Source organism: Sedimentibacter sp. MB35-C1, from assembly GCF_030913635.1.
Lineage (GTDB): Bacteria > Bacillota > Clostridia > Tissierellales > Sedimentibacteraceae > Sedimentibacter.
In genome coordinates this window covers 519042-634384 of the sequence record NZ_CP133188.1, presented here as the reverse complement: position 1 = coordinate 634384, position 115343 = coordinate 519042, and the positions used below count along the sequence as shown (strand labels likewise).

At 34.4% G+C, this 115343-nt stretch carries 111 protein-coding genes, 3 tRNA genes, 3 pseudogenes, 1 riboswitch and 2 other annotated features (2 of these 120 cut by a window edge); of the genes and pseudogenes, 88 read left to right on the top strand and 29 right to left on the bottom strand.

The window, feature by feature from the left end; all coding sequences use genetic code 11:
- Positions 1 to 1017 carry the 5' portion of a serine hydroxymethyltransferase gene (gene glyA / locus RBQ61_RS03020; protein WP_308139055.1) on the bottom strand. It extends 207 nt beyond the left edge of the window, so 1017 of the gene's 1224 nt are visible here — the first part of the coding sequence; the start codon lies at positions 1015 to 1017; its stop codon lies beyond the left edge, outside the window.
- 9 nt (positions 1018 to 1026) lie between these two features.
- Positions 1027 to 2154: an alanine racemase gene (gene alr / locus RBQ61_RS03015; RefSeq protein WP_308139054.1), complete on the bottom strand. Its 1128-nt coding sequence runs from the start codon at positions 2152 to 2154 to the stop codon at positions 1027 to 1029.
- A 260-nt stretch (positions 2155 to 2414) separates the two neighbouring features.
- On the opposite strand from alr, the gene RBQ61_RS03010 reads away from it, so the two are divergent.
- A complete protein-coding gene (locus tag RBQ61_RS03010; RefSeq protein WP_308139053.1) occupies positions 2415 to 3971 on the top strand; it encodes an ABC-F family ATP-binding cassette domain-containing protein in 1557 nt (518 codons plus the stop codon).
- A 64-nt stretch (positions 3972 to 4035) separates the two neighbouring features.
- Here the strand turns inward: RBQ61_RS03010 and RBQ61_RS03005 are convergent, their stop codons facing one another.
- The 3 genes from RBQ61_RS03005 to RBQ61_RS02995 all read right to left on the bottom strand — a co-directional run bounded on the left by RBQ61_RS03005 (position 4036) and on the right by RBQ61_RS02995 (position 8627).
- Positions 4036 to 6363, bottom strand: coding sequence for an S-layer homology domain-containing protein (locus RBQ61_RS03005; protein ID WP_308139052.1), 2328 nt, complete (start codon positions 6361 to 6363; stop codon positions 4036 to 4038).
- 100 nt (positions 6364 to 6463) lie between these two features.
- Positions 6464 to 7384, bottom strand: coding sequence for a TIGR01212 family radical SAM protein (locus tag RBQ61_RS03000; protein ID WP_308139051.1), 921 nt, complete (start codon positions 7382 to 7384; stop codon positions 6464 to 6466).
- A 175-nt stretch (positions 7385 to 7559) separates the two neighbouring features.
- Positions 7560 to 8627, bottom strand: a complete 1068-nt coding sequence (locus RBQ61_RS02995) for an AI-2E family transporter (protein ID WP_308139050.1) — start codon at positions 8625 to 8627, stop codon at positions 7560 to 7562.
- A gap of 247 nt (positions 8628 to 8874) precedes the next feature.
- On the opposite strand from RBQ61_RS02995, the gene RBQ61_RS02990 reads away from it, so the two are divergent.
- From RBQ61_RS02990 to RBQ61_RS02965, 6 genes are all read left to right on the top strand, one after another.
- Positions 8875 to 9891, top strand: coding sequence for an aldo/keto reductase (locus RBQ61_RS02990; RefSeq protein WP_308139049.1), 1017 nt, complete (start codon positions 8875 to 8877; stop codon positions 9889 to 9891).
- A gap of 244 nt (positions 9892 to 10135) precedes the next feature.
- A complete protein-coding gene (locus tag RBQ61_RS02985; RefSeq protein WP_308139048.1) occupies positions 10136 to 11296 on the top strand; it encodes a dicarboxylate/amino acid:cation symporter in 1161 nt (386 codons plus the stop codon).
- A 73-nt stretch (positions 11297 to 11369) separates the two neighbouring features.
- Positions 11370 to 12053 carry an L-serine ammonia-lyase, iron-sulfur-dependent subunit beta gene (sdaAB, locus tag RBQ61_RS02980; protein WP_308139047.1) on the top strand — a complete coding sequence of 228 codons (684 nt, stop codon included), beginning with the start codon at positions 11370 to 11372 and terminating at the stop codon, positions 12051 to 12053.
- Positions 12053 to 12952: an L-serine ammonia-lyase, iron-sulfur-dependent, subunit alpha gene (gene sdaAA, locus RBQ61_RS02975; RefSeq protein WP_308140088.1), complete on the top strand. Its 900-nt coding sequence runs from the start codon at positions 12053 to 12055 to the stop codon at positions 12950 to 12952. The genes sdaAB and sdaAA overlap by 1 nt, the downstream gene beginning before the upstream one ends.
- 68 nt (positions 12953 to 13020) lie before the next feature.
- Positions 13021 to 13219 (top strand) — a binding site (T-box leader).
- Positions 13220 to 13364: 145 nt separating this feature from the next.
- Positions 13365 to 14654: a serine--tRNA ligase gene (gene serS / locus RBQ61_RS02970; RefSeq protein WP_308139046.1), complete on the top strand. Its 1290-nt coding sequence runs from the start codon at positions 13365 to 13367 to the stop codon at positions 14652 to 14654.
- Between the two features lie 373 nt (positions 14655 to 15027).
- Positions 15028 to 15116: transfer RNA gene (locus RBQ61_RS02965), tRNA-Ser, on the top strand.
- On the opposite strand, the gene RBQ61_RS02960 is transcribed toward RBQ61_RS02965, so the two are convergent.
- From RBQ61_RS02960 to RBQ61_RS02945, 4 genes are all read right to left on the bottom strand, one after another.
- Complete coding sequence (locus RBQ61_RS02960; protein WP_308139045.1) at positions 15079 to 15282, bottom strand: hypothetical protein; 204 nt, start codon at positions 15280 to 15282, stop codon at positions 15079 to 15081. The two genes, RBQ61_RS02965 and RBQ61_RS02960, sit on opposite strands and share 38 nt — an antisense overlap.
- Positions 15279 to 16376 (bottom strand): tyrosine-type recombinase/integrase, encoded by a 1098-nt coding sequence (locus RBQ61_RS02955; protein WP_308139044.1) that lies wholly within the window; start codon positions 16374 to 16376, stop codon positions 15279 to 15281. The genes RBQ61_RS02960 and RBQ61_RS02955 overlap by 4 nt, the downstream gene beginning before the upstream one ends.
- A 798-nt stretch (positions 16377 to 17174) precedes the next feature.
- Positions 17175 to 18665, bottom strand: coding sequence for a M23/M56 family metallopeptidase (locus RBQ61_RS02950; protein ID WP_308139043.1), 1491 nt, complete (start codon positions 18663 to 18665; stop codon positions 17175 to 17177).
- Complete coding sequence (locus tag RBQ61_RS02945) at positions 18658 to 19053, bottom strand: BlaI/MecI/CopY family transcriptional regulator (RefSeq protein ID WP_308139042.1); 396 nt, start codon at positions 19051 to 19053, stop codon at positions 18658 to 18660. The genes RBQ61_RS02950 and RBQ61_RS02945 overlap by 8 nt, the downstream gene beginning before the upstream one ends.
- Before the next feature lie 203 nt (positions 19054 to 19256).
- On the opposite strand from RBQ61_RS02945, the gene RBQ61_RS02940 reads away from it, so the two are divergent.
- Both RBQ61_RS02940 and RBQ61_RS02935 read left to right on the top strand, forming a co-directional pair.
- Positions 19257 to 19610 (top strand): helix-turn-helix domain-containing protein, encoded by a 354-nt coding sequence (locus tag RBQ61_RS02940; RefSeq protein WP_308139041.1) that lies wholly within the window; start codon positions 19257 to 19259, stop codon positions 19608 to 19610.
- 459 nt (positions 19611 to 20069) lie between these two features.
- The gene (locus tag RBQ61_RS02935; protein ID WP_308139040.1) at positions 20070 to 21557 is read left to right on the top strand and encodes an LA2681 family HEPN domain-containing protein; all 1488 of its coding nucleotides are present in this window, start codon (positions 20070 to 20072) and stop codon (positions 21555 to 21557) included.
- 418 nt (positions 21558 to 21975) lie between these two features.
- Here RBQ61_RS02935 and RBQ61_RS02930 read toward each other — a convergent pair whose 3' ends face one another.
- The 8 genes from RBQ61_RS02930 to RBQ61_RS02895 all read right to left on the bottom strand — a co-directional run bounded on the left by RBQ61_RS02930 (position 21976) and on the right by RBQ61_RS02895 (position 30879).
- The gene (locus RBQ61_RS02930) at positions 21976 to 23769 is read right to left on the bottom strand and encodes a multicopper oxidase family protein (protein ID WP_308139039.1); all 1794 of its coding nucleotides are present in this window, start codon (positions 23767 to 23769) and stop codon (positions 21976 to 21978) included.
- Between the two features lie 383 nt (positions 23770 to 24152).
- Positions 24153 to 24620 (bottom strand): 6,7-dimethyl-8-ribityllumazine synthase, encoded by a 468-nt coding sequence (ribE, locus tag RBQ61_RS02925; protein WP_308139038.1) that lies wholly within the window; start codon positions 24618 to 24620, stop codon positions 24153 to 24155.
- Between the two features lie 18 nt (positions 24621 to 24638).
- Positions 24639 to 25838 carry a bifunctional 3,4-dihydroxy-2-butanone-4-phosphate synthase/GTP cyclohydrolase II gene (locus RBQ61_RS02920; protein WP_308139037.1) on the bottom strand — a complete coding sequence of 400 codons (1200 nt, stop codon included), beginning with the start codon at positions 25836 to 25838 and terminating at the stop codon, positions 24639 to 24641.
- Between the two features lie 14 nt (positions 25839 to 25852).
- Positions 25853 to 26491 (bottom strand): riboflavin synthase, encoded by a 639-nt coding sequence (locus tag RBQ61_RS02915; RefSeq protein ID WP_308139036.1) that lies wholly within the window; start codon positions 26489 to 26491, stop codon positions 25853 to 25855.
- On the bottom strand, positions 26473 to 27573 hold the full coding sequence (gene ribD / locus RBQ61_RS02910; protein WP_308139035.1) for a bifunctional diaminohydroxyphosphoribosylaminopyrimidine deaminase/5-amino-6-(5-phosphoribosylamino)uracil reductase RibD: 1101 nt from the start codon (positions 27571 to 27573) through the stop codon (positions 26473 to 26475). The genes RBQ61_RS02915 and ribD overlap by 19 nt, the downstream gene beginning before the upstream one ends.
- Positions 27574 to 27718: 145 nt before the next feature.
- Positions 27719 to 27833: riboswitch (FMN riboswitch) on the bottom strand.
- 102 nt (positions 27834 to 27935) lie between these two features.
- Positions 27936 to 28883: an alpha/beta hydrolase gene (locus tag RBQ61_RS02905; protein ID WP_308139034.1), complete on the bottom strand. Its 948-nt coding sequence runs from the start codon at positions 28881 to 28883 to the stop codon at positions 27936 to 27938.
- 148 nt (positions 28884 to 29031) lie between these two features.
- Positions 29032 to 29739: a DUF5131 family protein gene (locus RBQ61_RS02900; RefSeq protein ID WP_308139033.1), complete on the bottom strand. Its 708-nt coding sequence runs from the start codon at positions 29737 to 29739 to the stop codon at positions 29032 to 29034.
- A gap of 297 nt (positions 29740 to 30036) precedes the next feature.
- On the bottom strand, positions 30037 to 30879 hold the full coding sequence (locus RBQ61_RS02895; protein ID WP_308139032.1) for a GGDEF domain-containing protein: 843 nt from the start codon (positions 30877 to 30879) through the stop codon (positions 30037 to 30039).
- Positions 30880 to 31112: 233 nt separating this feature from the next.
- Between RBQ61_RS02895 and RBQ61_RS02890 the strand changes: the two genes are divergently transcribed.
- The 4 genes from RBQ61_RS02890 (at position 31113) to RBQ61_RS02875 (ending at position 34380) form a co-directional block, all read left to right on the top strand.
- The gene (locus RBQ61_RS02890) at positions 31113 to 31439 is read left to right on the top strand and encodes a helix-turn-helix domain-containing protein (RefSeq protein ID WP_308139031.1); all 327 of its coding nucleotides are present in this window, start codon (positions 31113 to 31115) and stop codon (positions 31437 to 31439) included.
- 247 nt (positions 31440 to 31686) lie between these two features.
- A complete protein-coding gene (asnB, locus tag RBQ61_RS02885; protein WP_308139030.1) occupies positions 31687 to 33231 on the top strand; it encodes an asparagine synthase B in 1545 nt (514 codons plus the stop codon).
- A gap of 188 nt (positions 33232 to 33419) precedes the next feature.
- Positions 33420 to 33857: a DUF1893 domain-containing protein gene (locus RBQ61_RS02880; RefSeq protein WP_308139029.1), complete on the top strand. Its 438-nt coding sequence runs from the start codon at positions 33420 to 33422 to the stop codon at positions 33855 to 33857.
- Position 33858: 1 nt separating this feature from the next.
- Positions 33859 to 34380, top strand: a complete 522-nt coding sequence (locus RBQ61_RS02875; RefSeq protein ID WP_308139028.1) for an ECF transporter S component — start codon at positions 33859 to 33861, stop codon at positions 34378 to 34380.
- 294 nt (positions 34381 to 34674) lie between these two features.
- On the opposite strand, the pseudogene RBQ61_RS02870 reads toward RBQ61_RS02875, so the two are convergent.
- A pseudogene (locus RBQ61_RS02870) lies at positions 34675 to 34854 on the bottom strand (manganese catalase family protein); the annotation flags it as partial.
- A gap of 109 nt (positions 34855 to 34963) precedes the next feature.
- Between RBQ61_RS02870 and RBQ61_RS02865 the strand changes: the two are divergent.
- The 49 genes and pseudogenes from RBQ61_RS02865 to RBQ61_RS02630 all read left to right on the top strand — a co-directional run bounded on the left by RBQ61_RS02865 (position 34964) and on the right by RBQ61_RS02630 (position 82376).
- The gene (locus RBQ61_RS02865) at positions 34964 to 35377 is read left to right on the top strand and encodes a hypothetical protein (protein ID WP_308139027.1); all 414 of its coding nucleotides are present in this window, start codon (positions 34964 to 34966) and stop codon (positions 35375 to 35377) included.
- Between the two features lie 2 nt (positions 35378 to 35379).
- Positions 35380 to 36162 carry a ParA family protein gene (locus tag RBQ61_RS02860; RefSeq protein ID WP_308139026.1) on the top strand — a complete coding sequence of 261 codons (783 nt, stop codon included), beginning with the start codon at positions 35380 to 35382 and terminating at the stop codon, positions 36160 to 36162.
- A complete protein-coding gene (locus tag RBQ61_RS02855; protein WP_308139025.1) occupies positions 36155 to 37081 on the top strand; it encodes a ParB/RepB/Spo0J family partition protein in 927 nt (308 codons plus the stop codon). Before RBQ61_RS02860 ends, RBQ61_RS02855 begins: the two co-directional genes overlap by 8 nt.
- Positions 37078 to 37314 carry a transposon-transfer assisting family protein gene (locus tag RBQ61_RS02850; RefSeq protein ID WP_308139024.1) on the top strand — a complete coding sequence of 79 codons (237 nt, stop codon included), beginning with the start codon at positions 37078 to 37080 and terminating at the stop codon, positions 37312 to 37314. Before RBQ61_RS02855 ends, RBQ61_RS02850 begins: the two co-directional genes overlap by 4 nt.
- Positions 37315 to 37345: 31 nt before the next feature.
- Positions 37346 to 38362, top strand: a complete 1017-nt coding sequence (locus RBQ61_RS02845) for an ArdC-like ssDNA-binding domain-containing protein (protein ID WP_308139023.1) — start codon at positions 37346 to 37348, stop codon at positions 38360 to 38362.
- A 69-nt stretch (positions 38363 to 38431) separates the two neighbouring features.
- Entirely contained in the window at positions 38432 to 38608 is a 177-nt protein-coding gene (locus RBQ61_RS02840) for an antitoxin VbhA family protein (RefSeq protein ID WP_308139022.1), read from the top strand.
- Positions 38609 to 38622: 14 nt separating this feature from the next.
- Positions 38623 to 39396, top strand: coding sequence for a Fic family protein (locus tag RBQ61_RS02835; RefSeq protein ID WP_308139021.1), 774 nt, complete (start codon positions 38623 to 38625; stop codon positions 39394 to 39396).
- 46 nt (positions 39397 to 39442) lie between these two features.
- Positions 39443 to 39625, top strand: a complete 183-nt coding sequence (locus tag RBQ61_RS02830) for a hypothetical protein (RefSeq protein WP_308139020.1) — start codon at positions 39443 to 39445, stop codon at positions 39623 to 39625.
- Positions 39622 to 40380, top strand: coding sequence for a Fic family protein (locus RBQ61_RS02825; RefSeq protein ID WP_308139019.1), 759 nt, complete (start codon positions 39622 to 39624; stop codon positions 40378 to 40380). The genes RBQ61_RS02830 and RBQ61_RS02825 overlap by 4 nt, the downstream gene beginning before the upstream one ends.
- Positions 40381 to 40462: 82 nt before the next feature.
- The gene (locus RBQ61_RS02820; protein WP_308139018.1) at positions 40463 to 41479 is read left to right on the top strand and encodes a DUF3991 and TOPRIM domain-containing protein; all 1017 of its coding nucleotides are present in this window, start codon (positions 40463 to 40465) and stop codon (positions 41477 to 41479) included.
- A gap of 1 nt (position 41480) precedes the next feature.
- Positions 41481 to 43052, top strand: coding sequence for a hypothetical protein (locus tag RBQ61_RS02815; RefSeq protein ID WP_308139017.1), 1572 nt, complete (start codon positions 41481 to 41483; stop codon positions 43050 to 43052).
- Between the two features lie 2 nt (positions 43053 to 43054).
- Positions 43055 to 43780, top strand: coding sequence for an SAF domain-containing protein (locus RBQ61_RS02810; RefSeq protein ID WP_308139016.1), 726 nt, complete (start codon positions 43055 to 43057; stop codon positions 43778 to 43780).
- Between the two features lie 54 nt (positions 43781 to 43834).
- Positions 43835 to 44509 carry a DNA/RNA helicase domain-containing protein gene (locus RBQ61_RS02805; protein ID WP_308139015.1) on the top strand — a complete coding sequence of 225 codons (675 nt, stop codon included), beginning with the start codon at positions 43835 to 43837 and terminating at the stop codon, positions 44507 to 44509.
- A 4-nt stretch (positions 44510 to 44513) separates the two neighbouring features.
- Entirely contained in the window at positions 44514 to 45812 is a 1299-nt protein-coding gene (locus RBQ61_RS02800) for an ATPase, T2SS/T4P/T4SS family (protein ID WP_308139014.1), read from the top strand.
- Between the two features lies 1 nt (position 45813).
- Entirely contained in the window at positions 45814 to 46737 is a 924-nt protein-coding gene (locus tag RBQ61_RS02795) for a hypothetical protein (protein ID WP_308139013.1), read from the top strand.
- Positions 46738 to 46741: 4 nt separating this feature from the next.
- A complete protein-coding gene (locus tag RBQ61_RS02790) occupies positions 46742 to 47638 on the top strand; it encodes a hypothetical protein (protein ID WP_308139012.1) in 897 nt (298 codons plus the stop codon).
- 261 nt (positions 47639 to 47899) lie between these two features.
- Positions 47900 to 48097 carry a hypothetical protein gene (locus RBQ61_RS02785; RefSeq protein ID WP_308139011.1) on the top strand — a complete coding sequence of 66 codons (198 nt, stop codon included), beginning with the start codon at positions 47900 to 47902 and terminating at the stop codon, positions 48095 to 48097.
- A 49-nt stretch (positions 48098 to 48146) separates the two neighbouring features.
- Entirely contained in the window at positions 48147 to 48581 is a 435-nt protein-coding gene (locus RBQ61_RS02780) for a hypothetical protein (protein ID WP_308139010.1), read from the top strand.
- Between the two features lie 5 nt (positions 48582 to 48586).
- Positions 48587 to 49102: a TadE/TadG family type IV pilus assembly protein gene (locus RBQ61_RS02775; RefSeq protein ID WP_308139009.1), complete on the top strand. Its 516-nt coding sequence runs from the start codon at positions 48587 to 48589 to the stop codon at positions 49100 to 49102.
- A gap of 32 nt (positions 49103 to 49134) precedes the next feature.
- Entirely contained in the window at positions 49135 to 49356 is a 222-nt protein-coding gene (locus RBQ61_RS02770) for a hypothetical protein (RefSeq protein ID WP_308139008.1), read from the top strand.
- A gap of 24 nt (positions 49357 to 49380) precedes the next feature.
- Entirely contained in the window at positions 49381 to 50175 is a 795-nt protein-coding gene (locus RBQ61_RS02765) for a hypothetical protein (RefSeq protein ID WP_308139007.1), read from the top strand.
- An 82-nt stretch (positions 50176 to 50257) separates the two neighbouring features.
- Positions 50258 to 50728 (top strand): HD-GYP domain-containing protein, encoded by a 471-nt coding sequence (locus tag RBQ61_RS02760; protein WP_308139006.1) that lies wholly within the window; start codon positions 50258 to 50260, stop codon positions 50726 to 50728.
- Between the two features lie 171 nt (positions 50729 to 50899).
- Positions 50900 to 50980 (top strand): putative holin-like toxin, encoded by an 81-nt coding sequence (locus RBQ61_RS17625; protein WP_374049905.1) that lies wholly within the window; start codon positions 50900 to 50902, stop codon positions 50978 to 50980.
- 207 nt (positions 50981 to 51187) lie between these two features.
- Complete coding sequence (locus RBQ61_RS02755; protein ID WP_308139005.1) at positions 51188 to 52462, top strand: S-layer homology domain-containing protein; 1275 nt, start codon at positions 51188 to 51190, stop codon at positions 52460 to 52462.
- A gap of 66 nt (positions 52463 to 52528) precedes the next feature.
- Entirely contained in the window at positions 52529 to 58063 is a 5535-nt protein-coding gene (locus tag RBQ61_RS02750; protein WP_308139004.1) for a hypothetical protein, read from the top strand.
- Between the two features lie 47 nt (positions 58064 to 58110).
- On the top strand, positions 58111 to 58461 hold the full coding sequence (locus tag RBQ61_RS02745; RefSeq protein WP_308139003.1) for a hypothetical protein: 351 nt from the start codon (positions 58111 to 58113) through the stop codon (positions 58459 to 58461).
- 411 nt (positions 58462 to 58872) lie between these two features.
- A complete protein-coding gene (tcmP, locus tag RBQ61_RS02740) occupies positions 58873 to 59979 on the top strand; it encodes a three-Cys-motif partner protein TcmP (protein ID WP_308139002.1) in 1107 nt (368 codons plus the stop codon).
- Positions 59980 to 59985: 6 nt separating this feature from the next.
- Positions 59986 to 60744: a radical SAM protein gene (locus tag RBQ61_RS02735; protein ID WP_308139001.1), complete on the top strand. Its 759-nt coding sequence runs from the start codon at positions 59986 to 59988 to the stop codon at positions 60742 to 60744.
- 48 nt (positions 60745 to 60792) lie between these two features.
- Positions 60793 to 61218, top strand: coding sequence for a prepilin peptidase (locus RBQ61_RS02730; RefSeq protein WP_308139000.1), 426 nt, complete (start codon positions 60793 to 60795; stop codon positions 61216 to 61218).
- A gap of 12 nt (positions 61219 to 61230) precedes the next feature.
- The gene (locus RBQ61_RS02725; RefSeq protein ID WP_308138999.1) at positions 61231 to 61488 is read left to right on the top strand and encodes a hypothetical protein; all 258 of its coding nucleotides are present in this window, start codon (positions 61231 to 61233) and stop codon (positions 61486 to 61488) included.
- A 90-nt stretch (positions 61489 to 61578) separates the two neighbouring features.
- The gene (locus RBQ61_RS02720) at positions 61579 to 62106 is read left to right on the top strand and encodes a hypothetical protein (RefSeq protein WP_308138998.1); all 528 of its coding nucleotides are present in this window, start codon (positions 61579 to 61581) and stop codon (positions 62104 to 62106) included.
- A gap of 192 nt (positions 62107 to 62298) precedes the next feature.
- Positions 62299 to 62640, top strand: a complete 342-nt coding sequence (gene mobC / locus RBQ61_RS02715; protein ID WP_308138997.1) for a plasmid mobilization relaxosome protein MobC — start codon at positions 62299 to 62301, stop codon at positions 62638 to 62640.
- Positions 62641 to 62644: 4 nt separating this feature from the next.
- Positions 62645 to 64132: a relaxase/mobilization nuclease domain-containing protein gene (locus RBQ61_RS02710; RefSeq protein ID WP_308138996.1), complete on the top strand. Its 1488-nt coding sequence runs from the start codon at positions 62645 to 62647 to the stop codon at positions 64130 to 64132.
- Between the two features lie 4 nt (positions 64133 to 64136).
- Entirely contained in the window at positions 64137 to 65192 is a 1056-nt protein-coding gene (locus tag RBQ61_RS02705) for a hypothetical protein (protein ID WP_308138995.1), read from the top strand.
- Positions 65192 to 66013, top strand: coding sequence for a hypothetical protein (locus tag RBQ61_RS02700; protein WP_308138994.1), 822 nt, complete (start codon positions 65192 to 65194; stop codon positions 66011 to 66013). The genes RBQ61_RS02705 and RBQ61_RS02700 overlap by 1 nt, the downstream gene beginning before the upstream one ends.
- A 72-nt stretch (positions 66014 to 66085) precedes the next feature.
- Positions 66086 to 67951 (top strand): VirD4-like conjugal transfer protein, CD1115 family, encoded by a 1866-nt coding sequence (locus RBQ61_RS02695; RefSeq protein ID WP_308138993.1) that lies wholly within the window; start codon positions 66086 to 66088, stop codon positions 67949 to 67951.
- Positions 67948 to 68268: a hypothetical protein gene (locus RBQ61_RS02690; protein ID WP_308138992.1), complete on the top strand. Its 321-nt coding sequence runs from the start codon at positions 67948 to 67950 to the stop codon at positions 68266 to 68268. The genes RBQ61_RS02695 and RBQ61_RS02690 overlap by 4 nt, the downstream gene beginning before the upstream one ends.
- Positions 68269 to 68305: 37 nt before the next feature.
- Entirely contained in the window at positions 68306 to 69172 is an 867-nt protein-coding gene (locus RBQ61_RS02685) for a hypothetical protein (protein WP_308138991.1), read from the top strand.
- The gene (locus tag RBQ61_RS02680) at positions 69173 to 69577 is read left to right on the top strand and encodes a PrgI family protein (RefSeq protein ID WP_308138990.1); all 405 of its coding nucleotides are present in this window, start codon (positions 69173 to 69175) and stop codon (positions 69575 to 69577) included.
- On the top strand, positions 69558 to 71681 hold the full coding sequence (locus tag RBQ61_RS02675; RefSeq protein ID WP_308138989.1) for a VirB4-like conjugal transfer ATPase, CD1110 family: 2124 nt from the start codon (positions 69558 to 69560) through the stop codon (positions 71679 to 71681). The genes RBQ61_RS02680 and RBQ61_RS02675 overlap by 20 nt, the downstream gene beginning before the upstream one ends.
- A 494-nt stretch (positions 71682 to 72175) precedes the next feature.
- Positions 72176 to 73966 (top strand): reverse transcriptase domain-containing protein, encoded by a 1791-nt coding sequence (locus RBQ61_RS02670; RefSeq protein WP_308138988.1) that lies wholly within the window; start codon positions 72176 to 72178, stop codon positions 73964 to 73966.
- Positions 73967 to 74082: 116 nt separating this feature from the next.
- A pseudogene (locus RBQ61_RS02665) lies at positions 74083 to 74349 on the top strand (VirB4-like conjugal transfer ATPase); the annotation flags it as partial.
- Positions 74349 to 76358 carry a C40 family peptidase gene (locus RBQ61_RS02660; protein WP_308138987.1) on the top strand — a complete coding sequence of 670 codons (2010 nt, stop codon included), beginning with the start codon at positions 74349 to 74351 and terminating at the stop codon, positions 76356 to 76358. The pseudogene RBQ61_RS02665 and the gene RBQ61_RS02660, both read left to right, overlap by 1 nt.
- Before the next feature lie 4 nt (positions 76359 to 76362).
- A complete protein-coding gene (locus RBQ61_RS02655; protein ID WP_308138986.1) occupies positions 76363 to 76602 on the top strand; it encodes a hypothetical protein in 240 nt (79 codons plus the stop codon).
- 61 nt (positions 76603 to 76663) lie between these two features.
- Positions 76664 to 77110 carry a single-stranded DNA-binding protein gene (locus tag RBQ61_RS02650; RefSeq protein ID WP_308138985.1) on the top strand — a complete coding sequence of 149 codons (447 nt, stop codon included), beginning with the start codon at positions 76664 to 76666 and terminating at the stop codon, positions 77108 to 77110.
- A gap of 185 nt (positions 77111 to 77295) precedes the next feature.
- Positions 77296 to 78333: a helix-turn-helix domain-containing protein gene (locus RBQ61_RS02645; protein ID WP_308138984.1), complete on the top strand. Its 1038-nt coding sequence runs from the start codon at positions 77296 to 77298 to the stop codon at positions 78331 to 78333.
- Between the two features lie 284 nt (positions 78334 to 78617).
- A complete protein-coding gene (locus tag RBQ61_RS02640) occupies positions 78618 to 78977 on the top strand; it encodes a helix-turn-helix transcriptional regulator (protein ID WP_308138983.1) in 360 nt (119 codons plus the stop codon).
- Positions 78964 to 80946, top strand: coding sequence for an N-6 DNA methylase (locus RBQ61_RS02635; RefSeq protein WP_308138982.1), 1983 nt, complete (start codon positions 78964 to 78966; stop codon positions 80944 to 80946). The genes RBQ61_RS02640 and RBQ61_RS02635 overlap by 14 nt, the downstream gene beginning before the upstream one ends.
- A gap of 44 nt (positions 80947 to 80990) precedes the next feature.
- Complete coding sequence (locus tag RBQ61_RS02630; RefSeq protein WP_308138981.1) at positions 80991 to 82376, top strand: restriction endonuclease subunit S; 1386 nt, start codon at positions 80991 to 80993, stop codon at positions 82374 to 82376.
- A 386-nt stretch (positions 82377 to 82762) separates the two neighbouring features.
- On the opposite strand, the gene RBQ61_RS02625 is transcribed toward RBQ61_RS02630, so the two are convergent.
- Positions 82763 to 83284, bottom strand: a complete 522-nt coding sequence (locus RBQ61_RS02625; protein ID WP_308138980.1) for a type II toxin-antitoxin system PemK/MazF family toxin — start codon at positions 83282 to 83284, stop codon at positions 82763 to 82765.
- Positions 83285 to 83456: 172 nt separating this feature from the next.
- On the opposite strand from RBQ61_RS02625, the pseudogene RBQ61_RS02620 reads away from it, so the two are divergent.
- A pseudogene (locus RBQ61_RS02620) lies at positions 83457 to 84823 on the top strand (transposase).
- Between the two features lie 368 nt (positions 84824 to 85191).
- On the opposite strand, the gene RBQ61_RS02615 reads toward RBQ61_RS02620, so the two are convergent.
- Entirely contained in the window at positions 85192 to 85566 is a 375-nt protein-coding gene (locus tag RBQ61_RS02615) for a hypothetical protein (protein WP_308138979.1), read from the bottom strand.
- Positions 85567 to 85800: 234 nt separating this feature from the next.
- On the opposite strand from RBQ61_RS02615, the gene RBQ61_RS02610 reads away from it, so the two are divergent.
- Positions 85801 to 86933, top strand: a protein-coding gene (locus tag RBQ61_RS02610; protein WP_308138978.1) for an IS3 family transposase whose coding sequence is annotated in 2 segments (ribosomal slippage) — positions 85801 to 86047 and positions 86047 to 86933 — 1134 coding nt in all. Because the reading frame shifts where the segments join, the coding sequence is not laid out codon by codon here.
- Between the two features lie 362 nt (positions 86934 to 87295).
- Here RBQ61_RS02610 and RBQ61_RS02605 read toward each other — a convergent pair.
- The 3 genes from RBQ61_RS02605 to RBQ61_RS02595 all read right to left on the bottom strand — a co-directional run bounded on the left by RBQ61_RS02605 (position 87296) and on the right by RBQ61_RS02595 (position 89226).
- Positions 87296 to 87472: a hypothetical protein gene (locus tag RBQ61_RS02605; RefSeq protein ID WP_308138977.1), complete on the bottom strand. Its 177-nt coding sequence runs from the start codon at positions 87470 to 87472 to the stop codon at positions 87296 to 87298.
- Between the two features lie 117 nt (positions 87473 to 87589).
- Complete coding sequence (locus RBQ61_RS02600) at positions 87590 to 88699, bottom strand: hypothetical protein (RefSeq protein WP_308138976.1); 1110 nt, start codon at positions 88697 to 88699, stop codon at positions 87590 to 87592.
- Positions 88700 to 88803: 104 nt separating this feature from the next.
- Complete coding sequence (locus RBQ61_RS02595) at positions 88804 to 89226, bottom strand: helix-turn-helix domain-containing protein (RefSeq protein WP_308138975.1); 423 nt, start codon at positions 89224 to 89226, stop codon at positions 88804 to 88806.
- A 14-nt stretch (positions 89227 to 89240) separates the two neighbouring features.
- On the opposite strand from RBQ61_RS02595, the gene RBQ61_RS02590 reads away from it, so the two are divergent.
- From RBQ61_RS02590 to RBQ61_RS02575, 4 genes are all read left to right on the top strand, one after another.
- Positions 89241 to 89528 carry a helix-turn-helix domain-containing protein gene (locus RBQ61_RS02590; protein WP_308138974.1) on the top strand — a complete coding sequence of 96 codons (288 nt, stop codon included), beginning with the start codon at positions 89241 to 89243 and terminating at the stop codon, positions 89526 to 89528.
- Between the two features lie 741 nt (positions 89529 to 90269).
- On the top strand, positions 90270 to 90746 hold the full coding sequence (locus RBQ61_RS02585; RefSeq protein WP_308138973.1) for a hypothetical protein: 477 nt from the start codon (positions 90270 to 90272) through the stop codon (positions 90744 to 90746).
- Positions 90747 to 90901: 155 nt separating this feature from the next.
- The gene (locus RBQ61_RS02580) at positions 90902 to 91063 is read left to right on the top strand and encodes a hypothetical protein (RefSeq protein WP_308138972.1); all 162 of its coding nucleotides are present in this window, start codon (positions 90902 to 90904) and stop codon (positions 91061 to 91063) included.
- A gap of 73 nt (positions 91064 to 91136) precedes the next feature.
- The gene (locus RBQ61_RS02575) at positions 91137 to 92702 is read left to right on the top strand and encodes a recombinase family protein (RefSeq protein ID WP_374049904.1); all 1566 of its coding nucleotides are present in this window, start codon (positions 91137 to 91139) and stop codon (positions 92700 to 92702) included.
- A 59-nt stretch (positions 92703 to 92761) separates the two neighbouring features.
- Here RBQ61_RS02575 and RBQ61_RS02570 read toward each other — a convergent pair whose 3' ends face one another.
- The 3 genes from RBQ61_RS02570 to RBQ61_RS02560 are packed head-to-tail and all read right to left on the bottom strand — an operon-like array spanning position 92762 to position 93697.
- On the bottom strand, positions 92762 to 93184 hold the full coding sequence (locus tag RBQ61_RS02570; protein ID WP_308138971.1) for a manganese catalase family protein: 423 nt from the start codon (positions 93182 to 93184) through the stop codon (positions 92762 to 92764).
- Positions 93185 to 93215: 31 nt separating this feature from the next.
- Entirely contained in the window at positions 93216 to 93491 is a 276-nt protein-coding gene (locus tag RBQ61_RS02565) for a spore coat protein CotJB (RefSeq protein WP_308138970.1), read from the bottom strand.
- Complete coding sequence (locus tag RBQ61_RS02560) at positions 93488 to 93697, bottom strand: spore coat associated protein CotJA (RefSeq protein WP_308138969.1); 210 nt, start codon at positions 93695 to 93697, stop codon at positions 93488 to 93490. Before RBQ61_RS02560 ends, RBQ61_RS02565 begins: the two co-directional genes overlap by 4 nt.
- Positions 93698 to 94024: 327 nt before the next feature.
- Between RBQ61_RS02560 and RBQ61_RS02555 the strand changes: the two genes are divergently transcribed.
- The 8 genes from RBQ61_RS02555 to RBQ61_RS02520 all read left to right on the top strand — a co-directional run bounded on the left by RBQ61_RS02555 (position 94025) and on the right by RBQ61_RS02520 (position 101815).
- Positions 94025 to 94100: transfer RNA gene (locus tag RBQ61_RS02555), tRNA-Val, on the top strand.
- A gap of 177 nt (positions 94101 to 94277) precedes the next feature.
- Positions 94278 to 94487, top strand: a binding site (T-box leader).
- A 118-nt stretch (positions 94488 to 94605) separates the two neighbouring features.
- Complete coding sequence (locus RBQ61_RS02550; RefSeq protein WP_308138968.1) at positions 94606 to 95856, top strand: argininosuccinate synthase; 1251 nt, start codon at positions 94606 to 94608, stop codon at positions 95854 to 95856.
- 231 nt (positions 95857 to 96087) lie between these two features.
- Positions 96088 to 96711 (top strand): ABC transporter permease, encoded by a 624-nt coding sequence (locus tag RBQ61_RS02545; protein WP_308138967.1) that lies wholly within the window; start codon positions 96088 to 96090, stop codon positions 96709 to 96711.
- Between the two features lie 22 nt (positions 96712 to 96733).
- On the top strand, positions 96734 to 97834 hold the full coding sequence (locus RBQ61_RS02540) for an ABC transporter ATP-binding protein (protein WP_308138966.1): 1101 nt from the start codon (positions 96734 to 96736) through the stop codon (positions 97832 to 97834).
- Complete coding sequence (locus RBQ61_RS02535) at positions 97827 to 98561, top strand: ABC transporter permease (protein WP_308138965.1); 735 nt, start codon at positions 97827 to 97829, stop codon at positions 98559 to 98561. Before RBQ61_RS02540 ends, RBQ61_RS02535 begins: the two co-directional genes overlap by 8 nt.
- A gap of 19 nt (positions 98562 to 98580) precedes the next feature.
- On the top strand, positions 98581 to 99504 hold the full coding sequence (locus RBQ61_RS02530) for a glycine betaine ABC transporter substrate-binding protein (RefSeq protein ID WP_308138964.1): 924 nt from the start codon (positions 98581 to 98583) through the stop codon (positions 99502 to 99504).
- Positions 99505 to 99646: 142 nt separating this feature from the next.
- Positions 99647 to 100282: a TrkA C-terminal domain-containing protein gene (locus RBQ61_RS02525; protein ID WP_308140086.1), complete on the top strand. Its 636-nt coding sequence runs from the start codon at positions 99647 to 99649 to the stop codon at positions 100280 to 100282.
- A 144-nt stretch (positions 100283 to 100426) separates the two neighbouring features.
- Positions 100427 to 101815: an MATE family efflux transporter gene (locus tag RBQ61_RS02520; protein WP_308138963.1), complete on the top strand. Its 1389-nt coding sequence runs from the start codon at positions 100427 to 100429 to the stop codon at positions 101813 to 101815.
- Between the two features lie 107 nt (positions 101816 to 101922).
- Here the strand turns inward: RBQ61_RS02520 and RBQ61_RS02515 are convergent, their stop codons facing one another.
- Positions 101923 to 103161: a pyridoxal phosphate-dependent aminotransferase gene (locus RBQ61_RS02515; RefSeq protein ID WP_308138962.1), complete on the bottom strand. Its 1239-nt coding sequence runs from the start codon at positions 103159 to 103161 to the stop codon at positions 101923 to 101925.
- 179 nt (positions 103162 to 103340) lie between these two features.
- Here RBQ61_RS02515 and RBQ61_RS02510 point away from each other — a divergent pair.
- From RBQ61_RS02510 to RBQ61_RS02480, 7 genes are all read left to right on the top strand, one after another.
- Positions 103341 to 103416, top strand: a tRNA-Lys gene (locus RBQ61_RS02510).
- Between the two features lie 215 nt (positions 103417 to 103631).
- Positions 103632 to 104855, top strand: coding sequence for an ATP-binding protein (locus tag RBQ61_RS02505; protein ID WP_308138961.1), 1224 nt, complete (start codon positions 103632 to 103634; stop codon positions 104853 to 104855).
- A 163-nt stretch (positions 104856 to 105018) separates the two neighbouring features.
- Complete coding sequence (locus RBQ61_RS02500; protein ID WP_308138960.1) at positions 105019 to 106173, top strand: ribose-phosphate pyrophosphokinase; 1155 nt, start codon at positions 105019 to 105021, stop codon at positions 106171 to 106173.
- Between the two features lie 233 nt (positions 106174 to 106406).
- Positions 106407 to 107438, top strand: a complete 1032-nt coding sequence (locus RBQ61_RS02495; RefSeq protein ID WP_213925943.1) for a rod shape-determining protein — start codon at positions 106407 to 106409, stop codon at positions 107436 to 107438.
- A 97-nt stretch (positions 107439 to 107535) separates the two neighbouring features.
- Entirely contained in the window at positions 107536 to 108405 is an 870-nt protein-coding gene (galU, locus tag RBQ61_RS02490; protein ID WP_308138959.1) for a UTP--glucose-1-phosphate uridylyltransferase GalU, read from the top strand.
- Positions 108406 to 108407: 2 nt separating this feature from the next.
- Complete coding sequence (locus RBQ61_RS02485; RefSeq protein ID WP_308138958.1) at positions 108408 to 110120, top strand: phospho-sugar mutase; 1713 nt, start codon at positions 108408 to 108410, stop codon at positions 110118 to 110120.
- A 31-nt stretch (positions 110121 to 110151) separates the two neighbouring features.
- Positions 110152 to 111738 carry an S-layer homology domain-containing protein gene (locus RBQ61_RS02480; RefSeq protein WP_308138957.1) on the top strand — a complete coding sequence of 529 codons (1587 nt, stop codon included), beginning with the start codon at positions 110152 to 110154 and terminating at the stop codon, positions 111736 to 111738.
- 48 nt (positions 111739 to 111786) lie between these two features.
- On the opposite strand, the gene RBQ61_RS02475 is transcribed toward RBQ61_RS02480, so the two are convergent.
- A complete protein-coding gene (locus tag RBQ61_RS02475; RefSeq protein ID WP_308138956.1) occupies positions 111787 to 112854 on the bottom strand; it encodes a M23 family metallopeptidase in 1068 nt (355 codons plus the stop codon).
- A gap of 230 nt (positions 112855 to 113084) precedes the next feature.
- On the opposite strand from RBQ61_RS02475, the gene RBQ61_RS02470 reads away from it, so the two are divergent.
- From RBQ61_RS02470 to rpsR, 5 genes are all read left to right on the top strand, one after another.
- Positions 113085 to 113873 (top strand): MBL fold metallo-hydrolase, encoded by a 789-nt coding sequence (locus RBQ61_RS02470; protein ID WP_308138955.1) that lies wholly within the window; start codon positions 113085 to 113087, stop codon positions 113871 to 113873.
- Positions 113874 to 113881: 8 nt separating this feature from the next.
- The gene (locus RBQ61_RS02465) at positions 113882 to 114040 is read left to right on the top strand and encodes a CxxH/CxxC protein (RefSeq protein WP_308138954.1); all 159 of its coding nucleotides are present in this window, start codon (positions 113882 to 113884) and stop codon (positions 114038 to 114040) included.
- A 122-nt stretch (positions 114041 to 114162) separates the two neighbouring features.
- On the top strand, positions 114163 to 114447 hold the full coding sequence (gene rpsF / locus RBQ61_RS02460; RefSeq protein ID WP_308138953.1) for a 30S ribosomal protein S6: 285 nt from the start codon (positions 114163 to 114165) through the stop codon (positions 114445 to 114447).
- Positions 114448 to 114465: 18 nt separating this feature from the next.
- Positions 114466 to 114924, top strand: coding sequence for a single-stranded DNA-binding protein (locus tag RBQ61_RS02455; protein ID WP_308138952.1), 459 nt, complete (start codon positions 114466 to 114468; stop codon positions 114922 to 114924).
- 32 nt (positions 114925 to 114956) lie between these two features.
- The gene (rpsR, locus tag RBQ61_RS02450; RefSeq protein ID WP_213925934.1) at positions 114957 to 115217 is read left to right on the top strand and encodes a 30S ribosomal protein S18; all 261 of its coding nucleotides are present in this window, start codon (positions 114957 to 114959) and stop codon (positions 115215 to 115217) included.
- 38 nt (positions 115218 to 115255) lie between these two features.
- Here the strand turns inward: rpsR and RBQ61_RS02445 are convergent, their stop codons facing one another.
- Positions 115256 to 115343: the 3' end of a HesB-like protein gene (locus RBQ61_RS02445; protein WP_308138951.1), read on the bottom strand. The gene runs 239 nt beyond the window's last position; the window shows 88 of its 327 coding nt (coding positions 240-327); the start codon falls outside the window, past its right edge — the gene reads right to left on this strand; its stop codon occupies positions 115256 to 115258.

Here is a 115343-nt window from a genome sequence, read left to right as displayed (position 1 = left end):
TGTAATATGAATTTCGTCAAGCATTTTTTCTGCTTCCTTGCCTGTAAGATTTTTATTTCTTAAATCAACAAGCATTAAATGATTATCGGTACCGCCTGATACTATTCTGAATCCTCTGTTTGAAAGTTCTTGTGATAAAGTCTTTGCATTTGATAAAACCTGTTGCTGATAAGTTTTAAAGCTGTCCTCCATGGCTTCCTTAAAACATGTGGCTTTTGCAGCTATCACATGCATCAAAGGGCCTCCCTGTATTCCGGGGAATATTGCTTTGTCAATTTTTTGAGCAAATTCTTTTTTGCAAAGTATCATGCCGCCCCTTGGGCCTCTCAGAGTTTTATGAGTAGTTGTAGTTACAAAATCAGCATATTCAACCGGATTTGGATGAAGTTTTGCTGCTACAAGACCTGCTATATGAGCCATGTCAACCATAAAATATGCTCCGACTTCATCAGCAATTTCTCGGAATGCTTTAAAATCTATAAATCGTGAATATGCACTGGCTCCTGCAACGATTAATTTTGGCTTTTCACGTTTTGCAATTTCTCTTACTTCATCATAGTCAATAGTTTCGGTATCCTTTTTTACTCCGTAGAAAACAACATTAAAGTATGAGCCGGACATATTTACAGGGCTTCCGTGCGTTAAATGGCCGCCTTGCGAAAGATCCATTCCCAGTATTTTGTCTCCTGGTTTTAGGACTGAGAAGTAAACACCGAAGTTTGCATTTGAGCCTGAATGAGGCTGCACATTAGCATGGTCTGCTCCAAAAATTTCTTTGGCTCTTTCTCTGGCAAGATTTTCAACTTTATCAACAAATTCGCATCCACCGTAGTATCTTTTTGCGGGGTATCCTTCGGCATATTTATTTGTCAAGTGACTTCCCATTGCCTCAAGTACTGCTTCTGAAACAAAATTTTCAGAGGCGATAAGCTCGATGTTTATATTTTGTCTGTTTTTTTCCTCCATCATAGCTTCATAGAGTTCAATATCATTTTGTTTGACTAAATCAAAATTCATAATTATCTCCTAAACGTATTTTCTTGGAAGTCTTTTGCCTAGATTAGTGAGAACCTCATATGAGATAGTGCCTCTCATATTTGCTACGTCCTCTGCAGTCATTGCACCGTCGGTTCCGTCACCGTAAATGATAGCTTCATCTCCGATTTGAGGATTTTTAACCTCTGACAGATCAACCATAAACTGATCCATGCATACCTTCCCTAATATTGGGCATTTAACGCCTTTTATAACAATGTAGCCTTTATTTGATAACAATCTGGAATATCCGTCTGCATATCCTAAAGGAATAGTTCCAACAACAGTAGATTTTTCAGTATGGAACAGATGTCCATAGCCTACGCCTTCTCCTGCTTCTATTGTTTTTACATTTGCTACTTTTGCTTTTAAAGTTACACATATTTCGAATTTCAGTTTTTCCATATCTACTTCATCTGACGGATAGAATCCTGGAAGTATGATTCCGGGCCTTACCATGTCATAATAATACTCAGGCATATCTATTATTGTTGCACTGTTTGCAATATGTTTAATCGGAACAGAAACATTTCTTTTTTCCAACATCTTCATGAAAGAAACAAATCTTGCTGCTTGCTTGTGAGCTGTGGTTTTATCTTTTTCATCTGCCTTCGATTGGTGAGAGAACGCACCTTCGATGCTTATATTTTCCATTTTAAAAATGGCGGCTACTTTATCAGCGTTTTCTTCTGTAGGCAGGAATCCAAGCCTGTTCATTCCGGTTTCAACTTTTATATGTATTTTTGCTTTTTTATTTAATTTTTTGGCAACAGAGTTTAATTTTTCTGCAAGTTCAAAATTATATATTGCCAAAGTTATGTCATTATTTATTGCATCATCGTAAAATTCTTCAGGAGTATAGCCCAGAATCAAAATATCTTTGTTTTTTATTTCTTCTCTGAGTTCTAAAGCTTCGGAAATTACTGCAACGGCAAACATGTCGACACCGTTTTCTAAATACATCTTAGAAAGTTCAACTGCCCCCATGCCATAGCTGTCAGCTTTAACTACGGCACAGATTTTGACATCCGGACCAACAGCCTTTCTTACTTCTAAAAAGTTGTGAATTGCTTTATTTCTGTTGATTTCGACCCAGGCAGGTCTTAACTTTTCGTTCATTTTTTAATATTTCCTCCTAAAATTTACTTACAGTTCAATTATATCAAACCAATTTAATTAAATCAATTAAATGTAAAAAAAATTGAGCGTAAAATTTGTTGAAACTAAAAAATGTGTTTACAATCAATACAATATTTATTATTATTACATAAGGCTATAGATGAGGGATAATTATATGATGGTATTAGAGGATTGTATAGTTAATTTATATTTAGTTAAATTGAAATAAATTTTGTAATATTTATTTATGAGGAGAATATATGAGTGTTTTAGACGTAAAAAATGTAACTCACGGATTTGGAGCACGTGCAATATTGGATAATGTGTCGTTCAGACTTCTAAAAGGTGAGCATGTTGCTCTTATAGGAGCCAACGGAGAGGGAAAGTCAACATTTTTAAATATTATTACAGGTAAACTGATGCCTGACGAGGGAAGTGTCCAGTGGTCAAAAAGAGTGACGGTAGGCTATCTCGATCAGCACTCCGCTTTAAAGCCCGGAACAACAATAAGAGAAAATCTTCGCCTTGCTTTTGACGATTTATTTAAAATGGAGCAGGAAATGATGAAGCTTTATGAGGATATGGCATCCGCGGATGATGAGGAAGTCAGCAAGATGATGGAAGATGCTGCGGATATTCAGACAATACTTGACAGCAGCGGGTTTTATATTATTGATTCAAAAATAGAAGAAGTTGCAAACGGTTTGGGGCTTACGGATATCGGCCTTGACAAGGCTGTTGATGAACTGAGCGGAGGACAAAGGACAAAAGTGCTGATTACAAAACTTTTGCTCCAAAATCCTGTGATATTACTGCTGGATGAGCCTACAAACTACTTAGATGAAAATCATATAAAATGGCTTACAAACTATCTTCAAAATTATGAAAATGCATTTATACTTATTTCCCACGACATACCTTTTATCAACAACGTCTGCAATATCATCTACCATGTTGAAAATTGCAACCTAACAAGGTATGTTGGAAATTATGAGGAATTTAAGAGAATTTATGAGCTGAACAAGCAAAAAGAAGAACGAGAATATGAAAAGCAGCAGAAAGAAATAGAAAGATTAGAGGATTTTATAGCAAGAAATAAGGCCAGAGTTGCTACCAGAGGTATGGCAAACAGCCGTATGAAGCAGCTGGAGAAAATGGATGTGTTGGAAAGGCCCAGAGATAAACCTAAACCATCATTTAGATTTAAAGAAACAAAGGCGCCAAGCAGGTTTCTTATAGAAGCAAAGGAACTTGTTATTGGGTATGATCAACCTTTGACTAACCCCATGAGTTTTCAGGTAGAAAGAAATAAAAAAATTGCTCTTACAGGGGTAAATGGTCTTGGTAAATCAACTCTTTTAAAAACAATACTGGGAATAATTCCTCCTGTAAGCGGCAACGTATCTTTTGGTGAAAATGTGGCATACGGTTATTTCGAGCAGGAAGATTCTAAGAATAACACCAATACTGCACTGGATGAAGTGTGGAGCGAATATCCATCTCTTACAAACCATGAGGTTAGACTGGAACTGGCAAGATGCGGACTGACAACTGAAAATATAACAAGTATGATGAAGGTGCTTTCAGGCGGCGAAAATGCAAAAGTAAGATTGTGTAAAATACTATTGAAGGAATTGAACTTCCTTGTTTTAGACGAGCCAACAAATCATTTAGATACTGAAGCGAAGGATGAATTGGAAAAGGCATTGTCCGAATTCAGGGGAACGGTATTGCTTGTAAGCCATGAGCCGTACTTCTATGAGAGCTTTGTTACTGATGTATGGAATATAGAAGATTTTACGACTAAAATAATTTAGCAGTTATAGATAAACTTTAAGTATAATAAAGGTGCAGACTCAATTAAGAGCAGCACCTTTAGTTTTAGTTAAATATAAGTACCACATCGATTATCCCGTCAAAGCTGCCATATAAATCATACAGCTGTGCGGTTGAACCGGATTTTATGTTTTCTTTTAATCCTATCTTGACGTTCGTAATATTTCCTGATTTGTCTGTTGAGCATATATATACGGCCAAATTTGGAGAATATTCCATATACGTAATACCATCTATCAGGAATTGATTTGTATAAATTTGTGTGATTTTAACTCTGTCGGTTTCTGAAGCTACTTTCTCAATGCTTGTAATAGTTCCATTTGTTATTTCAGCTCTTACATATGCATTTAAAACCAGTGACGTTTTTTTGCCTGCTGTTGATGTGTTTGAGACTGAAAATACATTGCTGTTGTTAAAGAACTGTACATGGCTTGTAGCAGCATCAATTTTTGTGACGCCTTTAATAATGCCGTAAATGGTACCGTTAAATGTCTGAGGAACTTCCGGAGTCACGGTTATTTCACTTTCGGTTTTAATACCTTTGCTTAAATATAATACGTCAATATGTCCGTTATATCCAATAACTGCTTTTCCTACAAGATAAGTATCGAGTTGGTAGGGTTCAAGCAATTGATATTTGCCGTTCGCTTCGTATACTATAAATGAGTCAGATGTAATCCAATACCCGTTTGATAAAGTTTGTGTGCCGGATGTGTAATTGTTGGCAATATATGTCGGTGATGAAACATAATTTATAATTTTCAGAGTTTCGTTTGACACAGGATCAAATTTAACAATATCATTCTTTTTTAGATATGTTTTTTTGATTAAATTATTCTCATCTTCAACAATGGTGACTACGCTTGAATTATCAGCGAGAGAATATGTTTTTGAACTCCCGAATTCGTCTAGTATTTTCACCGCTGCATTTCCGTTTGTGCTGTCTGATGAGGACAGAACTATGCCAAAAGTTGTAGGATATTTTCCATAGCTAAGTATATTAATTTTAACAATATTATTGCTTTTATCCAAAAGTAATTCAACATTATCGTTAACGGAAACCTGTTCTGTGAGTATAAAGTTTTCTCCTGTTTTATAACTTATGTTGTTGACAGTGTAAAATGTGCTGTTGTCTACAGTTTGAATTCCTGTTACCACACCTTCTGTTTGTGTTCTCAAAACATTTATTGTAAGGGAATCTCCCCTGTAAGTATCTTTTGCTTCATAAAAGTATACTACATCATTAGCCTTAATTTCTTCTAAGGTTGATGCATCTCCTGAAATGTGCAGCTTGCTGTAATTGATTTCACCGTTGCTTTTCAGAGGAAGATTTTTACCTGCAAAAGACTTGCTGCCTTCCTTATAAAGACTGCTTCTATCAATTACTGCCACGTCTGTTTCCTTGTAGGCGATTATTCCGATAACATCACCATTAAAGGAGTCATCCTTATATATTACTTTTATTCGGCTGTCGCTTAAATTGCTGAAGCTACTTTTTGCGCCGTTTATTACTATAGGTATGTCCGGAAGCTGGAAAGCTCTGACATTTCCAAAGTCATCAGTAACAAATATAACTTTGTTTGTCAGCAAACTTGTTACGGAGCCGGAAAATTCATTATACCTAGGATTTGTTAAATGAATTGTATTACCGTCAATATCATAATATACATTCCACTTGTTGAAAAGGTAATCAGTATAATCAAAATTTTCTATCTTAAGATCATTTATAGATATTTCCTTTGTTTCTTCTTTCCCTATGTTAGAAATTAATTTTTTCCCCGTGGAAGATACAGTATTATTATCTTTAGTTTTAACCAAATCGCACTCCAGTGCGTTGTAAATCATAAGAGTAATGTCTCTTCTGGAGGCGTATACTTTATTGGTATCAATGTTTTGAAACAAGTTAAGTTCTACAGCCTTTTTATAATAATTAGAAGGCCAAAGCCCTTCTAAAGATTCGTCGCTGTATCCAAGGAGTCTTATTATCATAGTATAAGCTTCCGAAAATTTAATTTTATTATCCGGTCCGTATGTAGTGGGTGAAATTCCTTTTACTATGTTAAATACATTTGCAAGTTCTACATAACTTTCTGCCCAATGTCCGTGCATGTCCTCATAGACAGAGGTCATATTTTTCGAATATTCAGAGTACCCGGCTGCCACCATTACTATCTTAGCCATCTCTGCACGTGTAACATCCTTGTCAGGCTTAAATTCTCCGTCTGGATATCCATGAATTATGCCATAGCCTGACAGAAGGGATACTGCTTCCTGCAAATCGCTGCTTACATCAGGAAAATTTTGTCCATAGACAGTAGTCAGTGAGGAGAGAGCAATTATTAAAATTGTTGCTATCAATAAAAATTTTCTCATTTTTATACACCCTATTTAATCAAATAAAAAAATACTGTATTACAGTATTTTCTAATAATAATTATATAATATAATAAGCAGAGTTACTATTACATTAACATTACAATGGCAAATTTTTACCCTGAATGCTGTCCCTTGATTTTAGCTCTTTATCAATGTCTGAAAGCACTTTAAGTTTATGGAGAGTCCATCGGGGCTCTATTAAATCTGACTTTTTTCCGTCACCTGTTAATCTGTGAATGACAGTATCCGGATGCAAAAGTTCCAGTGCATCACATACAACATCAACATACTGTTCACAAGTTAGTATTTTAAAGTGTGTTTTTTGATAGTACTTTGCCAAGTCAGTGTTGTGTAAAATATGAAGCATGTGAAGTTTTACTCCCCACATATTTTTTTGTGAGATGTGCTTAACTGATTCAAGCATTTCTTTCTTTGTTTCCCCGGGAATTCCAAATATTAAGTGAACTACTGTTCGTATACCGGCAGCTTCCAGGTTGCGGCAGGTTATATCAAACTGTTCTGATTTGTATCCTCGTCTTAGAAATACTGCAGTATTATCATTAATAGTCTGAAGGCCCAGTTCTACCCACAAGAATGTTTTGGAGTTAAGCTCTGATAAAAGGCTCAGTATTTCCGGGCTGATGCAGTCAGGTCTAGTTGCTATGGCTAGTCCTTTGATATCTTCACAGTTAATTGCTTCATAAAATTTTTTCCTCAGGCTTTCAACAGTATCGTATGTGTTTGTGTAGTTTTGAAAATATGCAATATATGCATTGCTTTTCCATTTTTTTGACATAATTTGTTTTTGTTCTTCAATTTGCTCAGGAATAGACTTTTCTTTTTGGGAATTAAAATCTCCTGATCCTCTTTCACTGCAAAAAATACAGCCTTTGCGTCCTATTGTCCCATCTCTGTTTGGGCAGGTAAAGTTACCGTCTATAGACAGCTTGATTCCTTTTTCGCCAAATATTTTTTTCATTTCATAGTCTAATGAATGATATCTTTTATCGTTCCACATATTAAAAATTCACCTTTGTTAATTTGAGTTATGCACAGGCTTCCTAAAATGTTTAAGGAAGTTATACACAAATTTTATGCTTTTTTAGGCAGTTGTCAACAGTTTTATCCACAAATGTGCACAATTTTTATAAAAATCAAAAAAATACATATAAATAAGAAAATATTTGTATAGATTATTTAACGGAAAAATTATCTGAATTCCCATTAAGTTTATAATTCATAAAAGCATCAATTGAAGTTTTTGCAAGAGCAGCAACGGGGGTGGCTAAAAATAAGCCTACAGGTCCAAAAAAACCTCCACCTATTATAATTGCAATAATTATAATAATCGGTTTAATTGAAAGCTTGCTGCTTAAAATTTTAGGGTCAATAACAAGATTATCTATCTGTTGCAATATAAGTATATAAATAAACATTAGAAATCCTTTTTCGGAGTCGTAAAGAACATTTATCAACAGTATTGGAATGCCGCCAATAAAAGTACCGAAGTAAGGGATTATGTTTGTTGCTCCGATAATTATAGAATCAATTACGGGATAGGGCGATTTTATTATATACTTTGATCCGATAAACATTAATATTCCCGATATTATTGAGGAGATTATTTTTCCTGCCAGATAGTTTGATACATTATCATAAAGGCTGTGCATAACTCTGAACATTTCAACGGATGCTTTTTTCCCGAAAATAGTGCAACTTAAACGGAAGGTCCAATTTTCAATTTTTTCCTTATCGACTAAGATGTAAAAAGCAATAATTATAGAAAGAAGCATATTTGCTATAGCAGAAAATATATTTATGACCTTTTCAATTGCAAAATTAAGGAGCCATGACATTAAGTAAGAAAATTTGCTTGTTATTTCAGCAAGATAATTTTGCAGAATCTCATTTTCACTGCCAAAGTCAGATAAAAATTTGCTTGCTTTAAAAAACAATACAGGAATATCTTTCATCAACTGTCTTATGCTTAATATTATATTTGGTGTAATAATTGTAATTATAATTGAAATTATAAAAATAATAAATAAAAAGGTAAATGTAATTGCTGCATGTCTATTTTTTATTTTTAATCTTTTTTGAATAAAGACTAATATGGGATTAAAAATAGAAGCAATAATTATACCTGCAATAATTGGAAAACATACATTAATAATAATTGACAGGCCGTTTTCTAAATAAATGAATCTGAAAACGGAAATGCCTACAACAAAAATAGACAGAAAAATTAAATAATTTTTCAAACAATCACCCTCTTCTGTTAATTAGTATTAAGTATTATAAAAATATATGAATAAATAGAGAGAATTTGCAAATAACTATATTTAGATAATACTTTTTTTATCTTCTTCCAAATCATTAAGCTATCCCGCAATATATAAATTGCGGGATACTTGCTTTTTGGACTTGAAGAATGTTGACGGTATACTGGAGTAGCGGTATAATTATCTTAGTATGAAAGAAAACGATAACTAAGATAGGGAGAATGAGATGAAAAAAGTATTGCTGGGGAATACAGGAATGTATGTTTCTGTCATAGGTTTTGGAGGAATACCAATCCAAAGAGTTGATCAGGAATATGCAACAAAACTTATAATAGAAGCGAAAAACAGAGGAATTAACTTTATTGATACTGCTCAGGGATATACGGTAAGTGAAAAATACATTGGAAATGCACTAAAAGAAGCAGGAAGAGAAAATTTTTACATAGCAACAAAATCTATGAGCTATGACTACAATTCTATGAAAAAAGCTATAGAGAAAAGCTTAAGTGACATGCAGCTTGATTATATTGATTTGTTTCAAGTTCACAATGTGGGCAAGCAGGAGCAGCTTGACATGGTGCTTTCAGAAGATGGAGCACTTAAGGCATTGCTTGAAGCAAAAGAACAGGGACTAATAAAACACATAGGTATAACCGGACACCTTAAGGAACTTATGATGAAAGCAATAGAACATGATGAATTTGAAACAATACAATTTCCTTTTAATCCTGTAGAATCGCAGGGTGTAGAGTTATTTAAAAAAGCACTGAAAAAGAATATGGGCACTATAGCTATGAAACCAATGGCCGGAGGTGCATTTACCAAACAAAAATTATCTTTAAAATATATTATTAACAGTAATCTTATTAATGTTGCAATACCAGGTATGGATTCAATTGAGCAGGTTGTTGAAAATGCATCTGTAGGTGAATGTTCAGAGCCTCTCACAATTGAAGAGCAAGAAGAGTTGAACAAGGAAGTTGAAATTTTAGGAAATGATTTTTGCAGACGATGTGGTTATTGCAAACCATGTCCTGAAGGAATAGATATTCCCAGTGTTTTTCTTTTTGAAGGATATGTTACAAGGTATAATTTGCCAGAGTATGGCAGAAACAAGTATGAAGCTATGCCGATCAAGGCTACCGCATGTGTAAGGTGCAGAAAATGTGAAGGAAAATGCCCGTACAATCTTCCTATTGTGGATAAACTTAAGCATGCTGTAGAAACATTTAAAAATCTATAAGATTAATAAAATCAATTTGTAGGATTACTTAATTCTCAGATTGATTTTTTTATTGTAAGGTTTAATGTGAGTGACAGTACTAAAAGAATAAAAAGAAATTTTCAGGTTATATTAACATTGTTTAGCCAAAAACGAAGAATGTTTTTGGTCAATATGATATAATTTGGCATATTTAAAATCATACTATTTGAAAATTATATTTATGTTTAAGATAATAAAGGTAATTAATATTTAAGGAGAAATTATGACGGAAAAAAAATTCAAATTAGGGTTGATTCCCAGAATTATAATAGGTATTATAGCTGGATTGGTGTTTGGAAGTATTGCGCCACTTTGGTTCAGCAGAATTTTTATTACAATAAGCTCAATATTCGGAAACTTCCTGGGTTTCATCATACCGTTGCTTATACTAGGCTTTGTAACTGCCGGTATCGCTGAACTGGGAACAGGTGCAGGAAAACTTCTCGGCGTAACAGTTGTGATAGCATATGGTTTTACATTACTTTCAGGTATATTTGCATACTTTGTAGGCATTAATATGTTGCCTTCATTTATAGTAAAAGGCGCAGTAGCAGATATAACAGAAGGTACAGCTGCTTTAGAGCCGTATTTTACAGTTGAAATGCCTGCAATAATGCCTGTTGTTTCTGCATTGGTTCTAGCATTTATTCTGGGACTGGGAATTGCCGCTGTAAACAACGACCCTCTCAGAAAAGCTGCGGACGGATTTCAAAAGATTATAACAAAAGTAATTGAAAATATAATTATACCATTGCTTCCGCTCTATATTGTTGGTATATTTATAAATATGACATATACAGGTCAGGTTGCAACAGTATTTTCGGTATTTTGGAAAGTATTTTTAATAGTTATTGCAATGCATTTAATAATAATTATAGTTCAATTTGCTATAGGAACTGCAATTTCAAAGAAAAACTTATTTTCATGCTTGAAGATTCAGATAACAGGCTATTTGACAGCTTTGGGGACACAGTCGTCGGCTGCCACTATTCCGGTTAATATTAGGTGCTCTGAAAGAATGGGTATTTCAAAAGGAATAAGGGAATTTGTCATACCACTTTGCGCAACTACTCATATGTCAGGAAGTACAATTACACTTACTACATGTGCGATGTCTGTAATGCTGTTAAACGGAATGCCTGTGAGCTTTAACCTTTTCTTAGGATTTATAGCAATGCTGGGTATTACAATTGTTGCGGCTCCAGGAGTTCCCGGAGGTGCAGTTATGGCTTCACTAGGTGTTTTGGAAGTAGTTTTAGGATTTACGGAGCCAATGATTGCGTTAATGATTGCATTATACATTGCGCAGGACAGCTTCGGAACGGCGTGTAATGTATCAGGAGATCAGGCAGTTGCAATGATAGTTGACACAATATCTAAATAAAACTCAACCAGAAAATTAAGGTTGCAATGGCTTCCGCAGGGAAGCCATATTAATATATTGCAAGGAGAATAAAATGCGAGATTATGGTGTTTTTGATATTCTTGGACCAATAATGATTGGGCCATCAAGTTCACATACTGCCGGTGCAGCAAGGTTAGCTAAGGTAGCTAGTATTATAGCAGGCGGAGAAATAGTTAAGGCCGAATTTTTGCTTCATGGTTCATTTGCTCAAACGTATAAAGGGCACGGAACAGATAAAGCTCTTGTAGCCGGAATACTTAATATGGATCCATGGGATGAAGATTTAAAAAAGTCATTTGAAATTGCGGCTGAAAATGATATAGAGATAAAATTTACCGAAACAGATTTGGGAGATGTTCATCCAAACACAGTCAAATTTGTTTTGACAAAAAAAGATGGACAAATAACAGAAGTAACTGGAAGTTCTATAGGTGGGGGAAATATTCTAATATTTAATATAGATGGGCAGAATGTTGAATTTACCGGTGAACGCCCTACAATATTGACGCAGCACAGAGATTTGCCTGGAGTTATATCAAAAATATCATCTATTTTATACAACAATAATATAAATATTGCCAGCATGAGAGTTTATAGAAGTGCAAAGGGGAAAATGGCAACAATGGCTCTGGAGACAGATAGCTTAATTTCGGAAAATATAATTACTCAAATCAGAAAAATAGAAGAAATCGAGAATGTTAAAGTCATAAATCCGATTATTGAAGGAGGTAAATGATGTTTGTTTCAAGCGGCACAGAGTTAATAGATTTATGTAAAAAAGAAAATATTTCGATTTGTGAATATGCCATAAGGTCCGAAATCGAAAGATCTGATTTCACAAGAGAAGAAGTCATTGAAAAAATGAGAAAAAGTCTTCAGGTAATGATTGATTCCTCAACAACGGCACAAGAGACAGAAATTAAATCCGTGAGCGGTTTAATCGGCGGTGATGCTTTTAGACTAAAAAAATATGCCGACAGCGGTAAAACTTTGACAGGTGATTTTATGGTGCGAGCAATGGCCAGGGCTATTTCTTCATCTGAAGTCAACGCAGCAATGGGACGAATAGTGGCAAGCCCTACAGCCGGTTCATGCGGAATCCTTCCTGCTGTTATAATTTCTGCAGCAGAAAGGTTAAACAAGTCCGAGGACGACATGATCAATGCATTATTTACTGCATCCGGCGTAGGTATAATAATTGCAAAGAACGCTACATTGGCAGGAGCTGAAGGTGGTTGCCAAGCTGAATGCGGCTCGGCTGCGGCAATGGGATCAGCCGCAGTTGTAGAAATGATGGGAGGAACACCTGAGCAGGCTTTGGATGCTGCGGCAATTGTACTTAAAAATATCCTTGGGCTTGTTTGCGATCCAGTGGCAGGATTGGTTGAGGTTCCTTGTGCTAAGAGAAATATTGCTGGGGCGGTAAGTGCTCTTTCAACAGCGGATATGGCGATGGCAGGCGTAAAAAGCAAGATACCTTTTGACGAAGTTGTATGGGCTATGTACAAGGTAGGAAAGCAGATGCCTCCTGAGTTGAGAGAAACGGCTCAAGGCGGAGTTGCCATAACGCCAACAGGTGAAAAATTAAAAAAAGAAATATTTGGAGATAAGGCTACATATAATAGTAAAATTTAAATAAACTTTTGATGAATAGCCAAATCAAGCTTGACAAATTTGGTCCCTTAGGGTATATTACATTTAAATAAATGACTATGATGGAAAGCAGTAAATAATTTATTGTTTAAGAGAGTCGGTGGATGGTGTGAACCGATACAATTATTATTGAATCCGTTCCGGAGTTTTCAGGGAATTAACCTGGACGTATAAGGGCGATAACTTACTAAGTGATTATACATTTGTATAATAATTAGGGTGGCACCGCGAGTATCTCTCGTCTCTAAATCAGAGACGGGAGTTTTTTTAGTTCTAACTCTGTTTTTCAGATAAATGGAGTAAGTACTTACGCAGCAAAATCCCAATTTGAACGGCCGACAGGGAGTAAACAAATCGGTGATGGAGACTGCGAATTTTATATGGAGGATGTAGTATGTTAGATTTAAAATTTGTAAGAGAGAATCCTGATATAGTAAAACAAAACATAAAAAATAAATTTCAGGATAACAAACTGCCTTTGGTAGACGAAGTGATTGCTTTAGACGTTGAAAACAGGGAAGCAAAATTAAAAGCAGATACATTGAGAGCAGAAAGAAATAAGATTTCAAAAGAAATCGGCGGATTAATGGCAAAGGGAAAAAAGGAAGAGGCAGAAGAGCTGAAGAAAAGAGTTGTGGCAAATCAGGAAGAATTGGCTGCTCTTGAAAAAAAAGAAACAGAATTGGAAGCTAAAATACTCAAAATTATGATGACAATTCCCAACATCATAGATCCTAGCGTTCCATTAGGAAAAGATGACAGCGAGAATGTTGAAGTTGAAAAGTTTGGAGAGCCTTTAACTCCAGATTTTGAAGTTCCTTATCACACAGATATAATGGATAAATTCAACGGCATTGATCTGGAAAGCGCAAGAAAGGTTGCCGGTAACGGATTTTATTATTTAATGGGGGATATAGCAAGACTTCATTCGGCAGTTATCTCCTATGCCAGAGACTTCATGATTGATCGTGGATTTACCTACTGCGTTCCGCCATTTATGATACGCAGCGAGGTGGTTACAGGAGTTATGAGTTTTGCTGAAATGGATGCAATGATGTATAAAATTGAAGGTGAAGATTTATACTTAATAGGTACCAGCGAACACTCAATGATAGGAAAATTTATCGATACAATATTGCCAGAAGAATCACTTCCATACTCATTAACCAGCTATTCACCGTGCTTCAGAAAAGAAAAAGGAGCACACGGAATAGAGGAAAGAGGCGTTTACAGAATTCATCAATTTGAAAAACAGGAAATGATTGTTGTATGTAAACCTGAAGACAGCCCGATGTGGTACGATAAACTGTGGCAGAATACGGTTGATTTGTTCAGAACATTGGATATTCCGGTAAGAACACTGGAATGTTGCTCAGGAGATTTAGCAGATTTGAAAGTTAAATCAGTTGATGTTGAAGCATGGTCTCCAAGACAGCAGAAATATTTTGAAGTTGGAAGCTGTTCTAACCTTGGCGACGCTCAGGCAAGAAGACTGAAAATAAGAATTGCAGATGAAAATAAAAATAAATATTTTGCTCATACATTAAACAATACAGTGGTTGCGCCTCCGAGAATGCTGATAGCATTTTTAGAAAACAACTTGAATGCAGACGGCTCAGTAAATATTCCTGAAGCACTCAGACCGTATATGGGTGGTAAGACTGTTATTAAATGCACAGTTTAGAAAAATATATGAACTAGGCCGCTATACTATGAAAATAAGAGTATAGCGGCTGATTAGTTAAAATATATAAAGCATTATTGCAATTCTAATAATAAGCTAAGTATATAATTAAGCATATGATGAAAATATGACTATTGACAAAAAAGAGATGTTTAGTTAAACTTATATGGAATCTTATTTGGGAAGCGTATCGAAGTGGTCATAACGAGCCGCACTCGAAATCCACTCGGTCAGTTGCCTTGAAAATGCGGGAAACCCTTGAGTTTATGCGGGTTTGCGGGATTTTGAAAATTTAGCTTTTTACCGATTTCTACGGTTTTTCTACACTTTGCCTTGACTTCTACAAAAGACTTGGTGTATTAAAATAAAATATGGAGGCGTATCGAAGTGGTCATAACGAGCCTGACTCGAAATCAGGTTGTCCTCACGGGCACGTGAGTTCGAATCTCACCGCCTCCGCCATGAGCCTGTTTGCGGTCAATGTCCGCAGCAGGCTCTTCCTTTTTTGCTCTTTTCTACGCCCTCTTTTAAGGGCGTTTTTAATGGTTTTGTAGAAATCCTTCATATCATAACCCCTTGTCATATAAGGCTTTTTCGCACTTCGATGAAGAAGTTTGTAGAAATTCATTCATCTTCTTCAAGTCCAGTAGGCTCGTCCACTGGGGTTCTGTCAAACATTCCGTCCATTACAAGCCCCGATTCAATCTGTGCATGGAAGTCCAGATGTGAGTAAATATCCGCTGTGGTTGAGAAGGTACTGTGCCCAAGCCATATCTGGATTTGCTTCATCGCTATGCCGCTGGCCAGCAGTAGGCTGGCACAGGAATGTCTGAGATCATGAAACCTTATTTTCTTCAGACCGTTCTTTTCAAGCAACCAGCTAAAATGTTCCGTTACATAATTGGGACGCATAAGCTTTCCCGCCTGGTCGAGGCAAATGTAGTCCAGATAATCTCGGCAGTAGGAGCGCTTGAATAGCTTGCGGTACATTTCCTGCTTTTCTTTTTCTGCCAACAGTAGCTTTTCAACCGATGGTAATAATGGGAGTGTGCGAAAGCTGGATTTTGTTTTGAGGACATCTTCACCCACAGCAACTGATCTGCCATCTACCGTTTCCTCAATTACCTTATGCTTGATGGAGATGGTCTTTTGCTCAAGGTTTATCGCATCCCATTTTAATCCGAGGACTTCACTTCGGCGTAGTCCATAGTAGGCCGCCAACTTCACACATATCTCTAAAGGATCGCCCTCCACCGCATCAAAAAGTTCCATTATTTCTTCCGCTGAATAAAACTGTGCCTTATAAACATTCTTTTTGGAGCGGCAGCCAACGGATGCCAGGCTTTCTTTACCCACAAAAACGTACAACCGATTATGTTCCGGTTCTGCGATTTCCACGTCGCTCATGTCAAAGAAGTAATACAGCAGGACAGCTTTACGCTTTTCTTCCGGCAAGCTGTGCATAGCCTCAGCAAGCAGTTTTGCGGAGATTTCCTTTCCTGCCACGCAAAAGGCTTTTTCAGCTTCATCATCTGCAAAATAGAGGTCATGGGTGTAAAGCTGATTTTCCTCCTGCGGGGACAAGTCGGAAAACGTCACTTCGCGTAGTTGCTGACGCTTTGTGTCCCTGTGGGCATTGGCTGCTTCATTCTTCAACGCCCGTTTGCAATAGCCGTTAAATGCGCAACGGATTTGCCATTGGGTGCGAGCAGGTTCATTCATGGTATTCACCTCCTTTCGCAGCCGCGAAAGCGGGTGATGTCCCCTTTCATAAACCCTCAACACCGGGCGATTTGGAAATGCCGGAAACGTCGGGAGATTTTTTGAAAAACTTTTGAGAAAAGCGCAAAAAGGCCCGACTGAAAAAATCAGTCGGGCATAAGTGGAACTGTTACATTTTACATGATGATGCGTGTGTTCATGTTGATAGCCGGAATAGCCCGTTGGTAAATAAGGGCTTTTTTTGACAAATGGGTATTAGGTGGAGCATGATAATTAAAAATTGACATGGCGATACCTCCTTGATACCGCCATGTCCTTAAAAAAGGGCAACCTTAATACACCCCCCGAAAACCTATTTTTCAAAAAGGAAAACGGCGGCTTTGGTTTTTGATGTCACTCAACAGCGGATATTGCGCAATCAAGTGGTATATCCCGTCAAGCAGTTAACCAAACAAAACGTAGGGTTTTAGAAAAATTATGAAAAACCTTTGTTGTTTAGTATCTATTCGTATGGACTAAACCCACCGCCTTTAGGCGGTATACACTTTAAGCTTTGCCCTACAAATCACCTTCCTAACTGCAAGCAGTGAGATCCCTTTAGGAATAACTGTAAATAATCAAAACACAATGAAAACTCCCCTATCAAAAGATCAGAGCTGGGCAAATAAGTCGCCCAGCTCTGATCGGTTAGAGGCAAGTTGTCGGATGCGAAAACAAAAATTACTGCCAACCACCAGCTGCACCATTAAAATCATCTTTGTCGATGCTAAACACACCATCCGTGACACTGCGAAAAAATCAATCCTCCGATGAAAAAACGCTCATCGGATCAATGTACTCATCGTCAATAATCAAGCTAAAGTGTAGATGATTGCCTGTTGCTTCGCCAGTCGAGCCAACATAGCCGATAACGTCGCCTTGTTGCACGGTATCGCCCTCTGCAAGACCTTCTGCAAATCCAAACAATACCGAGTAAAAAGTCTGAATGCCGCCGCCGTGATTCAAAATGATATAATTACCATCTGTTTCATTATCTTCTATCTCGACGACTGTTCCCTTATTGGCGGCAAATACAGATGTGCCTTCGGGTGCCGAAACATCAATCCCGTTATGAAACATCACTTCCTTCTTTATGGGATGCATGCGTGAACCATATGCGGCGGTGATACGATCATACCCCGTTACAGGCCATAGATATTTCCCGTCCATATTGCTATCGTCCTGTTTATCAACGCTAACATTGCTAACATTATCAACACCAACATTGCTAACATTGCCAATGTCGTTCCCTGTAGAACTGGAAGCCAATGCCAATCCTGTAACGCCGATTACGAGGATTACTACAACAGCTAAAACCACAATATACTTCTTCGTTTTCTTAACGTTCAACAATCTTATCAATCTCCTTTCAATGTGCTTCTTGCTCTCGCATAAGGGAGAATAAAAAGCTGTGTTCATGCTGGAATGGTTATCCAGCGTGTTCAAGATGGCTTCGCCATAATGTTTTCTTTCCTCATTGGACATATCACATGCCAATGCCTCGTCGCAGGACAACTCGCCCCATGTGCTTATATCCTTGCGTAGAACATGGGCAAGGGGGTTAAACCAATGCACGGTTCCAGCAAGCAAAGCAAGCATTTTTACCCATATATCCTTGTGTTTCAAGTGCATTAACTCATGGGTCAAGACAAGTTTCAAGTCAAGTTCCCGCATGTTTGAGGTTGGCAGCAATATCATGGGGTTGCGTAACCCCACAAGCATAGGGCTTTTGATTTTCGGGTTCATCATAAGTTTTACTTCGCTGTGAATACCTAACGCTACTTTGCATGAAGAAAGCAGGACAGCGGTTGTGGTATCCTCAGATACGGGAAAGCTGTCAGTCCGAAGCTGTTTAGAAAACCTGCGGTAGCAATAGAAATGCCATCCGGCAAATACCATCGCACCCACAAACCAAATGAACAAAATAGCTTGTGTCAATTCAAACGTCAAATGCTTCTCCACCAGAGTATCCATTGTGTCCACAAAACCGTTTGATGGTAATGTTGGTGGTGCTTTCTGAATGATAGGCGGTTCGGCGGGATAGCTTTCTATGACAGGCTGAACAAAAGGGAACTTTCCGGCAAAGAGGAAAACGGGCAGGAGAAAAAAAGCAATTGCCATTTTCCCAATTCCGTATTGCCACTTTGCAGGGAAGATTTTCGCCGTTACAGGTCGAAGCAACAACATTAACACGACAACTACACTTCCCGCAATAGACATGGCAAGGAGATTTGAAAACAGATTATTCATTCTTTTCACCTGCCTTTTCTGCGAACCAGCGCCTTAATTCGGTCATTTCATCTTTCGTCAACTCCTTGCCGTCATAGAGCGTTGTCAGGAAGTTTTTAACCGAACCCTCATACAAAGTTTCCAATAGGCTCTTTGCTTCATGGCTCCGATATTCTTCCGGCGATATGCGAGGCTTATAAATATTCGCCCGACCTTGTTTTATGGAAGTCAGGACACCCTTTTCAACCAGCCTTGCAAGAAAGGTTGCAATTGTTTGCCCTTTCCACTCCTTGCCCTTTTGCTGTGCAAAAATGTCAAGCAGTTCGCCGGATGTAATGGGATGGTCGGAAGCCCAGATAATCTGCATCACTTCCATTTCCGTTTCTGATAGTTTTTGAAAATTAATCATGGTGTACACCCTCCATTCACTGCCGCACGTCTGCGACAATTCTACTACGCTTATGTAGTGGTTTTATTCTACTACATGTATGTAGTAGGGTCAAGAGAAATTTCAAAAATAATCTTTATGATTTATTATCATCAAGTAGATGATGTGTGTAATCATATCTAACGACGTGAGGTGAACAGTAAAATGTAGTAGGGTGAAATAATATGAAGCAAGAAAAAATCAAATACGACTTTAAGGCTTTTGGTCAAGCCATAAAAGAAGCGCGAAAAACAAAAGGAATATCGAGGAACGAGTTAGCAGACCAAATGCACATAGCCCCCCGATATATTGCGTCCATTGAAAATAGCGGACAGCACCCAAGCCTACAAATCTTCTATGAGCTTGTTACTCTTTTAGATGTATCGGTAGACCAATTCTTTTTTCCAAACAAGGAAACAGACAAATCCACGCAGCGCAGACAGCCTGACAGTCTGCTTGATGATATGAGAGATAAAGGATTGCGGATAGTCACTGTCACGGCAAAAGAGATTAAGGAAGTCGAAACAGAGAACGAATGAATGTCCAGTGGTCATAACGAGCCGCACTCGAAATGCGGTTGACTTTCGGGGCACGTGGGTTCGAATCCCACCGCTTCCGCCAAAGCAAAAAGTCTTAAAAGTCTTGAAACATAAAGGTTTTAAGGCTTTTTATTTTTTTATGTGATAAAATGCAATAGGAACTGTTGTTTGGCGGCTTGCGGTAGATGCATGGCACACAATATTGACAGTATTCAGGACAATTACATATAACAGCGAAATCAACCGCATTGCACGAGAAGTAGTGTATTAAGATATACCGAACATTACTGAATAGCAATAAAAAATAGGGACGCGACAGCCTTTATCGGATATTGCACCCTGGTTGCATTGTCACCCGTATAAAACATAATTACTCAATCGTTTTTCCTTCGACTTTATGTTAAAATGAAAATGGCAACTACATGCCTGTGTTATCCAAAAGATAGGCGGTGAACAACAATGAATTTACACAATGAGATTGTAAAATTAAAGACAGTATTTGATTTGCATACTGATAATGGAGATGTAGAAGGCTTAAAAAAATCTATTTTTTCGGCAATGGAATTGCTTGATAACCCCTTAATATCCAACATGGATATGTTGAGCCTAAACTATTCCATAGCAACTGCCTATGCTGATATTGAAAGTTTGGTTTTTGATAATCTTTCACACCCTGAATTAGAAGAACTACAAGAAAATTATATCTATTACTATCGTGCCGCACTCGATAATATTCAATCTGTCAGTGTAGATACCAACGGTCTTTTTCAACAGTTATATACTAATGCCGGTAATGCTTATAGTAGGGTAGGTCGCGTATTGGAAGCCATGCGTTTATATGATATAGCTTCGTCAAAATACGGAATGTTTCCTATGGCGCTCGGAAATAAAGGAATTGCTGCACATAAGCTATCACTTTTTACTTATGACCCAAATCATAGCCATATTTTTAACCATTTTGCCCATTTTTGCTTGACCGAAGCATTAAAACATAGGGAATATTTGGATTTGCATGGAAATGCGGCAAAATACTTTGAGAGTATTAAAATGACTATTGAGCAACGATACCCCCCTGATTTTATTGAGAATCCATTGAATTTAGGTGATTATACTTTTGGTAAAACAAAAAAAGAACAAAATTATAGGAAATGGGCTACGATGGAAACCTTATTTTTGAATGAGCTAAACGACATAATGACCGCTCCTATCGTGGCAACAGATTATCTTCATTTGCCTAGCATGATTTATACTTCCGAGACAGAACAATGGAAATTTCACTATGGATTATTTAATCAAATAAAACAAGAATATGTTTCTGCACGTTACTTGTTTTATGATGGTATGCAGGACAGAAAAAGTGCTCAACTGGCAGATAGAGAAGTTTTACAAATTGAAATTGATATGGACGTACATTCTCACAGTGACTATTCCATCAGAACAGCATTTCGTACTTTATATTCTATACTTGATAGAATAGCTTTCTTCATGAATGAGTATTTTTCTTTAGGAATACCTTTAGACAGGGTATCATTTAGGAGTATTTGGAATACCAAAGAGGGCACAACTAATCCACTATTAACACTTTGTGAAAACAATGATATGCTCAACGCTATTTACTGGCTCTCCAAAGACGTTTATGAAAAGAACTACCGTCGCACAACAAAGCCGGCAAGTAAGGAATTTGATACGATTAGAAATCGGATGGAACACAGATACGCAGTATCGACATTAGAAGAAATACCTACAAGCGACGATTACACCTATCGCATCAGCACCGTATCTCTATATGAAAAAACGCTTGAGCTAATGCAATTCATAAGAGAAACAATAATCTATCTTTCGTTTGCCATACACATCGAGGAAAGTAGGAAAAGAGAAAAGGCGAAAGAACAAGGGAAAGTTATCCCACAATTTCAAACTACTGTTATGCCGGATATATGCAAATAAGGCGCGACAACTGATACAGTCCGTCACGCCCTTTGCTTTTTCAGTAAGATATACGCACCGAAAACGCACAAAATACCCAGTTTACGCCGGTTAAAGGAATTACATTGCTGCCTATCGGAGAAGCCTCATCGTTAATATTTATATTGGAATAGTTATTTCATAAAACGTGGGACTTTGATTCACTCTAATAAGGTATGCATCTATTTTGTACTAATGACACAAAAAGACAAACCTATTTTATAACATTAGTTATAGATGGGTTTGTCTTTTTATAGTCTAAAGTGGTCTGTTTAGTGGCTTTTACAATAGCAGCGTTACTTGTTTATTTGTCGCTTTACCAACGAATGCTTTTGTGTGTAATAACCAGTGATTTTGCGGCGGGTGGTTATAAAGGATGATAGTTGTTTAAACGGTCTGGTTAATTTGTACAGGAGCTATTAGGAGGCTGAAGGACAACCTTCATGGGACGCATCATTTCATTGTCTTCATGATCCAACATATGGCAATGCCAAACATATCCCGGCAAGGTACTAGGGTCAAAGGGAAATCTGTTTTTACCTGGCTTTATTTTAGATGGATCCAGAATACTTGGGTACATGGCCAGCATAATTCTTGTAACGTAGCCCGGAGGGCAGACAATGGTGTCCTTCCATCCATTTTCATTTTCCGGCGGTTCCAACGGTTCTTCCGTACAGTAGGAATCCGGATTAATTTCTTTGATGTGGCCTGCTATCGGCATGGGACCGTTAATTTGCTCCCAATCATGCCGATAACTGTCCACATCTATTTTTTGCCGGTTTACCAAACGGGAATCTGCCAGATGGATATGAATGGGATGGGGCCCGTTGGCAAGGTTGACCACCTCCCACACCTGAATAGAACCCACTACGGAGTACTCGGTAGTGTTTGCAGCAAATACCTTTCCATTTAATAGAAGTGCCAGAACATCGTCATTACAATTGAGCGAATTTAGTGTAACCACACGCTTGGAAATATTTTCGCATAATTTTGGGATTTCATTAAGCCTTCTAGGTAAACAAAGGGGTTTTTGGCAGGACGGGGACATTACCTTAAACAGCATAACCTGACCCGTGGTATCGGGATTGGTCTGTCCATCTTCATAGTTTACATTAAGCAGGCAAATATCATCATTCAGGCAGGCACCGGAAAAGTCAATAATAACATCCGCACGTTCGGCTGGGGCGAGATATAACTCATCGAGATATACCGGTCTTTCCAGATAGCCGCCATCCGTTCCAATTTGAATGATGGGCTGGCAGTTTGACAGTTTAAATTTATAAAATCTAGAATTAGAAGCGTTAATGATACGAAATCTGTATGCGGTTTGTTCCACATCAAGTTTTGGCCATACTTTGCCGTTTACCACAATGGTATTGCCGTAGAAAAAGCGTCTCCAATACGGGTGCACATCAGGCACATCACCCTCGGCAGAAAAAGAGAGATTTCCGTCTTCATCAAATGATTTATCCTGTACCATGAGCGGTATATCGAATTTACCGGATGGAAGTGGCGTACAGTCTATATTATCCAAATAATTATAAGGATCAGAAATCAGATAGGCGCCGCTCAGTCCGGCATAGACGTTGAGTCTGGTGATGCCCATTGTGTGATCGTGATAAAAAAGTGTAGATGATTGCTGCTGATTCAAATATTTGTATTCGTTTGTCTCATACATAGGTCCGTTTTTTCCATTGTGGGTAAACCAGCTGTCCGGAAAGCCGTCATATTTGGATTCGGTTTCACCGCCGTGCAAATGAACCACAGTTGGAACCGGCTCCTGTGCCAATAGATAGCCTTCGGGATAAGGCTGGAATGGATATTCCGGTGTGACCATTCCGTTGGGATTTGCCCAGTGCAGGGTAGGATCTATCGCAAAAAGATGTTTTCCCTTGATCCGATTATTCCAAATGACACTGATTGCCTGACCTGCTTCCTCCATAAAGGTAGGACCTGGTACGCTGGCACGATATTCACCACAACAGTTATTTTCTGCATATACCATACCTGCATATGCATATACTTTTGTTTTTGGAAAGCATGCGGGCAACATTTGTACTTCTGCCTCAACCATATCGACCTCATAAGTTGGAACGCAGCATTTATAAAATTTGTCATATTTTTGAGTGGGCATAAATACAGGCGGAATGGTTAGTTCCGTCTGATATTTCGGTATTATTTTAGAGTCCATCATATATCACTCCTCCTAAACACAGTATATGCGTGTAACATGAGTAAGTGACGATGCATGTCCGAGGTTACGCGGGGTTTTTTTGTTGTGCCCTAATTTACTTCAGGTATCATTGAACACAGTAACGAAATAGAACAAAAAGACGTTGATGCCGATTATTTAGGGGAAATTAGTAATGTTTACAAGTGGATTGATGAACAGGTAGTTTTATTAAAAACCCACCGCCTTTAATGGACGGTGGGTTTTCTGCTCTAACTCTATTTCTAGCCCTGTTGTTTGAAAATATTTGCTTTGGGCTCGTAATCCATACGCTGCAAGGCGTTCCGTTGTTTTTCTGCCTTATGCGTTTCCTACTATCCATCCAACGGGCGGATTATATTTTCATTCTACGCTTCAATTTTGCGAATCAAGTTGACCATTTCAATGGCGCTGACAGCACAGTCAAAGCCTTTGTTTCCCGCCTTAGTACCTGCACGCTCAATTGCCTGTTCGATATTTTCAGTGGTAAGCACACCGAACATGACAGGAATATCACTGTTCAAGGATATGTGGGCAATGCCCTTGGAAACTTCACTGCACACATAGTCGTAATGGGTGGTGCTGCCGCGGATAACAGCACCGAGGCAGATGACAGCATCATATTTGCCGCTTTTCGCCATTTTTGAGGCAATCAGCGGAATTTCAAAGGCTCCGGGAACCCATGCAATGTCAATATCATTCTCGCTTACATCATGTCGTTTCAGTCCATCCAAAGCGCCGCTCAGCAGTTTACTTGTGATAAATTCATTAAAGCGTGCGGCAACAATGCCAATTTTAATGTCCTTTGATACGAATTTTCCTTCAAATATTTTCATGTAAATCTCCTTTGCTTTTTAGTAGTTAAAAATATGACCCATTTTTTGCTGCTTAGTTTTAAGATAGAACAGATCATGTTCGGTAGCATCCATTTGTATTGGAACACGTTCTTTGATTTCTATTCCAAAATCAGAAAGCTGGTAGACTTTATCGGGATTGTTTGTGAGCAGGCGCAGTGTTTTAGCACCAAGATCTCGCAGAATTTGTGCCCCGATGAAGTACTCACGCAAATCTCCAGGAAACCCAAGGGCTAGATTAGCTTCCAATGTATCCATGCCCTGATCTTGAAGCTCATAAGCACGCAGTTTATTAATCAGACCAATGCCACGTCCTTCTTGGCGCATATAGAGCAGAATCCCGCGGCCTTCTTTTTCAATTTGCCTCATGGCTGCTTCAAACTGCTGACCGCAGTCGCAGCGCTGAGATCCAAACGCATCACCCGTCAGGCACTCGGAATGGACACGACACAAAAGATTTTCTCCGTTTCCAATATTTCCTTTGACTAGGGCCACATGGTGTTCGCCGTTAAGTTTGTTGATGTAACCATAAATTTTGAAATCGCCGTACTGTGTGGGCAGAGATGCACAGGTCACCTGCTCAACCAGCTTGTCATGCTGTTTTCGGTACTCCTGCAAGGCCTTGATGGTAATCATTTTTAATCCCCATTTTTGTGCTAGATTCATCAGTTCCGGTGTACGCATCATAGTCCCATCTTCGCGCATGATTTCGCAGCATAAGCCACATTCCTTTAATCCGGCAAGCCGCATCAAATCAACAGTAGCTTCTGTATGACCGTTCCGCTCCAGAACACCGTTTTTCTTAGCAAGAAGCGGAAACATATGACCCGGACGGCGGAAGTCTTCTGGCTTTGCATTGTTATCCACGCATTTCATAGCAGTGATACTTCGCTCTGCTGCGGAGATGCCGGTGGTAGTTGATACATGATCAACAGAAACCGTAAATGCAGTTTCATGGTTATCTTTATTGTCGCTGACCATCTGTGGGAATCGCAGCTTTTCACAAAGTGCTGTGCTCATGGGCATACAAATAAGACCTTTGCCATGCACTGCCATAAAGTTTACATTTTCAGTAGTGGCAAACTGTGCTGCGCATATAAAATCGCCTTCATTTTCTCGATCTTCATCATCTGTTACTAAAATAATTCTGCCCTGTCGAAGATCTTCCAGAGCTTCTTCAATGGTGTTAAATTCAAACATTTTCTTCCTCCTTTTTAAAAACCATGTTTCGCAAGAAATCCGGCCGTAATATTACTGGTTGACTGCGGTGCGTTCATTAGCCGCTCTACATACTTTCCGATACAGTCATTCTCCAGATTGACAATATCGCCAGTGCGTTTTTCCGATAGAATAGTCTGTGTTGCGGTATGGGGTATGACGGACACGCTAAAACTCTCTTTATGGACTTTAGCTACTGTCAGACTGATGCCGTCTATTGCAATTGATCCTTTTTCTATAATATATCTTAAAATATTGGGGCTTGTTTTTATGGTGTACCAAGTAGCATTATCATCTTTGGTAATGGATGAAATTGTACCAATTCCGTCGATATGCCCAGAAACAATATGACCGCCGAACCTGCCGTTTGCAGGCATCGCCCGTTCCAGATTAACTGGACTTCCTGCACGCAGTGTTCCAAGAGAAGAGCGGTTCAGGGTTTCATGCATTACATCAGCAATAAAGCTGTTTTGAGAAAAAGAAGTAATGGTAAGGCATACGCCGTTGACAGATATGCTGTCCCCAAGGTTAGCGTCTTCCAAAACGCTAAAGGCTTTAACAGTAACTTTAGCGGAATCCTTTCCTTTGCGGATACCTTGTATATTTCCAATTTCCTCTATGATTCCTGTGAACATCTGATAACCTCACTTTCCAATAAAATATCTTCACCTATCATCGTAAATGTTGGTTGGCTCAGCAGAAAGGCATTTTCAGGAGAGCGGACACCAAGACCATCTACTGGCGTTTTTCCGTTACCACCAAATATTTTGGGAGCAATATATGTCTGAACCTTATTCACAATTCCGCTTTGCAAGGCAGACCAGTTCAAAGTTCCACCGCCCTCCAACAAAACACTATCAATATTTCTCTCACCAAGAGCCCTCATCAGGCAGTTTAAATTAATGTGGCCGTCTTTTTCAGGAAGCACCTCGATATCACAGCCTGCTTCCAAATAAGGTCTATGCTTTTCAGGGTCTGTCACCGATGTGGCAAGGAGAGTTCCAGCATTGTCTGTCGATGTGACAACCCTTGCTTGCAGAGGTGTTCGCAAGTGGGTATCACAAATGATGCGCAGAGGGTTTCTGCCATTTTCTATCCGACAGGTCAACAGAGGATCATCGGCAAGGATGGTGCCGACGCCAACCATAATGGCAGAGTAGCGGTGTCTGTGTTCATGGACATGCCGTCGCGCCGATTCCCCGGTAATCCACTTGGATTTGCCGGTGGAGGTAGCAATTTTTCCATCAAAAGTCATGGCGTACTTCATAACTACATAAGGGGTTCTGTTTTGAATGTAATGAAAAAAACTTTTGTTGAGTTCATCGCATTTGTCTTTTAATATGTTTTCTGTTACTTCAATTCCATGGGATCGAAGAATTTCAACACCTTTTCCTGCGACTAATGGATTAGGGTCGGAAGAACCGATTACCACGCGGCGAATGCCGCTTTCAATAATTGCTTCAGTACAGGGAGGTGTCTTGCCATAATGGCAGCACGGTTCAAGGGTAACATAAAGCACTGCGCCTGCTGGTGAAGATTCGCAGTTCGCAAGGGCATTTCGTTCAGCATGCAGCGTTCCGTATTTTTGGTGATAACCCTGCCCAATTATTTTGTTGTCTTTCACAATCACAGCGCCTACCATGGGATTGGGGTTTACCCATCCACAGCCCCGCCCTGCGAGTTGAATTGCAAGCCGCATATATTCTATGTCTTTCATACAATGCCTCCAGAAATATAAATACCCTGAACAAAATCGTTCAGGGTATTCATAAACCGCAGTATATTATGCTATATTTTGCAAATAAAAAACTCTGGAATAAAGGTATTCCAGAGCAGAAATTGCGTTTACAAGAAAACTGCAATTGTATCTTCTTTTATCCAGACTGTACTGTCGGCTTCGGAATTTCACCGAATCATGCCTTGCGGCTCGTGGGCTTTACCACCGGTAGGGAATCTAACCCTGCCCTGAAGATGTTATTCAATTGTTAATATTATAGCATCTGCTTTGTACTTTGTAAACTAAAGAAATCGTTTTTGTTTAAATTTACAAAATTTCCATAAAAATACAATGATTTATTTTCAGTTAATATATTCTTCAATGAATGAAAATATTTCGGTGTTATATCGGTCCTGTTCATCCCAAAACGAGAAAAGGTGTTCTGAACCCTTGTATGTTATAAGTTTTTTTTTGCTGTGAGGTATTTCATTGAAAAGATTTTCCGACATATAGTACGGACATTTTCTGTCGATTTTACTATGCATTATGAGTGTGGGTATATTGTTATTTTTAATTTGTTCTACCATATCCACATCCGAAAACGAATATCCATAAATTAAATTACAAAAGACGCTTCCAAATGATGTCAACGCTTTCGCAGGAAGAAGAATTTTTGCTTGAGAGATTTCCCAATAGATTTCATCATACATGCTGCTGAAAGGACAATCTATAATAGCAAAGTCCAAATGTTTATTTGCATGTTCGGTTCCAGAGTAATATGCTATTGTAGAAGCACCCATAGACTGGCCTAAAGTTCCGACAGTATTATTGTTGGATTTTTCTTTCACAAAGCTAACAACCTGCTCTAGATCAAGACTTTCCAAATATCCAAAGGTCACAGTTGCAGCGGTATTTTTGCCATGAGCACGCTGGTCATATAAAACTACATTCCAACCATTTTCTAAGAATACCTCTGCCAAAGGGTACATTGCCATATGATTGCTTTCATGCCAATGAACCAAGATTATTGTCTTATTTTCGTATTCTTCGTCTTGGCAAATATAGTAAACAGGTATTGTATGCCCTGCCTCAGATATTATCTCGTAGGTGTATGTACTGGTCTGCCATGATTCATTAAATGCTTCAATAGTATATTTGGTATCTTGAAAATAAAGATTAACAATTTCGTTAGTATGCTTTTCCGACATTTGAGCCGGGATGTATGCAAGCAAAAATTCAATTAAAAACACAATTAAAAACATAGCTGCAAGGATGAAAAAAACAGCTTTTGTAGTTTTATTCTTTTTCAACTGCACTTATCCTCCATGTATAGTACATAAATTACTTTATAAGTTATATTTCAATAACTAATGTTTTGCGCGTATCAGTTTTATGCGAATGTTGCCCAGTATAAAATTGGCTTATAAGCATGTTAACCACTATAACAAGCGGTTAAAATTAAAAGTCTATATTTGCTTTTCTGGCTTGACTGCAAAGTTGACGAACATTCAAAGTATAATTCTTTCCATCTTTTATAAAATATGTTCCACATTGTCGAAATTCAAAATGTGTACTCTTAATTTTGCATTGCTCTCGTACAGATAATACCCAATTATAATTTAATGGCCTTGCGTTATAATCGGACTCACCGCCAACAACAACCAACTCTATATCATCAAGAAATTTTTCAATATGAACTTCTTCTAGTAGCGGCTGGCAGATAATGTTTTTATGCTTAATAGGCAGCTTGCTAAAAATAGACAGTCTATAATCTGCCATAGCTTGATTTTCAATGGTGCAACCTACAGTAACATTGTCATAACCATTATCCCAGTCATTAGGAATGTGGTCCATAAATCGCTCTATACGCTTGGTTAAAAAGATAAAATGTACGTCTGATCGTTCCTTCATCATTTGAAAACATTCTTTTCTCCAATCGTCTGCTTCTTCAATTAAAAAATCAGAAGAAAAGCACAGATATACTGTTTGTCCAGATTTAATTTTATATTCTTCTTTTTTGTTTTTCTCTATGGGGGCATAAAAATTATTGGTTTTTACAATTTCATTAGTATCGACATTTCGTTTGAAGTCGCCTTTATGAATATAACAAAATTTGCAGCCTTCACTATATTTGTGACAGCCTCGCCACGGATTCCATATTGCCATATCAGCACCAAAAATCCTGTTTTTTAATTTTGCGGTGCATAGGTTTACTTATTCCTATAACATTAAAGACTTCTCTTTTTTCAATTTTATATTTCATTTCATCAACTCCTATACTTATATATTACAATAAAAAGCAATTATAATCCTCTCTTTTTTTGCACAAAAATAAGAAGATTAGTTTAATAATATTAATTATGGTTTATCATAATTAAGAAAAGACTTTAAGTAGATCGGTGGAGGTTTTTATAATGGCGGTAATCTACATTGGTAATACCTGATTTTGTATATACCTAATTATTATTTAATTTGATTTCTGCCGCAGTTTTTTGCCTTATATAGTTGCTTGTCTACTTCATTAAGAATTGATTCGTAAGTTGGCAGAATATCAAAATTATCAACAGTATAAATTCCGAAACTGCATGTGGTTTTTAATGTTTTTCCGCGATATATCAAACTCTTTTTCTCAATGGATTCTCGTATTCTTTCGGCGATTTTTTCAGCTTTTTTATTATCTGCACCGACTAAGCAGATTAAAAATTCATCTCCGCCGTACCTGGCAACCCAATCAGTGCTTTGCCTTATACTTTGTTTTAGTTCGATTGCAAACTGTGACAGGAGATAGTCGCCGGCGGAATGACCATACGAATCATTAACATTTTTAAAAAAGTCTAAATCTGTAAATATTACTGATAATGGGAGTTCGTTTCTTGCGCAGCCGTTGATGTTATCTGGTAGTGTAAGATTTATATATCTTCTGTTATAAACTCCTGTTAACTCGTCGGTAATAGAAAGTTTATATGTATTTTCGAGTGTGTTGCAGAAACCATGTGATTCTGCTTCTTTAATGTTTGCAGAGCATTCCAAAATATATTTACACTCTTTAATTTTAACGGGTAAAAGCACAAATAGGCATAAACAATTGCTGAGTTGTTTTATTTTATAGGATGTACAATCTAATTCAATGCATTTTTTATACGTATCTATAAAATCGCTGTAATCAATTTCAGAGAAATCAAGGTCATGGGAATTTGTTGAATGTTCAGAAACAATTTTTTTATGTTGAAAATCTATTAAACGGAAGTGATTAAATGCTTTTTTCATAAGATCATAGTCGTTTAAATTTTCTATAAGGTTTGCCATAACTTCTCCTTTTTGATTTGCTGTTTTTAAGCTAATAGTTTCACCATTTAAAGGCTATTATTATTAGGTGAATCTTTCCGATAGCATAATATGAATTTATGTTAAGAATATTATATATACAAGAGTATATACTATCAATATAATTATAAGCTATTAGCTTAGAAAAATCAATGTCTATAAGATTATTTTATAAACTAATAGCTTCATATAAAATAATGCTGTGAGGTGTGCATATGAAAAAATGTTTGGATGCTCAAATAGGGCATCGAATTCGCCTAAAAAGAGAAGAACAAAAACTAAGCCGTGAAAAGCTTGCAGAGTGCATAGAGGTTTCTCCTCAGTTTCTTGCTCAAATAGAACTTGGACGAAGAGGTATGTCCTCCGTTACGCTGTACAAAATTTGTAGCGCTTTAAGTACGTCAGCAGATTACATTGTACTGGGAAGAGAATGCGAAAATGATTTATCTTCAATAGATAAAATGTTGGCTAATCTTAACCCTAAATATCTTCCATATGTAGAAGACTTAATTAAAACGTTTATATTGGCTATTAATAAATAAAATCCTTAGCAAAATATTGTCTGAGGATTTTTTTTGATTTTATTAAACTTAGTTTTGAAGGGATATTAAAGCTTATGAGAAGAATGAGAAGTTTCCTAGAGGATTTTTGTATCTATTTGTTTTGTGAGCTTATTAGTAATGTAAATTCATACTAAACATAACTAAGTGCAGTATATGCTCCTTGCATCAGTTTTTGTGTTCAAGTATACTGTACTTTATGAATTTACAAAAAATGGAGGTTAATTATATGTGTGGTATTGCAGGAATAGCTGGAAATTATACAGACGCAGACAAAAATTGCTTTGAAAATATAATGGATATAATGAATTACAGGGGACCGGACGAAAGCTCTATAAAAGATACACCGAATTGCTTATTAGGACATAATCGTCTTTCTATTATCGGACCTGATAATGGAATTCAGCCAATTTCCAATGAAGACAGAACTTCATGGATTGTCTGTAATGGTGAGATTTATAATTATGAGCATTTAAAAAGAAAGCATTTGCAAATGCATCAGTTTTCTTGTAACTCGGACAGTGAAGTTGTTTTACATTTGTATGAAGAATACGGAAAAGCATGTTTAGGCTATATAGAAGGGATGTTTGCATTTATTATTTCCGACTGCCGTAGCTCGAAGTCTGACATTTTTGCTGCGAGAGATCCATTGGGAATAAAACCCTTGTATTATGGTCAAAAAAAGGGGAAATTTTATTTTGCTTCAGAGTTGAAATGTCTATATCAGATGGTGGATGAAGTTAAGGAATTTCCTGCAGGACATTATTTTACGATTGCAGAAGGTTTTGTTCCTTATCGAACTGTTCATGACATTATCAGCCGCAAGTCTTCTTACGGGCAGGAATCACGGGAAAAGATTCAACAAAATATTTGTTTACTGCTTGAAAATGCGGTAAAAAAGCGTTTAATGGCGGATGTTCCTCTTGGAGTCCTGTTGAGTGGTGGATTGGACAGCAGCCTTATTGCTGCAATTGCTAGTAAATATAATCAAGGAAGTAAGCCTATGAAGTCATTTTGTATAGGCCTTAAGGGAAGTGCAGATCTGGTTGCGGCAAGAAGTGTTGCGGATTACATCGGAACAGACCACTACGAGTACATTTATTCAGAGCAAGATGTTTTGGAGGCTATTCCTAAGGTTATTTACCATTTAGAATCTTTTGAACCTTCGCTTGTCAGAAGTGCCATACCAAGTTATTTTGTGTCCATGCTTGCAGCCGAACATGTGAAGGTTATACTTTCGGGAGAAGGTGCAGATGAGCTTTTCGCTGGTTACGCGTATATGGAAAATATGCCGGATGAACAGACATTAAAATATGAGCTAGCGAGAGTACTTGATTCGCTTCACAATATTAACCTGCAACGGATGGACCGTATGAGCATGGCTCAATCCCTTGAAGGACGTGTTCCGTTTTTAGACGAAGAACTTATAAACTATGTATTCAATTTGCCAACAGAAATTAAGTCCCCTCAGAATGGGAAAATAGAAAAATGGCTTTTGCGTACTTCTTTTGACAATGCAGAGTACCTTCCGAAGGAGATTTTATGGCGAAAGAAAGCTGAATTTTCTGAGGGAAGCGGAACAAAGAATTTTCTCGAAATAGTATTTGAGCAATGCATTTCTGATTTAGAACTTAAGACGGACAGAGAAAGAATTTTAAAAGAAGAGAACATTCATATTCGCTCTAAACAAGAATTGTATTTCTATCGAATTTTCAAAACATTCTATCCGTCATCTTCTGTAGCTGATACAGTAGGGCGTTGGTCTGTAGCTTAATAATATTATTATTTTAATTGAAAAAATTAATGATTTTATATTGAAAAAATACTAAATGAATGTTATGCTAAGTTCTGAAAATTATGCTTCATAGTATGAACCTTAATTAAAAATATGGTGCATTTAAGCTGAGCAAATTATAAATCAGCTTGTTCTTCAAAGATTTTTGTTTTTGGAAGGAGTAATTGATGAAAGATATAACCATAGCATCTGAATTATTGGAAAAGGACAATTTGACACTCGTGATTATAAAAAACGGAAAAACGGTTTTTTCAAGCCGTAATAAGGGAATTGAGCCTTTATATACAGCAGTTATGGAGCATAAATTAGAACTTGAAGGTTCAAGTGTTGCGGACAGGGTTACAGGAAAGGCTGCAGCGATGATTTGCAAATATGCGGCAGTAAAGGAATTAAAGACAGGATTAATATCTGATAATGCAATCAAAGTCTTAAAAGAAACAAACATAATATATGAGTATGAGACTAGGACATCTTTTATTAAAAACAGAGATAAAACGGGGATGTGTCCGATAGAAACACTATCATTAGATACTAAGAATAGTATAGAACTTTTAAAAAAGATTGAAATTTTTTTAGATAAAATCAAAAATAAAGAGGAAAAATAGAATGAAAACAAAAGAATTAGTTTTAAGCGGATTGCTGATTGCGAGCGGTGTAATACTTCCAATGATGTTTCATATGTTTGGAATGACAGGGCCAATTGTTTTGCCGATGCACATACCGGTACTGATTGGAGGATTTTTGCTTTCACCTCATTTTGCTCTAATTTTGGGAATTGTAACACCCATTTTAAGCGGATTGCTGACCGGAATGCCCGTTATGTTTCCTATGGCTGTTATAATGGCGGTTGAACTTGGTGTATACGGGCTTACAGCAGCATTGGCTACAAGAAAGTTTAAATTGTCGATAATTCCATCGTTAGTTATTTCGATGATATCAGGAAGGATAGCAGCGGGGTTAACTGTTGCTGCTCTGGTTCAATTATTTGGAGTGAAAATGGATCCGTTTATGTATGTTAAAGGAGCGATATTAACAGGGTTACCGGGCATTTTGATTCAGCTAATATTCTTGCCGCCGCTTATGTATGCGATTAAAACATATATGAAAAAAAATTCTGCAAGTGCCTAACACCTATGTTATATAGGTGATTTTTTTGTGTATTTTTAAAAAGTTGTTGACATATATCATAAATAATGTATAATTAAAATTGACATATGTCAATTTTAATTATAATATTAATTAACGAATCTGGTTGCTATTATTTATTAAAATTTTGGTAATTAGATATAAATAATTCTCTCTAATCAAACATGGTATTAGAATAAAGCAGGTAATATTTATTATTACCTGCTTTATCCATGTATTAAAAAAGTAACACCTATTTAATTTGAACGAATAGGTGCTACATATTGTTATCAATTATTAAAAATATTTTTTAGTTGAGGAATATTCTTCAACTAGTCTCAAGGCTTCGCCGAATCTTTGGAAATGTACTATTTCTCGCTCTCGCAACCACCTTAACGTATCTTTTACAAGAGGGTCATCGGTTAAAGTAATCAGATTTTCATAGGTGGCTCGGGCTTTTTGTTCTGGTGCACATTCATAAAGACAACATTAAAAAAGAGATAAAACAAATTAAACATATCATTAAATTGTGCAGCTACATCTGATGTAGCTGTTTTTAATTTGCCGATGAAAGGAGTTAATCAGTGTGATAAGTGCATATAAACATAACTTGCATTTTATATGTTTAGAAGATGAATCAATCTTAGAAATGCCCATTAATATCAGAAATCACATAATAGAACTAGGCGACAAAATAACTTATATGGGTGACGAAAGGTATAACTGCATTGATACAGGCAATAACAATGGTTATATAGAATATTCAGGATATATAAATTCCGGAAAAAATAAAATACTGCTTTTTATTCCGAATGGTTGGAAGAAGGATGAAATTATCAGACAATTATCTTTTTTAGAAAGCAATGAAGAAAAACAGTGGTATATGGCATTCCTTCAAATAGATACAAAAGTAAACAAGGAAGGCGACCTGGACTATCTTACAGGGCCATATGGAGGTTTGAAACAGATTTATGCAAAACAAATTAATTTTAAGGAGTAGAAATGAGTAAAGTAATAGCAATAGCAAATCAAAAGGGCGGTGTAGGAAAAACAACTACAGCTGTAAGTCTTGGTATAAGCCTTGCAAGACTTAATAAAAAAGTTTTGCTTGTAGACTTGGACGGACAAGCTAACTTAACCATGTCATTGGGGTATGACCCTGATGAACTGGAGAATACATTAACTAACATTATTGAAAATAGAATTAATGATTATAATTATATAATTGATAAATCGGAATATATTTTAAGTGCTGAAGGAATTAATCTGCTGCCGGCTGATATAGGATTGTCAAGTATCGAAGTAAAGATGTTGAATACCTTAAACAGAGAAAATATTCTAAAGAATATTTTTAGGGAGTTTAGAAGAGATTATGATTATATTATAATTGACTGTCTTCCGTCATTGGGTAGTTTGACGATTAATGCTCTTGTGGCGGCAGATAGTGTAATTATACCTGTACAATCACAGTATTTGTCTTTGAAGGGAATGGAGCAGCTTCTTGAGACTATTCGTGGAGTGAGAGCTCAAATTAATCCTGAATTGAAAATTGAGGGAATCTTAATAACCATGTATGATAGGAGGACAAATTTAAGTAAGGAAGTATATGAAACAATAAACGATTCATATGGAGAATATATAAAGGTTTTTAAAAATCCTATAAATATTTCTACCAAGGTTGCGGAAGCCCCTTCTCAGGGAGTAAGCATTTTTACGTATTGCCAAAGTAATGAGGCTGCAAAATCGTATGAACAGTTGGCGAGGGAAGTGATAAACAATGGGTAAGCTTAATCTGAATACAAAGATGAAGGGTTATAGCGTAATTAATGATATTATTGGAAAACCGGATTCTGTTGAAGAAGATGGAGTCAGGCAGATAAAAACATATCTTTTGATACCTTTTAAGAAACATCCTTTTAAGTTGTACGAAGGAAAGCAGCTTGATGATTTGGTAGAAAGTATTAAAGAGTATGGTATTTTATCTCCGGTAATAGCAAGAGAAGTTGAAAATAAGGAAGAACTTGAGCTTATGAGCGGTCATAACCGTGTAAATGCAGCTAAAATAATTGGCCTTGAAACAGTTCCTACAATAATTAAAAACGTAGATGATGATACGGCACAAATTATAGTTGCAGAATCAAATTTTAGACAGCGCAATAATTTTCTTCCTTCTGAAAAGGCAAAGGCGTATAAAATGCAGATGGATGCACTAAAAAGGCAGGGAAAAAGAACGGATCTGGACATCTGTTCCAATGGAACATATACAAAAACATCTCGTGATAAAGTGGCTGATAATAACGATACTTCACCTGCTCAGATAAGAAGATACATAAGGCTTAACTATTTGACTGATAAATTACTTGATATGGTTGATAATAATAGTATCTCCTTCCGGCCAGCAGTAGAAATTTCATATTTATCTGCTGAAACCCAGAAGATGATTGAATCGCTTATAGAAAAAGAAAAGCAGAAAATTAAAATCAGTCTTAAGCAGGCGGAAAGGTTGAAGGAACTGGAAAAAGATTCGGGGACTTTGAATTTAGACACAATTCTTGATGTGCTGTCTGAAAAGAAAAAAATGAAAAAGAAGCTTGAAATACCCGTATCTAAAGTAAAAGATTTTTTTGACGATAGTGTAACAGAGAAAGAAATGATTAATATTATTTTGAATTTGCTTGAAAGCAATATGCAGGAGGGAAAATGAAAACAAAAATACATTTTACGGTTGAAGAATTGACTTTAATTAAAAACCACAAGAATATTAATAATAATATTAGCAGGACAGAGCTTATAGAAATATTAGAAAACAGTATTGAATATTCTGATGAAAAAATAATAAAAGAATGGATGAAAGAAACAGTCTTTAAACTCAGACAAATGACAGATGAAGATTTTTACAAGATAGATTACACGTTAGGCATAGATGCAGAAGATTAATTCTTCTGTTTTTTATTTGGAGGTATTTATAATGAATGATAAGGTAAAAGAAATATTAGAGCAATTGGAAGACGGAGTTAAATCAGTATTTGATTCCGAAAAGTATAAAAAATACTTAAAAACAATGTCAAGTTTTCATAATTACAGTTTTAACAATTCATTGCTGATTTCAATGCAAAATCCTGAAGCAACATATGTTGCCGGGTTCACAACTTGGAAGAAGCTTAAACGATACGTTGTAAAAGGTGAAAAAGGAATTGCCATTCTTGCACCCTGCGGATTTAATCGATACATCGAAAAAGACAAAATAAATCCTGATACAAAAAAACCGGTAATTGATCCTAACACCGGAAAGGTGGAAAAAGTTAAGATCCCTGTTGATGCTAACAGGTTTAGGGCGGTATATGTATTTGATATTTCTCAGACCAAAGGCGAGCCACTTCAGTTAAATTTAATAGAAGAATTAAAAGGTGAGGTGAAAGATTATAAAAAATTTTTGGAATCGTTAAAGGAAGCAACAGATTATAAGATTGTTTTCGAGAATATCAAGGGAAACGTTAAAGGATATTGTAATTTTGAAAAGGAACTGATAGCTATAAAAGAAGGAATGGATGAAAAGCATGTTGTTAAGACTGCTATTCATGAGATTGCTCATTCATTACTACATGGCAAGGATAATAAATGTAATAATGAAATTTCCAGAAAGGCAGCCGAGGTTCAGGCGGAGAGTGTTGCTTACGTGGTATGCAGCCACTATGGCATAGAAACAGGCGAATATAGCTTTGGATACATTGCCGGGTGGAGCAGGGATAAAAAAACTGAGGAGCTGAAGGAATCACTGTCTGTTATTCAAAAAACATCAAATTTTATTATCAATAGGGTTGATGATGCGTATAGGGAGTTAGGCTTGTTAAAGGATAATAAAACAGAAGAAAAGGGTGGAAAGTCCTTGAATGATTTGAAAAAACAAATTAATGATTACAGACATAATGCTAGTCCAAAATATGCTCAAAATGTCGTAAAAAAAGATCTCACAAATGAACGGTAAAGTCTGATTTTTATAGATATTTCCAATGAAATATGGTAAAATATAATAAAGTAATTTGGAGGGAACTTAATGGGAACAAAAATAAATAATACAAGTTCAAGATCATGGAAAGCGGCATTAGATATGCAAAAAATTGATGGATATAGACCTGATGCACAATTTAAATCTTTAATTAAAAAAGAAATCAGGGGGGAAATATCTACAGAAGATATTATTAAAAAGCTTATAAATAAATATAAACGGTAAGTGAGCGTGTTTTTATGACTGACCCTTACGTGTATGAAAGTACGGATACCTTAATTAACAGACTTAACATTAAAGATAATGAAATGTTGATGAAGGTAGAAAAAGAGTTTACTACAATAAGAATGAAACAAATAATTGATGATGAAGACGGTAAATTGATTAAAGGTGATTATGATTATGAACATTTAAAATCTTTTCATAAATATATTTTTCAGGATATCTATGAATGGGCAGGTCAAAAGAGAACAGTTGATATCGAAAAATCGGAAATAGCTTTAAATGGAATAGATTTTCAATATTCTCCAGTTGATAATATTGAAGAGGAAATTACAAAAAGCCTGAAAGAACTTAATAAAACAAAATGGGAGAAGTTAAGTCTTGATGAAAGAGTAACTAATTTTACGTTTCTGTTATCAAATGTATGGAAAGCACATGCATTTAGAGAAGGAAATACAAGAACAACAATTATGTTTTTTATAAAAGCGGCCAATAAGCTAAATATTCCTTTAAAATATGAAATCCTAACGGATAATAGTGAATATTTGAGAAAGGCACTTGTAGCTGCATCATATGAAGACAAAGAAATTGAAATAAGCAGAAACTTTACCTACTTAAATCGTATCATTAAAGATTCGTTTGAATCATATGAGCAGAAAGATCAACACAGAAAAACATTAGAGGACCTTAAAAATGATATAAATGACAGCAGGGCAGATAAACGCAGAAGTCTAATAGTTAAAAAGGACAAGGTTAAAAATAACAAAGGAATTTCAGACAAAGGAAGATAACATATGTTCCAATGGAACAAAAGATAATGTATTGAGGAGTGGAGACATGGATGAAAAAAGAATAGATAAAATATTGAATGATGTGAGTGCGGATTTTTCATTTGAAGGTATGCCTCTTACGGAAGATAATAAAGAAAAAATAAGGGAATGTTTGTCAGGCAGAGCCGAATTTGATGAAACAGTAAAGATGCTTATCGATAAATATAAGGACAAAGGTAATGCAATATGAATGAAGAATATGATATTGATGATAAATATTGTTATAAGGGTACAAATGTACTGAAGAATAAGCTAAATATTACCGATGCAACTATTTTATATAATGCTGAGCGTGACATTACATCTGTTAATCTTGCCAAAGTAAGATCAACGCCTGTAAAAGGAGTCCTTGATTTTGAACATCTTAGGAAAATACATTATCATATTTTTAAGGATATTTATAGTTGGGCAGGACAAATCAGAAGTGTTAATATATCTAAGGGCAATATGTTTTGCTTGTATGAAAATATAGATAGTTACGGTAGCTATTTGTTTGAAAAATTACGAAAAGAAAACTATCTTACAAATATTGATAAAAATTTTGTATGTGATAGGCTTTCTTTTTTTATGAGCGAAATAAATGCCCTGCATCCTTTTAGAGAAGGTAATGGCCGTTCACAAAGAGTATTTATGTCATACTTGGCAAAAGTCGCAGGATATGAGCTTAGCTTTGATAAAGTCACACGTGATGAAATTATACAAACAAGTAATGCTGCATTTATTAACGGGCATGAAGAATATATAAATATGTTTGAAAAGATAACAAGCCCTATTTCTTATGAAGAGCGAAAGGAATTCATATTATCTATCGGCATGGAATCGGTTATAAGGGCTAATAAAAAAACCATAGGAATCATGAAAAAGGAAATAGAATGTTATAGGAGTAATTCAATAAAGAACAATAAAATAAACAGTAGAAAACTTGATAAGGATTTAGAGAGATAACTTTTGTTCCAGTGGAACAGTTTTTTGCAGCAGTAAAAATACTGCTGTTTTTTTATTGCGTAAAAAGAGAGGAGAAAATCTTATGTATAAACAATATCAAATAAATAAGGCAAAGAACATGGATTTATTAGATTATGTAAGACAGAGAGGATATTCTCTTATCCAGTCGGCAGCTAATGAATACCGACTGAAAGAGCATGACAGTTTAGTGATTAGTAATAATAAATGGAAGTGGTTTTCAAGAGATATAGGAGGAGATACCTTAGATTTTGTTACAAAGTATGAAGGAAAGAGCTTTAAAGATGCAATGGAGATATTAATTGGAGAGAAGGGAAAAGAAAAAGTAAAAGAATACTTTCCGGAAAAAAGCCAACAAAAACCTAAAAAGGACATATCTCAGCTTCCGGAAAAAGCGGATAACTACAGAAGGCTATTTGCCTATCTTTCTAAAACACGTAGAATAGACCCTTCTATAATTCAGGATATGATAAATGATAGTAAATTGTATCAGGAAAAACAATACAACAACTGTGTTTTTCTTGGGAAGGATTCCAATGGAGAAGTAAAGTACTGCCTTAAAGTTGGGACAAATACATATAAAAAGTTTAAAGGCGAGCAGGAAGGATCTGATAAGGCTTATGGCGTTGAATTATGTTCTTCTTCGGAAAGCTCAAAGGTATACGTATATGAGTCAATTATTGATGCCATGAGTCATGCGACAATGATAAAAATACAAGGTGGCAATTATAAAGATCATAACAGAATTTCTCTTGGATGTGTTGCTGATGTAAAACTTGAGCAATTTTTAAAAGATAATCCTAATATAAAAACAATTATTTCATGTCTTGATAATGATAAAGCGGGGATAGATGCTACCGAAAAAATAAGAAAAAAATATTCTAATCGAGGCTATATTATAAAAAGGATATTGTCAAAGAGCAAAGATTTAAATGAAGATTTGGTCGCTGCATTTGAATTTCTTGAGAAACAGCAGAAGACGGTGAGCGATTTGGACAGCAACATTAAAAAAAACAGAATGACTAATAAAAACGTGCCTTCTGAAAAAAGAAATAAAAATGCAGTTGAAAGGTCAATGTAATATGAAGTCTAAAATTATTCTTTTCTGGTCTCCGGTGAAACGCCAGGGCGGATGCAGTACCAATGTTGCCTTGTATGCTTCATATTTATCACACGTTATGGGCGAAACTGAAAAGGCAGTAATATATAGTCTAAACGAAAATGCAGATGCTGCTGATTATTTGACTTTCAACACTATCAGAAACGGCGGTAAAGATTTATTGCTGTTAAGTGAAACAAACAATGTAAGCTTTAAAGAGGATGTATTAGCATATACACATAAACTATCTGAAAATCTTGATATTTTAGGAACCGGAAAAGAAAGAGAAATAGTATCAAGAAGAATAATGAAAATGACTGAAATACTAGCAATCGCATATGACTATATATTAATCGATTCAGTTACAGGTGAAGGTTCGGATTTAAATAGGCTCATTGGAATATCTGACTTAGTAGTTGTATGTGTTCCACAAGATAAGTTTGTGTATGAAATGCTTGACATTAGTATCTTTGAAAATAAAAAAGTGATTTTTTTAAGCTCAGTCCATAATGAGAAAAATGAATTGAGTGTAAATAAGATACAAGCTATGGTTCCGGTTCAGGTCTATAAAATAAGTCGTGATGATAAAGTAAATCAAGCTGTTTATGAACAGGAAGTGTACAGTTATATAGCCAATGAATTCAAGAAAAAATCAACTGTTATTAATGAGCTTAGGGAACTGCATAACGAAATATTCCGGTTAATTAATCTTGAGCAGTTAAATATTACTTATGAAATAAAAAAGAGCTATGATAAAAAGAATGATGAAGTTTTACCTGATAGCATCCCGGAGCCGGAGATAAAGGTAATTAAGGAATATAAATTTATTAAGGCAAAAAATAATATTGCGGTAATTAATTTATCTCAAGGAGCCGGTTCAACTTTCATATCATTAAACATTGCTTATATGTTAAAGGATAAAAAAGTTGATTCTTCTGTAATTGAAATACCTAATAAAAAAATGAAAGCTGATATTTTTAATATAGTTTGTGACGATTATGAATTTTCTGAAAAAAAATTTATTAAAAATGGTGTAAGGTTCTATGTTAATAACAACAAAAAAACATGTAATTGGGACAAAGAAGACAGCATTGATTTTATCAGCTCAATAAGTAAAGAGAGTAATGTAAATATATATGATATTGGTAGCGTGACATTAGATGAAAACATAAATTTCTTGTTCAATATTATTGATGTTGCCATAATTGTAATTGATCCTATGCCCTATAAATTATTGCAGGCTGAAGAAAGAATAAAGTCTGTCAAGGAACTTGAAGAAAAGAACGTTAATGTAATTTATGTCTTGAATAAATATATTAAGGATTTAAATAAAAGAGATATTGAGAAGTATTTGCAGGTTAAATTATCCTCGTGTATTCCGTTTATTTCTCCTGAAACATTATATGCTGCTTATTATTCAAATCAAACAGTTTATCAGCTTGAAAAATCAGAGCTTTTTAGAAATAGTTTACAAAAAATTCTTTCTGATGCAAATGTATTGGAAGAATATAAAAACAGAAAAACTCAAAAATTTAAACTATTTAAGTGGAGGTAATTTTGAAAAATCCAAAAGTAAATATATTTAAAACTACAGCAGTATTCCTAATAATTTTGGCTGCTGTTTTTTATTATTACGAAGAAATAAAGGTTCCTGAAGTCAATATAGAAACAGCAGAAGTAATTGTAGCAATAACAGATATTCCTGAAAATACCGTAATTGAAAAAGAAATGTTAACCATGGAAAAAAAATATGCGGAAGATGTTAAAAAGACAGAAAATATTGCAAAATCGTATAATGAAGTTTTAGGCAAAAGAACGATAGTACCGCTCTATAAAGGAGAACCGATTAGCAAAAACAGAGTTATTAGTAATAAGACATACATGAGTGACAAAGACCAGGTTCAGATTGCCCTTGCCATAAACGAAGTTGACAAGGCTTTAGAGTTGCATCAAGGTGACTATATTGATATATGGCTTGAGCCTGTTTCACAAAGTCAAGAAGAGATAAAAATAGAGCCGTATAAATTAATTGAAAAGATACAAATAATTCAGGCTCATGATTCTAATTACAATAATATAAGCCAAAATATCGCAGTCGCAGGAGCTGAAAGTTTAACATCAAATACTGTATATGTGCCTGCGTATTTGACAATAGAGATGTCAGATACGATGCTGAAAGAGTTATATTCTATAGATAAAAATAAATATAGCATTCGTATTACACGATACGGAGAAGAAAAATTATACAATATTGTAGAAAGAAAGTTAAAAAAGGCACAGTAAGTACAGGTATCAGAAGAAAATGAAATTTATTAAAGTTGAGTTGGAGGACTAAGTATGACAAAACTCATAACAGTAACCGGCAGACCAGGAGCAGGAAAAACAACAGTTGCATCAATACTTGCAGAGAAGCTTTCAAAAAAACATACAGTGTGCTTGATTGATAATAATAAAAACAATATAAATATATACGACGTAGTGTCACCAATTGAAAATATAAACCTGTATGCTTGCCTTGCTGATAAGGAAAGCTGTCGAAAGGCAATAAAAGAAAGTGCGGCTGAATTAAGAAAGAACTTATATTTTTTTTCAGGGGGCAATGAATTGCTCACTGAAGAACAAATACAAATGTTAAAAGAGTTGAATATATTTGAATACATAATAATAGATTCCGGAACCACAAAAATGGAGTATCCAGATTACAATATAATTGTTGTGAACCAAAACTCAGCCGAATACACAGTGATTGACGAGTATATAACGGTCTCAAATTGCTTAAGGGCTTCTAATAACTTAATAGTCGTGAACAGGTACACTGAAGATGCAGAGTTTAAAGTAAAAAAAGACTTTAAACTTTATTATTGTCCGGAAATAGTTAACTTCGCAAACGGATATGAGCTTAGACTTCCGGAGAAGAACACATCTGAAGTAAAAAAAATTATTGAAGCTATTACAGGTGATAAATCAGAGGTTAAAATGAAGCCAAGGTTTGGATTGTTCGGAAGGAGGTAATTGCATGGAGTACATGGAATATGATGAAATTGAGGACAAAGTCTATGAAAAAATAGTTAAGAAAAAATTCACTTCTCAAGAATTAAGCGATATTCACACGCAAATGCTATTTAATTGTTCTGCCGGCGATATTGGAGCTAAGAAATATGTTAAAGTAATGATAAAAAATGAGCTGCTAGGCATGGATATTCCCAAGGCTAAAATAGAAGAGCTTATAACAAAAATCTATGCTAACAGGTGGGGTCTAAAAATAATTGATAAATACGATTTGCCTGATGTGGATGAAATTATAACATTAGGAACACGCATTCTTTTAAAAAAGCAAGGCGATATAATTGAAGTTAATGAACAATTCAGAAATTATGATGAAGTTATTGATGTTATGCGCAGAAGCCTTGAGTTTGATAAATCCAAGGATTTAAATGAATTGAATCCTTCAGTATTGGCTGAAAGGGCCGATGGCGCAAGAATACAAATTACAATTCCGACGTTATCAAGGTATCCTGTGATGAATATTCGTAAACATGACAGCTTTATCCCGACGCCGGAAAACATGTTGAAAAACGACACATTTACAGAAAAAGAAATTGAAATGATAGCAACACTTGTAAAAGGACGGGCTAATATATTAGTCATAGGGCCGCCGGAATCAGGCAAAACAGCAACGGTCAAATGGCTTATAAGATACCTGAACGATAAATTGATTATCGGACTATTAGAATCAGATTTCGAAATGAATCCTGAAAAGCTATACCCAAATAAATACTTTATACCTTTAAGAGAAAGAGATAAATTTTCTTTAGGTGATTTATTTGCTGTTCTATTGCAGAAAAGTATCAATCTAATTATTCTTACTGAGGCACGAAGTAGAGAAGCTAATGAACTAATAAAAGCCATGACAAGAGGATTAAGCGGCAGCATGGGTACGGCACATATTACGAATGCAGATAGCGTTCCTGATGCTCTAACATATATGATTATGGAAGGCAATAGTAATATTTCATTTGCTGCAAAAAGAAACGAAATAGCTTCGGCCATAGATATTGTAATAGAAATGAAAAAATTACCGGAAAATGAAAAGGGACAGATGAAAAAAATTGGCGGGGGTATTTTTGAACTTATTGAAAAAGGAGAAAGAGAACGTCATGAGACAGTTCCCATATCAAGGCTTATTATTGACGAGGAAAACCCACATGCCAGCAATAAGAAGGTATACGAAAACACTATATCGCAGAAATTGAAAAAAAAGCTTAACGAAAACGGCGTAAAAATGAGCGAAATTAAAAGGATTTTTGGTGATTAAGATGTATAAAATAATATTAATAGCTGTACTTATTTGTGCTGCTCTAATCTACACTAAAAGACTGAAAAAAATGAAGCTGAAAAACTCTGTTCAACAAAACAAAATAAGTGTTTTGACTTCAAAGCTTGATAAAATTATATTTAAGAATGTTCATTTATCACAAGCAAAAGAAAGTTATGTAATCAAACTCAGGATGATTAATCTAAAATCTGATGAAGAAAACAATGAATTAATACTCAAGTTTCTGCTCTATAGTATTACTGCAACAATTCTGTTATTCGCGTTGTTGTCAACCGTTATAACAATGTGGTATGCAACAATAACAATTTCTTTTGTATTTTTCTATTTGATTATGTTTTTTGGAATTGCTTATGTGAAGATTAAAATAAACAAAATACATGGTCAATTTTCGGTTGCCTTGCAGCGTTTTATTGATAAATACATAATTAGTAAAAATATAAAAAATGCTATAAATAATTCTTATCCAAGAATGCCAAAAGAAATAGGAGCTGCTTTTGAAATGCTTACAAGAGAGCTTTCAGGAGCGAAGAATCCGGAGATTCCAATTAAGAAGTTTGCAAGCGAACTTTCATATGTTTGGGGTCATAATTTTGTGGAAATTCTGTTGCTTTCATATAAAGGGGTTGGTGATATAACAGATGATCTTCTGAGACTCAACAGTATCGTTCTAGAAGAAATAACTACTGAAGAGGAAGATAAGTCAAGCAGGTATGCAAACAAAATGACATTTATTATTGTATACACTTTTGCACTTATAGGAATAATTGTAAACCTGTTTATTAATGACATGGCAAGACATTTATATTTTTATACTGCCACAGGGAATAAGCTTCTAGCCATATGGTTGATGGTGCTTATTGCAGGAATAACAGTTATTTCAATATCAGAGAGAGGAGGAAGGTGATAAAATGCATATAATACTTTTTTTATTGGCCGTGATAATGATTATTGTGCTCATATGGCCTAAGAAAAAACTTAGGCGCAGCATTAAACTATCAGATAGACTCAATAGCATACTATCAAAATTACATTATGATGAAGACAGTAACAATTATAAAGTATTGCAGCAGAAAATAAATAATGCCGGAATAAACATTAGTCCTGAAACATTCCAATCAATAAGAATAATATTTCCGTTTATGACTACAGCATTTTATATATTGTTGAATGTAATAAACTATGTTAATTTACATTTGAACATAGATGCAGTCAAGGAAGCAGCAAAATTATTAAACGATCAATCAATTTTAAATATAAGGCTCAATATAGATATCCGGGTTATTCTTGTTATATATCTCATATCAATACTGCTTCCTGGTTTAATTCTTAAATTCATGAGTAGTACAAGGATTAAGCTAAGCCAAAAAGAGTCTTTAACTCTTTTGACTTACACCGTTATGCTTCTTAGAACTCCAAAGCCGGTAAAGGATATATTAAATTCTATATATGAAAGAGCAGATTATTTTAAGCTCATTCTTGAGAGAGCTAATAATACGTTCTCTACTGATTCAAAAAAGGCATTAGATGAATTAATGAACTCAGCTCCGGATAAAACAGAATTTGAAAATATCTGTATTGCCCTTCAGGAAGCGCAGAACGGTGACAGAAGATTAAGTATTGTATATCTGGAGAATCATAGAAATCTAGCAAGAGAGGTAAATAAACAAATAAGAATCAGAAAGCAGACAAGAAATCAGGGGATAGGAATCCTGGCAATGATGATTCCTATAGCAATATCCATAGCCATAGTTGGCTATCCGTGGCTGATTTATACCATAAGGGCAATTAGTTCAATTCCGATATAAAATCCAAAATGGCAGAAATTTTGCTGTTTTTTTATATAGATAACTTTAATCAAAGGGGTGAACTAAAATATAAGAAAGATATTAATAAACGAAAAAGGATTTGTTTCAATTGAGATTATTGCTTACATAGCCATTGCTGCCATAATAGCAAGTATTGCAATTCCAAAATATAATGCTGCATTTACTATTAGAAATACGGCTGTAAGCAATAATTTTAATTCGGTTGATACTGTTATTGAATAAGAAAAGAAGGGAGAAAATATGTTAAACAAAATAAAACAAATAATCAAAAATAAAAAGGGTTTTGTTACGATTGAACACCTTGCATGGGCGGCTTTAATTTCATTAATAATAGGAGCGGTTGCTGTCGCTTTGAAGCCGGATATTGTTGGAAGTAACAGCATTCTTACTAATTCATCAAATAGGATTAAAGGTCTTGAAGATGTTATGACAGAATAGTTCAAATCAAGAGGGAGCGTATGCTCCCTCTATAATTGGGAGAATGAAAATGAAGTATATTAAAAATCAAAAGGGAGCAATTACTACAATAGAAGTATTGGCATATTTACCATTCATAATTTATCTGATTGTTTATCTGGTTATGGGTGGATTATTCCTAGCAGAAAAAAATGAACTTAACACGATTGTAAATAAGAAGCTTGACAGGGCTATAGTTGAAGGACAATTTACTGTTGAGCTTAAAGAAGAATTAGTAAATGAATTGGATTCCAAGGGGTTCAAAGAAGAAAAACTCGAGATTACCATAACTCCGGATGCAGCGGATGACAGTAATAATAATACTTACATATCCAGGGGAAATGAAATAAGTATAAAGGTGATATATAAAAAAACACATACATTCTATTATCTGAATTTTGCTATTGGAGAAGAATCCACTTTTTATCCTAAAGCCAAAGTAACCGGAATGTCTGAAAAGTGGTGATGCCGATGAAAAATTACATACACAATGAAAAAGGAAGCTTGAGTATATGGTTTATTATTATAGTATTTGTTTTTCTTGGAATAGCAGTATTGGTAATGGATTTTGGAAGCTTATATATGAATAATAAAACAGTAAAAGAGAGTCTTAACAGGGCTGTTAAAGCTGCAGCTCTTGCTATTAATGAAAATGAGCATCTAGCTGAAGGAATATTTACTATAGATCCGGCCAGAGCAGAAGTAAACTTCAAACAGATCCTGGCTGAAAATATCGGATTAAATGAAGTTACTCTGGATCCGTTACCTACTGGCAGCCTGGTAACAGAAAAGCCGGAAATAAAAGAATTTGTAGTAGAAAATTCAACTCCGACAACATATTTTTCACCGGCACTGAAAAACTCATTTATCTTTGAGCATCCGTCCGTACTGGCGGTTGTACGTATCAAGGTTAAGGGCGTTTTTTCAAGCCGTACTTTTACACTTTACAAGTTGTCGAGTAGTCAGTTGACGAGTGTTTATGAATAATAAAAAGATACATACAAGAAAGGTAAATGCATATGGGTATTTTAAATTCTGATAGAGAAACAACATTAAATATAATAGCAATGATTATGGCAACAATATTTTGTTTAGATGTAATAATGCTTGTTTTAGCCATTAAATTAAGAAGAGAGGAAAAGAGAGATTCAAAATTTTATAATATTATTCAATTCTTTTCATTAGCGATGGGAGCACTTTCTATATTGATAAGTATTGTTTATTGGTGTATATTGAGATAAATATATTAAAAGAGGCAGGTTAACATGAAAATTAATAGTGAATTAATAATTCAATTTCTTTCATTTGCAACACCAATACTAACTCTTATTGTATGGGGATTATCACGAAACGAAAAAATATTAAATTCCAAAAAAATTCAAAAATATGAAAACCGTGATTATCAATATGTTATTCTTTTATTTCAAGCAATTAATACCGTTATAAATCCGATATTATTTTATTTTGGTTTTTTAGTATCATTTTTAGTTTCTAAAATTATAAATCCGGTATATCCACAATGGTTATTTTCTACAATAGAATTTTATATAGCTTTTGTTGTAATTCTATTAGTTTTTGAAACAGAAATTGTAATGAAAAAAAGAAAAAAATTGCAAATTATTTCGTCTGCTATATCAGAAGAGGCAAAAAAAATTGTTTTATATAAAAATAATAAGAAGGATTACTTTTACAGATTTAACATGGTTATATTCTTTATACCGTGGATATTTGTAGCTAACAACGTATCCAATAAAGAGCTAATATTAACATATATTTTTGGATTAATCATATATTATGTTATTTCTGTTATTATAATGTCATTTAGGTTATCAAGATATGAAACTAAGGCAATAATTACATCAAATACTGTAATACGAACTGACTTCAGGGAAGAATATGGATGTTACTTAAATATGGTATTGAAAAAAGAATTTTCTTTTAAGATTGAAGATAATAACACATTAATTTACTACCCAGGGGACATTTCTTTATATACGATTAAGCAGGACAACCTAATTAGTGTGAATGTGGGATATAATATTGAATATTTTGGTGTTTAATTATTAAAATTAATACATTTTTCGCATAGATGCTATATAGAATTAGAAGCATCTTTTTTTATGCCCGAAGGGAGGGAGACAAATGCAGATAATAAATAATATTAGACTGCTTAAACACAGTATCAAAGTTGCTGTTCTTTCATGTGCCTTGGCTTATAAATTAAAAATGTCTATTAATCAGTGTAAAAATTTGTTTATTGCCGGGCTATTCCATGATATCGGAAAAATAAAGCTGGATCAGAGCATACTGAATAAAAAAGAAAATTTGACATCTGAAGAATTTGAGCATATAAAGCAGCATGTAGTTTTGGGTGTTGAATTGCTACGTAAGTATAAAATTCCTGAAAGAATAATTGTAATCATTGAGCAACACCATGAACGAGAAGATGGGACAGGCTACCCTAACGGGTTAGAAAAAAGTGAAATTTGCATTGAAGCAAAGATACTGAGAAGTGCAGATGTATTTGACGCTCTTACTTCCAACAGGGCGTATAGAAGAAAATATACTAAGCGTCAGGCTAAGGAAATAATGAGGAAAGAAGAGCTTATATAAATCTTGCTCACTGAAAGAAAAAGTCCTTAAAATATTGAAAAATCAATAAAAAATAGAAATTCCAGCTTGAAAAATCATAGAAAATATGGTAAAATATATGTGAATAGGTAGTAACAGGGTACGGCTGATCCATCTCAATGAAAGGAGGCAAAACTCTTTCAAAAGGTGGTGATGCTGATGATGTCTACATATGAAACTATGACACTAATGATTGCTTTTGCAATGTTAGTAGCAGTCATCATAAAAAAGTAGATACCCTGTTGGCCCAGAGTATCTACTAAATACAATTTATAATGTTTAGTCAGCTGTAGCCGACTACCTATTCTTTATCTTATGTATATTGTAACTCATTTATACTTAAAAATCAATAGCAAATACAAATATGAGTTACATTTAAGGCACAAAGTAACTTATAAAACATTTTAATATAAAAATGCAGATAAATTAGGAGGACAGGGAATGAAAAAAATAATTACAGTATTTATAACAATATTATTAATATTTTCTTTTTCAGTATGCTATGCTGCTGAAATGAATTTTACAGATGTAAAGACTGATGATTGGTTTTATAAAAACCTTCAGGAGCTGACAGAGAAAAATATTATTGCCGGATATACAGATGAAACTTTTAAGCCAAATAACGCACTTAAATTTGAAGAATTTATAAAGATGCTTGTAGTTGCTGTTGAAGAAGAACCATTCGAACGAAAAGAAGGACAAGAATGGTATCAAGGCTACATTGAAAAGGCAATTGAAAGCAAATATATTACTGAGGAACAAAAATCGCTTATAAGTCAAAATATTGACAGAAGAACAATGGCAGAAATACTCTACAATGTGCTGACTGAAAAAGAAGAAATAGCAGCATACACAGATGAAGAACTGCAATACCTTTCGGACAGACTGACTGACGTAAACAAAACGGATATTAAGACATTAACAATAAATGCAATAGGTGTAATTTCCGGATATCCGGACGGAACTTTTAAACCTGAAGGTACTTTGACTAGAGCTGAAGCCGTGGCGGTAATCAGCAGAGTTATAGATACGGAATTAAGAAATCCGGTTAAGATTGTGGCAAGAGAAAACGGCATTATAAATGCGGAAGATTTGGAATCTATATCTATTGAACAGACTGATTATGAGGAGTTAAAGAATTATATCACATATAATTTTGACAAAAGTATAGATTATAAAATTGAGAATGTAATTAAAGCAGATACTTCAATTTTTCCGATAAAATACGGAGGTTTAGTTATAACAGGAATCGAAAAGCTTCCGGCAGAAAAAGCACCATATTACGGAGATACTTCAATAGCTTGGAGTGGCCATGATGGAAGGGATGCAATAGTTATTCACGCGTATCCTATTGAGAAAAGCAACGATAATGGAGTTACAACAGGTTATTGGCCGGGTGTTATGAAGATTGCGGTAGTATATAAGTCCAATAATATATCAATACTGCAAATAGGTGGTTTTACTGAAACATATGGAGGAGAACAAGTATATAATAAAACTAAAGAAATGTTTCCAGATTTTGCACTTGGTACTTCTCCAATTATAGAATTAAATCGACAGTTTACTACTATGGCAATTTGTCGTGAAAGCTCAGAAGGATTTGGAATTGAAAACATAGATAAAATAATCTTAATGGACACTCGAAGCTATTCATCATCTTCTTCAACCAGCAATGTGCTTGAAATAGATGCAAAAGGTGTGAATGAAATAAAATAAAATATTTAGATAAGGGCATAGAGATATGTCCCTTTTTTAATGCAAAAAAATGAGAGAGGAGTAAAAATGCGTAAAGAAAAGCTAAATAAGAAAACTATAATTATTGTAATGATATTAATATTTGCGATGATAATTTCAGTGTTTGCTCTAAATGAGGTAATGCAAGCAAATATGGCAGCAACCAATACAAATATTTCACCTTACGAATACCGGATGGTTGTTGCATACTTTGCTTATTGGAAATCAGGTGACAGTTATTATGCTGATATTAATGGTGTAAGAACAAATATCGGTGAAGTTCCGTATCAATATTTTGAACCGGACTATCAGTTTCCAGTGGCTCTTATTTCAGGGAATTATGAAGTTGAAGACATAATGAATTACAAAGATTATAAAGGTTCATGGAAAGATTTAAATTATACATATCTTGAAGAAAATGACGTAAGGAATCATTACATGAACACAGCTTTTATTGAAAATAAGGAAGCTATAGTAGGTGAAAAAAACACAATATTAACATTCAGGGCATCTTTTAAGCCGCTAAATCCGGATGATGCTGGGCTTGCCCCTGACCCTTACGGTAGATATGCTAGAAAAGATGGTAACGTATATTATTCGTACATAGCCATAGTAATAAAATACAAGAATTTAGACTATGTAGAACCTCCTGAAGAACCAGAGGAACCTGAAGAACCGGGAAATGGGAATGTAATGGTATATGTATGGCACAAAGAAAAAGGAACAGACAAAAATTTTGCAGATTTGCAGAAAGTACGCACATCTATGGGAAGCAATCTTGTATTGTCCAGTAAAAGTATAGACGGATATAAATGCAGTAGCAGTAGTATAAAAGGGTTGTCAACAAAGAATTATGAGACAAGTTATATAGATGAAGTTGTTGGCAGACATGACTATTCGACACCTGATGATGGATATATCTATGTTACCTTTTATTACGAGGAAGATGATTCAAAACCAAGCGATAATTGGTGTGTTCCTGAGTTTGACTTAAGCACAAACTCTGCACGTATAAAAATGAAACGCAGTGAATTTGATAAGTTCTTGAGTGAAGAAAACATATTTTTTTCGGATGTAGAATTTTCCATAAGCGATATGAAATTCGGCAAAAAAGATGGCGAAGAAATGCAAGGACAACACGGCTTTGCAAGCTGGGATATATACTTTAAATACGGAGACAGAGGCTATGATTATCAGAGGATAGGTCTTTTTAATAAAAAAGAGAAAATAAGCTTGAATGTACCTAGGAAATACTTTGAAACACAAAATGAAGAAAATACAATATATAGGGCAAGTATTGAAGTCCATGCAGGACTTAATTGTATAGGTGGAGGATTCAATGCTGACCAAGGTCATACTTCCTTGTATGTAGATATAATTGAGAATATACCACCCGAAGCATATTACAGATATGCTACAGAGAAGACATTACCAGACGGAACAAACAGCAGAGAATATGGAAAAGTCTACATAGGAAAAGACATTATAATAGACAATTATTGCGATGATCCAAACGGGTTGACAGATATTGACTATGTAAGATATGTTTTCAAAAATCAAAATAATTCGGACCAGATTAAGTCAATACAATTAAAAATGATGTCTTGGGGAGAATATGAACTTGATGAAGCGGATATATTCAATGATACTTCGATAATTTTTAAAGATGCGAAAGTTAACGGAAGCCTAAATCTTCAATTTACTGCTAATGAAGAATGGGAAGTAACCATATATGTCCAGGACATGGAAGGGCTTAACGATTCATATACGGAAATTATTAAGCCAGAAGTGTTGAATTTGAATCCGACAGCGGTTATAAAAGATACGTCAAGCTATAGATATCCTTACGGCAAAGAATTTAACGGCAAGCAAAACAGGGTAATAAAGCTCAATAGCAACAGCTCCTATATTGCATCATGGTTTGCGGATATGGATGTATCAATAGATCACAGTCAAGACACATGGCAAATTGAAGCTCTTGACGGTCAGGACATAAATTCCGTGAAATTTGAAAGGGACGTAAATAAATATATCAACGGAAATATGCTTAATGTAAGCTATGATCCTCTAGACATAAAGATAATGTTCAAAGAAGCCGGAAAATATAAAATAAGGCTTCAAGTAACAGATACAGAAGGAAATATATCTAATTGGTCTGAACAAATAATTACAATTCATGAGGATTTGGCTCCAACTGTAACAGCAGACATAAATCCGAAATATTATAGAGATTCAAGCAAAAATGCTGTAATTACATTAAATTCTTGGATAGAATCACTTGATTCGGATATTCCAAAAGTAAAAAGTGTAGGCTATAGATACGACTCGGATAATGACGGCAGCTTTGACAATGAAACATTGGTGAATCTGCCACATGAGGATGTTAATATTGACACATCTTTATATATAAAAATCGAACTAACGATATCCAAGGTAGGTAGGTATCAATTTGAGATTACAGCAGAAGAAGATTTTGGGCAAGAAACAATAGATCAATATATTGCAGAAAGTGATATAAGATTAAATGAAATTGAGAAAAATACAGAAGTTGACAATATTGCACCAAGAGTGTCCTTAAACACTACAATTGAAATACCATCACCGAAAATTAATTTTAATTTTATGACCGTAGATGATAATTCCTTAACAGCCGGTGATTTCAATTCAGAAGTAAATAGTTTTATAAATAATTTAACAGCTGACGGACTGAATACAGAACATAAAACGAAAATTTTCACAACCGCATTAGAATTAGAACCTACTATAAAAGGAAAAATATATTTTAAAGCAAGTAAATTGCCATATGACCCAGAGCGTTTAACTGCAACTAATTATGATTATATCTTCGAACATATTGGAGATTTTGGCAACGTACTTAACTATTCTAATGATACTGGAAATTTGGATTTTAATAGTCTTGAAATTTACGTTGAACACCTGCAATATGTTGATGAAGATCAGGAATATCCGGAAGAGATACCAAAATTATATTATTCAGTTGACGGTAATAATTGGTTGCCGGTAACATTAACATATAATAATGACTATAGAAGGTTTAGTTCAACATCAACCGGCGAATATACTTCTAAAGCTTTTGAATTTTTAAGTGATCCTATAACTTCAAATGTTAGGTATGTAAAAATCAGAGGTGAAAATGGCCGGATTTCGCATAAGATAGCTCTTGTTCGAGCATATGCAGTAGGAAATACGCAAAGATTGGTAAATCCGGAGTTGGATGACAATAAGTTATTGGACTGCTTATATGATTTTCCTGCAAGGGAAAGCCAGGAAAAATATATGGTTGTTGTTACAAATGGGCAAGTAAACATTAATAATTCCTTAGACGTTATAAGTCAATCTATTGCAAATAATGTAAAAATTATTTTTGTAGGAACAAGAAGTTTAAAACAAATTGGAGAAAACATTACGAATAGTACTGATGGAATGTTTTTTGAATATGATGGAGCTAATATTCCATGGGAAGAAATAGAAGATTTTATTAATTCGGATTTAGAATTAAGAAATCAAAACGGTAATATAATTCTTGTCGGCGATGAATTAGAGTATAACAAAGGGTATTATGACAGTGAAAATGATCCCATGTATCAAGACCAATGGAAATATATCCATGATTCTTACTATTACACAAATAATATGGGGTATATAGAAGAACACAATAAATTTACAGATAGTCCAATAACACGTTTTGATTTAGTAGGTAAGTATACTATTTTATATCAAGCAAGAGATAATCCTGTTGATGATTATAGGTTTGATAACTATAGAAGATGGTCTGAAAATGGAACTGCGGAAATTTTTGTACATAGAAAGCCTATTGCAGAATTTATTGTCGATATGCAAAAAATAAATTCCAGTACTTTCAATATTATATTAAATGATACTTCTTATGACCTTGATCATACAAATAGGGATGATAAAGGTTTAGTTGCAAGAGAATGGTCATGGAAGAAGGTTGGAGATGCGAATTGGACTTCTGGAAAACTTACAACTGGAGATAGAACTAAAGATTATATTATAAAGCTTAGAGTAAGAGATATGGACGGTGAAAATAATTTGGGAGTTTGGTCAGATGACAAGGCGGTTCTTATTACCAGCAAGGCCATGCCCCCCATAGCACAGTTTGAATTATCAAACAGTGTAATAGTGCAAGGTGCAACCTTAGGTATAACAGATAAATCTTATGATCCAAACGGTGATGCTATAGATCAATGGGAATGGAAGCTCTATAAAGAAGGTACATTGTTGGGGACATACACGGCTGCTAATTCGCAGACTGCTATAAACAACAAGCTAAAAACTTCCGGAATAGGAAATTTCAGAATAACATTGCAAGTGAATGATGTTTCCGGCACCTGGGGTGAGCCTTTAGCAACATCAGAGATATATACACAGTATTTTAAGGTTGTGACTGTAAACCAAGCACCTACAGCTGACTTTGATTTATTAAGTAACGAATCACCAACATGGACATTTCAAAAAGTTTTAGGGTTACACACATTGAGATACAGACCGACAGCAAGTTTTTTCCATGAAGAAAAGACGAAATTCAATGTCAATGTAACAGATGCAAATAGTGATAACTTAGGATTTATTTATGATTGGAAGTTTGAGCGTTTTGAAGTAAGAAACATAAGTAATATTTCTGGTGCTTCGGACAATGTTTATACTTATACAAAACAATATCCATTTACTAATAGCTTTAAAGGGCAAGGATTACCTTGGGGAGCTTATCGAATTACATTAAATGTTACAGATAAACCACCGATACCGCCATATACTTCAGAAGATGCAAAGACAGCTATTGTCACTAAAAGTTATTATATTGTTCCAGAGTTAAGTTTAGTAGGGAACTTTGAAAGTTCCAATCCAGAGATAATGGTAGGAGATACAATTAAGTTGAAAGCAAAAACAAGTAAGGAAACAGAGAATGTCTATTGTACATTTATAGATGAAAGTTATGCATTAAGCAAAACAAATGAAGACGGAAACTTTGCATATTGGGAAAAGAGCATAGTTATTCCAGATAGTGTAACAGAAAGTAACACATATAATTTACAATTTAAAGCTAATACAACTTATGGTGGCAATGGAAGTATAACAAGAGAAGTAAAAGATACTGTACCAATAAAAATTATTTCTTTAAAACTTATTAATTTCAGAATAACTGATATAGTTAATCATGATAATGTGAATTTTCCTTATACGAAAAATGATTTATTGACTAAAGGTTTAATTGAATATAAAGCAGGTTACTATGTAACATTTAGAATTGATAGTAAAGGAAAGCCTGATAATGTGTACGGTAAAATAGATATTAAAAATGATGATATTATTGAACAAACACTTAACCTGACTAAGATTATTACTGGTGATACAGAAACATGGGAAGGAAAATTTTATACAAATTCAAAACTTGATGTAAATACTATAATTAGTATTAAGCTTGATTGTAATAAGGGTTCAACAATATATGATTATAACTTGAAAGAGAGCTGGGAAGGAAGAAGTTTAATCACAGAAGGTTCAGCACTACAAGATGGTAGAGTTAATTTAACTAATTAAAGGAGAGAGGGACACGGTGTCCCTCTAAAATATTTTATGGAGGTATAATGAAACAAACAGACAAAGACCTACATGATTTATTAATTGAAATGATTAATGAAGTTGAAAAAGATATGGAAATATATGAAATCAGAAAAAAAACATTTAAAAAAAGAAATAAGTTGCTAAGACCATCAATGGCATTTAGATCTGGGGACTTATTATCTTACATGTATCAAAAATGCAATGAGGAAAGAAAAAGGCTTCAAGCAATGCATATTATTGAAGAATGTTTTTATAAATGCACTCTTACGGCATTGTATTATATTAATCTTGATGATTTGCGAACGCTCATAAAATTTCACAAGGAAAAGAAAATATGGCGTATACGTATTGAAAAAACCTCAAATATGTGTTAAATATAATTATTATACTTAACGGGAGCCATATTTTAGATGTATATTATTGAGATGATAAAAAGCAAATTATTTAATGATAGCTACTATGTTACATTCCGTATTGATTCAAAATGAAAGCCTGATAATGTGTATGACCGGAGTCTTATTACAGATGGTTCAGCTTTGCAGGACGGAAGAATTAATTTAACAAATTAACAATATTCAGAAAGACATCCTGTTATAGGGATGGCTTTCTGATTGTTTGGTAAGTAAAACCTACTTTAGAATTATCAATAGAAATGCAATAAAAATTAATTAAGGCACTATACAAAAGCGCGTATAATTGATACAATTTAAGTAGCAATCGGTAATCTTTGGAAGAATTATAAAGATATACCTTTTGTGCCAAAGAATTTATAAGTGGGGGTTATTATGAATTGTATTAATTTTATCGACAGTTTTAATATAGACAAAAAAATTCTAGATAATAAGAAGCAACAAACAGAATATAAAATTAAATATGTTGTTGAATATATAAGATTGTGGCTGATTATTAGCTCTGAAAGAAAAAATATTAAAAATATAAATTTTATAGATTGTATGTGCAATGCTGGTGTTTATGAAGATGGAGATTTGGGAACTCCCATAGAGGTGTTTTTATTATTTATTGAAAGTGCAAAACTTCATCCAAATAAAAAATATAATATTTTTTTAAATGACAAAAATTATGATAGAATTAATATAATTGTACAATTGTTAAATTATTTGAATAAAGACAATATTCATAACCTAAACATTTTCATTTCAAATGATGATGTTAATGTTTATCTTAAGAAATATGATGAGTTCAATAAATATTTAAAATATAATGCTTCAACTGTATTGTTTGTTGATCCTTACGATTTTGGAACCGTTGTAATTGATAATATGAAAAATTTTCTTAATTCATATTATTGCGAATTAATTTTTAATTTCTTTAGCAGTGATTATGTAAGGAATGGAATAGATGCTAGGATAAGAAAATGTATAGGTAATGTAGATATTAAGAATAAGGATGAATTGATAAAATTTATTGAGAAAAGTTTTAGGACAGGAAAGATTCAACATGTCTTTTCATATAAATTTAAAACCTCAACCAATACAGAAATATATCAAATAATTTTTGCAACGCCAAGCTACAAAGGATTAGATGTGTTAAAATCCTCGTTATGGGATGTTTTTAACGGTAGATTTAATCATCGCAATTTCAAAAAAGACGAAAGCCAATTGTCCATATTTACAGAAGAGGATGATAAAAATTTTCTATTAGAAACACATGCAAATGAAGCAAAGTCAATGTTGTTAAGTGAGTACAAAGGGATGACGGTTCCGTATAGTGCAATATTAGTATTTTTGGCCGAAAAAACAATGATGAAGGAATCACAGTTTTTAAAATCGGTAGTTAAGCCGTTAGTAAAAGAAGGAAAAATAAAGAAATGTGGAAATGTTTCTCGCAAGTCAAACTATAAAGATGATAGTTATGATTTTGTAAAGGAGTAAAAATATATGAAAACTATAACAAGAAAATCTATGCTTTATAAAACAGGAGTGGAGTATGGAGATTATACGATGAACCATGTATTAGGGTGTTCGCATGGATGCAAATATCCTTGTTACGCTTTTCTTATGGCCAAACGATTTGGAAAGGTTAAAAGCTATGATGCATGGTTAGAACCTTATCTTGTAGACAACACATTGGAACTTTTAAGAAAAGAAATTCCAAAGCTAAAGAGTAAGATAAAATCTGTCCAACTTTGTTTTACTACAGATCCATTTATGATGGGGTATGATGAAATTAAAGAAATGAGTCTTGCCGCAATTAGACTTTTAAATGCTAATGGAATAAAATGCACAGCATTAACAAAAGGAATTTTACCAAAAGAATTATCTGAATATTCTAAAGAAAATGAGTATGGAATTACTTTTATTTCATTAAATGAAGAATACCGTAAAATTACTGAACCAGGAGCATCGTCATATGCAGAAAGATTGGAATCTTTAAAATATTTGCATAATAAAGGATGCAAAACATGGGTAAGTATAGAACCATATCCTACGCCAAATTTGATTAAACAGGATTTAACAGATATATTAGAATCTATATCATTTACTGATAAGATTATTTTTGGAAGAACCAACTATAATAAAGAAATATCTTCGTACAAAGATCATAAGAAATTTTATAACGAACAGTCAAAGATAGTAATTGATTTTTGCAATTCAAAAAAGATTGCCTATCACATTAAAGAGGGCACTATAACATAGGATATTAATGAAATTCAAATTACTGGAATATGTAAAGGAGAATGATATTTGCGTAATATTATTTATATAGTAGCAGTTATGTTGCTTATAAAGATATCAATAATAGATGTAAAACAAAAAATAATTCCTGACAGATTGAACTTAATTGTTGGATTGTTGGGAATTTTTAATTTAATACTAAATTTTAAAAACTGCAAAATATACATTGCTTCAGCAGCAATTACTTTTGCAGTTTTTTTATTTCTTGCCATCATTACTAATGGTGGCATCGGAGGAGGTGATATAAAACTTTTTACGGGATTGGGCCTTATATTTGGTCTGAAAATTATAGAAGTAGTAGCTGTAACATTTACACTGGCAGCTATTATTTCTATAATGGCTGGACTGAAAAGAAAAAATAAAAATATAGCTTTGGGACCGTATATATGTGCCGGAGTTTTATTTGTTATAGTTAAAAATCTTTATATATCCTAAGAGGAGAAAAATATGTTTTACGTAGAAGATATAAAGGAATTTCATTTGGATGAAGGAGTCAAGTACATAGTAAAAGACTCGATAAGATGCAGGTCATATATATGTAAGCTTGTTTTTCAAACTGATTTTATATTTTTATTTCAAATTATCGATAAGGATGTTTGTGATAATAAGATTTGCATATCAAAAATTGATTATTTATTAAATCGAAAGCTGATCGAGATTAAAGCATGTAAAATAATGCTTTCTGAAAGAAAAATAAGTATTTAATTTTTCTCCGGGAAGCATAACGAACAAATTGAAGTTTTTGAAATTTAAAATTATAATAGAAGGAGATGAAAACTTTTGGAGGAATTTATCATGGAACAAATTATAAGTGCTTTAGTAACTGGAGGGGCAGCCATAGTTGGCGTATTATTAGTAGAATTGTTAACAGGCAGTAAAATTTTAAAATTACTGGAAAAGCATGATGATAAGACAGACCGCTCTAAAGAAAATCTGTCTAAAGAAAATTTGGAGCTATCAAAGGAGCATGAAAATTTATCAAGGGAACACGGAAGTTTATCAAAAGAACATGTTGAGTTGAAAATAATTCAGAACAATATTAAAGAAAAGCAGGCTGACATTATTAGTATTCTTAATCAGGACAAATCGGAGAAAAATCAGGCTTTTGAAAAAATGACGGACAAGCAAAGAGAATTAAATGAAAATGTAAGCAAATTACAGTTATTCATTGATGACTGGCAAAGACAGTCACTAATTATAGATAGGCTTGAGAAGAGCAATGAGCAGATTAAGGAACTAAATGAAGAGTTAAGAGAGGAAAACATTGAGCTGAAGGAACAGCTAAGAAAAATTAGAAATAAAAACCGGGGATATGAAAGGTAAATTAATATGAAATTAGGAACTGAAAGGCGAGGACGTCTTTCTTTTTTTCTTTCAGAAAGCATCAATTCTTAAAACGTAGTTTTAAGAATAGCAAGCAGTGGAAATGGCTATCCATTTCCGATTTTTTAGGGGATACCCCTAATACCCCTGCGGAAGCAGAAATTAAAATTGAATTAAACTGGTGGTGATAAATTGGCAGAAAACAGAAAAAGAAAGAATGTGTTTTTTATTAGAACTACAGATGACGAACATAAAATAATAATGGAAAAAGTGAAAGCATCACATATGAACATAAACAGATATTTTATAAATGCTGCAATAAAAAAAGAAATTATTATTTATGACTTCGCAAGCGTATTTGAGTTGTCTGCGCAAATTAGCAGAATCGGTAACAACATAAATCAAATTGCAAAAAAATTGAATCAGGGAGGAAGAATAAGCGAAGCTGAAATAAGCTATCTTTATTCATCCCTTGAAAATATAAATAATGTGTTAATGAATATATATAGTGATGTTCTTGAAAGTGGAGAATAAGAGTATGGCATATGTAAAAAGGCTGACGATCAAAGCAACATTGTATAAAGCTTTGAAGTACATAGTGAATCCAGATAAAACAAATGAAAAAATTTTAATCAGTTCAAATAAGTGCAGTCAGAATGAAAAAGTTGCAATAAAGGAAATGAGGACTCTTAAAAAAATTCATGAAAAAGAGGATGGAATACAAGGGTTCCATTTCATTCAGAGTTTTAAAAAAGGAGAAGTATCAGAAGAGGAAGCTCACCAAATAGGAAAGGAATGGACTGCAAAATTTCTTGACGATAATTTTCAGTACATACTTAGCACACATACCGACAGGGATCATATTCATAACCATATTGTAATTAATTCGGTTGGACTTAACGGTAAAAAATATAACAGCTGTGTAAATGAAAGAGAAGACATAAGGAGATATTCCGATCTTGTTTGTCTGGAACATGGTCTCAGCATTATTGAAAGAAAAGGAAAAGTTAAATATCGTTCATATAAGGAATGGCTTGAAAGTAAAAATAATACTTCATGGAAAGATATTGTACGTGAAGATATAGATTTTATTATTTCTTCTTCAGGGAGCTTTGAAGAATTTATTCAAAAAATGAAATCGGAAGGCTACTATATTAAGCACGGAAGCAATGTAAAATATATGACCTTCAAAAAATCAGGAATGAAGAAAGCCGTTAGAGGAAAAACTCTGGGAGAAGATTATTCAGAAGAAGTTATCAAAGAAAGAATAAAGTATAAGGAATTTAATATTAGCCACCTAAATACAAAAAGCTTCAGAAGATATAAAATCAGTCAGAGAGCTTTTGAGTATCATGTTGGGAAACTTATTTATAAGTCTGAGTACGTTAATACGAATGTCAGACTTATTATTTTGTTATTCAAATCTATTTTTAGAAATAACCAAAATAATTACGAAAAAAATATCAGCTCTGTCAAGTACACATATGCACAGAAAAAAATTATTGCAGGTATCAGAGATTTGACATCAAGCTTAAATCTTTTAGATAAATACAATATAAAAACAAGGGGTGATGTAAAAAATACAATACAAGAATTAGAAGACAGAATTTCAGCTGAAGATTTAATTTTGTCAAAGTTGAATGACTTGCATGTTAAATCCGCTGCGGTCATGACGGAAATAGAATTATATCAGAAATATGAAAAATATTATCATGAATATAATAATTCTATTTTAAAATCAGCATACAGAAAAAAACATGAATATGAGATCAGCAAGTATGAAAGTTGTAAGGAAAGACTACTGAAATTTGGCCTAAAAAAATCAGAATTTAAATCCTTTAAAGCAAAACATGAAAATATAATTATTAGAATGGAGGCGGTACAGGAGGAAAAGGAAAATATATATCAGGAACTATATGGCATAAACAAGCTAAACAGTTACTTGGATCATGAAAACAGAAAACAAACATGTAGGGAAGTTAGCTTAGAAAAAGATTCGGATAGCAAATCAGAAAAGGAGAGATAAAATTATGAGTGAAAAAAATGCTGAAGATAAAATGTTAAAAAATATTGATGAAGCGGAAGCTGCCGTTTACAGTCAAATATTTGGGCTGTTTGATAATGGCAATGGAGATTTTGTTAAAATTAAGCTTGATGAAAAGGCTAAGGAAATTGATAATTCCAAACCAAAGAAAAAAAGAAAAACCAAATCAGGGAATACAAAATCGAAAGCAAAGGACGAAATAAACAGGATAATTCAGGAGATTTCTGAAAAAGAAATAATTAGTATGGTTTTGACAGTAAAAATCAGCGGTATCAGCATGGAATATGTAAATGATCCCAAAGCCGGTGATAAATATATGGACAAGGATGATCAGATAGAAAAGATTAAGGAAGCGGTTAAGGGCTTCAAGAATGTAGTTGTTGTTCATTCGGAAGAAGAGCTTAATAAGCTTCAGGAAGACTATAAAATAAAGATGGAAAAAACAAAAGCTTCCCGTGAGGAAAAGACTGAAACTAAATCTTCTACCAATAAGGCTATACCAAAAGATGATATTAAAGAAACTGAAGACAGGGCAAATGTATATATCAGAATATCCGAAACAGACTACAACTCAATTAAGGCTGATCTGGAAAAAGAAAATATAATAATGTTTACAAAAACTGCTGCTGAAACCAGAGAAGACAAGGCAGGCATTAACCTTATTATGAAGCCGGGAGATGTAGAGCAGGTTAAAAGTTTGTTGAGTAAAAATGATATTAAGGTTTTACAGGAAGTGGAAGGTAATGTTGACTGGAATAATATTAAGGACAATTCTCGTAAATATGAAAATATAACCGAAGAGCAGCTTAAACAGTTTCAGGGTAAGAATAAGGATAAATATGATTATATTGCTTTCAAGAAAGACAATATATATACCGTATTTGCGGACAAGCAATCAGACATAGAAATTGGTGCTCCGGAAAAGAAGACACGAAGTCAGCTTGAAGAGACGATTAAAAATCATAGAAATAATGAAACTCCGGCTAACAAAAATGAAAAAACTCAAAATAAATTAAAGGGCGATAAGGAGGAAGCAAGATAATGAATACAGGAGGAGATACAGCCAGTATTTTAATGGCATTCAGTGCAGAAGTGGGAAAGGAAGGTCTTAAAGGCGGTGTAGAGCTTCTTAAGTTTTTATTGTCTAATTATCTCAGCAAAAAGAAAAATCTTAATCCCGGCGAAATAAATATGAAAAGGATGCTTGAAAGCGGAGAAAGCATAATAACCATGGATTTAAATGCAAAGGACGCTGAAGCTTTTGCTTCCATGGCAAAGGGCTCAGGTATTACATTTGCTTTTTTCCAAAAAGGAGAGGATATGCATACAATAGCATATCTTGAGAGGGAAGCTCAGCTTGTTAATAAACTTCTTGATATTATAAAGCAGGGTAAGGCAAAAGAAATCAATGATGTCGACAAGCTAATTAATGAGTACAAGGTAGGGGCTGACAGAACCTACATTGTTGATAAAGATAACCCTGATAATTACATTCAGGTTGATGCTAAAGGAATAGACAAGGTATATGTTGTTGATAAAAGCAATCCCAATAATAATATAAAAATAACGGAAGATTTAAAAGAAAAGACTATTGAAGCAGAGATAACCTTAGACGGTAAGGCTAAGACGGTAAAAGGCAGGGATAATGTTAAAACTGAGCTGATTGCCAGTGCTGGAAAGTTTAAGAATCCGGACCTTGCTAAGGATGAAGAGGAAATAGAAAAGCTTAAGAAATCTTACAGCAAGGATGATGGGAAAAAAACGGTGGAGCAGCTGGAACAGCAAATAAAGGAGGTCAGAAAAAATATGCCGAAGCAGCAAAAAAAGCAAAAAAGCAAGCTTAAAGAAAGGAGAGAAAGGTAATTGCTTACGGAGCAGGAAAAAAGGAAGAGAAAGATACGGCAGAATGTTATTTTGTTTACTGTATTGTATATTTTGTTTAGTTATTACGTTATTCACATTGGAGCGGTTTTAAGCGGTTACGACAACCTGATTGATAATATTAACAATCTGGATAAGGATGTAGCCCAACACATAAAATCAGCTGCCATTTTTATTCCGGGATATGAACAGATGAAGCTTTGGATGTTTTCATCTGTTTTTTATTGGGCTGTTGTAGCGTTGATTCTATTGGATTTGCATAAAAAGTATATGTTTGGCAAAGAGCATGGTACTGCAAGGTGGGCGGAAAAAAATGAAATAGAAAAGCTCAAGGATAAGCGTGAAAGTAAAAATATTATTCTTACTCAGACTGAAATGCTTAGTATAGACACTAGAATGACGAGAAAGAATCTGAATGTTTTGATAACAGGCGGCGCAGGTACAGGAAAAACAAGAGGATTTGCAAAGCCGAATTTATTACAGGCCAATACAAGCTTTGTAATAACAGATCCAAAGGGAGAACTTCTCAGAGATACAGGCAGATCGCTTATAGAAGCAGGATACAAGTTAAAAGTGTTTAACCTTATAGAGATGGATTATAGCAGCTGCTATAATCCGTTTCCTTATATAAGAAAAGAAAGCGATGTAATGAAGGTTGTAAATACTCTTATAAAAAACACTAATCCCAAGGGTTATACGGGAGGAACAGATCCTTTCTGGGAAAAATCTGAAATTGCACTGCTACAAGCTATTTTCTTTTTCATATGGTATGAGGTGAGATATTCCGAACAGAATTTCAGCACTGTAATGTGGATGCTCAGATGTGCAGATGTAAAGGAGGATGATGAAGCATACATAAGTGATTTGGATATTCTTTTTAACGAACTTAAGGAGAGAAATCCAAATCATATTGCAATACGCCAATATACAATATTTAAACAGGGTGCAGGAAAAACAGCCAAGTCAATACTTATATCAGTAGGTGTAAGATTGTCACCATTTAACATTGATGCTGTTGCAAATCTTACATCAAAAGATGAGCTGCAGCTTGATGAGATAGGTGATGAGAAAACAGCTTTGTTTGTTGTTATATCCGATTCGGATACCACATTTAATTTCCTGGCGGCAATGATGTATTCACAGCTGTTTGACAGCCTATATTATACGGCGGATTTTAAAAACAAGGGCAGGCTGAAGAACCATGTAAGATGTATACTTGATGAATTTGCAAATATAGGTTATATACCTGAGTTTGACAAGCTTATTGCCACAATGAGAAGCAGGGAAATAAGCTGTTCAATTATACTCCAGAACATGGCACAGCTTGAAACTATGTATAAGGATAGCTGGAAAACTATTGTGGGAAACTGCGATTCCTTTTTGTTCCTGGGAAGTAAAGAGCAAAGCACTTTGGAATATGTAAGCAAGCAGCTTGGAAAAGAGACAATTGACACAAGGAATATAAACCGCAATAAAGGAAGGCAGGGAAGTTCGTCATATAATTACGGGATTCATGGCCGTGAATTAATGACACCGGATGAAATAGGAAGGATGCCTGACAGCGATTGTATTCTTATGATAAGGGGAATATTTCCTTTTTATTCTAAAAAATATACTCTTGAACAACATCCCAGGTACAAGTTTCTTTATGACAGCAGTGATGATAATTATTTTGACTATCGTGATGCAAAGAGATTTTGCCATGAACAGCAGGCAGAAGGTGAAAGGGAGAAAATTATGGAGAGATACAGCATGGATAATTTTAACCTTGATATTGATCAAGTAGAAAGACTATATAAATCATTGTCTGATGAACAGCCTGAGCCGCCTGTTAATAATATTAAAATTTTAAACCTTTATGAAGAGGAACTTTTAAACATGGAAGGTGAAAAAATACACAATGACGGAGGAGTAAAATGAGTAATAAATTTAATAATGCAATGGAAAAGGTAAGAAGAGGAATATTATTTGGCATGACCGCTGCTTTAACCTGTATAAGTGCGTATGCCGATGAAGACAAAAATAAAGGAGAGACAGAGTTTAATAATGTATTGGATTGGATTCTTGTCTGGATTGGAAGAGCAGGAATAGTGCTTACAGTATGGGGAGCGGTTCAGATAGCTCTTTCGGTTTCAAACGAAGATGCTACTCAACGAAGAAATGGAATATTACAGTTAATTTCCGGCCTTATGGTAATGGCAATTGGATATGGTGCAAAATCAATAATAGGTTACTAAAAGCAGCAGTGCTGCTTTTTTGAAAGGAAGTGACTAAATGGGAACAATTATTGCTTCATTATTGGGAGGAGGTTTATTTGGAATATTCGGCTGGCAGTATCTTTCGCCGGAGAGTATTGTTGACAACCTGGACAAAACATTTAACAAGTTAAATGACATTATTCAGGGAGCTGTTGATTTAGTAACAAATCCTATAGATTCCATGGAAGGCATATGGGATGTTGTATCGAGTGTACACAATGCTATACTTCCCATGGGGTATAGCCTTCTTACCTTATTTTTTCTTCTTGGATTTATGAATAAATCATTGTCTTTTAGGATCATAAGGATAGAGGATATAATCAGGCTTATTTTGAAAATGATTATTGCAAAGGCAGTTATGGAAAAAAGCTTTGAATTACTTAATATGGTGTATGGCATAGCAACTGATTTAATTCTTAAAGTGGATTTTTCTGTAGCTTCAATAAAAATTGTTGATACGGCAGCACTTGCGGAACAAATAGATAAAATGAATTTTATTGAAAGAATTGTATTTCAGACACAGTTCACTCCTATAAGTATTGTCAGTTTTATATTAAATTTAATGGTGTTTGTTATTTGCTATGGAAGGATAGTTGAAATTTGTATATTTACAGCTGTTTCGCCGATCCCTATAGCTACTTTAAGCAGTGAGGAATATGCCGGCACGGCGAAGGGATTTTTCAGGCACTATTTTGCAATATGCCTGCATGGTTTGATTATAGTAATAATTTGTATGATTTTTGGAGGCCTTGCCCAAACATTGATAGGTGCAGCGGATACTTCTGATTTTGGAGTTGGAATGTCCATATCCTTGTCAATTATGCTTATATATGTTCTTTCAAAATCTGAATCATGGGCAAGACAAATAATGGGGGCTCATTAAATGATTGAAATTAAAATACCTAAAGAAATCAGGGATTACAGAGAGGCTATATTTGCCGGCTTGAATTTAAGACAGATTATTAGTCTGGCTGTAGCCGTAGCGATTAATGTGCCATTGTATGTATACATTAAGCCGTATATTGGAGATGAAATTGCAAGCTGGCTTGTTATAATTACAGGTATACCTATATTCCTTATAGGCTTCATAAAATTTGACGGTATGCCATTTGAAGAATATTTCAAAGTCATTTTAAGATTTTATTTCCTGAAGCCGCGCAAGAGAAAATATAAGGTAGAAAACATATATACTTTTATATATGAGCATCAAAAAAGGCGGGCTGAAGAAGAAATAAGGCAACACGGTAAAAGGAAAGGAGGTAAAAAGAATGCTTTTAAGAAAAAGTAAGGATGGTAAAGCTTCAAAAAAAAGCAATTTAAAAACTAAGAAAAAAAGTTTTTCAAAAACAGCACAAAAAACAGTTCCGATAGTTAATGCCTGTGATGACGGGATAATAGAACCTATTAAGGGAGAGTTTTCAAAGTCATTTGAATTTCTTGATATAAATTATCATGCTGCAAGAGATGAAGAGCAAGTTAATATTTTTGCCAGGTATTGCGAGTTTCTTAATTTCTTTAATTCAACCGTTAATCTCCAGATTACGGTGAATAATAAATCTATTAACAGGCATGAATTTGAAAAAAAGGTTGTTCTTGAGGAAGGAGGGGACAACCTTGATGTATTTCGTAAAGAATATAATGAAATGCTGATAAGTCAAGTACAAAAGGGCAGGAATGATACAGAAAAGGAAAAGTATATTACAATAAGTATTAAGGCCAATGACATTACGGAGGCAAGAAATATTTTCTCGCGTATGGAAAATGAAATATCGGGACTTTTAAGGAGCATAGGCAGTTATGCAAAGATACAGCCTATAAATAAAAGACTTGAAGTTCTTCATGATATATACAGGGCTGATAATATAGGTAATTTTTCATACAACGCTTCCATGTTAAAAAGCGGTTCCTTAATAAAGAATGAAATTGCTCCGGATAGTTTTGAATTTAAGAGGGATTATTTTCTAATGGGGAACAGATATGCAAGGGTACTATTCTTAAGAAGTTTACCATCCTTTTTAAATGATCAATTTTTTACAGAGCTGACAGATTTTAGTTTTAATATGATGACTACTATAAATGTCAGAGCTATAGAACCGGAAAATGCTTTGAAGATGATTAAGAGGCAAATAACCGGTATGGAGAGCAACAAAATAGAGTATCAAAGAAAAAGTGTTAAAAACGGATATCTTGATGCATTTATCCCTTATGAGCTGAAAAATAATCTTAGGGAGGCTGAGGATCTTCTTGAAGATGTAATGAACAAAAATCAAAGATTGTTTTTAACTAATGTAGCCATACTGCTCATGAGTGATGACAAGCAAAAGCTTGATGAGCAAACAGAAACAATAAAATCTACAACAAGGAAACATTTATGTCAAATTGGGACATTGAATTACCAGCAGGAGGAAGGGCTAAATTCGGTACTTCCCTTAGGACGAAATAATTTGTATGTGGACAGGTGTCTTACAACAGAGGCGGCTGCTGTTTTTATTCCGTTTTCCAGTCAGGAATTGACTCAGCCGGGAGGTATGTACTACGGCTTAAATGCGATATCTAAAAATCTTATTATATTTAATCGCAAAACATTGAAAAATCAAAACGGGTTTATATTAGGAACACCGGGAAGCGGAAAATCTTTTGCCGCAAAGCGGGAAATGATTAATGCTATTTTAAGAGCCGGAGATGATGTAATAATAATAGATCCGGAAAGAGAGTATACAAATTTGGTGAGAAACTTTGAAGGAGAAGTCATTCAAATATCTTCGGATAGCAGGAACTACATTAACCCGTTGGATATGAATATAGACTACTCTGAAGATCCCATTTCTCTTAAGTCGGAGTTCCTTTTATCTTTGTTTGAAACTATTATAGGAGGCAAGGAAGGGCTGTCAGCTAAAGAAAAATCTATTCTCGGCAGGTGTGTTGGGCTTACATATCAGGAATATATGCAGACATTTGACAAAGAATCGACTCCAACACTGAAGGACTTTTATGAGGTGTTGAAAAAACAAAGAGAACCTGAAGCTGAAGGTCTGGCTACTGCTCTTGAGTTATATGCAATAGGAAACCTCTCTGTATTTTCAAAGAAAACCAACATTGATATCAATAACAGAATCGTATGCTTTGATATTAAGGATCTGGGAAAGCAGCTTAAACCGATGGGTATGCTCATAACTCTGGATGCTATTTGGAACAGAATAGTTGAGAACAGGAAAAAGGGCAGACACACATGGATATATATTGATGAAATGTATCTGCTGTTTAATAATGAATATTCGGCTAATTTTTTCTACGAGCTGTATAAGCGTTCCAGAAAGTACGGAGGTGTTGTGACAGGAATTACTCAAAATGTGGAAGTGCGCCCAGATAGGGTGCTGTGCAAAGTAGCGTAGGTGCTACCGCATACGATAGTGTGCGACTCATTCCGTCTTACCGATTGAGTGGAAACGCTCGACGGGAACAGAGCATGGCGGAGAAGGGATTAGTCACCGAAGGACTTTAGGTGCGACTGTTTCCCGATGAGAAGAAGATACGAGGATAAGATTGCGTTTATCGATTGCGAGGTTTAAGTTCCTGTTTTTTGCAGGTATGGGTAAAAGTCCTGAAACCCATGTCACAACACTGCATTGTTATCTTTCATGACAATGCAACTATCAAAATGTTGTGAAACAGGCGTGAGAACACGTCTCAACAAACCGAAAGCATATCCGACAATCTTCAAATACCTATACACAGCACTAACTGGGGATTGCCTAAGTCAGACTCATTCGTCTGATATGGTAACGGAAGTTCCGTAGTAGTCTGAGAGAGTTAATGGCTCTTACATGGCGAAGGGAACAAGTCAGTAACATCTAAAATGTAAGAATGAAAGGGAGGAGAAACCTCAATGAAACCAACATCTGAAATTTTAGAGCGTATGGAAAAGTGTTCAGAAACATACAAAGACGGTATATTTACGAGGCTCTACAGATATTTGCTTCGTGAAGATATTTACCATGCCGCCTACCAAAAACTCTATGCAAACAAAGGAGCAACAACACAAGGTATTGATAACGATACCGCCGACGGATTTAGCGATAAATACGTCAAAGACCTAATCTGTTCACTGCAAGAGGGAACGTACAAGGCAAGTCCTGTAAGACGTGAGTATATTCCGAAACACAATGGAAAACTTCGTCCTTTGGGCATTCCCTCATTTCGGGACAAATTACTGCAAGAAGTTGTCAGAATGATATTGGAAGCTATTTATGAGCCGACTTTTCACAAGCATTCGCACGGTTTCAGACCGCAGAAAAGCTGTCACACCGCACTTCGTCAGATTTCCTCTGATTTTACAGGGGTGGCATGGTTTATAGAGGGTGACATTAAAGGCTGTTTTGACAATATCGACCATGAAAAGCTGATTGAAATACTCGACAGAAAAATTAAGGACAGTAAATTTTTGAACATCATACGTCAATTCTTAAAAGCCGGATATATCGAAAATTGGCAGTACAACAAAACCTACAGCGGTTGTCCGCAAGGGTCAATCTGTGCGCCGATACTTGCGAATGTCTACTTAAATGAATTAGATAAAAAGTTTGAGGAAATAAGTTTAAGATTTAGTAAGCCAAGGTCAGCCTACCAAACACCCGAATATCACGCAGTAAATAAGGAAATGAAACGTCTCTCCTACTGGATAGACCATACTACCGACGAAATAGAGCGACAAGAGTTAATCAAACAATATAAGGAGCAACGTGAATCTTTGCGAAATATTCCTTGTAAACCCGCAGACAACAAGAAGTTTACTTTTGTGCGTTATGCGGACGATTGGTTAGTCGGGGTATGTGGTACAAAACAGGAATGTGAGGAATTGAAAGCTGAAATAGCCAATTTTCTAAGCACGGAGTTGAAACTCACCTTAAGTGAGGAAAAGACACTCATTACCCACAGTTCTGAAAAGGTCAGATTTTTAGGATATAATATTTGTGTCCGAAGAAATCAAGAGGTAAAAGGTTACAGAATGAAAAACGGAACATGGAGACAATCCCGTTCCTTACACCTTAAAGTTGCCCTTACTATTCCTCATACGGAAAAGATTGAGAAATTCATGTTTGCAAAAGGAGTCATTCGTCAACGTGAAAACGGAGAATTTCAGCCGATACACCGTGCAGGACTTCTCAATATGTCGGATTGTGAAATTGTGGAGCAATACAATGCCGAAGCAAGAGGATTATGTAACTTCTATAATTTAGCGGTGGACTACCATACTTTGGATTACTTCTGCTATCTCATGGAATATAGTTGCTTGAAAACCATTGCCAACAAGCATAAAAGCAGTATTCGCAAAACTATCCGCAAATACAAAGATGGTAAAACATGGTCAGTACCCTATGAAACCAAAACGGGCACAAAACGTGTTAAGCCTGTTAAAATTGCCGACTGCAAACGTGGCAAAGTTGATGATGTTATTTTCACAAGAAAGAAATTCAACTGGAAAACCACAATCAGACAAAGGCTCAATGCCAAGGTTTGTGAATTATGTGGTACAAAGAATGCCGAACTTTATGAGGTTCATGTAGTACGAAATCTCAACGAATTAGGCAACTCCTATTGGGAAATCGCCATGAAACAAAAAAGGCGAAAAACACTTGTAATCTGTAGCAAGTGCCATAAGGAAATCCATAAACACTAATCCATATGTTAATTATTGATGGGGAGCCGTATACCTCGAGAGGGGTACGTACGGTTCCGAGGGAGGGTGTAGGAAACCTACCACTTCGGTGGCAAGGCGCCTTTGCCCTACCCTACGATCTTTTAAGATCAGAAACCGCAAGGAGTATGCTGGCCAATTCTGATTTTGTTATGATGCTTAATCAGGCGGCAACAGATAGGGCAGAGCTTGAAAAGATGTTTAACATATCGTCTACTCAGCTTGAATATATAACTAATTCCGATCCGGGGCAGGGACTTTTATTTACAGGCGGAAGTATTATTCCTTTTGTAGATGATTTTCCAAGAGATACAAAGCTGTATAAAATGATGACAACAAAACTGGAAGAAACGGGTGCTGCCTGATGGATATAAAAAGCAAGCATGAGTCCTATAAGGAAAATATAAGACGGTATGCCGGCAGAACTAAAATAAAACATGTTAATTCCGGAAGCCTGGAGAAGATTAAGGATTTAAAAAGAAAGGGTTTATTAAAGTATCCTTATAAAAGGCTTAGAACCGGAAGTAAAGTATATGGAAATGAATATAAAAAGAATCACAGTAATAATGTAGGCCGAAGGACGCAAACTTTGGCAGGGAGTTTATCTTCCGGAATAAAGAACAGTCTCAGGGGTGATGAAAATAATACGCCGGATACCGGGATAGAAGCGGTTATATATACAACGGATAAAGTAGATGCCGCCGTTGATGCGGTGCAATGCTCCAGGAGAACCGTTAATAAGGTAAAAGATGTAAAGTCAACAATTGATACCACAATTAAGGGCGGAACGGGTAAAGATGAAATTATCCGGAAGGTTGCCGCTAACGGAGCTAAGTCGGGCTTGAGAGTTGCAAGAAATATGAATACCCATATTACCGATCAGTTTCAATCAGATGATACGGACTTAGGAATTCAAAGTTTTGCAAAAGCCGAAAAGGAAGTAAGGCAGGCTTATGATACTGCCAAAGCGGTTAAGGATACATCAAAAGATATATCAAATCTTGTTAATAAGACAAAGAAAAGCAATTCGCATTCAGGAGAATACATAAAGAATAAGATTTATACCGCTAAATCTAACAAATATGAAAAATACAGAAAAAGCACTGTTAAATCTGTAGGACTATCACGTAACAATGACACAGTTAAGACCAAAATAAGTAAACCTTCTAACAAAATAAGAACCGCTAGGGTCAGGAAAAATAAGGTAGTAGCAAAAAAAGGTGTTTCATCAATTTCTAGGAATATAGCAGGAACTGCTAAAAAAATTGTTGAAATATTTCTTCCCGGGAGAAAAGCGGTTCTGGTTTTTGTTGGTATTATGCTAGCCGTTTTTTTTATTTCTTCACAATCTGCAGGTATGGTAACTGCTTTAAGCCAGCAGTATTTTATGGCTGATAATGATGTTGCTGATAAATACATGGAAGAAGTTAAACTCCTGGATCAGGAGCTTAAGACAAAAATAAATAAGCTGTCAAATGAAGGAGACTATGATGATGTTGATATTATTTACATAGGGGATCTTCAGGGCATTAATACAAACTTTCAGGAAATATTTGCGGCGGCAGCAGTGAAATATGAACAGGACTTGACTTTCTCAGCTGATGAAAAATATTTTGTTCATAAGGTGCATGAAAAATTGTATGACATAAAGATTTCCTCTGAAGTATACCAGGTGACCGATAGAAACGGAGAAGAGGTTGACAAAATAAGAAAAATTATAACTGTTTATTCCAATGACATGGAAACTGTAATGAGTCAATTAAAGTTTGATAAGGAGCAAAAGGCTTGGGCTAGAAGACTGACATCAAGCTTCAGCGAACAATTTCCGAAATTTGCTCAGCAGTACGGAGAACTTACACAAAAAGAAATATTATGGCTTATGGAGAACGCTCCGGTAATGTCGGACTTAAAACAGAAAAAGCTTTATGATACAGCTTTAAGTATTGTCGGCAAAGTGAAGTATTTCTGGGGCGGAAAAAGTTCAGCGGGTTGGAATGATGATTGGGGTGAAAAAACTAAGGTTACCGCAAAAGGCAGCGATACGACAGGAACATATAGACCCTTTGGCCTTGATTGCTCCGGATATGTGGATTGGGTATATAAAACAGCCGGTATTGGCAGCATGTTGTCCGGAGGCGGAACAGCATATCAGTTCGGACAGGCGTATCCAGTTAAGGCAGATGATCTTCAGATCGGGGATTTAGCATTTTTACAGATGCCTAATTCATCCGGTATAAATCATGTGGGAATTTATATAGGTAAGGATGATGAAAAAAATAACCTATATGCTCATTGTCAGTGGGGAACCGGAGTAACCGTTAACAGTTATGAAGGATTTAAGTATTTTAGAAGGGTAGTAAATTTCGAGGAGTGATTAAATGACTTTATATGACAAGCTTGAAAAAGAGAAGCAGGCTCTTGAGAAACTTCTTAAAAAAAGAGACGAGCTGAATAAGAAAATAGAACAGTCAAATAACAAAATTAAAATAATAGAAGAAGATATAGAGAATCTTGAGATGAAAACAACGGTTAAGGTAATTAAAAGTAAAGGATATACAATTCTTGATGTAAGAGAGGCGATTAATTCGGGAATCTTGGATGATATTTTAGGTAACTAAGGCATTTTATTTTAAGATGCTTTTTTTATAATAAAAAATATAATTGTAGTAGGAGGTTACTATGAATAGTGTAACTTTAATCGGGAGATTAGCAAGAGATCCCGAACTGAGATTTATACCATCTACCGGCTTGGCAGTGACTAAATTTGTTTTGGCCGTAGATCGGGAGATGTCAAAAGATAAGAAACAGGAGGCAATAAGTGCCGGAAAACCTACCGCAGATTTTATAGGTATAACTATTTTCGGAAAACAAGCCGAAAATTGTGCCAACTATCTTGCTAAAGGTCGACAGTGTGCAATTCACGGAAGAATTTCTACCGGCAGTTATATTACACAGTCCGGTGAGAAAAGATATACCACTGAAGTTATAACCGACAGAATAGAATTTCTTGGAGGCAACAGGACAAACGGGACAAAGGACGGCGATGTAAGTCCGGACACAACATTTTTTGATGATTTGCCGGACGATAATTTTACGCCGGTAAATGATGAAGACATACCATTTTAATTGAAAATGGCAACATAAAAGGCATCTGAAATCCGGATGCCTTTTGTTGCATAAAAAAATAACTGCCCATATGCGGTGAGCAGTTAAGAATAAAAATGCAACTCATACAATGTTGTCAAATTACAGTTATAGTATCACAAAAATTTTAAAGATGCAATAATAAATAAACTTTTGGAGGATAAAAAATGACCGCAACAATTACAATGTCAAATTATATATTTAATACAAAAACAAATGTATACAGTAAGCTTGTATATGCAGCTATAAAGAAATATTCAAATAGTAAAGGAACCTGTTTTCCGTCCAGAAATACACTTGCCCGGTTGTGCAATATTTCCTTGTCTACATTAAGGAAAGCAATTAACAGTCTTGTTGATGCAAGTATATTGGACAAGAAGTACAGATACAGGGAGAACAGAAGTCAGACATCAAATATGTACACCTTGATGCCATTTATGACATCTGGAGATTATTATTTTAAAGTGAGGGCAGATATATTTGAACTTGAACTTACGGAAATAGAAACGGTAGTGTATATGTACCTTTGTTCATGTGCAAACAAGGACAGTGAATGCTACCCGTCTATAAGCCAAATATCCGCTGCGTGCGGGGTGAGTCAGACAAGCGTTAAATCTGCTATAAAAGGACTGTGTGAAAGTGGATTGATATTAAAAATTAATCAGTTTAGAAAAGATGGAGGGAAGAGAAATAATATGTATAAGCTAATAACCGAAGAAATAAATCCGGTAAAAATAGATGAATTTAAACAGATTAATGAAGACGAAGCAGCAGATCATGATAATGATGTAAAATTTCATGAAGTAAATGAGGAAGCCAACACTGTAGTAGAGAAACATGAAGCAATAAAAAGTGAATATTGTGATTTGCTTGATGATAATGAAGTTAAAGAAGTTGATAAACAATCCGTACATCAAAAAGAAACGAAGGAAAACACGGATACTAAAATACGAGGCGATATTTTTAATTTTAAGCTGTCAAAACACGCCCTCATGGTATATTTGTATGTAAAGACATATAGCAAGCTTAATCGGGGAAAAAATTCGTCTAAATATGAAATAGCACACAACTGTAAAATCAGCATCTCAGAAACAGAAAAAGCACTGAGAGAAATTAAAAATGCAAAGCTTATTGAAGACTTAGGTCATAAGGAACTATCATCAGACCCCATAGTCATTACAGAACCTCCACCATGGTCAATATAAGACATCTCCCATGGTCACCAAAAGCCAACCCATAACTAGAACCTATAATTAACTTTTACTATAAACAATAAAATAATGCTTACTGAAAAGAAAACTGTATATAAATGAATATAAATACATTATATGTTCGTTAATAGTAAGTTTAGGCTATGATGTGGTCGTAGCCGTTGTTGCTTTTCTTCAGTAAGCAATTATTCTGAATATGGTTATAAAAATATCTTGATTTATATTTATTAAAATGATATTGTTAGTATGTAAACATACATACTTTAGGGGTGAGGCTGTTGATTAACAAGGATAATATACGTTTTTGTGATTTGCTATCTGAGCTAATTAAGAACGCGAATATGACACAAACTGCATTTTATACTAAATTAGGCATCAAGAAGCCTTATTTTTATGATATATTGACAGGAAAAGCAAATCCTCCACCACCTCAAAGACAATTTGCAATGATTGAAATACTTGAACCCAATGAGAGTAATCGTATTTTGTTTTTTGAACTAGCTGCTCAAGAACGAAAGGAAGTGCCTGCTGATATTGCAAAATTTCTTGAAAATAAAAAAAATAGAATTGCAATAAGAAAAAAAATTAATTATAAGAGATTGATAGCCAATGGAGGAAAAGAAAATGACATTAAATGATATTTTTAAGAATACTAACTATGATGATTCTATTTTTTCTGAAGAAACAAAATCAGTTATAGAAAGTGCAATTTTTATTAAAAAGGTTCGTGGAGTTAATTTGCCTTATATAAAGTGCATTATTAGAAATAAAGAAATTAGACTTACTCCAGAAGAAGCAGTACGCCAACTATATTTATATAGGTTAATCAACGAGTATGGTTACCCTATAAGTCGAATCCAACTTGAAACGCCAATTCATTTTGGTCGTGAAGTCAAAAGAGCAGATATTACAATAATGGACAAAGATCGTCCTACGGTTCCATATATTATAGTAGAGCTTAAAAAGCCAAAACTTACAGATGGAAAAGAACAACTAAAATCTTACTGTAATGCTACGGGAGCTCCTATTGGGTTATGGACAAATGGTGAACAAATTTCTTGTTATAATCGTAAGGATCCAAATTTTTTCGAGTCTATTAGTGATATACCAAATGTTACACAAAAATTATCAGATATTCTTAATGAAAAGTTTACTTATGAAGATTTAAAGAAAAAAGATAAAATAAGTAACGAGAGAAGGTCACTTCGAAATCTTATTAAAGAAATGGAGGATGAAGTCCTTGCTAGTGCTGGCGTTGATTCATTTGAAGAAATATTTAAGTTGATTTTTACTAAGCTTTATGATGAATTAATTTGTGCAAAAGATAAAACAACATATTTGAAATTTAGAAACAGCGGCGATACGGACTTTGAATTAAAAGAAAAAATTCAAGGACTATTTGATAATGCAAAAAAGAAATGGATTGGGGTTTTTCCAGAAGAAAGCAAGATATTACTTTCTCCATCTCATTTGGCAATTTGTGTTTCTACCTTGCAAGACATTAAACTCTTTAATAATAATCTTGATGTCGTAGATGATGCGTTTGAGTATTTGATGAGCAAAGCTCAGAAAGGAGAAAAAGGACAATATTTTACGCCTCGTTATGTTATTGATATGTGCGTCAAAATGATGAATCCTACAGTTAATGATAAGATAATTGATACTGCCTGTGGTAGCTCAGGGTTTACGGTTCATAGTATTTTTTATATTTGGAAGGCTATTCGCAAGGCTAAAGGATTGTCTGAGGGAGAAGGCTTTACAACAGATGAACGTACAACAGAAGAAATTAATTATGTCAGGGACAATGTTTTTGCTATTGATTTTGATGAAAAGACTGTCCGAGTTGCACGAACGTTAAATTTAATAGCAGGTGATGGAAGAACGAATGTGCTTCACCTTAATACACTTGATTATACTCGCTGGAATGAGATTACAAAGCAGGAAGATTGGAATGACACTTACAATGAGGGGTTTCGACTGTTAAAAAAATTACAGACTAAAGGTGTTAGTGATTATAGTCAATTTCAGTTTGATATTGTTATGGCAAACCCACCTTTTGCAGGAGATATCAAAGAACAGCAAATTCTTTCTCGCTATGAATTAGCCAAGAATAATAAAGGTAAATGGCAAAAATCTGTTGGTAGAGACATCCTTTTTATTGAACGGAATTTAAATTTTTTAAAACCAGGTGGTAGAATGGCTGTTATTTTACCTCAAGGTAGATTCAATAACTCAAGTGATAAGCGCATTCGTGAATTTATTGCGGAGCGTTGCCGAATTCTTGCTGTTGTTGGTTTGCATGGAAATGTATTTAAGCCTCATACAGGTACAAAGACATCAGTATTGTTTGTACAAAAGTGGGATGATGAGTTGTGCCCTAAAAAAGAAGATTATAATATTTTCTTTGCAACAATGCGAAAACCAAGTAAAGATAATTCTGGTGATAAGATATATAGAAAAGATGAAAACGGTGATATTTTACTTGATTCGCATAAACACTTTATTGTAGATCATGATTTATATAACCATGATGGCATGACAGAGTATGGAATTGCTGAGGCATTCATAGAATTTGCAAAAAAAGAAGGGTTAAGTTTTTTTCAATAAGCCCATTCGTTAAACCTTTTAATGAAGTCAAATATAAGACTTTGATGGATGGGCTTGAGTGTAGTGAAGTTGCATTATCTGAAACAGTTCTAAATAAAGATCTTAGAATTGATAGCACGTTTTATACTGCAAAAATTATAAGAAATAAAAACATTAAGTATGTTTCTATAGGAGAATGTATCATAAATGCACAATATGGTGTTTCAATAGGCATGAACGAGGACGGTGAAGGATATCCCATATATAGAATGAATGAAATGCACAATATGTTGTGTGATCTTAGTGTAGAGAAGTATGCGAATCTTACAAGAGAACAGTTTTTAAAATATAAGCTCAATAATGGAGATGTATTGTTTAATCGCACTAACTCATACGAGCATGTGGGTAGGACAGGTGTGTATTATGAAAATGGGAATGGCATGACTTTTGCTTCATATCTAGTGCGCTTTGTACCAGATAAGAGCATTCTCCTCCCAGAATACTTAGCGGCGTTTTTAAACTCAAAATATGGAATTATAGATATAAAGAGAAGATGTCGTCAATCTATAAATCAAACAAATGTAAATCCCGAGGAAGTAAAAGAAATACAGATACCTTTACTTGAGTATAGTATTCAAGAAAAAATACATGAGCTATTCGTGTTGGCTCATAACAAGAGAAAAGATGCTAATAACATTTATCTGCAGGCTGAATATTTACTAATGTCAAAACTTGTTTTGCAAGATTTTGCTATATCTACAGAATCTATATCTATCAAAACCTTATCAGCAAGCTTTCTTACAAGTGGTCGTTTTGATGCAGAATATTATCAGCCGAAATATGATGACTATGAAACATTGCTAAAAACAACAGACACAGTATTGTCAATATGCAATTTGTACGATAAAAATTTCACTCCATTCAAAGATACAAAGTACAAATATATTGAGTTAGGTAATGTAGGAAGTTACGGAAATATCTCCAATGTTGAAACGGTTATTGGGAAAGATCTTCCGTCAAGAGCGCGTAGAAAAGTTAAAGCGGGACAAATAATTGTTGCTTCAGTTGAAGGATCTCTGCAGAGCTGTGCATTAGTTACAAATGAGTATAATAATGCTCTGTGCTCAACGGGCTTTTATGTACTTGATTCTGACAGCATTAACTCTGAAACTTTACTGGTATTGTTTAAGTCTGAACCTATACAAGCACTATTAAAACGGCGTTGTTCAGGTACGATATTGACGGCCATTACAAAAAACGAACTGTTAAACATGCCATTGGCAAAAATTGATCAAGAAGTTCAAAAGCAGATTGCAGAAAAAATACAGGAATCCTTTGGGCTACGCTATCAGTCAGAGCAACTGCTTGAAAACGCAAAGCGTGCTGTTGAGATAGCAATTGAAGAAGGGGAAGATAAAGCGATAGATTGGCTAAATAATTTGGAATTATGAATAAAACATATGAGAAATGGAAAGTGCACAGAGTAAAGATAAATGATTAAATTAAGAAACTATAAATATTATAATAACAAATATTACTAGAATATGTGAATGAGTAAATAAACAGTTAAACTAAATAGGGAAGATATATAAAATATCTTCCCTATTTCTTCAAAAATTAGAATGAAACATAGTTTCCTTCACTCTATATATCATTATATGTAACTAACGATTATTTATGAAAAAACTAAGAGAGAGTTAATAAACTCTCTCTTCTTCAAAAAAATCTACTGAGCTTTCGCCCCTTCACACTATCATTTTTAATATAGCTTAATCAGAATACCACTAAATATAACTTTTGTCAAGGTTGTTTTTAAAACAAGACAAAAATAAATTTGCTAAAAAATATGGGATTTTTTTAAAGCTTCATTTATATCATCTAAAACATGACCCTTTATATTACCAATAGAGGATTTAAAATCAATCCTTTGAATGCTAACATTTTGAAGTTTAAGTACATTAGCCCAACGTATTATATTTTTAAAACCATATACTCTATTTACTTTAACGTGATAATTTTTTATTTTAGATGGTTCTTGCGAAGATAATGGTATTACAAAGATGCTATTACCAGTTTTTCGTAAGATGATTGCTGGGTGGCGTCCTCCAAATTCATTGCCAACATTGAATCCAAATTCTATCCAAAAAACAGAACCGCGATTTAATTTATCGTAATCATTGCACATATAATTTGGCTCATCTATAATTAATTGTGTTTTCTTTGTTAACCATGCATAATAATTATAAGATCGTTTGAGATCATCACAGCACGATAAATTAGTGCAAGAAAATAGCTTGTTAATTTGGGAAAGAGCGTCTATTTTACTTTTCTCAAGGTCAGGCTGCATAATTGTTTTCAAATATTTTCACCTCCTTTTTTTAAGTATAGTCTATAGGCGTTTGCGAAACGCCACAACCCGTGAAAACACGGGATATTTTTTAATACAAAAAATGTAACTCCTCACTGATTTATGGTATAATTGAATTGCCGAAAAACAAATCCACCATAATCTCGAAAGGAGTTACATGTATATGATACCACATAATCAGCTATCTTTGGCAGATATTTTTTCTGATTGCCAAGAAAAATTTGATAACGACAAATATGAATTTTTTGCTTTATTAGAAAATACCATTAATCTTTATGAGTTTATTCCATTTTCATTTGTAAACAATTTTCATGCATCAACAGGAAGACCTCGCAAATACCTGCTCACTGCAATGCTTTGGGCATTACTTCTTCAGCGAATATTTTCAATTCCAACAGACACTCTTTTAATTACTTTTCTTAAATACTCTAAAGAGCTAAGAGATTTCTGCGGTTTTAAAAAGGTTCCTGATGCATCTAAATTTACTCGTTTTAAACAAGATTTCAAATCGGACTTACAATCGGTGTTTGATAAACTTGTTGATATTACAGAACCGATATGCCAACGTATTGATGAAGCTAAAAGCTTCTATGACCGTATATGATACTTCTGGTATTGAAGCCTTTGTAACTGAAAACAATCCTAAATATGCAAATCGCATAATTAGTCAACTTAAGTCCTATAAAAAATCTATGAACCTTAATGATTCTTATGACCCTTACAAAGCCGCATACAGCTCTATGCCTTCTCATGCCTCTTCTAATCAAGAAATTAAACAACTTTATATAAACGGACATTTCTGTTACGTTTATAAATTTGGTATGATTACAAATGGTCTTGGCATTGTCAGGGATATTTCTTTTTTAAATAAAGATTTTCTACAATCTCATCCTGACATTACTGTTGATAAAAAATCAGATTCTCCTGATGAAGATAAATCTCTTCATGATTCAAAGGCACTTATCCCTGTATTAAAGGATTTCTTTAAAAAACATCCTTTAATTAAACCAGATATTTTTCTTGGTGATGCTGCTTTTGATACCATTGCCATTTACAAAGACTTATTTACAGATATAAAATTCAATAAGGCTTTCATTCCACTAAATCACCGTTCCGCTTTAAAAAATTCAGATTATGCAATTAATTCAGATGGCATTCCTTACTGTCCTAATGACAATACCCTTTTAATGAAACCTGAAGGGAATACTTCTCATCTAAAAAGTGGAATTCCTACCCTCAAATTTGTTTGCCCTAAAATGAAATGGGCTAAATGTGATGATGGAAAGTATCGCAGACGCCATAATTGTGAAAATCCATGTACTTCATCTCCGTCTGGTCGAATGGTTTATGTTTATCCTGAAAAAGATTTACGTGCCTATCCTGGAACTATTCGAGGTACCGAAACTTGGGATCAAACCTACAAAATTCGTTCTGTTGTAGAACAGTCTATTAATCATTTTAAAGAAAGTTTCTGTATATCTGGCCGTAAAACACAGAACGAAAAAACTCTTCATGCTGATTTATTATTAGCTGGCATCACTCAGCTCATTACTGTTGTTCTCGCTGATAAGATTCATCAACACCAATACATAAGAAGCTTGAAACCACTTATTTCTTAACCTGTTTTATTGAGAATATTTCAAGGCGTTTTTTGTTATACCCTTTTTTCTATTAAAATTGCTTCCTTACTTCTTTAGTTACATTTTTTCTCTCTTTAATTCAATCTTTAATTAATTTTGATTCTTAACGAAACTTAGATTACTAAATTTTTTAGTTTCGCAATTACCTAAGTATAGTCTAATACGAATTGTAAGATGTATTAATTAGAATGAAAATTTGATAATAAAAACATATCTCAATATAGGCGAAAGAGTGCTAAGATAATAAAAAAACAATAGTCACCGGTCCATTGAACAATAACGTGCCGTTTCTGGTTTAATACAATAATCATATCCATCGTTCTTTTTATATCTTTCTACTTGTCCGCAAATTTTAATGCTTTCTCCTTTATTAAAACCTAAAAATTTTAAGCTTAAAGGAAGCCATAAGTGCGGATCTTCATTTTCTATGTCTATTATTAAGAGCGTAGTATTTTCAATTGAGATCATAGGATTTATTTTCATTTCCATTGCTTCAATGGGTAAAAAGGACATAGGAAAGGTATGTAAGGGAGAATAATTTTTCCTACCATCAAAATTAAAAACGCCAAACCTTTCAATTTTTCCTGTTAACATTACATAGTTTCCATAGTTTTTTTCTAAATAGTTTCTCATTAATTCCTCTTAATTAAAAAATATCAAGTCACTTAACATTAATGCATTAAGCCTACTTATTTCGCTAAATGAATTTCTTGCATATACTTTTACATCTCTAACATAAGAAATTTCTACTCCATATTCATCAGCATAACAAGTTGTATTAAAAGATAATGGTGTTAGTATATAAATGTGGACACGAAAAGTTTAACACGATAAAATATAAATACAATGAAAGGTGCGTGTTAAACAATGTCCAAAAATGGTATCCGTTATACGGATGAATTTAAACAACAGATAGTAGATTTGTATAATTCAGGAAGCTCAGTAGCTTGCCTGAGCAGTGAATATGGCGTGGCAACAGTAACGATATATAAATGGATTAAGCAATTAAGTCCAGTCAAGGTCACTGGTAATGAGGAATTGACTGCTAAGGATTACCAATCAATGAAAAAACGCATTGCAGAGCTTGAGATAGAGAATGAAATATTAAAAAAAGCTACCGCCATATTCGCAAGAAAACAATAAAAGAAGTCGTTGCTTTTATTGAAAATTACAAATCAAAATATCCTGTAAAACTTATATGCAAAGCCTTAAAATTTCCGAGAAGCACATATTACAAGGCTTTAGTTAATATACCTTCTAAACGTCAGCTTGAAATGGCAAAACTAAAAGCTGAGATTAAACAAATCTGGACAGAAAGCAAATCCAGGTATGGAGCTCCAAAAATCCATAATATCTTAACCAGTCGTGGCATAAAAGTAAGCCTTAAGCGTGTTCAGAGATATATGAGTGCAATGGACATTAAATCCATAGTTGTTAAAAAATTTCGTTATCACTCAGAAAAAGTTACATCAGATGACAAAGAAAATATCTTGAACAGAGACTTTAAAACAATTAGCATCAACCAAAAATGGTGCACTGATATCACCTACATTTATACCATTAAAAATGGCTGGACTTATTTAGCTTCAGTCATGGATTTCCATAGCAAGAAGATTATCGGTTACGCATACGGAACTTCAATGACAGCTAAATTAGCTGTAAAAGCTGTTAAAAATGCCTGCATGAATGTTAGTGATACAAAAGGCATTATTCTGCACAGCGATTTAGGTACACAGTACACAAGCCGTTTATTTGAAGACTATTTATCCTCAAAAGAAATTATTCATTCCTTTAGTAGGAAAGGTAACCCATATGATAATGCATGCATTGAGTCTTTCCATTCTATACTTAAAAAGGAAGAAGTAAACCATCACAGATACTTTGATTTCAATGTTGCCCGCAAGGCAATATTTGAATATATCGAATCCTGGTACAACCGTAAAAGGATTCATGGTGCTATAAATTATATGACTCCACAGGCTGCTCATGAAGCTGCCTGAGTGGTGTAAAAAAAGTTAAACTTTTTGTGTCTACTCTATTGACACAAGTCCATAACTTATAATCAGTTTTAGGTACAAATGAACATATTTTTACTGTAGACTATCTGTAAATCTTATTATTAGACTTGTACATAAAAAATATGTGTTTATGTTCTTATAACGTAAATTAGGATTTCTATAGTCTGTTACGTGGCCCATTCTTAAAAAATTAACTAAAACATCGTTAGGTATTTATAATTTTTCTCGGTTATAATATTATTACAGTTGCATCATTAGTTATTTTAAGAGCGCTGGGTAATAAAGTACAAGGCTTATCATTTATTATTCATAGTCATCCATGTTCTGTTCCACTGGAACAAAACTCACAAAACAAACACAAAAACTACCGGAACATACTTAACTTGTTCCCCTTCAAAAAAATTAATCTTCTTCCTTCTTCCATTTAATATAAGTTCACTTATTTTACCAGTAATAATATTTTGCTCGTAGCTATTCAAGTTCCTGAACATGTCCAGTAAAAGTGCTTCTTTTTCTGTCATACCCAATACGCCCCCGCCTATTAATAAACACAATATAAGTATCGGTTTAAAAAATGGATGGTTTAATTAATGGATAGTATTGTTATTGCTATTTATTAACCCTGCCTTTTTTAAGCATTAAAAATCTATTTCTTCATAATTGTATTTTGCTTTATTTGCTGTCACAGTATCTCTGTATACATTGTCAAGATTGCTGCTTGCATCATTTGTAATATAGGCATCGGTTATATTTACATCTAAGATGCCATCACTTCTTTTTATTATATTTTTAAAATATACTGGCACATATGTGACGTCCTGACTGTTTTCTTTTGTTATATCTGATGTGAATTTAATTTCATATACTAAAAATATACTATTGTCAACATCGTTAAATCCCTTGTCCATTCCTGACTTTAATGTAAAAAAGTAGGCATGTTTAAGAGCGTTTTCAACTATGTTTATACTGTCGCGTGAAACATCAGGGAAAAACACATCAGGATAAAGAATGCTATTATAAGAGTATTTACCTGCAATTTGTGATTCGATTAAATCATTTGCTTGACTTTTCATTTTTTCAAGGGTATCTGTATCTATCGATGCATATTCCGTAATGTATTCGTCTAGTCCTTCTGCTGTAAATTCTTTTTCAGTATTATTAATTATAATTCCATTTCTTATAGCATTCTCTTTTGAGATGTTTGCTGAAACTGTTATTGTGTCACCATTAGAAATGTTATAGCTATTGTCAAGATCATAATAAATATTTTTTAAAAAAGGATCGTTTGAAGCGTTTCTCAATAAAGCGCTAGCATTTGGAGATACTCCTTCGTATTCTATATGTATATCCGTAAATAGGTCAACTTCTTTCGGTTCTTCCAGATTTTCTACTTTTACAGATGCGTTATTTGCCGTAAATGATACTTTGTATTTTTTAGCAAGGTCTTTATTCCAATTAACTGTTAAATTAACAGTGTCTCCATTAGTTAAGTTTTCTGATTTATCAATGGAATACTTAATAGAATCCTCAATTATTGCAAGTTCTGTGAATGTTTCCAAACTGCTATTATTATCGTCCTGAAGTAATTCGGATTCAAGCTCTGTCCAATTAATTTTTACAGAAGCTGTTCCGTATCCATTATATCCGGATATACTTATATTTGCATATTGAGACAAATCAATTTTATTTGAACTGCATCCTGTTAATAAAAATAATGTTATAAATAATAGAAATAATTTTTTTTTCATTTTGCTCCCCCTTGATTGATTAATAATATTCATAAAAATTATATCAACAATATGTACAATGTTATGTTAATTGATACAATATAAATATGTCATAATAAAAAATATTATTTGTTAACCCTATCTTTAAAATCTACTTCTGCAATTTCTTCAGACATTTCCATGTTTCTGTTTTCAATGTTTTTATTGTAAAGAATCTCGGAGATTTTCCCTACTATGATGTTTTGTTCATATTTATTTAAAAGCCTAAATTCTTCAAGCAATTCGGATTCTTCCGGAGTAATATCAAGTCCTTTATTTTTATCTGTAATATCAGGAAGGTCTGTTCGGCCTGTTAAATAGTCAAGAGAGACATCGAAATATTCAGCAATGGCAGTAATTACTTCTATTGAAGCAGCACGTTGCTTATTTTCAATTTTACTTATTGTGTGATAAGAAACCCCGATGTGATCGGATAAAATTTTTTGGCTTACATTAGCTTTTTTCCTTAGTAATTGTAATCTTTCGGCAAAGATATTAGCATCAAACATAAAAACCTCTTGACATGAGACTTAAAGTCGTATACAATAAGAATACAAAGACTAAAAGTCTGGTTAATTTAATTGAGGAAGGGTTAAGTATGATAAAGATGAGACAAGAACGCATCAAAAATAGGTGGTCACAAAGCTATGTCGCTAAAAAGATAGACATAACAAAATCAGCATATTCCAATATAGAAACACAAAAAAGAAAGCCATCCTATGAAGTTCTTGTCAAACTCGAAAACCTATATAACCTTTCTCACAGGGATCTGCTGCAACAGGTCCCTGATGAAAACATTTTAACAGAATAATCATTTTTTTTCAACATTTATTGCCACATTATTGAAAAAAAGACAAATTTTTATCAGGTGTTCCACTGGAACAGAAGTACAAGCCTAGTTAATTTAGCTGTAATGACGTATAGAATAATTCCCCCATTGTTTTGTACATAGTTTATTGCAGCTAAGTTAAACCTTTTTTCTTTTCAGTAAGCATGAAAAGTACATAGAGTATTAAAAAAGGTTGGCTTATGTAGCTTGAAATCTGAATAAGTATTTCTGATACATTCCTTATGCGGCCTGAAAAGGAAAGCGAATACAGGACTGCGCCATGAAAGATATTGTTATGAGGTAATATTTGAGCGGTTAAAATTTTTGAGAGTGCCTGCAAAGTTAACACGGCGGTGTTAACTCGCCATGATTCGCATAAGGGAATAATGATACTTCCGTTCAGCCACAGCTAGTAGCAATGGGGACGGCTCGCCATAAGCATGGGGAGGACTAAAGCGTTATATGTTGAATAACGAAAGGTCATGGAGTTGGCAAAACCGTCGGAAATACTATAATTTTAACTGTAGAGCTAATTAATATATTAAATTTATTAACTAGCTGTGTGGTTAAAGTATTATTAATTACCGCAATTTGTGGCATAAGATGAAATTACGGCAAGAAAAAATTAAATAGACAAAATAATTAAACGGAATGTTTTACTAACTGAGCATTCCGTTTCTATTTGCAAAACAAAAGTAAAATATATAAAAAAGGAGGTGCGGAGTGGAATATTTACAGCTTCAGTATAGCTATTTAAAGAATGGGCTAGAGGACTTTAATTTAAAGTCTATGGAAGATTTTAAAAATGTTTTTAATATACCACCTGAATATATTGCAGGGTATAACGATTTACCTAAAGATAAAAAGCAGTTATTTGGAGAGTTTCTTGTAAGCTATTTAAATCGTATAGGACTTAACATTAAAGCAAATTTTGTTCCGGTTAGTATATATTATGTGGAAGAAATCACTCTTGGCGGTAAAGTACAAGAAAATGATGAATACTACACCGAGTATTCTAGACAGTTTTATATTTTGCGTCCGGATGGGAAAAAAGAAAAAATGAAACGCAAGGGGTATCGTGATAAAGATGTTATTTATGCCTTTACTAAGGAAAATAAAAAGCACTTTTTAAGATTTGATTTTCTGGAAAATAAAAAGAAGGTTTGGCTGCATGTAATATCACCTACAGAATGGTATTGATTATGGATATAAACAATATAAAAAAACAATAAGGTTTAAAAAAGCTAACAATTTTTATCTAACGCACAAGGTACAAGCTATGTGTGTTTTTTGTTGAAATTTTAAGTTATAATTGGATTTTCGTTAGAATAAAATGATAAAGAAGGGGTGATTTCATGTCTTTAAGTAAGCAAGATTTTTCTTGCAAGAATGTATTCAAGAATTCAAGCGAACATCAGATAAAACAAGAATTTAATCAAAAAGTTATAGAGCTTATAAATGAAAAGAATAAAACAAACGTTATTTATAAAAGGGATTTACAGATTATTTCGCATTAGATATAATATATCTATGTAGTTAGATTTGTTTTATCTCTTTTGAATAACAAAGGAGATATAATACGTGACTGTGATTGATAGGGTTTTAAGGGTTGCAATTTACGTCCGTTTATCCGAAGAGGATAGGAATAAAAAAAAGGATACAGATGATAGTGATAGTATACAAAACCAAAAATCAATGCTTATTAAATATGCTCTTGATAAAGGTTGGGAAATCTATAAAATATATAGTGACGATGATTACACCGGCGCAGATAGAAACCGACCAGATTGGAATGAGCTCCTTAAAGACGCAGAAAATCGAAAATTTGATATAATACTATGTAAAACACAAGCAAGGTTTACAAGAGAATTAGAGCTTGTTGAAAAGTATATTCATGGACTCTTTCCGTTATGGGGCATACGCTTTATAAGTGTGGTTGATAATGCAGATACTGATGTGAAGGGCAATAAAAAATCACGCCAGATAAATGGTCTTGTGAATGAGTGGTATTTGGAAGACCTATCTAATGACATTAAAAGTGTGTTAACAGATCGGAGGAAAGAAGGATATCATATTGGTTCATTTGCTTTATACGGGTACAAAAAGGATCCTGATCAAGAGGGGCATCTAATTATTGATGAAGAAGCTGCAGAGATAGTAAGAGAAGTTTTTACTTTATTTTCTCAAGGGTATGGTAAAACAAAAATTGCACGAATTTTAAACGAAAGAGGAATACCTAATCCGACAGAATATAAAAGGCAAAAAGGATTAAGATACAAACAAGCGGTATCAAGAAATAGTACCTTATGGAAATATTATTCTATTTCAGATATGCTAGTTAATGAAATGTACATAGGGAATATGGTACAGGGTAAGTATGGAAGTGTTTCGTATAAAACCAAAAAGAATAAGCCTAGACCAAAAGAACTATGGTATAGGAAAGAAGGAACACATGAAGCTATTATAGATAGTCATCTTTGGGATAGAGTGCAAGAATTAATAAAGCAAAAAACTAAGCCCTTTAAAGTCGGCAAAATTGGTATATTTGCAAAAAAAGCAAAATGTATGCATTGTGGTTATACATTGCGTTCTGTCAAGAATCATGGCTATTACTATCTTCAGTGCCAAAATAAGTACGTTTCTGAGGATTCATGCATAGGTTCTTTTATACCTGTTAAAAAGCTTGAGAAGCTTGTTTTAGACGAACTTCACAAACTAATAAATGAATATCTTGATAAAGATGAAGTCGAAAGGAAAATAGAGTTAAATAATAACTTCAATAATCAAAAATTAAAGCTTGAAAAAAGTATTGCGTTATTTGAAAAAAAGATAGAAGAATATTCTTCTGGTATACAGAATCTATATTTGGATAAGGTAAAAGGTATAATAACAGAAAAGCAGTTTGTAGAATTTTCAAGAAATTTTACAGATGAAAAAGAAAAGTATGAAGGATTGATAACTGAACATATAAAACAGATATCAGATATCAATGAAAAAATGCATACTGGAGATAATCGACTCCAGATTGTAGAACAATACATGAATATAGAAAAGTTAGATAGAGAAACAGTTGAAAAACTAATAGATTATATTTTAATCGGTAAACGCGATGAACAAACAAAAGAAGTACCAATTGAAATACATTGGAATTTTTAAGGTTCTTCACTGTGTCTTTTCTGGTGAAGAGCCTTTATTTAAAATCATTAAAGTTATCTTTACAAAGTCGCACCATCTGCGGCCATATCATTGTATAAATCTGCTACAGGCTCTCCTTTCGCTTGTGTATATTTTGCATCCCATGGCACACCGGATGAATCAAGTAAAAACGGGCAGGTTTCATGATTAGCGTAGTATCCTCCCAGTCCTGCTGCTATTAATTCATCTCTGGTGGCACCTTTTATTAACTTTTTAAATAAAGTTGCAACCATTTCCATATGCCCCAGCTCTTCCGTGCCTATATCAGTAAGTAATGCTTTAGTTTCGTTTAGAGGCATATTAAATCGTTGAGTAAGATAATTCATACTTGCACTTGCTTCGCCGTCAGGACCACCGTATTGGTTAAGGACAGCCTGTGCCATCTTTAAGTCTTTATTTGAAACTCTTACAGGGTACTGTAACTTTTTTTCATATATAAACATTTAATCATTCCTTTCTGCGATATTGTTTAAATTACATTTCCCATGGCCATGGACTGTTCATATAGCTCCATGTGTTGCCAGTTTCCTGGCTCATTATCGACATGATTCCAAATTTCGATTCATACACAGGCAGAATCTGCATAAGCTGCTCGGTTACTGCTTTATGTCTATGCAGGGCAACAGGATCATTTGGATGGGTGTCTAAATAAAGAGACAAATCATATATAGCGAACTCCAGTTTTTGAATGTCTAAAAGCATAAGACGCTGTTCGTTTGACATATTAATATTACGACCGTTGTTAATCATGATTGCACCTCTCTTTGAAAGAATTCCATATAAGGAGTAACCAATTCGGGAAACAATGTACCATGGATGAATGCTTCATTTATATTGTTAAAATATAAGGGGTCTATTTGATATGGTACGTATCCATAACCTGGCATAGGATTTTCAGGCATATATGGAACCATTGGTACGAAATTATCATTATAATTTATATGCAAAGTTTTCATTCCTTTCCTTAATGATTTTGCTATTTAGATTTTCAGCAATAGATACAATTATAGTATTCATATATTGACAAATAGTGACTCTTCATCAAAGAACTTTAATTAAAAATTTAAAATAAGAAATTCTACGAATATGTGTTATTGAAATGTTTTTTAATTTAGTTGATAAAATTATAACCGATTATAATAAGTCGGTGAAAAGTATTGATATGTTTAAATGGACTTGGCTTAACTTTTATATGTTTAGGAATATCATAAATTGATAAGAAAACATATTGACAAATGATTTGTGTTATGGTAACATCTTTTTCACAGGTAATAAATATATATGGAAGCTTAGCTCAGTTGGGAGAGCATCTGCCTTACAAGCAGGGGGTCATAGGTTCGAGCCCTATAGTTTCCACCATAATAAGAGGATGTTGTTAAGCATCCTCTTTTAATATTTTTTGAGCATGTAATAATCCTCGTAATTTAGTTAGAATTAACGGCAATGGTATAAATATAATAATTTCTGAAAAATTTTAAAAAACATATTGACAAATATAAAAACTTAATTTATAATTGTATAAAAATAATTTATTATGTAAATTTAATGATTGGAAGAGTAAATTAAATTTAGCTTCAGCGAGCTGGCGCAGAGTGTGAGGTCGGCAGTGATATTTAATGGAAAAGAATCCATGAAAAGATTCTCAGAAGTAGCAGTATGAGAATACGGTTAAATACCGTTACTATGAAAGAGCGAGCAAGCTGCTTAAAGAAGAGTGGTACCGCGGTTTAAAAAACTGCCTCTTTATAAGCAGTTTTTTGTATGTTCAAAATAGGGCTGATGGATTTTGAATAAAGTGTCTGAAAGCATAAATATACATTGAACAATTATTGATTACTAATAAATAAAATCGGAGGATAGAAAAATGGAAAAGGAAAAAGTAGTATTAGCATATTCTGGAGGATTGGATACATCGATTATTATTCCTTGGTTAAAGGAAAATTACAATGACTTAGATATCATTGCTTGTTGTGTTAATGTAGGACAGGAAGATGATATGGATCTTGTAAAAAGCAAGGCGATTGATTCGGGAGCTAGTAAAGTCTATATTGAAAATGTAGTTAATGAATTTGTTGAAGAGTATGTGTATAAAGGAATCAAGGCAAATGCTGCATATGAAGGTAAATATCTTTTAGGAACTGCCTATGCACGACCTTTGATTGCTAAGAAGCTTGTGGAAACAGCTCATAGGGAAGGAGCTAAATATATAGCGCATGGATGTACAGGTAAAGGCAATGATCAGGTCCGCCTTGAAACAGCAATAGCTGCATTAGACCCGTCGATTCAAATTATAGCACCTTGGCGTATATGGGATATAACTTCAAGGGAAGAAGCTATAGATTATGCAGAAGCTAAGAATATTGACCTAAATGGTATTACTAAAGAGAAAATATATTCAAGGGATCAGAATATTCTACACATCAGCCATGAAGGTGGAATGCTTGAAAATCCTGCAGTTGAACCTGACTTCAATGAAATCCTTGTTATGACTAATACTGTTGAAAAAGCACCGGACGCACCTGAGTATGTTGAAATAGAATTTAATGAAGGTATACCTGTTAAATTAAATGGTAAAAAATTAAACGGTGAAGAGATGCTCACTGCATTGAATAAGGCAGGAGGAACTAATGGAATAGGAGTAATAGATTTGCTTGAAAATCGTCTTGTTGGAATGAAGTCAAGAGGAGTTTATGAAACACCGGGAGGAACTTTGTTGCTGGAAGCTCATAAATATTTGGAAAGCTTTGTTTTGGAGAAGGAAGCTACGCACTTTAAAGAAATAATAGGTCAAAAATATGCCGAGCTTGTATATAATGCTATGTGGTTTTCAGGATTAAAAGATGCCTTTGATGCATTTATAGATTCTACTCAGAAAAAAGTAACAGGAACAGTTAAGTTAAAATTATACAAAGGAACAATTAAGTTTGCGGGAATGGAATCTGACTATGCTTTATATAATGAATCAATTTCGTCATTCTCTACTGGGGACTTGTTTGATCAGAAAGATGCTTCCGGATTTATTCACTTGTACAGTCTGCCATATAAAATTCAGGCTTTAAATGAAATGAACAGCAAAAAAAATATTACTGAAGTAACTTATAGTTTTAAGGAATAAGCTGCTTTAATAACGTGTTAGAACAACCATGTTTAAGTAGAATGTAAACACTTTGAGAAAGCGTCAATCAATTAAAATGATTGATGCTTTTTGTATATTTATTTTTAAAATAGCAATGAAATAAACTTTATATACGTAATGATTTTAAAAAAACCCTAGCCAAACCAACAACCTGTATGATACAATTAAGTAGTTGGTTATGTTTATTATTAACAAGAAGGGGGTTATATTATGAACTTGATTGATTTTTTTATCAGTCGCCTAAATACTATACTGGATTTAACATGGGAGCACTTGCTGATGGTTCTAATCGCTATGGCGATTTCAATTATCTTGGGTGTTTTATTAGGTGTTTTAATAACATATAACGAAAAAGCTTCTAGGCTTGTTTTAAATGTTGCTGAAATACTTATGACAATTCCAAGTCTGGCGTTATTTGCTGTATTAATACCGATTTTTCATATTGGAGCAACCCCTGCTATTATAGGACTAGTTTTGTACACTCAGCTTCCGATAATAAGGAATGTGTATACAGGAATTAAAAGCATCAATCCATCAATAATAGAATCTGCTAAAGGCATGGGAATGTCTGATTTTAAAATTATGTATAAAATCAAACTTCCGTTAGCTTTTTCGGTACTCATTGCAGGAGTAAGGACAGCGGTTGTTATGGGAGTAGGTATGGGTGCAATAGCGTCTTATGTTGGTGCAGGAGGACTTGGCGATTATATCTTCCAAGGTATTCAGAGGACAAATGATAAAATGGTTATAATAGGAGCAATAATGATTTCATTAATGGCGATTATAATGGACAGAGTACTATATATTGTACAAAAGAAAGTAGAAGTAAAGTAGACGAAATAGGAGGTAATGCTATTTGATAAAATTTGAAAATATCACTAAGAAATACTCAAATTCAAAATATCCGGCAGTTGATAACTTAAATCTTCATATTAAAAAAGGAGAAATATGTATACTTGTAGGTCCTTCAGGGTGCGGAAAGACAACTACTATGAAAATGATTAACCGATTAATAGAACCAACAACAGGAAACATTTATATTAACGGTGAAAATATTAAAAACCAAAATCCTGTTGAATTAAGAAGAAATATAGGATATGTAATACAGAATATAGGATTGTTTCCGCATATGACTATTGCAGAAAACATAGCAACTGTTCCTAAAGAGAAAAAGTGGGACAAGGAAAGGATTAATAAACGAGTTGATGAATTGCTTGAACTTATGGAGTTAAATCCGGCAATTTATAAAAACAGAAAGCCTTCCGATTTAAGCGGAGGTCAGAGGCAAAGGGTAGGAGTTGCCAGAGCGCTTGCTGCGGATCCACCCGTAATGTTGATGGACGAGCCATTTGGAGCACTTGACCCTATAACAAGGAGCAAGCTTCAAAATGAATTTTTACACGTCCAAGATAAAATAAAAAAGACTATTATATTTGTAACGCACGATATTGATGAAGCAATAAAAATGGGGGATAAGATTGTTGTAATTAGACAGGGGAAAATAGTGCAGCAGGGAACTCCAAATGATATATTGAGTTCACCTGCAGATGAATTTGTAGAGAATCTTGTAGGAGGAAACCGATCTATTAAGAGGTTAAATCTTATAAGGTGTGAAGAAGTAATGCATAACACCTTAAGTGTTAATATGAATACTCCTGTGGCAGAAGCAATTGCTACTATGAAACAAAAAGATTTAAAAACAATTGCTATAACTGAACAAGATGATAAGTTGAATGGGTTTATACAATTAAAAGATATTGAAGGAAAAGACGGTTTGGTAAGTGATTTTAAGAAAGAGCTGGAAGTTATAGTGGAGGAAAGAATGCCTCTTAATGATGCGCTGTCTGAAATGCTTCGCATAGGGCAAAGATATATATATGTCACAGACGAGAAGGACCATCTAAAAGGGTGGATCGGAATTAATGATATATTGAATGCGGTGAGCTACAATGACTAGAACGGATAATAAAAAAATAAAAATAGGAGCATTTTTATTTCCTCTAATACTATTAGCTTTGGGTATAGGGTACAGTTTTTATGTTGTTAATTATCCTCAAGATAAAATTGTATCGAATTATGTTACGTATAGTAAAATTTTTAAACTATTAAGCCAGCACATAGGATTGGTAATGGCTTCTGCAGGTGCTGCAATAGTGGCTTCGGTACCGTTGGGTATTTTTCTTACGAGACCTAAATTTAAGCGATTTACAAATGTAGTTGTAGGCATTGTTAATGTTGGGCAGACTGTTCCAAGTTTGGCAATATTAGCGTTGTTTGTTAGTTTTTTAGGCGTAGGGTTTAAATCAGGAGTGTTTGCTCTTTGGGTTTACTCATTGCTGCCTATATTGAACAATACATTAGCAGGAATACTAGGTGTTGACAAATCTATACTTGAAGCTGCGAAAGGTATGGGTATGACAGCAACGAAAATTTTAACAAAAATAGAACTTCCCATAGCATATCCTGTAATTATGGCTGGAATACGTACTGCTGTTACAATAAATATAGGTACTGCCACTCTAGCTGCTTTTATTGGAGCCGGAGGACTGGGAGACTTAATTATCGCAGGCAATAACATAAATAGATGGCAAATTGTAATATTGGGAGCTGTACTTTCAGCATTGCTTGCATTATTGACAGATTATTTAATGAGTTTATTTGAAGATCATTTAAAAAATATATAAATTAAATAGGAGGGATTTGATGATTAAAAAATCAAAACGTGTAAGAAGTTTAGTTTTGACATTAGTATTATTACTTATAGCAGTGTCGCTGAGTGCATGTGGCGGTAAAGACGATAATACCATTAAAATAGGCTCAAAAGAATTTACGGAGCAATTACTTTTAGGAAAAATAACTGTAATTGCTTTGGAAGATGCAGGTTTTCAAGTAGAAGACAAGACAGGTGTTGCAGGATCAGATAAGGTGCGTTTAGCACTTGAAAACGGAGACTTTAGCATGTATTGGGAGTATACCGGTACAGCATGGCTGTCTCAGCTGCAGCATGATGATCCAATAACGGATCCTCAAGAAGCTTATGAGAAGGTAAGAGATGAAGATGCAAATAATGGATTAATATGGCTTCAGTATGCGCCGTTAAATAATACGTATACTTTGATGATGAGACGTGCAGACTCTGAAGAGCTTGGTATAAAAACTATTAGTGATTTAGCTGAATATATCAACTCAAATCCCGGTGAATTAAGGGTGGCAATAGACCATGAATTTTCAATAAGACCCGACGGTTATCCTGGGGTACAAGAACACTATGGATTCTCACAAGGCGAAGATGAGATAAAAATAATGGATCTTGGAATTATGTATAAAACCTTAAAAGAAGAGCAGGTAGATGTTGCAATGGGATTTGCGACGGATGGGCGTATACCTGCATATGACTTGGTTAATTTGGAAGATGACAAGGCATTTTTCCCTGTTTATAATGCGGCGCCTGTTGTTAGAAGTGAAGTACTGGAAAACAACCCTGAAATAGAGGACATTCTTCAAAAGATTGCTGTATTATTGGATACTGAGGCAATGATGAAACTAAATTATGAAGTAGATATAAATGAGAGAGAGCCTGAAGAGGTTGCAAGAGAGTGGCTTCAATCAGAAGAGCTTATAGATTAATATTTTGGAGAAGGGGCATCCTAATAAGGGTGCCTTTTTATTTAGGTTTAAATCTTATTGCGAATCTCTCTAAATTCATATATATTATATTTAAAGAAAAATTCATTAAATAATTACTATGGTACGAAGAAAGGACAAATATATGGACAATAAAGTTAAGAGTTCTGTATATCAGAAAATAGCCCTGGATATAGCTTCCAGAATTGTTGAACATAATTTTGAAATAGGCGAAAAAGTGTATGCAAGGTCTTCTATAGCAAACCGATACAATGTTTCGCCGGAAACAGCAAGAAGGGCAATAAATGTTCTTGCTGATTTAGAAATTGTAGATACAGTGAAGGGTAGCGGCGTTATTATTAAATCCTATGAGAATGCAGCTAAATTTATAAGACATTTTAGTGATAAACAAACAGTTAATTCTATAATATCTGAATTGTACAGCAGTCTAGACAATCAAAAAAAAGAAATAAATTATATTAAGTCCAAATTTGATTTGTTATTAGAAAATACACAGCGATTTCAATCAATTAACCCATTTGTGCCTTTTGAGATAAGAATCACTGAGGATTCAAGCCGTTTAGGAAAAACTGTATCAGAAAGCAACTTTTGGCAAAATACAAACGCAACTATTATTGCTATAAAGCGAGATGGTGTTATTATTTTGTCTCCAGGTCCGTATGCTGTATTTAAAGAAAATGATATATTTTATTTTGTTGGTGATGAAAATAGCTATAACCGCGTAAAGGACTTTATATATGGTAATATAAAAAGCGAATAACAAAGAGGGTAAATTAGTTGCTTTCTTGATAAATATATGTCCAATTAGAGAGAGAAAAACTCTCTTTTTTTGTTATAAAAAATCAGTATTGTATTTGTATAAAATAATGCTATAATATACAGTACACATTAAGGAGGTGGTTAATTGAACAAAGACCAAATAGAAGTTAAAAATTCATCTATGAATACAATGACCTGCGGCAGTCCGCTAAAAATAATACTTACTTTTGCATTTCCAATGCTTATAGGAAATATATTTCAACAATTATACAACATGGTAGACAGTATTGTTGTTGGCAATTATGTTGGGAAGTTGGCATTAGCGGCAGTAGGGACAGGATTTCCGATTATATTTATGATGGCTGCAATGTTTATTGGCCTTGGGCTGGGGGCTACAATTCTTATTTCTCAATATGTCGGAGCCGGTGATATGGATAACGTTCAGAGAACTGCCCAGACTATTTATACAGCAATGATTTTAGGATCTATACCTATTTCTATAATAGGGATTTTTTTGTCTGAGCCTATTTTAGTACTCATTAAAACCCCAATCGATGCTCTGCCTATGGCTAAAACATATATGATGATTATATTCAGCGGTATGATAGGAGGGTTTGGATTTAATGTTAATGCCGGAATACTGCAGGGATTTGGCGACAGTAAATCGTCACTTTTGTTTCTTTCCATAGCAACCGTAATGAACATTATCCTCGATTTGATTCTTGTAATTGTATTTGGTATGGGAGTTGCTGGTGTTGCAGTAGCAACGATCACAGCGCAAATGGCTTCTTGGATTTTTGGAATTATATATATGAAAAGAAAATATGCGGTTTTAGATTTCCCGGTTTTTAAGTTTAAATTTGATAAAGCTATATTTGGTAAAATAGTAAAGCTGGGTCTTCCGGCAGGAATACAACAGACACTTTTTTCAATAGGAATTATGAGTCTGCAATCTCTCGTAAACGGATATGGTTCTGACTTTATTGCCGGATTTAATGCTGCTAATAAAATTGATACCTTTGCATTTATGCCTATTCAGAGCTTTAGTAATGCAGTTACAACATTTACGGGGCAAAACATTGGCGCCGGACGAATGGACAGAGTTCATAAGGGTACTGTTACGGCAGTAGGATTGTCTGTCATGGTTTGTTTGGCATGTCTGGTTATTATTCCATTGGGGCCTTCATTGCTGGGAATGTTTAACTCAGATCCTGCGGTAATTGAGTCTGGGATGATATATTTGAAAAATGTTATGCCGGCAATTTCACTGTTGGCAATTGTATTTACAATTAATGCTGTAATAAGAGGCGCAGGGGAATCTATTGTTCCGATGATGGGTGCTATAATATCTCTTTGGCTTGGAAGAATTCCGGCAGCGTACTATATAGCAGATAAATATGGAAAAGAATACATGTTTTTGAGCTACGCGGTTGGATGGGCGTTTTGGCTTCTAATTTCAGGGCCATATTATTTGTCAGGTAAATGGAAAACAAAGTCGGAAGAATTGCTGGGTAAGCAAAATTATAGTAGTTAATTTGAATAAAACGGCAGGAAGATATAATTTAATTTATACCTTATATTAAAGAAAAAAATATATAACAAAGCACCGGCGCATTCCGTCGGTGCTTAAATTAGATCTGATTATTTGTATCTGTCCATTACTTCCTTTATTTTTGCGGGTGCTATTTTGCATTTATCTTCAGAAACCGCACAAACTGCAAATCTTAGTCCTTTCTTTAATGCAACAACGAACAAGTTCTCTTTTATTAATTCATCAGACAACTGTTTTGCATTGCTGCAAGGTATGCTGACAAAGAATCCATCTCGGTAAGGTAAAATTTTTAAGCCGCATTCTTCTGCGCTTTTTACAAAGGCATTTGCACGTTTTTTTAACATCGCTCTGTATTTAGCTACTTCTTCTTCATAAGCTTTTCTTTTAGCAGGGTCTTTGGCTATACTAGTCATAACAGACATTGCGCCCCTTGTTCCGTTCGACCAGTTCGCTCTGTTTGCGTGCATGCATGTGTAATAGAATTCTTTAGCTATTTCTTCATTTGAAGAAACACCGATAATTGCCCCAGATCTCATGCCATACATTGTATATCCTTTTGACATGCTGTATGCTATCAGTATAAGTATATTTTCAGGAAGATTAGAAAATTTGGCAAAAAACTTTCTTCTATCTTTGTCGGCATAGTCAATATAAGCAACATCGACCATAAATATTATTTTATTTTCCGGGTCTTTAGCTTTTTCCTTTGCGATGTCTAAAACTTCATCCCATTCTTCATCAGACAGACTGTATCCTGTAGGATTGTTAGCAGGAGTATTTAATACAGTGACAAGTCTTTTTTGCTTATCAATTAAGTTTTCAAATTTTTCTTTGAATGAAGTAATATTAAATACGCCCTTATCATTAAAGAATTCATAATTTGTAACTGTTCTGCCAAATTCTTCCGAAATTGTCACGTATGGTGACCAGAACCAGTCGCAAACAAGTATAGAATCTCCCGGTTCAGTATAATTCCAAATTGAATGCCTTACTGCTCCTGTTCCTCCAGGGGTTGCGACGGCTTTTATATAAGCTTTTGGTCGATATTCTTTAAAGCATGCATCTTGAACAGCTTCCAGAAAGTCTGCTTGCCCCGCTACCTGAGCATATGCTGCTATTGCAGCATTTGGAAGTGATTTTAATTCACTGTATACTGTATCAAGACAAATAAGATTTCCATCATCGTCAACAAGCGCTCCAAGAGTAGAATCAATAACGTTTTCTTTGCCGTACTTATCAATAGCTTCCTTTGCCTTTGCAGCAAGCCCGAATATTGCATCATTTTCCATAGGCCACACTGCATGGGAAGCAACCATATTAAATGCCATAATAACACCTCGTTTTTTCTTTAATTTTAACAAATTAAAAAAAATAAGTCAATATCAATAAAATACATAGTTGTATAATATGAAATATATAAAATAACTTATTAATTTATCGATTTTTCTAAAAAAACATTGACAAATTTAGACACAGAGGTTATTATATACAAGTTCATAAAAAAAATGATCCATTAGCTCAGCAGGCAGAGCACTTGACTTTTAATCAAGGTGTCCGGCGTTCGAATCGCCGATGGATCACCATTACAAACAACATTTGACGCTCTTCGCGACGTTGAATGTTGCTTTTTTTGTAAGTTTTATTTATAAATACTATAATTGTAAAATTGTATTCGGAGAAACTACAAAAAAATAAAAATTATTTTTTATTTCTTACATTTTTCTACAAAGTTTTGCAAAATTACATTGTATATTTACCTTATTGATTAAAAATAATTAGTGAAGGTAAAGGGGAACAAATGATTAGTAGCGAAGAGATGAGGTTAATTGTACAAGGAGATCTAGCAAAAAAAATGAATGTAGAAGGCCTTCAGGATATGCAGGAGATAGATGATATAGCAAGAAGGCAGAGCGAAAAGATGGCAGCATTGGGTCAGCTAGCTGGTGGAATTGCTCATGACTTTAATAATCAGTTAATGAGCATAATCGGGAATGCGACTATGATACAGCGAACTGATGACTTAAAAAAAGTTAAAGAATATGCAGAAAGAATAATTCACATTTCACAAAGTACGGCAAATTTGACTAAAAAAATTCTTATGTTTTCGAAAAAGGAAAGCAGCACAAACAAACCGGTTAATTTGAAAAATGTATTGGACAACACATACATGATGGTAGAATCCATATTAAACAAAAAAATAGAACTTAGTTATAAGTATGGAGCCGCAAACAAGTCAGTGTTGGGTGATGAAGCTCAAATCGAGAATTTAATTGTAAATCTTATATTAAATTCAAGGGACGCCATGAATGATTCAGTTGGCAAAATTGAAGTAGGAACTTTAGACACAGTTGTATTTTCAGAAATGGTTCTAAGTCATGGTGAAACCTTAAAGCCTGGGCAATACATAACAATTTATGTTGAAGACAATGGTTCGGGAATAGGCGAGGATGTTTTCATGAAAATATTTGAGCCGTATTATACAACAAAAGCTAAAACAAAGGGAACAGGTTTGGGACTATCCGTGGTTTTTGGGACTGTAAAATCCCATTCTGGTTTTATTAACGTAAGAAGCAAAGTAGGGTGGGGAACAAGATTTGAAATTTTCCTGCCGGTGTATAACAAAAAATATTCAGTTAATAAAACCACTAAAATTGACGTTGATAGCAATTTGATTATGCTGGTTGATGATGATGAAAATGTACTCGATGTTGAAACAGAGTTGCTTGAAGATTTGGGATATGACGTTATTAAGTTTAGCAAACCGTTGGAAGCATTGGAGTATTACAAAAGACACAGCTGCAAAATTGCTTTTTCAGTAATAGATTTATCAATGCCTATAATGTCGGGAAAACAGCTGTATGAGGAAATGAAAAAAACTAAAAATAAAACAAAGGCTTTTTTTATTACCGGTTTCGCGCAGCAATCAGATTATGAGGAATTGATAAGTAAAGGCGAAGTTATTATACATAAGCCGTTTACATACGAAGACTTGTCGGCAAATATAGCTAAAATTTACAAGTGAGATTAATTAAATCTATAGAGATACGTAAGTATATTTCTATAGATTTTTATTTTTATTAAAATATCTTAACAATATTTATTATACTTTGTTTTGACAATTATAAAATATTTGATAGAATGTAAAAGAAAATAAGAAAGTCGTTTAATTTGAACAGGAGGAAGAAATGAATATAAATGATTATACTTACAATGAACCTCAGCCGTTTGGTGAATTGTCAATAATAGCTATGAAGGGCTGCGAAGAAATTGCAGCTAAAATAGACTATTACCTAAAGGAATGGAGACAGGATAAAAATGGTGTTATATATTCAGAGGACTCTGTTCCCGTAAGAACATACCTGTTAGATGCTGTGTGCCCAAGATTTGGATCAGGTGAGGCGAAGGGTGTTCTTAATGAAACTGTAAGAGGACATGATGTATTTATAATATCTGATGTATTTAATTATGGAACAACATTCAAAATGTACGGTATGGATGTTCCAATGAGCCCGGATGATCACTATCAGGACTTAAAAAGAATTATAGCAGCCATGAATGGTAAAGAAAAAAGAATAACTGTTATAATGCCGATGCTTTATGAGGGAAGACAGCATAAGAGAGCCACGAGAGAATCACTGGACTGTGCGTTGGCATTGCAGGAACTCACATCCATGGGCGTTGAAAATATCATTTCTTTCGATATTCATGATCCGAGAGTGCAAAATGCTATTCCTCTGCATGGATTTGAGGACTTTCATCCTCATTATCAGATGATAAAAGCATTTGTAAGATCTGTTCCAGACGTGGCAATAGACAGAAATCACATGATGATTATTTCACCTGATGAGGGAGGAATGGCAAGGTGCATATACTATTCTTCCGTTATGGAACTTGATCTGGGAATGTTTTACAAGAGAAGAGATTATTCTGTTATAGTAAATGGAAAGAACCCTGTCGTAAGCCATGAATTCTTAGGGGATAATGTAGAAGGCAAGGATGTTATTGTTGTTGACGATATGATTGCATCTGGAGATTCAATGATTGATGTTGCCAAGAAGCTGAAAGAAAGAAAAGCAAAAAATGTATACGTGTTTGCTTCATTCGGATTATTTACAGAAGGTTTAGCCAAATTTGACAAGGCATACAATGATGGAACAATAACGAAAATATTTACTACAAACATGATTTACAGAAAGCCTGAACTTTTGGATAAACCATGGTATACGGAAGTTGACATGTCAAAATATATAGCCAATATTATTGATACCCTAAACTATGACGGGTCATTAAGCGAATTATTGGATCCTGTTCAGAAAATTAAAAAACTGCTTAAAAAATAAATTAGTCATTCACGTGCAGGATATGAAATTTAGAGGAATTCTGAGAATTATCCTGCACGGCTGAATGATTTTTTAATTTTCTCTTAAAATTACCGCTTTTAAGCAAAATAAATTGAAATTAATGTGGTTATATGGTATAATCTTTATCATTATAACTTATTGAGATATTTTGCATAATTTTTTAAATTGTTTTGCAAAATATAGCTAAAGAAGAAAATTTCAGGAGGATAAAAATGGGTTTCAGAATGGATATTGGAATCGACCTTGGAACTGCCAGTGTATTAGTGTATATTAAGGGCAAAGGAATAGTAATAAATGAGCCTTCTGTTGTTGCAATTGATATAAATACCAATAAAATACTTGAGGTTGGAGAGGAAGCCAGAAAAATGCTCGGACGTACTCCGGGCAATATTGTTGCCATAAGACCGCTAAGGGACGGTGTTATATCAGATTTTGACATAACAGAAAAAATGCTGAAATACTTTATAAAAAAGGCGGTTGGAAGCTCAATTATAAAACCGAGAGTTATAATATGCGTTCCCAGCGGAGTGACTGAAGTCGAAAAAAGAGCGGTGCTTGATGCAAGCATGAATGCAGGCTCTAAAAAGACATATCTTATAGAAGAACCTGTAGCAGCAGCAATAGGAGCAGGTCTTGATATAACAAAGCCGTCAGGACACATGATTATAGATATGGGAGGCGGTACAACAGATATAGCTGTTATATCGCTAGGAGGAATTGTCGTAAGCAGATCGATAAAAATTGCTGGCGACAAGTGTGATGATGCTATTGTAAGATATGTGAGAAAAAAATACAATGTAATGATTGGATTGAGAAGCGCTGAGGATATTAAAATAAATATAGGGACTGCTTTTCCGGAAGAAGAAGAGAAGTTCATGGAGGTAAGAGGAAGGAATCTTGTCACAGGACTTCCTGTTAATCTGACAATTTCTTCGGCTGATATGCTAGAAGCATTGGAAGAAACTATAACATCTATTGCTGATGCCGTACATTCAGTTCTTGAAAAGACTCCTCCTGAACTGGCGGCAGATATAAGTGAGAAAGGAATAGTTATGACCGGTGGCGGATGTCTTATACACGGCTTGGATAAACTGATTGCCAAAAGAACGGGCTTGGATGTAGCAATTGCCGAAGATGCAGTTTCATGTGTCGCAAAAGGCACGGGACAGTCCCTTGAACATATGGACGCATTGAAGGATTCATTAATAACAGACAATATAAAAACCAATTACGGGGCATCATAAGCGCAAATTAATATTAAGATTCTGGCAATTTTCAGTTGTCAGAGTCTTATTATCTTTAAACGATGAGTTTGAATAGTTAATGTTATAGAGGTTAAATATGAAAATAAAAAAAGCAGTTATACCGGCAGCAGGGCTTGGAACAAGATTTCTGCCTGCAACTAAAGCAATACCGAAGGAAATGCTGCCTATAGTAGATAAACCTACAATTCAGTACATAGTTGAAGAAGTAATTGCTTCCGGAATAGAGGATTTGTTAATAATCACCGGAAGAAATAAGGGATCTATAGAAGAACACTTCGATAGAGCTGTAGAGCTTGAATCCAATTTGGAAAAAACAAATAAAGAAGAACTTCTGGAGCAGGTCCGCAGCATTTCAAAAATGATAAACATACACACGGTCAGACAAAAAAATCCTCTTGGATTAGGCCATGCTATTTATTGTGCAAAGTCTTTTGTGGGGGATGAGCCGTTTGCCGTATTGCTCGGCGATGATGTTGTGGATGCGCAAAAACCGTGTTTAAAGCAAATGATGGAAGCATTTGAACAATATAATTCTACAATTTTAGGCGTACAGCCGGTAGAGTGGGAAAATGTTAGCAAGTATGGAATAGTTTCAGGGAACAAGGTGAATGAAAGAGTATATTCGGTTAAGGATTTAGTGGAAAAACCGAATCGCGATAATGCTCCAACAAATATTGCTATATTAGGGAGATATATTATTACTCCTAAAATATTTGATATTCTGGAGAATACTAAAAAGGGAGTAGGCGGCGAAATACAGCTTACGGATGGATTAAAGACATTGTGCAACATAGAAGACGTTTATGCATATATGTTTGAAGGCAGGCGCTATGATGTTGGAAGCAAGATTGGATTTCTTGAAGCCACAGTAGATTTTGCACTTAAAAGAGAGGATTTGGGAAAAGAATTTAAGGCTTATTTAAATAAGCTGAATATAAGGGGGTAACTATGTTCAGAGAAAAATATGATATGTGGCTTGAAAGCCCATATATTGATGATTCCTTGAAAAAAGAGCTTATAAACATTGAAAAAGATGATTCTGAAATAATGGATAGGTTTTTTAAGGAACTGGAATTCGGTACCGGAGGCATGAGGGGGAAAATAGGTGCCGGTTCAAATCGTATAAATATCGTTACAGTTGCAAGAGCAACTCAGGGCATATCGAATTACATGAAAGAGAAATATGGTGATGATACAATAAGCGTTGCCATAGCATATGACTCCAGAAATATGTCAAAGGAGTTTGCCGAGAAAACAGCAAGTGTTTTTGCAGCAAATGATATAGACGTATTTTTATTTGAAAGTCTGCGACCGACACCGGAGCTTTCTTTTGCAGTAAGACACTTTAAATGTAAAGGTGGAGTTGTAATTACTGCCAGCCATAATCCTCCCGAATACAACGGATACAAGCTTTACGACCGATTTGGAGGGCAGGTCGTTGAGGACGCAGATGCAATAATTGAAAGAATTAACAAGGTAATGCTTAAAGATATAAAATATATCGAACCTGAAGGAAATGAGAAAATTCATATTATCGGTGAAGATATTGATACAATATATATAAATAAAGTGAAAAGTCTAAGTCTCAACAATGATGTTGACAAGGATATAAAAATTGTCTATACACCTCTTCACGGAACAGGCAATAAACTTGTCAGGAGAACACTTAGTGAGCTTGGATATAATAATGTCGCTATTGTAAAAGAACAGGAGCTGCCGGATCCTCAGTTTTCTACAGTTAAGTCTCCAAATCCGGAAGATATAAAGTCATTTGAATTGGCAATAAAAAAAGCAGAGGAAACAGGAGCGGACATTATAATAGGAACTGATCCCGACTGTGACAGGGTGGGCCTTGTTGTAAAAGATGATGAAGGCAAAATGACAGCGTTGAACGGTAATCAGACCGGGGTGCTGCTTTTGAATTATTTACTTTCGTCATTGAGCGAGCAGAGACGCATTCCTGAAAATGCGGCGGTCGTTAAAACAATTGTTACAAGCGAGATAGGAAGAGACATTGCATCCAAGTATAATGCTGTTACATTTGACACATTGACAGGATTTAAATATATAGCAGAATTAATGCAGGATTTTCAGGACTCTGAGAAATACAGATTTTTATTTGGCTATGAAGAAAGCTATGGATATTTGGCGGGAACCTTTGTAAGAGATAAAGATGCGGTAATAGCATCTATGCTCATTTGTGAAATGGCTGCATATTATAAGAAAAAAGGGAAAACACTAGTAAATATTCTTAATGACATATACAATGAACACGGATTTTATATGGAAGAAACTGTTTCATTGAGTTTTACAGGAGCTTCCGGACTTTCCAAAATGAAATCAATAATGGATAATTTTAGAGAAAATAAACTTAGTTCTCTGGCAGGTAAAAATATACCGTATGTGTATGATTACAAATTGGGAACAGTCTTAAATTTTTTGGACGGAAAGACAGAAAAATTAAATTATCCAAAATCTGATGTGTTGAAATTTTCATTTGAAGATGGCTCATGGTTAGTTCTGAGACCATCTGGAACAGAGCCTAAACTAAAAGCATATTTTTCAGTTAAGGGGGAAAGCAGAAAACAATCTGCAGAAACATTGGATAAGGTAAAAAATGAAGTGTTAAACTTAATTGACCGTATACAAGTCAACAGTTAACGGTTGAAATCTGGAATGGGAGGCTGTAGATATGAAAATATTGAAAACCAAAACCCTCAAAATCTTAATGTTGATATTTATCTTTGTGTTTGCTTTTAACTATGTTGTATTTGCAAATTACAATCCTCCACGTGAGGAAATAGAAAAAATGATTAATGAAGTAGCTCTAAAACGAGGAGTGCCTTCAGTAATATTGAAATCAATAGCCAGGGTGGAATCCGTATACGAACATTTTAATCGTGACGGCAGTCCTAAAATAAGCGGAAGCAGTATAGGCCTTATGCAGGTCAGCAACAGAAATGGAGGCTATGATTCTTATAAGCTGAAATATGACATTATGTACAATATTGAAGCTGGAGCAGATGTGCTTCTTAATAAGTGGAGTATGAGCTCATATCAAAGTGTATCATGCGTAGGGAACATGGACCCCAATATACTTGAAAATTGGTACTTTGCTCTTTGGGCATATAACGGATGGGCACAAAGCAACAATCCTAACATGCTGTCCTCATATGCAAAAAAATACACATATCAGCAGTTGATTTACGATATAGCTGAAAAAGAATACGGACAGAAAATTAATAATATTGATTTTTCCTACCTGCCTCAGACAGGGAAGCCGAGCAGGTCATTAGTTGTTCCAACGCCTTCATATACCAATAGCGCAAATATTGTTTTGTATGAGGTAGGAGATTATGTAAGAACTGACGGAGTAAGGTCAAAATATCAGCTTAGGGATGTTCCGGCAGGAAAATACATTTATGAGCTGAAAGAAAATCAGCTTGGCACGATAACCGAAGGCCCGATTTTGAAAAATGGCTACTATTGGTATAAGGTATATATCGATGAAAACAGAGAAGGCTGGATTGAAAGAAACTGGTTATTGAGAACAGGAGATATTGAGCATGGAGGATATGTATTCAATGATATATCTTTCCATTGGGCAAGAAAGATTATTATGGAACTTTTCCATAAAGGGGTAATCAACGAGGCAGAATCCTTTAACCCTGATAATATAGCAACTAAAGAAGAGTTTTTAGTTTTTCTGAGCAAGGTAATTGATGATAAAGAAGAATACTTACCGGAATATAAATATACAGATGATAACAAAGAAGAAAATGATACAGGACAGCTTACCGGAAAAGACACAGACAACGAAAATAATAAAGAACAAATTGCCGGAAAAAACACAGATAATGAAAATGATAGTGATGAAATGATTTCAATTGAAGAAAATGCTTTGCCATTTGCAGATGCCGGTGAAATTCACACATGGGCTGAGGGTTATATCAAGCACGTAAATGAACTGGGTTTGCTGAAAGAGTATGAAAGTGAGCTGAATCCTATGGACCAATTAACCAGAAAGGAAGCAGCTAAGCTGATAAGAAACATATTTAACGAAAATGAAGAATTTAAGGATCTTGATATACATAGCATTTTTTCTGATTTAGGAGGTTTAAACCAGAAAGAAATTGAAGATGTCAAAACTGCTTATATTAATGGTATAATGGCAGGCAAATACTCAAACAATTTTTGCCCAGAAGAGTATTTGACTAGAGCCGAAACTGCGGCAGTAATGTTAAAGATTATTGAGAAGCTTGAAGATGCAAATAATTAGCAAAATATTGAGGAGGGATCAGTACCCTCCTGTTTTTTTGCTTTTGATTTATGGTTCTGCTGTAGTTTCAGTGTTGTAATGCAGGGTTCTTTCGGGAACATTGTGAAACCGTATATCATAAATTCTTTCACTTTCCTGTGTATCCTTATTATAAATTACTGAAGATCGGCTTCTGTTTAACAGTTTTGCGATTTTATAAACATCAATCCAAATTTCTGCCAAGGCTTCTTTTTGAGACTCATCAAATACCAGCTGCATTCCAAAATGAAGATGGGGTGTATTAATGTTATTTACATTTTCTTTTCGGCTGTAACCGGTCATGCCTAAGTAGCCGATTACATCTCCGGCATATACAATATCTCCTTCTTTTAAAGTTTTAACATAAGGATGATCTTTTCGCAAATGAGCATAATAGTAATATCTCATATTGTCAAGACTTCGAATTCCTATTCTCCATCCTCCGTACTGATTCCAGCCTAAAGCTTCAATTCTTCCGGTTTCCACAGCTACAATAGGCGTTCCTACTGAACCGACAAGGTCATTACCAAGATGAACTCTTCTGAAGCCATAACTTCTTGAGTTTCCAAAATCATCATAGTGGCTGTAACCGTATCCTGCTGCAATGGGAGAAAAAACTTTGAGACCGTATTTTTTTACCCATACTTTTTTGGAAGGGTCATTTTCATCCTTAACTTGTATTTCACAAGGTCCTACGAAATTTCCTAGCACTGCAGAATATGCCTCAAAATAATAACCATAGTGCTTTAGGTCTTTTGTTAGTTCTTCGATACTGGTGCCATTTTTTAATTTGTTAATTAGAACATCCATATCTTTTGACTTATACCTTGCAAAATCTCCTCCATACCTGGTGCCGAGGTAAGCAAGCAATTCAACCCAATTAAGTTTAACATCTTCGTCTACGCTTGCTATATCAGCTTTTAAGGCCTTATCCATTGCATTATAGGACACTCTAAAATCCACCCACTTTATAAAATCTTTATTGCTGTCTGCCGTAACTACATTAGCATTATTGGCAAAAAAAGATAAATAAAGCCCTATTATTAATATAAATGCTGAAAAAATTAATAACACTTTAAATTTAAGTCTAATAATCATAATATCCTTCTAATAAGTTTTATTTATATGACATAATTCCTACATAATAAATTTATATGATTTAACTTTGCTATGTATGATACATTAATTTTTACACTGATCAAAGGTATACTTTATTGTAACCTGCTTCGATTTTTAAAACCGATTTCAACATAATTTGTATTTGTAAAAATTAAAATAATATGATAGTATAAATTGATTCAAGTGCAGGTACATAAAGGGAGGACAAGTTGAAATTAAAATTTTGTTCATTATACAGCGGAAGCAGCGGGAACTGCCAATATATAAAAACAGATAATGCGACAATTCTAGTAGATGCAGGTTTAAGCGGAAAAAAGATACAACAGGAAATTGTTAATATAGGGGAAGACCCGAAAAAGGTTGATGCTATATTTATTACCCATGAGCACGTGGATCACATTAAAGGTGCAGGAATTATGTCTAGAAGACTGAATGTACCTATTTATGCCAATCAAGAAACTTGGGATGCAATGAAGTCGTGCCTGGGAGAAATAAAACCTGAAAATATTAAAATTCTTGAAAGACAAACTGAAATAAAAGATTTAGTTATAACACCGTTTGATATATCTCATGATGCTGCTCATCCAGTGGGATATAATATATTTCATGGTAATAAAAAAATAAGCCTTGTGACAGATACGGGATGCATAAATGATATAATAGTCAGCAGTATAACAGACTCAGATTTACTGCTTGTTGAATCAAACCATGATGAAGATATGGTTCTTATAGGTCCGTACCCATGGCCTCTCAAAAGGAGAGTGTTAGGAGAATTTGGTCATATGTCCAATGATACAGCCGGCGATTTAATTACAAAAGTTGTAAAAAGAGGAACGGAAATAATCCTTTTGGGACACTTGAGTAAGGAAAACAATTTTCCTCAGTTGGCGTATAAAACTGTGGAAAATATACTAAAGGAAAATTCAATAGAAGTAAATCCGGGAATATGTTTAGATATGACATACAGGGACAGATCAAGTAGAATTTATGAAATTTAGGAGAAAAAATGGAAGAAAAAGCAATTATATATGCATGTAGTATTCATGTGGACATGGCGATTGATGATGCCGTAAACGAGTCGGAAGCTGCTCCTGAGGTCCTAAAGGTTCAATCCGAAAAATGCAGCTATTGTAATGAAGAAGCTGAGTATCAAATAAAATTGTAAACTAATAAAAAAATATATTTTTGTAAAAAATGCTTGTATTGGAATAACCATAGTGCTATAATATATAAGCTATCCTTGCTCTTGGGAAAACAAGAGCCGAAGTCCAAAGGGAGGTGACTCAGATGAGAAAATACGAAGCAGCTTTAATCTTACTTTCTAATTTAGAAGAAGATGTAAGAAATGCAGAAATCGAAAAAGTAAAAAACATAATAACTGAAAGACAGGGAACAATTGAAAAGGTTAATGAGTGGGGTCAGAGAAGACTTGCTTATGAAATCGACAAAAAAAGAGAAGGTTACTATGTATTTATTGAATTTACTGCAGGCGCAGATGCTGTTGATGAAATAGACAGAATTTGTAAAATCAGCGAAAACGTAATTAGACAAATGATTACTGTAGAAGAATAATAAAAAAGAGGGAAGAATATGAATAGTGTTGTATTAATAGGAAGACTGGCAAGAGATCCCGAGCTGAGATTCGTACCTTCATCAGGTATGGCTATTGCTAAATTTACTTTGGCAGTAGACAAAGAAATGTCACGAGAAAAGAAACAAGAAGCGACATCTCAAGGAAAACAGACAGCGGATTTTATAGGTATAACTGTTTTTGGAAAACAAGCAGAAAACTGCGCTAACTACCTTGCAAAAGGTCGCATGTGTGCAGTCCACGGAAGAATTTCCACAGGAAGCTATACTACACAGACAGGCGAAAAAAGATATACAACCGATGTTATAGCAGATAGAGTAGAGTTTATTGGTGGAAGAGATCAATCATCACCACAGCAGGGAAAACCGGTACAGCCAGATAGCAGCTTTTTCGGTGACTTTCCAGATGAAGACAATGATATTTTCCAGCCGGTAGATGACGAAGATATCCCATTCTAAAAAACCGATATTTAGGGAAGGAGGAACATAAAGTGAGTTCAAGACAAGGAAACGATAGAAGCGAAAGAAATTACTCAAAAAGAAGACCTCGTAAAAAAGTTTGTCAATTCTGCCAAGAAAAGACTACACATATAGATTATAAGGATCTTGCTAAATTGAAAAAGTATACAACTGAAAGAGGCAAGATATTACCGAGAAGAATTACAGGTGCTTGCGCTAAGCATCAAAGAATGGTTACAAGAGCAATAAAAAGAGCAAGAACTATTGCATTGTTACCATATGTAGCAGAATAAGAATAATTTAACATAAAAAAACGGCTTAGGCCGTTTTTTTAGTGGCATTCTCCACAGCATCCTCCGCATCCTCCAGATGAAGGCTGTACTACAGGTTTAAGACCGACGCCATTTCCACCATTTTCT

Bases quoted from the DNA above. Each gene is read 5' to 3' on its own strand.
- alr (WP_308139054.1), bottom strand. From the start codon at position 2,154: ATGAACGAAAAGTTAAGACCTGCCTGGGTCGAAATCAACAGAAATAAA.
- RBQ61_RS03010 (WP_308139053.1), top strand. From the start codon at position 2,415: ATGAGTGTTTTAGACGTAAAAAATGTAACTCACGGATTTGGAGCACGT.
- RBQ61_RS03005 (WP_308139052.1), bottom strand. From the start codon at position 6,363: ATGAGAAAATTTTTATTGATAGCAACAATTTTAATAATTGCTCTCTCC.
- RBQ61_RS03000 (WP_308139051.1), bottom strand. From the start codon at position 7,384: ATGTGGAACGATAAAAGATATCATTCATTAGACTATGAAATGAAAAAA.
- RBQ61_RS02990 (WP_308139049.1), top strand. From the start codon at position 8,875: ATGAAAAAAGTATTGCTGGGGAATACAGGAATGTATGTTTCTGTCATA.
- RBQ61_RS02985 (WP_308139048.1), top strand. From the start codon at position 10,136: ATGACGGAAAAAAAATTCAAATTAGGGTTGATTCCCAGAATTATAATA.
- sdaAB (WP_308139047.1), top strand. From the start codon at position 11,370: ATGCGAGATTATGGTGTTTTTGATATTCTTGGACCAATAATGATTGGG.
- sdaAA (WP_308140088.1), top strand. From the start codon at position 12,053: ATGTTTGTTTCAAGCGGCACAGAGTTAATAGATTTATGTAAAAAAGAA.
- serS (WP_308139046.1), top strand. From the start codon at position 13,365: ATGTTAGATTTAAAATTTGTAAGAGAGAATCCTGATATAGTAAAACAA.
- RBQ61_RS02960 (WP_308139045.1), bottom strand. From the start codon at position 15,282: ATGAATTTCTACAAACTTCTTCATCGAAGTGCGAAAAAGCCTTATATG.
- RBQ61_RS02955 (WP_308139044.1), bottom strand. From the start codon at position 16,376: ATGAATGAACCTGCTCGCACCCAATGGCAAATCCGTTGCGCATTTAAC.
- RBQ61_RS02950 (WP_308139043.1), bottom strand. From the start codon at position 18,665: ATGAATAATCTGTTTTCAAATCTCCTTGCCATGTCTATTGCGGGAAGT.
- RBQ61_RS02945 (WP_308139042.1), bottom strand. From the start codon at position 19,053: ATGATTAATTTTCAAAAACTATCAGAAACGGAAATGGAAGTGATGCAG.
- RBQ61_RS02940 (WP_308139041.1), top strand. From the start codon at position 19,257: ATGAAGCAAGAAAAAATCAAATACGACTTTAAGGCTTTTGGTCAAGCC.
- RBQ61_RS02935 (WP_308139040.1), top strand. From the start codon at position 20,070: ATGAATTTACACAATGAGATTGTAAAATTAAAGACAGTATTTGATTTG.
- RBQ61_RS02930 (WP_308139039.1), bottom strand. From the start codon at position 23,769: ATGATGGACTCTAAAATAATACCGAAATATCAGACGGAACTAACCATT.
- ribE (WP_308139038.1), bottom strand. From the start codon at position 24,620: ATGAAAATATTTGAAGGAAAATTCGTATCAAAGGACATTAAAATTGGC.
- RBQ61_RS02920 (WP_308139037.1), bottom strand. From the start codon at position 25,838: ATGTTTGAATTTAACACCATTGAAGAAGCTCTGGAAGATCTTCGACAG.
- RBQ61_RS02915 (WP_308139036.1), bottom strand. From the start codon at position 26,491: ATGTTCACAGGAATCATAGAGGAAATTGGAAATATACAAGGTATCCGC.
- ribD (WP_308139035.1), bottom strand. From the start codon at position 27,573: ATGAAAGACATAGAATATATGCGGCTTGCAATTCAACTCGCAGGGCGG.
- RBQ61_RS02900 (WP_308139033.1), bottom strand. From the start codon at position 29,739: ATGGCAATATGGAATCCGTGGCGAGGCTGTCACAAATATAGTGAAGGC.
- RBQ61_RS02895 (WP_308139032.1), bottom strand. From the start codon at position 30,879: ATGGCAAACCTTATAGAAAATTTAAACGACTATGATCTTATGAAAAAA.
- RBQ61_RS02890 (WP_308139031.1), top strand. From the start codon at position 31,113: ATGAAAAAATGTTTGGATGCTCAAATAGGGCATCGAATTCGCCTAAAA.
- asnB (WP_308139030.1), top strand. From the start codon at position 31,687: ATGTGTGGTATTGCAGGAATAGCTGGAAATTATACAGACGCAGACAAA.
- RBQ61_RS02880 (WP_308139029.1), top strand. From the start codon at position 33,420: ATGAAAGATATAACCATAGCATCTGAATTATTGGAAAAGGACAATTTG.
- RBQ61_RS02875 (WP_308139028.1), top strand. From the start codon at position 33,859: ATGAAAACAAAAGAATTAGTTTTAAGCGGATTGCTGATTGCGAGCGGT.
- RBQ61_RS02860 (WP_308139026.1), top strand. From the start codon at position 35,380: ATGAGTAAAGTAATAGCAATAGCAAATCAAAAGGGCGGTGTAGGAAAA.
- RBQ61_RS02855 (WP_308139025.1), top strand. From the start codon at position 36,155: ATGGGTAAGCTTAATCTGAATACAAAGATGAAGGGTTATAGCGTAATT.
- RBQ61_RS02850 (WP_308139024.1), top strand. From the start codon at position 37,078: ATGAAAACAAAAATACATTTTACGGTTGAAGAATTGACTTTAATTAAA.
- RBQ61_RS02845 (WP_308139023.1), top strand. From the start codon at position 37,346: ATGAATGATAAGGTAAAAGAAATATTAGAGCAATTGGAAGACGGAGTT.
- RBQ61_RS02840 (WP_308139022.1), top strand. From the start codon at position 38,432: ATGGGAACAAAAATAAATAATACAAGTTCAAGATCATGGAAAGCGGCA.
- RBQ61_RS02835 (WP_308139021.1), top strand. From the start codon at position 38,623: ATGACTGACCCTTACGTGTATGAAAGTACGGATACCTTAATTAACAGA.
- RBQ61_RS02830 (WP_308139020.1), top strand. From the start codon at position 39,443: ATGGATGAAAAAAGAATAGATAAAATATTGAATGATGTGAGTGCGGAT.
- RBQ61_RS02825 (WP_308139019.1), top strand. From the start codon at position 39,622: ATGAATGAAGAATATGATATTGATGATAAATATTGTTATAAGGGTACA.
- RBQ61_RS02820 (WP_308139018.1), top strand. From the start codon at position 40,463: ATGTATAAACAATATCAAATAAATAAGGCAAAGAACATGGATTTATTA.
- RBQ61_RS02815 (WP_308139017.1), top strand. From the start codon at position 41,481: ATGAAGTCTAAAATTATTCTTTTCTGGTCTCCGGTGAAACGCCAGGGC.
- RBQ61_RS02805 (WP_308139015.1), top strand. From the start codon at position 43,835: ATGACAAAACTCATAACAGTAACCGGCAGACCAGGAGCAGGAAAAACA.
- RBQ61_RS02800 (WP_308139014.1), top strand. From the start codon at position 44,514: ATGGAGTACATGGAATATGATGAAATTGAGGACAAAGTCTATGAAAAA.
- RBQ61_RS02795 (WP_308139013.1), top strand. From the start codon at position 45,814: ATGTATAAAATAATATTAATAGCTGTACTTATTTGTGCTGCTCTAATC.
- RBQ61_RS02790 (WP_308139012.1), top strand. From the start codon at position 46,742: ATGCATATAATACTTTTTTTATTGGCCGTGATAATGATTATTGTGCTC.
- RBQ61_RS02785 (WP_308139011.1), top strand. From the start codon at position 47,900: ATGTTAAACAAAATAAAACAAATAATCAAAAATAAAAAGGGTTTTGTT.
- RBQ61_RS02780 (WP_308139010.1), top strand. From the start codon at position 48,147: ATGAAGTATATTAAAAATCAAAAGGGAGCAATTACTACAATAGAAGTA.
- RBQ61_RS02775 (WP_308139009.1), top strand. From the start codon at position 48,587: ATGAAAAATTACATACACAATGAAAAAGGAAGCTTGAGTATATGGTTT.
- RBQ61_RS02770 (WP_308139008.1), top strand. From the start codon at position 49,135: ATGGGTATTTTAAATTCTGATAGAGAAACAACATTAAATATAATAGCA.
- RBQ61_RS02765 (WP_308139007.1), top strand. From the start codon at position 49,381: ATGAAAATTAATAGTGAATTAATAATTCAATTTCTTTCATTTGCAACA.
- RBQ61_RS02760 (WP_308139006.1), top strand. From the start codon at position 50,258: ATGCAGATAATAAATAATATTAGACTGCTTAAACACAGTATCAAAGTT.
- RBQ61_RS17625 (WP_374049905.1), top strand. From the start codon at position 50,900: ATGCTGATGATGTCTACATATGAAACTATGACACTAATGATTGCTTTT.
- RBQ61_RS02755 (WP_308139005.1), top strand. From the start codon at position 51,188: ATGAAAAAAATAATTACAGTATTTATAACAATATTATTAATATTTTCT.
- RBQ61_RS02750 (WP_308139004.1), top strand. From the start codon at position 52,529: ATGCGTAAAGAAAAGCTAAATAAGAAAACTATAATTATTGTAATGATA.
- RBQ61_RS02745 (WP_308139003.1), top strand. From the start codon at position 58,111: ATGAAACAAACAGACAAAGACCTACATGATTTATTAATTGAAATGATT.
- tcmP (WP_308139002.1), top strand. From the start codon at position 58,873: ATGAATTGTATTAATTTTATCGACAGTTTTAATATAGACAAAAAAATT.
- RBQ61_RS02735 (WP_308139001.1), top strand. From the start codon at position 59,986: ATGAAAACTATAACAAGAAAATCTATGCTTTATAAAACAGGAGTGGAG.
- RBQ61_RS02725 (WP_308138999.1), top strand. From the start codon at position 61,231: ATGTTTTACGTAGAAGATATAAAGGAATTTCATTTGGATGAAGGAGTC.
- RBQ61_RS02720 (WP_308138998.1), top strand. From the start codon at position 61,579: ATGGAACAAATTATAAGTGCTTTAGTAACTGGAGGGGCAGCCATAGTT.
- RBQ61_RS02710 (WP_308138996.1), top strand. From the start codon at position 62,645: ATGGCATATGTAAAAAGGCTGACGATCAAAGCAACATTGTATAAAGCT.
- RBQ61_RS02705 (WP_308138995.1), top strand. From the start codon at position 64,137: ATGAGTGAAAAAAATGCTGAAGATAAAATGTTAAAAAATATTGATGAA.
- RBQ61_RS02700 (WP_308138994.1), top strand. From the start codon at position 65,192: ATGAATACAGGAGGAGATACAGCCAGTATTTTAATGGCATTCAGTGCA.
- RBQ61_RS02690 (WP_308138992.1), top strand. From the start codon at position 67,948: ATGAGTAATAAATTTAATAATGCAATGGAAAAGGTAAGAAGAGGAATA.
- RBQ61_RS02685 (WP_308138991.1), top strand. From the start codon at position 68,306: ATGGGAACAATTATTGCTTCATTATTGGGAGGAGGTTTATTTGGAATA.
- RBQ61_RS02680 (WP_308138990.1), top strand. From the start codon at position 69,173: ATGATTGAAATTAAAATACCTAAAGAAATCAGGGATTACAGAGAGGCT.
- RBQ61_RS02675 (WP_308138989.1), top strand. From the start codon at position 69,558: ATGCTTTTAAGAAAAAGTAAGGATGGTAAAGCTTCAAAAAAAAGCAAT.
- RBQ61_RS02670 (WP_308138988.1), top strand. From the start codon at position 72,176: ATGAAACCAACATCTGAAATTTTAGAGCGTATGGAAAAGTGTTCAGAA.
- RBQ61_RS02660 (WP_308138987.1), top strand. From the start codon at position 74,349: ATGGATATAAAAAGCAAGCATGAGTCCTATAAGGAAAATATAAGACGG.
- RBQ61_RS02655 (WP_308138986.1), top strand. From the start codon at position 76,363: ATGACTTTATATGACAAGCTTGAAAAAGAGAAGCAGGCTCTTGAGAAA.
- RBQ61_RS02650 (WP_308138985.1), top strand. From the start codon at position 76,664: ATGAATAGTGTAACTTTAATCGGGAGATTAGCAAGAGATCCCGAACTG.
- RBQ61_RS02645 (WP_308138984.1), top strand. From the start codon at position 77,296: ATGACCGCAACAATTACAATGTCAAATTATATATTTAATACAAAAACA.
- RBQ61_RS02635 (WP_308138982.1), top strand. From the start codon at position 78,964: ATGACATTAAATGATATTTTTAAGAATACTAACTATGATGATTCTATT.
- RBQ61_RS02630 (WP_308138981.1), top strand. From the start codon at position 80,991: ATGGATGGGCTTGAGTGTAGTGAAGTTGCATTATCTGAAACAGTTCTA.
- RBQ61_RS02615 (WP_308138979.1), bottom strand. From the start codon at position 85,566: ATGAGAAACTATTTAGAAAAAAACTATGGAAACTATGTAATGTTAACA.
- RBQ61_RS02605 (WP_308138977.1), bottom strand. From the start codon at position 87,472: ATGACAGAAAAAGAAGCACTTTTACTGGACATGTTCAGGAACTTGAAT.
- RBQ61_RS02600 (WP_308138976.1), bottom strand. From the start codon at position 88,699: ATGAAAAAAAAATTATTTCTATTATTTATAACATTATTTTTATTAACA.
- RBQ61_RS02595 (WP_308138975.1), bottom strand. From the start codon at position 89,226: ATGTTTGATGCTAATATCTTTGCCGAAAGATTACAATTACTAAGGAAA.
- RBQ61_RS02590 (WP_308138974.1), top strand. From the start codon at position 89,241: ATGAGACTTAAAGTCGTATACAATAAGAATACAAAGACTAAAAGTCTG.
- RBQ61_RS02580 (WP_308138972.1), top strand. From the start codon at position 90,902: ATGTCTTTAAGTAAGCAAGATTTTTCTTGCAAGAATGTATTCAAGAAT.
- RBQ61_RS02570 (WP_308138971.1), bottom strand. From the start codon at position 93,184: ATGTTTATATATGAAAAAAAGTTACAGTACCCTGTAAGAGTTTCAAAT.
- RBQ61_RS02565 (WP_308138970.1), bottom strand. From the start codon at position 93,491: ATGATTAACAACGGTCGTAATATTAATATGTCAAACGAACAGCGTCTT.
- RBQ61_RS02560 (WP_308138969.1), bottom strand. From the start codon at position 93,697: ATGAAAACTTTGCATATAAATTATAATGATAATTTCGTACCAATGGTT.
- RBQ61_RS02550 (WP_308138968.1), top strand. From the start codon at position 94,606: ATGGAAAAGGAAAAAGTAGTATTAGCATATTCTGGAGGATTGGATACA.
- RBQ61_RS02545 (WP_308138967.1), top strand. From the start codon at position 96,088: ATGAACTTGATTGATTTTTTTATCAGTCGCCTAAATACTATACTGGAT.
- RBQ61_RS02535 (WP_308138965.1), top strand. From the start codon at position 97,827: ATGACTAGAACGGATAATAAAAAAATAAAAATAGGAGCATTTTTATTT.
- RBQ61_RS02530 (WP_308138964.1), top strand. From the start codon at position 98,581: ATGATTAAAAAATCAAAACGTGTAAGAAGTTTAGTTTTGACATTAGTA.
- RBQ61_RS02525 (WP_308140086.1), top strand. From the start codon at position 99,647: ATGGACAATAAAGTTAAGAGTTCTGTATATCAGAAAATAGCCCTGGAT.
- RBQ61_RS02515 (WP_308138962.1), bottom strand. From the start codon at position 103,161: ATGGCATTTAATATGGTTGCTTCCCATGCAGTGTGGCCTATGGAAAAT.
- RBQ61_RS02505 (WP_308138961.1), top strand. From the start codon at position 103,632: ATGATTAGTAGCGAAGAGATGAGGTTAATTGTACAAGGAGATCTAGCA.
- RBQ61_RS02500 (WP_308138960.1), top strand. From the start codon at position 105,019: ATGAATATAAATGATTATACTTACAATGAACCTCAGCCGTTTGGTGAA.
- RBQ61_RS02495 (WP_213925943.1), top strand. From the start codon at position 106,407: ATGGGTTTCAGAATGGATATTGGAATCGACCTTGGAACTGCCAGTGTA.
- galU (WP_308138959.1), top strand. From the start codon at position 107,536: ATGAAAATAAAAAAAGCAGTTATACCGGCAGCAGGGCTTGGAACAAGA.
- RBQ61_RS02485 (WP_308138958.1), top strand. From the start codon at position 108,408: ATGTTCAGAGAAAAATATGATATGTGGCTTGAAAGCCCATATATTGAT.
- RBQ61_RS02480 (WP_308138957.1), top strand. From the start codon at position 110,152: ATGAAAATATTGAAAACCAAAACCCTCAAAATCTTAATGTTGATATTT.
- RBQ61_RS02475 (WP_308138956.1), bottom strand. From the start codon at position 112,854: ATGATTATTAGACTTAAATTTAAAGTGTTATTAATTTTTTCAGCATTT.
- RBQ61_RS02465 (WP_308138954.1), top strand. From the start codon at position 113,882: ATGGAAGAAAAAGCAATTATATATGCATGTAGTATTCATGTGGACATG.
- rpsF (WP_308138953.1), top strand. From the start codon at position 114,163: ATGAGAAAATACGAAGCAGCTTTAATCTTACTTTCTAATTTAGAAGAA.
- RBQ61_RS02455 (WP_308138952.1), top strand. From the start codon at position 114,466: ATGAATAGTGTTGTATTAATAGGAAGACTGGCAAGAGATCCCGAGCTG.